The following is a 112,310-nucleotide window of genomic DNA, read 5'->3' on the forward strand; positions in this document are numbered from 1 at the left end:
CACCGAAGCTGAGGATTCCTCTTTGAGGAGTGGTAGCGGAGCGTTCCGTAAGCCTGTGAAGGGACAGCCGTGAGGCATCCTGGAGGTATCGGAAGTGCGAATGTTGACATGAGTAACGATAAAGAGGGTGAGAGACCCTCTCGCCGAAAGACCAAGGGTTCCTGCTTAAAGTTAATCTGAGCAGGGTTAGCCGGCCCCTAAGACGAGGCGGACACGCGTAGTCGATGGGAACCACGTTAATATTCGTGGGCCTGGTGGTAGTGACGGATTGCTTAACTTGTAAGGTCTTATTGGATTGATCTTGCAGGGACGCGGTTCCAGGAAATAGCTCCACCGTATAGACCGTACCCGAAACCGACACAGGTGGTCAGGTAGAGTATACCAAGGCGCTTGAGAGAACTATGTTGAAGGAACTCGGCAAATTGCACGCGTAACTTCGGAAGAAGCGTGACCCTTATGTGCGCAAGCATGTGAGGGTGGCACAGACCAGGGGGTAGCGACTGTTTACCAAAAACACAGGGCTCTGCGAAGTCGCAAGACGACGTATAGGGTCTGACGCCTGCCCGGTGCTGGAAGGTTAAGAGGAGGGGTGCAAGCTCTGAATCGAAGCCCCAGTAAACGGCGACCGTAACTATAACGGTCCTAAGGTAGCGAAATTCCTTGTCGGGTAAGTTCCGACCTGCACGAATGGCGTAACGACTTCCCCGCTGTCTCCAACATAGACTCAGTGAAATTGAATTCCCCGTGAAGATGCGGGGTTCCTGCGGTCAGACGGAAAGACCCCGTGCACCTTTACTATAGCTTTACACTGGCATTCGTGTCGGCATGTGTAGGATAGGTGGTAGGCTTTGAAGCAGGGACGCCAGTTCTTGTGGAGCCATCCTTGAAATACCACCCTTATCGTCATGGATGTCTAACCGCGGTCCGTCATCCGGATCCGGGACAGTGTATGGTGGGTAGTTTGACTGGGGCGGTCGCCTCCGAAAGAGTAACGGAGGCGCGCGATGGTGGGCTCAGACCGGTCGGAAATCGGTCGTCGAGTGCAATGGCATAAGCCCGCCTGACTGCGAGACTGACAAGTCGAGCAGAGACGAAAGTCGGTCATAGTGATCCGGTGGTCCCGCGTGGAAGGGCCATCGCTCAACGGATAAAAGGTACGCCGGGGATAACAGGCTGATGACCCCCAAGAGTCCATATCGACGGGGTTGTTTGGCACCTCGATGTCGGCTCATCGCATCCTGGGGCTGGAGCAGGTCCCAAGGGTTTGGCTGTTCGCCAATTAAAGCGGTACGTGAGCTGGGTTCAGAACGTCGTGAGACAGTTCGGTCCCTATCTGCCGTGGGTGTAGGAATATTGACAGGATCTGTCCCTAGTACGAGAGGACCGGGATGGACATATCTCTGGTGGACCTGTTGTCCTGCCAAGGGCATAGCAGGGTAGCTATATATGGAAGGGATAACCGCTGAAGGCATCTAAGCGGGAAACCCACCTGAAAACGAGTGTTCCCTATCAGAGCCGTGGTAGACGACCACGTTGATAGGCCGGGTGTGGAAGTGCGGCAACGCATGAAGCTTACCGGTACTAATAGCTCGATTGGCTTGATCGTTCCCATTGCTCGTGTTCATCACACGATGCATCTGACGTGTTCAAAAAGACAAGAGACATGAAGGCTATTGCCTCCATCCTCTCTTCACCAGCTTCTCAAACGTTGCGCTTCGCTGACCTGGTGGTTATGGCGGGGTGGCTGCACCCGTTCCCTTTCCGAACACGGCCGTGAAACGCCCCTGCGCCCATGGTACTTCGTCTCAAGACGCGGGAGAGTAGGTCGCTGCCAGGTCTGCAAAACGCAACGCCGGATAAACCCATCTGGGTTTGTCCGATGATTTAAATCTTCTCGACACAAAAACGGCTAAGCCGTGTTACAATAGGCCGCTCAAAAGCGGCCTTTGTCGCTTCTAAAGGCATACAGTTATACGCCCGGCTCCGAAATAAGGTGCCACGGGAACACGGGACAAATCCTTCGGATTTGCCCGGATCACGCAAGCCGCAACGCGGCTTGCTCAAGCTCCGACGAACCCCAACGGTTCGCTCAGGGCGGACAAACCGCAACGCGGTTTGCTCGGATAGCGCGGGGTGGAGCAGCCCGGTAGCTCGTCAGGCTCATAACCTGAAGGCCGCAGGTTCAAATCCTGCCCCCGCAACCAACTTCCCACATAACATTCCAATATCAATACCCCAAAGCATTCCGCTTCGCTGGCGATACCGCCGCAGCCGACGGACCATAACCGGAAAGCCCAAGCTTCATAGCCTCCCACCGATACCAAATACACGAGAGCCCGCCATCGCGCGGGCTTTCGTGTATTTGGTAACCGCTCGACGACCTAACGCCTGCTCAGGCAACGAGGCACAGCGCGACGGCCACGGCGGAACAACTGCCTTGAATCCGAGCATTCAGGGTGAAGCATAAGTGTCGCCGCCGGCTATCTGCATGCACGGCGAACCCAGCCAGTGCCCGAAGTCGCAGACCCGGGCGCGCTTCCACTAGGATTTCCATCCGCCCGATGTATCCGACCTGTACTTTGGCATCGTGTGGCCAATGCTTCCGTTCGATAGGCTCGCGCGCCGAGCTGGCGCATTCTCCCCGGCATTGGTCGTGACCGACCGCAAGAGCAACGCGATTTTAAAAACCGCAAATCGGGAGACTGGACATGAAAATCCTTATTATTGGCGGCACGGGCCTCATCGGTTCAAAGACGGCGGAGAGGCTGCGCAAGAAGGGTCATGAAGTAATAGCAGCCTCCCCGAATACGGGGGTTAACACCATTACCGGCGAAGGATTGGCCCAGGCCGTCGCTGGAGCACAGGTCGTGCTTGACCTGGCAAATTCGCCATCCTTCGAGGACAAGGCCGTTCTGGAGTTTTTCGAAACCTCCGGCCGAAACCTGCTTGCCGCAGAAGCGGCCGCCGGCGTTAAGCATCATATCGCGCTCTCGGTCGTCGGGACCGAGCGCCTGCCGCGCAGCGGCTATTTGCGCGCCAAGATGGCCCAGGAGAATCTGATCAGGAGTTCCGGGATACCCTATACCATCGTTCACTCGACGCAGTTCTTCGAGTTCCTGGCCGGCATCGCTCAGTCGGCAACCGTCGGTGAGACCGTGCACCTGCCGGCCGTCAATTTTCAGCCGATTGCGTCGGACGACGTCGCTGATGTCATGGCGGACGTGGCGCTTGCGCCGCCGGCGAACGGCATCGTTTACATCGCCGGGCCGGAGAGGGGGCGCTTCACCGACATTGTCGCGCGGTTCCTGAAAGCGGCCAATGATCCGCGCAAGGTCGTTGCGGATCCGCACGCACTCTATTTCGGCACGGAGTTGGATGACCGCTCGCTCGTCCCGGAGGAAGGCGACAACCCGCGCCTGGGCGCCATCGGCTTCGACCAGTGGTTCAGCCAATCTGCTCGCAAGAACTGACGATCGATCATCACGGCGTCAGTGAAAATGCCAGCAAAACAATGCGTGCTCGCCCGCTCGCGCATTCGCACAGAGGCTGACGCTGTTCGTTCCCAAGACTTGCTGGTGTTGTGAAAGTGGCGCCGCGTCGCGGCGCCACCTCGATCGGGCTCTTCGGTCTCGGGGATAGCCGAAACCTCGAATGAAATGCTTATCGCCCTTCGGCCGCAGGCCGCGGGCGTTGTCAGGAGGCCATGATGCGGATCGAACGACTAAACACAATGACATCGGCTCGCCTGATGGTGATCGATATCAACGCCACGCTGGAAACCGCCGCCCTCTCGCTTTCCAATCCCGGGATAGGATTGGCTGTCGTGAGCGGCGAAAATGGCAAGGCAACCGGCGTGCTCAGCAAGTCCGACCTTATTCGCCACCTTATGGACCGAGAACCGGACGCTTCGGTGGTGACACTCATGAGTCGGAATATCGTTTCCTGCGATCCCGATGACGAGCTCCTGGCCGCCTGGCAGATCATGGTGGCGCAGCGTCTGCAAAACATGCCGGTACTCGGCGCGGATTCGAAGCCTCTCGGCGTTCTCGATATTCGCGATGCGATGAAGGTGCTGTTTGAGCAAGAGCAGCTACAGGAGCATATGCTCGCAGATTACATAACGGGATTGGGCTACCGGTAGCCGATGGCGGCCTGAGATTGCCTAACCGGCCCGATGTTCAAACATTGCCGACATTAGCCGTCGTCGCATCCCATCGCGCCTGGGATTGAGGCGGTTCTTTCACATTTGCCCGAGCCGTCCGGCTCGCAGGAAGCTTTTCCACGCGCGCCGAGATGATCATCATGCTGCAGCTATATCTTGAAGGACTTGCGAGGGCTTCACTTGCATGGCTGATCACTCTCGAGCTGGCCGGCATCGTCGTGTGGCATTTGATCCCGCGCTGGCGTGTGAACCTCCGGCTTGTCGTGGAGATTGGCTTCTTTGCCGCGATGACCGCCGTTCTCATCGGCAGCGACATCTCGCCTATCCGGTTTCAAGGCTACGGCCTGGAAGACGCGCATGCTTTTGCCGTCATCATGGCGAAATTGCTGTGGTGGCTCCATCTCGCATGGGCGATCATCGGCTTCGTACGCATCTATCTGGTTCTAGAAGGCAAGCCACACGAGGAGCACCTTCTCCAGGATATCGTGGTCGGGCTGGTCTATCTTTGCGTCACCTTGTCGGCGCTGGCCTTCGTGCTTGGCATTCCGATCGGAACACTGGTCGCCACATCAGGCGTGATTGCTATCGTCCTCGGTCTGGCACTGCAAAACACCCTCGGAGATGTCTTCTCCGGCATCGCTCTTACTCTCGGGCGGAGCTATTCCCTGGGCGATTGGATTCTGCTCGCGGACGGGACGGAGGGGCGTGTCATTGCCAGCACCTGGCGGTCGACACAGGTTCTGACCGGAGCAAACAACGTCGTCGCTCTGCCCAACAGCGTCCTTGCCAAACTCGGACTGACGAACATCAGCCAGCCCGATGAAACGCATCTTCTCAAAATGACGGTGCGGGTGGCGCCGACGCGGATGCCCTCCATCGTCGAGGACGTCATGCAGTCGGTCTTGGCCGGTTGTAATTCGATCGTCAGGGAACCGCCCCCACAGGTGGCGCTGAAGAATTTGGACGCTGTCGCCCTGGAAATCGAGCTGCAGTTCTGGGTCAGGAATCCATCGCTGCGCACGAAAGCCCGAAATGAAGTGATGGATCTGTTTTATCGCCACTGCAAATCCGCCGGATTGCTGTTGGCGATGCCACCATCGGCTATCGCACTCATGAGCGAACCGCCCAGCGAAGAGCGCGCCAAGCCGCCTGAAATAACGCCGCTTGCCCTCATTGAGGCGATTCCCATTTTCTTCGGTCTGACGATGTCGGAGAAGGAACTTCTGGCCCGATCATGCGCGGTCCGTGAATATCAGAAGAACGACATCATTGTTCATCAGGGAGAAATGCTGGCCTCGATGATGATCATTCGCGCAGGGATCCTCGCAATGCGCTATGGCGAGCAGGAACAGAGACGGCTTTCGCCCGGGGATTTCTTCGGCGAGAGCGGCTTGCTTGCGGGAATGGGCGAAGTCTGCACACTGCAGGCGCTCACGCGCGTCACCGTCTATGAAATCGATCAACAGAGCTTTGCGCCGCTGCTCGGCGCGCGCCCGGCCATGGCGGAGGAGATAGCTGCAAGACTCTCCGCCCGAGCCGATCATGTGCGCCATCTGCCTCTCTCCAAAACCGGACAGGAGCGCAGTGCGCGCGCCCTCCTGAAGGCAATGCGGACGATCTTCGGCAGCTAACGCTTATCAAGCGTACCGCCATCAGTGACAGCCTGTGCGAACCAAACCTCATTGGAGCCACCGACATGCTCGGCAGCTTCCCATGCGACGGCTTGGCTGTTGCCTCGGAGATACCGAGCCTTATCTCGTGCCAGTCAATTTCGAGAATGGTTGAGGTTCTGGTGCTTTACCGAGGATGGGCTTTTTTCCCCTGAACTTGATGAGAATGTCTTCGCCGTCCACGGAAGCCCGCGTGCGCTCAAGATCTTCCCGCTCGGCAACAGCCTGATTCCAATGTTCCTGATCACGGCCGTGCGGACGGCCCGCTTCTTCCCACAGAGAATATGCACGTCTTTTGATCCACTCATGTCCCTGTTCAGTCGGCATTATGCTCTCCTCCACATCAATGATTGTTTTTTGGAAATTTTTGTCTCGACGCATGCCGTGCCGGCGGACGCCAATGCTTTGGTGGGAATTTTCGCGCCCCTCGATCACGCACAGAAAACCATCATCTGAAGGGAATGTTCCCGGCCTTTGATAAGAATCATGGACGCCGTGGATCGGCGCATTTGAAAGGGTGGGCTGAGCTCCCTTTTGGGAGCCATGACAACCATGGCCCCTTGACGCTCAGAGGTTGCTTCACAATTATCCATTTAGTTACTAGCGTCGCGCTTGGTTCGAGAGACATCGCGTTGGCGAGCGTCGCCTATTCATATCCCAGGAACCAAGCGGAGGATGCGATGGTTACCGCCGTTGACGTCAAAGCCCCACTGATATCGCTGGCATTTTCGACACTGGGCTGCGCAGAGCTGGAATTGGATGAAGCCCTGGCTCTGGCCGCACGTCATGGCCTCGATGCGATCGAAATTCGTGCTCTCGGCGGTATGATCGATCTGCCGGCCTATTTTGCCGAGCGGTTCGGCACTCCGGCAGGCCTTGTCCATGCGCTCGAGCGAGCCCCTGTGGCCATTTGTGCGCTCAACACGTCGATGCGCCTCGTCGGCGCTACGCCGCAAGCGAAGGAAGAGTTCCTGCGTTACCTTCCCTGGGCCGAGGCGGCCGGCATAAAAGCGTTGCGCATTTTCGATGGCGGCAGCACGGGTGATGCCGGCGAACTTTCCGAGGCGCTGTCGACACTGGAATGGTGGCGCGAGACGGCCAGGCGCGAGGGTTTTGCATCGGATATCATGGTGGAGACACACGATTTTCTGGTGCATCCGGACGCGCTCGGCCGCTTTCTGGAAGCGGCACCCGATTGCGCCCTGCTCTGGGATACGCATCATACCTGGCGCAAAGGCGGACAAGATCCCGCGGAGACCTGGAAGCAAGTCCGTCGCAATACCAGGCACCTGCATGTGAAGGACAGCATCTCGAAGCCGAGCGGGAAGCTGCCATATACTTACACGCCCCCCGCCGCCGGCGAGTTTCCGATGGCGGCGCTGCTCTCTGCATTGGCCGCCGATCGCTATGACGGCGTCATGAGCCTTGAATGGGAGCGGCTGTGGCATGCAGATCTCCCCCCGCTCGACCACGCCCTGCGGGAGGCAAGGCAAGCGAACTGGTGGCCGCAGTCCGATGCAGGCGATCCCGAACGGTAAGCCTGTCAGGATTTTAACGGAACCCGTGCCGGAGAAACTTGGGCGTCTAAGCCATGCTTCAATATAGCGGCCCCATGGTTCGCGGCGGAAGATTGTCGCCGCCCGCTTCGGCAGTAATTGAATTAGTAACTAGAAAAACTCGTATCAATTGAATGTTCGATGACACTAGTTTACATATTAGTAATATAGTGATTCTAAGTCAGTTGTCGCCCTGATGCGACATTTCTGCTTGGGGAAGGAAAATTCTAGTTACCTTGAGCTAAAGGGTCCGGGAGATGGAAAAGGCGGCTTTTAGGCACCAGAAATCCCATGCTCCCCCTTTCTTTGCGTCTTTTTCAGACGTCTCCTTTTCTTTCCGAATTTCTGTTTGCTGCCCATCTTGCAGCCTTTGGAGGCTTGATGAGCGGTAGAGGCAACCGGATTGACAAGGGGCATAGCGCCCTGATTTTAAAGGCAATCGCCAAGGGCGGCTTGAGCTTTGTCGTACAACCGATCCATGACGCCCAAGACATTGAAGCGATCCTCTATGCCGAATGCCTGGCGCGTGTAACGGATGCCGAGGGTGTCGTTCACACCGCAGGCGCCTTCGTGCCGCAGTTGGAGCGACTGGAAGGTCGCTTCGACCTCGATCTCCGCATGCTGGAGTTGGTTCTGTCTGCCTTGACGGCGGATGCGGCACTGACACTCGGCTGCAATCTATCCGCAGCCACTTTGTCCGCGCCGGATCGATTTGCCGATATCTTCAATCGAATCAGCCGCCAGCCCGAGCTCACGTCCCGGCTTGTCGTTGAAGTTACCGAGACCTATCCGCTCGTCGGCGCGCCCGTCGAGCGGTTGAAGATGATACGTGCACTCGGTTGCCGCATTGCGATCGATGATTTCGGCACCGGCTATGCGACCCCCTCGCACCTGCTGCAGGTTACGGCCGATATCGTCAAAATCGATGCGTCCTTCATCCGCGATATCAGGCCCGGCCGGGATGGCCATGATAGCCTGTATCACTTGGTCGGTTTTGCATCCTGTCTGGCGCCCCTGGTTGTTGTCGAGGGCATAGAAACCGAGGCGCAATTGGAGGCGGCACGCTCGACCGGCGGGACGCATGCGCAAGGCTTCCTTCTGTCCAGGCCCATGGCGCTTCAGCAGCTTCCTCAAATGCGTAAATTCGGCCTACGGGAGGTTGGATGAATATTCCGCGCCTTGTCTCGCGAAGCTGCTCGGCAAAACGAACCTGGGGCCAGGAGTCCATCGGGGGGACGCGCGGCTTGATCGCGGAGGTGACGGCATGATCAAACATCCTTCCTTCGCTCGGGACCATGATTTCTCGGCCGCACAGGATGTGCAGGCGCAAGCTCGGCTTAGTCTGCTATTCGAGGAGTTGCAGGGCCTGTTCCCCGGCGTTTCGTACATCGGTAGCGACTTGCCGTTCGCTCTTGTGGGCGGAGACGAGCCGCACATCATTATTCACAACATCTCGGGAAATGCCTCCGGACGGGTCACGATCGATCCCGAAAACGGCCTTTATGTCTTTTGTGAACTCGACAGCGCCACCGGCATCGTACTGGCGACGGCGAGCGAAGAGCGGCTGATCGATGAAATCGTCGCACACCTCTCCGCCAGCGACGACAACCTTGTGCCGCGCACCGTGAACACCGCCGTCGGCGTTCTCGTCGGCCAGACCGTGGAGGATGTCGAGCGAAAACTCATCCTTCAGACCCTGCGTCATTGCAACGGCAATCCAACCTATGCCGCCTTCATGCTCGGCATTCCCCTTATCCTCCTGTGTACCAAGCTGGCCACCTACTTTGCAGATCCTGCAAAGGACTTTGCAGATCCTGCAAAGGATTTTGCGGGTCCTGCAGAGGACCTTGCAGATGCGGCTGGCCATGCAGAGCCCGTGAAGAAAGACCGGCAATGAGCAGGCGTCCTCATCAAGAAATGCCAAGGGTGCCGCAACCAAAACCTGTGGAGTTTGAAACCGATGCAAGATTCACGAATGGCTTTGTACATGAAGCAGTCACGCGAGGCGGCCGACGCCAGGCCACATGAGATTCGGGAAACGATGATGGACGCTTTCAATAGTAGAAGAGACCTGCCCCAGTCGCAAACGCATGTTCTGTTTGACGGCTGTGTGAAGATTGTTTCGGCCTATGTCAGCCACAACCCTGTTCTTGCCGGGAGCCTTCCGAAGCTGATCGCGGATGTGCATGAAGCGCTGCAGGCTTTGAATGGATCCGCATCTCCGATGGAGTCAGCCAAGCCTGTTCCGGCCGTCGATCTCAAGAAATCGGTGACGAACGACTACATCATTTGCCTCGAGGACGGGAAACGCTTCAAGACGCTCAAACGGCACCTGCGCGTTCATTACGGCATGACGCCCGAGGAATATCGCGCAAAATGGGGTCTTGCTCCCAACTATCCGATGGTCGCCCAGAATTATGCGAACCGCCGTTCGGAACTCGCCAAGCTCTCCGGCCTCGGCGCCAACGGCAACAAGCCGCAAGAATAATGGCGCCTCAAGGGCGCCATCATCTCTTGACGATATTTTGGACTGCTGAGCCGCAGCTCGATAGCCCGGCGGCACCGGTCAAAAGACCTGGCGGAGCACGATGAACAGCACGAAGGCAAGCGCGATCGAGGCGGGCAGCGTCAGGATCCAGGCCATCAGCATGTTGCGGACGGTGGACCACTGCAGACCGGAACCGTTGGCGGCCATCGTGCCGGCGACGCCGGAGGACAGGACGTGCGTGGTCGAAACCGGCAGGCCGAGATGGTCGGCCGCACCGATCGTCAGCATGGCGACGACTTCGGCGGCGCCGCCCTGGCCATAGGTCAGGTGCGTCTTGCCGATCTTTTCGCCGACGGTGACGACGATACGCTTCCAGCCGACCATGGTGCCGAGGCCGAGTGCCAGCGCCACCGCAACCTTCACCCAGAGCGGAATGAACTTGGTCGCGTGATCGACCGCGGCGTGATAGTTGGTCACGGCCTTCAGATCATCCGGGCTCATCTGCAGCAGCTTCTGCTTGTCTATGAGCTTCAACGATTCACCGATCAGGTAGATGTCGTTACGAACGTTGCCGACGAGGCCGTTCGGCAGTTTTTCGACGCTCGGATAGGCGGCGATCTCGGCACTGGTGGCGTGGATATAGGCCTGCAGTGCCGGTGTCGTTTCGTCCGTCCAGGTCTTGCTCTTCACGGCAACGCTGACGGCAGCCTTCGGGTCTGCAGGCGTGGCGATGCCGGCCTTCACATACTTGCCGAGTACCGTCTCGACCTGCGCCGAGGCTGCCTTGTAGGCATCGAGGTAATTGACATCGGGCGTCTTGTTCAGCGCGAAAGCGGTCGGCACCAGGCCGATAAGGATGAGCATGATCAGACCCATGCCCTTCTGGCCATCGTTCGAACCATGGGCGAAGCTGACGCCGGTGCAGGTGAAGATCAGCAGGCCGCGGATCCACAGCGGCGGTGGCGTATTGCCCTTCGGCGCTTCATAAAGCTCCTTGTTGCGGATCAGAACTTTGGAGACCAGCAACAACACAGCGGCTAGGCAGAAGCCGATGATCGGCGACAGCAGCAGCGACAGGCCGACATTGCTTGCCTGCGACCAGTCGACACCGCTCGTGGCGGAACCGGCCGGCGCCAGGAACTGATTGGCAAGACCGACGCCGATGATGGAGCCGACGAGCGTGTGCGAGCTCGAAGCCGGCAGGCCGAGATACCAGGTGCCGAGGTTCCATACGATGGCGGCGGTCAACAGGGCGAAGACCATGGCAAGGCCGGAGCCCGAGCCGACCTGCAGGATCAGTTCGACGGGCAACAGCGCCAGAATGCCGAACGCGACGGCACCGGAAGAGGTCAGCACGCCGAGGAAATTAAAGAATCCCGACCAGATAACCGCAAATTCGGCCGGCAGCGAACGGGTGTAGATGACGGTAGCGACCGCATTGGCCGTATCGTGGAAACCGTTGACGAATTCGAAGCCGAGCGCGATCAGCAACGCCAATCCGAGCAGGATCCACGGAACCGCCGCCGCATTGGCAAGATCGTTGCCAAGGGCATAGCCAACGTAAGCAAGGCCGCCGAGTACGACGATGCCGAAGAGCGGCAGGAACCATTTGGCGGAACCGCCTGCGCCGTGAATAGGATGGTCACCACCCTCCGAATTGCTTGAAACGACGTCGACCATCTCAAACTCCCTATCGCAAATAAGGTCTTCATTTAAGCGCGGTTGATGACGCTCTCGTGACGCGTACTCGTGGTGTCGATACTGAACTTCTTGTTGCGAACGTCTCTCCTAAGGCGGCAGTGGGCGACACGCGCATTGCAACTCCACGTTCAACGTCTTGATTTTGCCGCGAAAAGGCCTTTTTCGGTTCACCCGGGGTTCAGCCAGCGGGGATTTAAATCCGCTTGTAAGGGACTTGAATGGAGATCATCACGATGAGATTGCCCGTGATTGCCGTTGCTGCCGTACTCGGCAGCCTTGTCGTATCTTCGGCAGAAGCAATGCCTATCGCCGCTGTTGGGACCGTGGCTAAAGCGCCGGTCGTCAACGTTGATTATGCCTGCGGCCGTGGCTGGCATTTGACGCCGCGCGGCGTATGCCGGCCGAACCGCTATGGGCCGCCGCGCGGTTATGGCTGGGGATATTACAGGGCGCCACCGCCGCGTTGGGGCTGGTATGGCCATCGTCCCTATTATCGTGACGGATGGGACGGTGGTTGGCGAGGCCGGCCGCGTGATTGGTAAAATAAGACACCCGCCGTCCGCTGACGGCGGGTGTCGTCTACTAGAGCGGGAAAGCGATTCATGGAATCGCTTTCCCGCTCTATCTCTTTGTTTTTACGCATTCCGGACGGAAAACCGTTTCGCACTTTCCTGGAATTGCTCTAATCGGCAATGGCCGGTTTCGTCCGCAGGAGCCGCGCGGTCGACCACAGCGCGGCCACTGCCGTCATCAGCGCCAGCATCGTTGTTGCGAGGCTTTTGACGTGCAGAAAGATGCCGGCGAGCCGTGGCCGGATCAAGTCGGCGGTGTTGAAGCCTTCGTTGCTGAATTGGCAGAGAATAAGCGACAGATTGTTGCGTACCAGCGCGCCGTCGATCTCCGAGACGAGGTCGCCGGCGGCAGCCATTTCGTCCTTCATCGTCCGCATCTGCAGCAGCGCCATCTTGGCGGCGGCGAGATAGGCATGCGAGCATTCGTTAAAGGGACTGTCCTCATCGCCAACGCTTCCCGGCATGACGCCCCAAAGGCAATAGGCACGCTGGATTTGTGCGTAGTTCAGGACGCGACGGAAGGACTCGTCGGTATCGGACGCCGATGAGGCAAGCGCGATGATGCGCCCGTAGTAAGGAGCGATCACGGCCATTTCGCCATGGGTCAAGCTTGGTATCGGAATGCCCGCACGAGTTCCGGACGAGCTGCCGCTATGCGCCTTCGCCTCCAGCGGCAAGCCGAGTGCGCAGATCAGATAAAAGACCGAAAACAGAATGGCTGGTCGCCGCCAATATATCCCCCGCAAAAAGTCATGCGGGGGACATGTCAGGCTTGCCATTTCAGGCCCGGCGCATGGATGTGCGACCGTAGCGAACCTGCGGCAGGTCACGTTCGGCCCATGCCCCGAAGGCGAGGCCGAGTGTCGCCCACAGGATCGCGTGCATGCCGAGCGACGCGATGCGGAAGCGCCAGAGCACGACGGCGGAGAACTGCTCCGGCACTTCGTTGATCGTCGGCAGGAGGTATTGAACCAGGCCGATGAACACGATGTAGGCGATGCCAGCGAAAATCACGCCGTTCCATGAACCGTAGCGTGTTACCAGACCGCGGACGAGGGACACCGCGGCAACCATGGCGACGACGGAGGCAACGATCATCACGAAGAACAGCTCGGTCCTCGCGCCGATAGTGTCCGGATTGCCGACCGCCGGCGGATTGGCCGGATATTTGATGTCGGGAACCAGGGAGATGGCGATGAAGGCGGCGATTGCCAGCAGCGCGGCAGTGCCGCGGGCGCCAAAGGGGCTGATACGGCCATAGACATAGGCGAAGACCAGGGCAAAGAGCCCGCCGACTGCCGTTGCATAGACCAAGGCACCGGTGAAGAGGCCGAGGCCTGCCTGGGTGGCGCGGCTGACGATCTCCGGTTCCGGGGCTTCGCCTGCCGCCTGGGCAGCCTGCTCTTCAAACGCGATCGCCCGCTCGACGAGCGGCTCGCCGAAAGTATGGGCGAAGGCAAAAATGAGAATACCCGCCAGCACTCCGACCAGCATGCCGCGGAGCAAAAGACGTCCAACCATGTTCCAGACCCCTTAGTGGCAGGGGAACCCGAGCAGGTGGCGCGCGTCGTGCACGAATTCGTGCACATACGAGCCCGACATCAGCGCGGTCGCACCTTGCTCGGCGCCGATGAAGTAGATCGCCAGCATGAGGAGAAGACCGGCGAAAATCGCCCAAGGCAGGATTTCGCCAACCGGGATCGGCGTCGGGATTGCGGTCGGTGCGAAGGTGGTATCAGCCATTTTATTTCCCTTTAAGAAGAGCGCGTTCCATTTACGGAAGGGTTTTTTACGGGAAGGGTCTGGCTCTCTAGGGGCGGTATCCGCCCTTCGATTACAGTGGCGCGACCGCGCCGGGATTTCACCGGCTTCCACACCCGTAAGACTAAGCTTATAGCTGGCTGCAAAGACGATTGTCAATCAAGGCGTTGCCGTGATCGAAAGTCGCGGCAGCGGACCCGGTCTGAGGATATAGGATATTATGAGAGCGCGTTTGAGCTGGGTCTGCCACGGAATGACCGAAGCCAACCGGAAGAACCGGTTTCCGGTGGATGAGCCGCTGGAGGCAAAGGCCACTCAACAGGCCGGCCTGCTTGCCGCGCAGCTTGGAACGGTCGACCGCGCGTGGACGAGCCCGGCTCTACGGGCCGGCCAGACGGCTGTGGCTATGGGACTTGACGCTGCAACGGAACCATCTTTCCGCGAGTGCGACTATGGGCGCTGGCAAGGCCGGTCGATCACCGAGTTACACGAAGCCGATGCGGAAGCGCTGTCGCGGTGGATGCTGGATTTGGATGCGGCGCCGCATGGTGGCGAACCCTTATCCGCCGTCCTCGCCCGCGTCGGCGATTGGATGAAGAGCCACACCGGCGAGGGCGGTCACAGCGTCGTCGTCACGCATGCGACCGTCATCCGTGCCGCTATTCTCCATGTGTTGCAAGCGCCGCCTACCGCGTTCTGGACGATCGATGTGGAATCGCTCGGCATCGTGGAGATGACCAGCGACGGCCGCCGCTGGCAGCTTCGTTTTCCGAATGCCGTAAGATAGTGGTTAGCGGCTCGCCTTCGCTCGCTGCCGCTCAAAATAGATAAGATAGGCGGCAAGGCCTGATGTCATCACGGCAAGCCCGTACCATGTGATGGCGTAGACGAGATGATTGTTGGGGAAGACGATCTGCGTCAGGCCACCGACAGGCAGATCGCCCGGATTTTTCGTATCGTCCGCATCGATGAAATAGGGCGCGACGTTTTGAAGGCCCCGCGCGGCGGCGATCGCCGTAACGTCGCGGGAATACCAGCGCTCTTCCGATGGCACGTTGGAGCGCAGCAGCGTGCCCCTCGGCTCGTTGATCCTGAGCAGGCCGGTGACGGTCGTCTCGCCAGCCAGCTCGCCGGCTGGGCGGGTGTCCGGGTTGCGCTTGTCGGTCGGCACGAAACCGCGATTGACGATGATAATCATACCGTCAGCCGCTTTCATCGACGTCAGCACCCAATAACCGGGGCCGAGCGCGGTCGAGGCATAGACCTGCGCTTCCTTATCGTTGAGGAAGGTGCCGGTCGTCTGAACATGCTTGTATTCGTAGCCGGCGGCGTCGATCGCGGACCATTCCGCTGGGCCGGGGGCGGCCACGGGCGGCGCGTGCACCCGGGCATCGACGCGGGCGATCAGATCCAGCTTCCAGGACAGCCGCTTCACCTGCCAGGTGCCGAGCGCAATGAGCGCTGCGGTCAATAGCAGAAGCAGGATTACCCAGATGGCAAGCGCGAGCGTGGAGCGGGGCTTTTTGGAAAGAGTGTCGGTGGGGGTATCGGTCAAGGCGCTGAACTCCATCGGAGGCGCTGTCGCATGATTCCGAAAAGTGCGAGGCGGCGTTCGGATAAGATCATGCATCATCTAAAAAATACTGCTGCTCGTCCCATCGGATGCTCGAAGCAGTAGCCCAGCGGAAATCTTACGCTGGAAAAGCGGCGGGCATCCGTGGGGACACCCGCCGTCCGGTTTGTTACGGCATATTGCGCATCATGTCGGGCGACATGGGCATCATGTTGGAATTGAGGTGGTGCATGACCCAGAGCGAGCCGGAAAGCGCGATGACCACCAGCACGATGGTGAAGATCAGCGCCATCATGTTCCAGCCGCCTTCCGACTTGGTGTTCAAGTGCAGGAAATAGATCATGTGCACGATGATCTGGATGGCGCCGAGGATCATGATCAACACCGCCGTGACGGCCGGATCGGAGAAGACCTTGGCCATGACCAGCCAGAAGGGGATGGCAGTCAGGATGACGGAGAGGATGAACCCCGTCACGTAGCTCTTGAACGTGCCGTGGCCGGCCTCATGGCCGCCATGGCCGTGACCGTGACCGTGACCATGGCCGTGAGCGTGGGCGTCGGCGGAATGATGCGAAGAATTGGCGTTCGAGCTCATCCGAGAACTCCCATGAGGTAGACGAAGGAAAACACGCCGATCCAGACGACATCGAGGAAGTGCCAGAACATCGACAGGCACATCAGACGGCGCTTGTTAGCGGGAATGAGCCCGTGCCGGCTTGTCTGCACCATCAGCGTGATCAGCCAGACGAGGCCGCTGGTGACGTGCAGGCCGTGCGTGCCGACCAGCGTGAAGAAGGCCGACAGGAAGGCGCTGCGCTGCGGGCCGGCGCCTTCCAGGATCAGGTGATAGAATTCGTTCAGTTCGAAATAGATGAAGGCGGCGCCGAACAGGCCGGTGATCGCCAGCCACAACAGCGTCGCCGACTTGTTGTCCTTCTCCATGGTCAGCATGGCGAAGCCATAGGTGATGGAGGAGAGCAGCAGCATCGTCGTGTTGAGGGCGACGACCGGCAGCTCGAACAGGTCGGCCGGCGACGGACCGGCCGCATAGCTGCGGCCAAGCACGGCATAGGTCGCAAAGAGCACCGCGAAGATCAGGCAGTCGCTCATGATGTAGAGCCAGAAGCCGAGCATCGTGCTACCTTCCGGATGATGCTCCTCCGTCAGGTAGAAGGCGGTAGCTTCGCCATCCTTGGAAGCGGGTACGGTATGGGTCGTCATGGGTTTATACCTGTCCTGCGAGCGCCTTCGTGCGCTCGGCCTCAGTCTTCACGACCTCGTCGGCGGGAATGTAGAAGTCGCGCTTATAGTTGAAGGTATGGCCGATCGTAATGGCGATCATCGCGACGAAGGTAATGGCGGCGAGCCACCAGATGTACCAGATCATGCCGAATGCGAAGGCGATGGAGAGAACGCCGAGGATGACGCCCGTGCCAGTGTTCTTCGGCATGTGGATCGGGATGAAACCCTCCGTCGGACGCTTGTAACCGCGATTCTTCATGTCCCACCAGGCGTCGTGATCATAGACGATCGGCGTGAAGGCGAAGTTGTAGGCCGGCGGCGGCGACGAGGTGGACCATTCCAGCGTACGGCCGTTCCAGGGATCGCCGGTGTGATCGCGAAGCTCTTCGCGCTTCATGAAGCTGACGGCAAGCTGGATGAGGAAGCAGGCGATGCCGATGGCGATCAGTCCGGCGCCGAAGGCTGCGATGATGAACCAGATCTGCAGCGACGGATCGTCGAACTGGTTGACGCGGCGGGTAACACCCATCAGGCCGAGGATATAGAGCGGCATGAAGGCGAACCAGAAGCCGATCTGCCAGAACCAGAAGCTCATCTTGCCCCAGAAAGGATCGAGCTTGAAGCCGAAGGCCTTGGGGAACCAGTAGTTGACACCCGCAAACATGCCGAAGAGCACGCCGCCGATGATCACGTTATGGAAGTGGGCGATCAGGAACAGCGAGTTGTGCAGCACGAAGTCGGCCGGCGGAACCGCGAGCATGACGCCGGTCATGCCGCCGATGGTGAAGGTCACCATGAAGCCGACAGTCCACAGCATCGGCACTTCGTAGCGGATGCGGCCGTGGTACATCGTGAACAGCCAGTTGAACAGCTTCGCACCCGTCGGGATCGAGATGATCATCGTGGTGATGCCGAAGAAGGAGTTGACGCTGGCGCCCGAGCCCATCGTGAAAAAGTGGTGCAGCCAGACGAGGTAGGAGAGGATCATGATCACGCAGGTGGCGTAGACCATCGAGGCGTAGCCGAAGAGGCGCTTGCCGCAGAAGGTGGCGACGACTTCCGAGAAGACGCCGAAGGCCGGCAGCACCAGAATGTAGACTTCCGGGTGGCCCCAGATCCAGATGAGGTTGACATACATCATCGGATTGCCGCCGAGGTCGTTCGTGAAGAAGTTCGTGCCGGCGTAGCGATCGAGCGTCAGCAATGCGAGCGTGGCGGTCAGGATCGGGAAGCTCGCGACGATCAGGATGTTGGTGCAGAGCGAGGTCCAGGTGAAGACCGGCATTTTCATGAAGGTCATGCCCGGAGCGCGCATCTTGACGATGGTCGCGATCAGGTTGATGCCCGAAAGCGTCGTTCCGATACCCGCGACCTGCAGGCCCCAGATGTAATAATCGACGCCGACGTCGGGACTATAGGCGATGCCGGAAAGCGGCGGATAGGCCAGCCAGCCGGTCTTGGCGAATTCGCCGATGAAGAGCGAGATCATGATGATGATCGCGCCGGCCGTCGTCATCCAGAACGAGAAGTTGTTGAGGAAGGGGAAGGAGACGTCGCGTGCGCCGATCTGCAGTGGCACGACGAGGTTCATCAGACCGGTGACGAAGGGCATCGCCACGAAGAAGATCATGATGACGCCGTGGGCGGTGAAGATCTGGTCGTAGTGGTGCGGCGGCAGATAGCCATCGGAACCGTTGAAGGCGATCGCCTGTTGCAGGCGCATCAGCAATGCGTCGGAGAAGCCGCGCAGCAGCATGATGAGTGCCAGCACGACGTACATGATACCGATCTTCTTGTGATCGATGCTGGTGAACCATTCCTTCCAGAGATAGCCCCAAAGACGGAAATAAGTCAGCAGGCCGAGAAGGGCGATACCGCCGAGGGCAACGCCGATGAAGGTCACGACGAGGATAGGCTCGTGATAGGGAATCGAATCGAGCGTCAGCCGACCGAAGATGAATTTATAGAGGTCCGGGTTGGAAAACATGGATCGCCTCTGTCCCTTATGAATGTCTTGTTATTGAGCGCACCGGATCAGTGACCCTGATGCTGCGCCGAACCGGTCGACGAATCGGAAGAAGAGCCGTTGCCCATATCCATGCCCTGCATGGAGCCCATGCCCTGCATCGAGTTGTCGCCTTGCTGCATGGTATGGCCAGCGCTGCCGTCAGCCTTGACCGGCGTCACTTCGCCTGCATCCGCACCGCGGTTGTCGTAGATCAGGCGCTCGCGGTTTTCCTGGCTGTCCTTGCCGGCGCCGCCCTTGGCGTCGATATGCATCATCTCGCCCATGCACATTTTGCTGGGATCGGCGCACATATTGAGGATGGCGTCGTATAGGCCGTCGTCGACCGAATTGTAGTAACGCACCGGCTCTCGTTCACTCGGCTTGGCGAGCGTCAGATATTCCGGGCGGCCGAGGGTCGAGCCCTGGCTCTTGACCTTCTGGACCCATTGGTCGAAGTCGGCCTGGCTCAGACCATGGAACTTGAAGCGCATATGCGAGAAGCCGGCGCCGCTGTAGTTGGCGGACAGGCCCTGATATTCGCCCGGCTTGTTGATGACGGCATGCAGCTTCGTTTCCATGCCAGGCATGGCGTAGATCTGGCCGGCGAGCGCGGGAATGAAGAACGAGTTCATCACCGAGGAGGCCGTGATCTTGAAGTTGATGGGCGCATCCACCGGCGCGGCCATTTCGTTGACCGTGGCGATGCCGAGATCGGGATAGAAGAACAGCCATTTCCAATCGAGCGCCACGACTTCGACATTCAGCGGTCTTGTCGTGGTGGTCACCGGCTTGCCGGCGGCGACGCGGTCGAGCGGCCGGTAGGGGTCGAGCTGGTGGGTGCTGATCCAGGTCACCGCGCCGAGCGCGATGATGATGGCGAGCGGCGCCGACCAGATGACGAGCTCGAGGCGGGTCGAATGATGCCAGTCCGGATTATAGGGTGCTGTCGTGTTCGACTGGCGATATTTCCAGGCAAAGAACAGGGTTAGGAAAATCACCGGTATGATGATCAACAGCATCAGGACGGTCGAGACGACGATAAGGTCGCGTTGCTGCACGGCGATGTCGCCGGAGGGAGCCATCACCACCATGTTGCAGCCCGAGAGCAGCAAGATGAGCGGTAGGACGGATAAGCGGCTGAAAATCTTCGATAGTCTTGGCACGTCTCAAAGCTCTTTTTGTTATTGACCGTATGGCGACTAAAGGACGGCGGTCATGAACGGTATGAGGTGTTTCGTCGCACCGCAGCAAGCTTGGGTGCAATGCGGTATCGGGGCGCAACTTCCCCTATCGGGAAAATCTTGAGAAATCCAGAAGGTTTTCCAACGCGCAGTTGCTTTGTTGCGGCTAATATACCGAGATCGGCGGATATGGCTACCGGCCGCAGCGCGCCGCCGTGGGATTGTGGCGGCAAAAGACGGAAATTAGGCCAGATCCAATCGCCAATTCGCGAATTATTCCATGCACGATACTTGATAAGTTCGTAAGTTTGATAAAACATCTTACCTCGACGCGATTTCGTGGAGGAATTCGCGTCCGGAGAGGGAGGCTCCCGTATATGGCCAGCGCCACACATGAATCCTTAAATCCAACGTCTTCAGGTTTAGAACGCGATGCACGCAACATGCATGCTCGCGCCACTGTCGACCCCGGCAATATCGCCATCGGCGTGATCATCGGTCGCACGTCCGAGTTTTTCGATTTCTTCGTTTACGCCATCGCATCGGTCCTGGTTTTCCCGAAGCTGATCTTCCCCTTCGCGGATCCCTTGCAGGGCACGCTGCTTTCCTTCCTGGTTTTTTCGCTTGCCTTTATCGCCCGCCCGATCGGCTCGTTCATCTTCATGGCGATCGACCGCACCTACGGCCGCGGCGTCAAGCTGACGGTCGCGCTGTTCCTGCTCGGTGGCTCCACGGCGTCAATGAGCTTCCTGCCCGGCTATAGCGAAGTCGGCGTCTATGCGATCATCCTGCTCGCGGCCCTGCGCATCGGCCAGGGTCTAGCGCTCGGCGGCGCCTGGGATGGCCTGGCGTCGCTGCTCGCGCTCAACGCGCCCGCCGATCGCCGCGGCTGGTATGCGATGATCCCGCAGCTCGGCGCGCCGACCGGCTTCATGCTGGCGAGCGCTCTTTTCGCCTATTTCGTAACGAGTCTTTCGACGTTCGATTTCTTGGAATACGGCTGGCGCTATCCCTTCTTCTGCGCCTTCATGGTCAATGTCGTGGCTCTCTTCGCCCGGCTCCGCCTGGTCGCCACACCGGAATTCGGCGCGTTGCTGGAACGTCATGAGCTGGAGCCGGTCAAGATGACGGAGCTTCTGCGCGTGCATGGCCGCGACGTGCTGATCGGCGCTTTCGTGCCGCTGGCAAGCTTCGCGACCTTCCATCTGGTCACGGTGTTTCCGCTTGGTTGGGTGACGCTCTACAGCGCGCAATCCCCCGGTTCGTTCCTGCTGGTGGAATTCCTCGGTGCGATCTGCGGTATCGCCGCAATCGTCTGTTCCGGCCTGCTCGCCGACCGTATCGGCCGCCGCAACCAGCTTGCCCTTGGCGCTGTGTTGATCGCGGCCTTTGCTTTCGTCGCACCCTGGTTGCTCGATGGCGGTGTCACCGGTCGCCATATCTACGTGGTTGTCGGCTTCACGCTGCTCGGCCTCTCCTTTGGGCAGGCCGCCGGCGCCAGCGCCTCGCGCTTCAGCCGGAACTATCGCTATAGCGGCTCGGCTTTGACCTCGGACCTTTCCTGGCTGATCGGCGCCGGCTTCGCACCCTTCGTCGCGCTCGCCCTCTCCAGCCAGTTCGGCCTAGTCTATACCAGCCTTTACCTGCTTTCCGGCGTCGTCTGCACGCTCGTTGCGATCTTCTTCAGCAAAACGCTGGAAACGCGCGACAACTGATCGAAGCTTTGAAGCATCAAGAAAGCCGCGGTGTGAAAGCGCCGCGGCTTTTTCTTTTGATCACACCTCATCTTGAGCATGTCATCTGCGCTTGGCTGGATCTTGCCGGGGAGCGACAGCCAAATCTTGACTCCCTTTTCAAACTTTTGTGATAAAAAAGAACGTGCTGAAACTTGAAAACGATAGTCAAGAAAAATATAGGCTACCGCACCACCGTCACGGACGGGTTTCAGCGAGAGGATGCCGATGACTTTTTCCTTTACCCATCTCACCAGCGCCTTGGCGCTTGCCGCGGGTCTTGCGCTTGCGCCGCTGACGGCCAACGCCGCCGATTCTGAAGGCATCGTCGTCTATAATGCACAGCACGAGGCGTTGACGCAGGCCTGGGCAGATGGCTTCACCAAGGAAACCGGCATCAAGGTGACGATCCGCAACGGCAGTGACATGCAGTTCGCCAACCAGATCGTCGAGGAAGGCGCCGCATCTCCCGCAGACGTGTTCCTGACCGAAAATTCTCCCGGCATGACGCTGGTCGACGCCAGCAAGCTCTTTGCACCGGTGGATGCCGATACGCTGGCGCAGGTACCGGAAACCTTCAAGGCGGCTGATGGCGATTGGGTCGGCGTTGCCGCCCGCTCGACGGTTTTCGCCTATGACAAGACCAAGCTGAAAGAGGGCGATCTGCCGAAGTCGCTGCTCGACCTCGCCGATCCCAAGTGGAAGGGCCGTTGGGGTGCCTCGCCGGCCGGCGCCGACTTCCAGGCGATCGTCAGCGCGCTTCTCGAACTGAAGGGCGAGGACGTCACCAAGTCCTGGCTGAAGGCGCTGAAGGAAAACGCAACACCCTACAAGGGCAACAGCGTTGCCATGAAGGCCGTCAATGCCGGCGAGATCGAGGGTGCCGTGATCTATCACTATTACTGGTTCGGCGATCAGGCGAAGACGGGCGAAAACAGCAAGAACGTCGCGCTGCACTATTTCAAGAACCAGGATCCGGGCGCTTTCGTCAGCATCTCCGGCGGCGGCGTCCTCGCCTCCAGCCAGCATAAGAAGGAAGCTCAGGCGTTCCTGAAGTGGATCACAGGCAAGGGCGGCCAGGCCGTTCTGCGCGATGGCGATTCCTATGAATATGCCGTCGGCAATGGTGCTCAGTCGAACCCGAAGCTCGTGCCGCTCAGCGATCTGCAGGCACCCAAGGTCGAGCCTTCCAAGCTGAACAGCAAGAAGGTGACCGATCTCATGACCGAAGCCGGGTTGATCTAACGCATAACCCCGAAAACTGCGAAGCGGTTTTCGGAAAGGCTTATGCGTCAATGAAGGGTAGCCCCTTGCATCCGGTCCGCATGCCCTGCTAGGGGCATGCGGATGGCCATTCGGCCATTTCGATCCCGGCAATCGCCTTTAGTGGCGATTGCTTTCCTATTTCAGGGCGTGAAAGGCAGCTAAGACTTGCTGCAGAAGAACACATATGCCGCGCCGGCCGCTCAGGCCGCTGCCCTGCGATTACCTCCGTTGACCGCTGCGTCCGGTGGCCGTGTCCCGCACGCTTCCGTCATCGCCCTTGCATCCGTCGTCGCCCTTCTGAGCCTCGTGCCGCTAGGCTTCATTGTCTGGATCACGGTCGACACCGGCTGGAGCGACGCCATTGCGCTCATTTTCCGCAGTCGCGTCGGCGAATTGCTGACCAATACAGTCCTTCTCGAAGTCTGCACCATCCCGCTCTGCATCGCGCTTGCCGTCACGCTCGCCTGGCTGACCGAGCGGACGAATATCCCGGGTTCCCGCATCTGGTCCTGGCTGGCGGTCGCGCCGCTTGCGGTGCCCGCCTTCGTGCACAGCTACGCCTGGGTCAGCCTCTTGCCGGGCATGCGCGGGCTCTGGAGCGGCGTGCTGGTTTCCGTGCTCGCCTATTATCCTTTCCTCTATCTGCCGGTAGCTGCACAGTTGCGCCGCCTCGATCCGGCGATCGAGGATGCCGCGGCCTCGCTCGGCCTCGGTCCCTGGCGCGTCTTCTTCCGGGCGATCCTGCCGCAGCTTCGCCTCGCCATCTGCGGCGGCTCGCTGTTGATCGGCCTGCATTTGCTGGCGGAATACGGTCTCTACGTGATGATCCGCTTCGACACTTTTTCGACGGCGATCGTCGATCAGTTCCAGTCCGCCTATAACAGCCCGGCCGCCAACATGCTCGGCGGCGTTCTCGTCTTCTGCTGTCTGCTGCTGCTCGGCATCGAGGTGTTGGTGCGCGGCAATGAGCGCTACGCCCGTGTCGGCTCCGGTGCGGCCCGCCCGGCGGATCGTCGCCGTCTCGGCTGGTTCGTCATCCCGGCCATTGCGCTGCCCTTGGCAGCGGCCGTGCTGACGCTCGGCGTGCCGTTCGTGACGCTGGCGCGCTGGCTCTATCTCGGCGGTGCCGGCATCTGGCGGATGGATACGATCGGCTCAACTTTGCTGCAGACGATCGTGCTTGCCGTTGCAGGCGGTGTGCTGGCCACCATCGCCGCTATCCCCATGGCCTGGCTCTCGGTACGCGCGCCCGGCCGGCTACAGCGCATCCTCGAAGCCTGCCACTATTATGTCGGCTCGCTGCCGGGCGTCGTGGTCGCTTTGGCGCTGGTGTCGATCACCGTGCGGCTGATACTGCCGCTCTATCAGACCTTTGCGACACTGTTGCTCGCCTATGTCCTGCTGTTCCTGCCGCGCGCCATGGTGGGCTTGCGCTCCAGCATCGCCCAGGCGCCGGTCGAGCTCGAACGCGCCGCCATGGCGTTGGGACGCACGCCGGGCCAAGCCGTGCGGCAGATCACCATGCGGCTTGCCGCTCCCGGTTTCGCGGCGAGCGTGGCGCTTGCGGCTCTCGGCATTACCAACGAATTGACGGCGACGCTGATGCTGTCGCCCAACGGCACGGAGACGCTGGCGACGAAGTTCTGGTCGCTCACCAGCGAGATCGATTATGTCTCCGCCGCGCCCTATGCCTTCATGATGGTAGTGCTGTCGCTGCCGCTCACCCTTCTTCTCTATGCGCAATCCAAGCGGACGGCCGGACAATGACCTTTCTGGCGATCAAGAATATCAGCAAGCACTATGGCCCGGTGCACGCGCTTGACAATATCGACCTCACGGTCGCCGCCGGCAGCCGCACCGCCGTCGTCGGCCCTTCCGGTTCCGGCAAGACGACGCTGCTGCGCATCATCGCCGGCTTCGAGACTCCGGATGCCGGCCAGGTAGTGCTGGAAGATCATCTGCTGGCGAATGGGCCAGCCGTCGTGCCTGCCCACCGCCGCGGCATCGGCATCGTTTCGCAGGACGGCGCATTGTTTCCGCATTTGAGCGTGGCGAACAATATCGGCTTCGGCATGGAGCGCGGGTTGGCCGATCGTGCCGAACAGATCAACGCGCTGATCGATATGGTGGAGCTCGATCGCGGCATGCTCGATCGCCGCCCGCACCAGCTCTCCGGCGGCCAGCAGCAGCGCGTGGCGCTTGCCCGCGCGCTCGGCCGCAAGCCCAGGCTGATGTTGCTGGACGAGCCCTTTTCCGCGCTCGACACGGGCCTGCGAGAAAACATGCGCAAGGCCGTTGCCCGCGTGTTGCAGAACGCCGGTATCACCACGATCCTGGTAACGCACGACCAGGCTGAAGCGCTCTCCTTCGCCGATCAGGTGGCCGTTCTGCGCGAGGGTAAATTAGTGCAGGCCGGAACGCCGCAAACGCTCTATCTCAATCCCTGCGACCGCGAGACGGCCACTTTCCTTGGAGACGCCATCCTGCTGCCGGCGGAACTGGGTGATGGCTTTGCCGATTGCGCGCTCGGCCGCATCCCGACCGACGCGAACGGCCGCCGGGGCCGGGCGGAAATCATGCTGCGCCCCGAGCAATTGCGGTTCAATGCGATCGATGGCGAAACTTCCGGTGTCCTATGCGCCGGCGAGGTCATCGACGTCGAATTCGGCGGCGCGGTCTGCACGGTGACGCTTGCCCTTGCCAATGCCGCAGGCGCCGCGCCGCTCACCATCAAAAGCTCCAGCGTCGGCCTGCCGGAGATCGGCAGCACTGTCCATGTCAGCGTGCTCGGCAAGGCGCATGCCTTCGACGTGGTCGGCAGATAGCCTCTTCCGGTTGAACCGACGATGCTGCTGGAGCAGCCGTTGGGGTTGGAACCTTCTCCCCGAGAGGAGAAGGTGAGAGGCGCCATCACCGCTTAGTAGCTCAAGCGGCAAGCGCGTCGAGGATGCGGATCCAGGAGCGGATGCCCTTGTGATAGGATTTCAGCTCGTATTTCTCGTTCGGCGAATGGATGCGATCGTCAGCGAGGCCGAAACCGACCAGCAGGGATTCCATGCCGAGCATCTTCTGGAAATCCCCGACAATCGGGATCGATCCGCCCATGCCGATAACGATAGCCGGCTTCGGCCACTCGTTGGAAAGAGCATTCTTCGCCTTGGTCAGCACCGGAGAATCGTAGGAGAGTTGGATTGCCGGCGAGGCGCCATGCTCGTGGAATTCCACCGAGCAATCGGCCGGAACCTTCGAGCGCACGTAAGCGCGGAAACTCTCGCGGATCGCTTCCGGGTTCTGCTGCCCGACGAGGCGGAACGATACTTTCGCTGACGCCTTGGCGGCGATGACCGTCTTGAAGCCGGCGCCGGTATAGCCGCCGGTGATACCGTTGACCTCAGCCGTCGGCCGTGCCCAGGTGAGTTCCATCACCGAACGGCCCTTTTCGCCCGAGGGAATGGAGAGGCCGACTTCGCCGAGGAATTTTTCTGTCGTCATGCCGAGCGTTTCCCAAGAAGCCTTGATATTGCCCGGCGTCTCCTCGACGCCGTCATAGAAGCCGTCGAGAGTGATGCGGCCGGTCTCGTCATGCAGGCCGGCGAGAATATCGGCGAGGATATGGATCGGATTGGCGGCCGCGCCGCCGAACATGCCGGAATGCAGGTCGCGATCGGCAGCATTGATGATGATTTCTTCACCGACGAGGCCGCGCAAGCCGGCCGAGATTGCCGGCGTATCGCCGTCCCACATGCCGGTGTCGCAGACCAGCGCATAGTCCGCCTTCAGCTCGGCGGCATTGGCTTCAAGGAAAGGCTTCAGCGACGGTGAGCCGGATTCCTCTTCACCTTCGAACAGGATGCTGATGCGGACCGGAAGCGCACCCTTGATTTCCTTGTAGGCCCGGACCGCTTCGACAAAGGTCATCAACTGACCCTTGTCGTCGGAGGTGCCGCGGCCGGTCAGGATCTTGCGGCCAGTGCCCACATCCTTGATGGCTGGCGCGAAAGGATCGCTCTCCCAAAGCTCAATCGGATCGACCGGCTGCACGTCGTAATGGCCGTAGAACAGCACATGCGGCGCATCGGCATTTGCTGCGTCGTGATGGGCGACGACCATCGGATGGCCGGGTGTGTCGCGCACGGAGGCGGTAAAGCCGAGCGAGGTCAGGTAGGCGACCAGCCATTCCGCCGCCTTGCGGCATTCCGCCTTGAAGGCCGGATCGGTCGAGATGGATTTGATGCGCAGCAGTTCGAACAGATTGTCGAGGCTGGACGGAAGGTTCTGGTCCGCACGGTCGAGAACGGGCGATACATCGGTCATATCCGACTCCTTACGTGGAAATTGGCCGGACGATAGACCAAAGCCGGCCCGGTTTCGAGGCAGGAAAATCGAAAACTTCCGAATGCCCGATCAATTGAACGAGAGAGACAGAGCTAGAGTTGCTTGGCGTTCTCCAGGATGCGCCGGACATATTCGAGCAGCAGTTCGCGCTCGAAGCTGCGGAAGCCGCGGAACAGTTCCTTGTCCGCCGCCATCGCCGCCTCGACGGCTTCCGTCTGCATGGCAGTGGCCTTGCCGGTCAGGAAGACCAGTTGCGCGCGTTTGTCGGATGGATGCGGCCGGCGTTCCACCAGCCCGTCGCGTTCCATGCGCGACAGGGTGTTGGCCATCGTCGCCTGTTCGATGTCGACGCGCTCCAGCAATTGTTTCTGCGTCAGCCCGTCTTCGGACCATAATTCGAGCAGGATCGGAAATTGGCCGGGCGAAAAGCCAAGCCCCGCCGCCCGTTGTTGCAACGAGCGGGCAAATCCCTTCGCCATCTGATTGGCAAGGTAGGCCGCAGATTCCATCCGATTAAATCCCATGATTGCAAGTATGCCCGTATTTTGGAGCAAAACAATCATCAAATCTTGGGTGAAATACGTCTAAGGCAAGCCAAATTCGGGTTATATTTTGCGGTTTGTTTTGCTGGCTATGTTAATGGATTCTAATAGAAAAGCCGCCATGGCCTGGAGGGAGGACCATGGCGGCTTCAGAAGGGGGACAAAGGCCCGGAGAGGGGGATAGGCCTTTGTCCAAGTCTGACATGGCGGGGGACAGGCCGGTTGCCAGACCCTCGGCGTAATCAATCGCCGGTGAGTATGAAATGAGGCTGCAAATATGGTTTTTCAAGGGAATCCGCAGATTAGATTGATTAAAAATTGGTAACGTTTCGGTGAGAGATTTCGCCCTTTCTGCACATCGCCAGATGGAACTTTATATGGACGTTGGAGGTGCGCCACGCTATCCATGCTTCCATGAAAAAAGGTGATCATCTCTTCCTCGTCGACGGCTCCGGTTTCATTTTCCGGGCCTTTCATGCCCTGCCGCCGCTGACGCGCAAATCCGATGGATTGCCGGTCGGCGCCGTCTCCGGTTTCTGCAACATGCTATGGAAGCTGTTGACCTCGGCGCGCGACACCTCGGTCGGCGTCACGCCGACGCATTTTGCGGTCATCTTCGACTACTCCTCGAAGACATTCCGCAAGGATATCTATGATGCCTATAAGGCAAACCGCTCAGCGCCGCCGGAAGAGCTGATCCCGCAATTCGGGCTCATCCGCGAGGCGACGCGCGCCTTCAACCTGCCTTGCATCGAGACCGACGGCTTCGAGGCCGACGACATCATCGCCACCTATGCCCGCCAGGCCGAGGCGATCGGCGCCGATGTCACCATCATCTCCTCCGACAAGGATCTGATGCAGCTCGTCACTCCCATGGTCCATATGTATGACAGCATGAAGGACAAGCAGATCGGCATCCCCGATGTCGTCGAGAAGTGGGGCGTGCCGCCGGAAAAGATGATCGACCTGCAGGCCCTGACCGGCGACTCCGTCGACAATGTGCCCGGCATTCCCGGCATCGGCCCGAAGACGGCGGCGCAGCTTCTGGAGGAGTTCGGCGATCTCGATACGCTGCTCGCCCGCGCCGGAGAGATCAAGCAGCAGAAGCGCCGCGAAAACATCATCGCCAATGCCGAGCTCGCCCGGATTTCCCGGCAGTTGGTGACGTTGAGGACCGATGTGCCGCTGGAGCTGCCGCTCGATGCGTTGGTGCTCGAGCCGCAGAACGGCCCGAAATTGGTCGGCTTCCTGAAGACGATGGAATTCACCTCGCTGACGCGTCGCGTTGCCGATGCCTGCAATTGCGATGCTGCTGCGATCGAACCATCCGAGGTCAAGGTCGAATGGGGCGATACCGCCCATGGCCCCGACCTGGATGTCAGCGAAAATGTCGATCTCGTTGCCGGCAGCGAGGTCGCGGCCGAGGGTGCCTCCGTGCCTGCGCCGGTCGTCAAGTCGCGCATGGCGTCGGAGAGCGCCGCGGAGCCGGCCGAACTCGCCAAGGCGCGGGCGGCAAGCTTTGCCACCGCGCCGATCGATCACTCGACATATGTCACCATCCGCGACGTGACCGCGCTTGATCGGTGGATCGCGGACGCGCGCGAAACCGGCATCGTCGCCTTCGATACGGAGACGACCTCGCTCGATGCCATGCAGGCCGAAATCGTCGGTTTTTCGCTGGCGATCGCCGATAACCGGAACGATCCCTCCGGCGCGATCATCCGCGCCGCCTACGTGCCGCTCGGGCACAAGAATGGCGTCGGCGATCTGCTCGGCGGCGGGCTGGTGGACAATCAGATCCCGCTGCGCGATGCCCTTCCGCGATTGAAGGACCTGCTTGAAGACACTTCCGTCCTCAAGATCGCGCAGAACCTGAAATACGACTACCTGCTGATGAAGCGCTATGGCATCGAGCTCAAGGCCTTCGACGACACGATGCTTTTGTCCTATGTGCTTGATGGCGGCGCCAATGCCACGCACGGCATGGACAGCCTGTCGGAGCGTTGGCTCGGCCACAAGCCGATCGCCTACAAGGATGTCGCCGGCAGCGGCAAATCCAACGTCACCTTCGATCTCGTCGATATCGACCGCGCCACGGCTTACGCTGCCGAGGATGCCGATGTGACACTGCGGCTCTGGCTGGTGCTGAAGCCGCGGTTGGCAGCGGAAAAGCTGACGAGCGTCTATGAGCGCTTGGAGCGGCCGCTGTTGCCGGTTCTCGCCCACATGGAAGAACGCGGCATCACCATCGACCGGCAGATCCTGTCGCGCCTCTCCGGCGAGCTGGCGCAGGGCGCCGCAGCCCTTGAGGATGAAATTTACACGCTGGCCGGCGAGCGCTTCAACATTGGCTCGCCGAAGCAGCTCGGCGATATTCTCTTCGGCAAGATGGGCCTTGCCGGCGGCAACAAGACCAAGACCGGGCAATGGTCGACCTCGGCGCAAGTGCTGGAAGACCTGGCGGCCGCCGGCTTCGAGCTGCCGCGCAAGATCGTCGACTGGCGCCAGCTCACCAAGCTGAAATCGACCTATACCGATGCGTTGCCGGGCTATGTCCACCCCGAGACCAAACGGGTCCACACCTCCTATTCGCTGGCCTCGACCACGACCGGACGCTTGTCCTCCTCGGAGCCGAACCTACAGAACATCCCGGTTCGCACGGCTGAGGGCCGCAAGATCCGCACGGCTTTCATTTCGACGCCGGGCCATAAGCTGATCTCCGCCGACTACAGCCAGATCGAACTGCGTGTGCTGGCGCATGTCGCTAATATCCCGCAGCTCGAACAGGCCTTCGCCGACGGCGTCGATATTCACGCCATGACGGCATCGGAAATGTTCAGCGTGCCGATCGAGGGCATGCCGAGCGAAGTGCGCCGCCGCGCCAAGGCGATCAATTTCGGCATCATCTACGGCATTTCCGCTTTCGGTCTCGCCAATCAATTGTCGATCGAGCGCTCGGAAGCCGGCGATTACATCAAGCGGTATTTCGAGCGTTTCCCCGGTATCCGCGACTATATGGAAAGCACCAAGCAGGCCGCGCGCGACAAGGGCTATGTCGAGACCATCTTCGGCCGCCGCGTGCATTTTCCGGAAATCCGCTCCTCCAATCCGTCCGTGCGTGCCTTCAATGAGCGTGCCTCGATCAACGCGCCGATCCAGGGCTCCGCCGCCGACGTCATCCGCCGCGCCATGATCAAGATGGAGCCGGCGCTTGCGGCAGCCGGCCTCGCCGATCGCGTGCGCATGCTGCTGCAGGTGCACGACGAACTGATCTTCGAAGTCGAAGACGCCGATGTCGAGCGCTCGACGCCGATCATTGTCTCGGTGATGGAAAATGCCGCCATGCCGGCGGTGGATATGTCCGTGCCGCTGAAGGTGGACGCCCGCGCCGCCAACAATTGGGATGAAGCCCATTGAGCCGCGGGCGCAGCAGGAGGCGGTGAGAGATCCGCGATTTGGTGTGCAAAAAAATGCGTCAGGCGGAACACCGGCCGCTTACTTCCCAATCAGCGCTTCCAGCACGGCAATGATAGCGCGTTCGGCCTCGTCGAGCGTGCCGCTATTGTCGATATCAGCGACGTCGTAGCTGCCGTTGACGGTGAGCGAGCTACGTTCCAGCCGCTTCAGCACATCCTCGCGGCTTTCGCGACCGCGTGCCATCAGCCGCTCTGCCAATACCTCGCGCCGCGCCGTGACATTGATGACTTTCAATTGCGGAAAGGCGGTCTGGAAGCGGTCGAGCACCGAACGCGAGCCGTTGGCGATGACGAGATGGCCGCGGGCAAGCTCCTCCCTGACCGCGGCCGGAATTCCGTATTTCAGCCCATGCGCTTCCCAGGAGACGGCGAAGGCGCCGGCGCGCTCCATGGCGTCGAAATCGGCGTCCGAGACGCTTTTGTGATCCTCGTTGCCGGCATCGCTTTCCCGGGTGATGACGCGGCGGACGAAATGAACATCCGGCCGGCCGGCAAAATGCCGGGCGGCAAGATTCATCAGCGTATCCTTGCCGGCCCCACTCGGTCCGACCACCACGGCCATGATGCCGACGGTATCGGCCGATAGGCCGTTAGCCGGCTTTATGTGGGCCTCGACCGTCATGCGACACGCCGTCCTTCTCGCCAGACCGAGCGCGTCACCGGCACACCATGATCGCGACGGACGCGCACGAGATCGGCGCGCAGGCCCTCGGCGATGCGGCCACGGTCGTTCAGGCTGACGGTCTTTGCGGGGGTTGCGGTCACCATGGCGATCGCCCGCGGCAGCGAAATGCTCTCCACCTCGTCGGCGAGGATGAAGGGAGCATGCAGCAGGCTGAGCGGCACATAATCGGAGGACAGAACGTCGAGGACTCCGAGTTCGGCGAGATCGCGGGCGGCGATATTGCCGGAATGCGACTTGCCACGAACGATGTTAGGCGCGCCCATCAGCACGCTCATGCCCGCGCCGTGCGACGCCTTGGCGGCGTCGATGCTGGTCGGGAATTCCGCAAGGCGAACGCCATAATTGATGGCTTCGTCAACATGGGCGAGCGTCGCATCGTCATGGCTGGCGATGGTGATGCCGCGCTCGGCGCAGACCTTGGAGATGGCGTCGCGATGTGGGGTCGCGTATTTGGCCGATTCTTCCTGGCGCTTGGCGACGAAAAGGGCAAAGGCCTCGTCGCTCAAGCCGCGCTTCTTCTGATAGTAGAAGATGTATTGATCCATGGTCTGGAACTGGCGCTGGCCGGGCGCGTGATCCATCAGCGAGACCAGGCGAACATAAGGATCTTTCTCGAAGTCCTGGAAGTGATCGAGGACGTTGTCGGCGGAGACTTCGCAACGCAGGTGGATCAGGTGTTCGGCGCGCAGCCGATCTTCGCGCTCTGCCGCCTGGATCGCGTCGGCCATGTCGCGCATCTCGCCGCGCTCGAAACCGCCGTCTTCATCCGAGCCCATGCGCAAGCAGTCGAATACTGTGGTGATGCCGGAGGTGACGATCTGGGCGTCATGCGCCTGGATGGCGGCCGTCTTGTTCCAGCGCACGCCGGGGCGCGGCGAATAATGGGCTTCCAGATGGTCCGTGTGCAGTTCGACCAGGCCGGGGATCAGGTAATCGCCCTCGAAATCCTCGCCGATAGCGGACTTACCTTCGGAAATGCCGGCAATGCGACCGTCACGGATCAGCACGGAGCCTTCGACGATCTTGTCTTCGAGGACGATGCGGGCGTTGGAAAGGACGGTTTCTTTGGTCATGTCAGGTCTTTCGCTATTAGGCGCCGGAAAGCGGCAGCCAGGAACGGACGGTAAAGGGAGCGCCGCGCTCTTCTTCGATAAAGACGGCGAGGCCGGAAACGTGAAGCGCTTTGCCGATATGGTCGGCGAAGCGCGCGCGCAGGACGTCGTGCATGTCGGCTTGACGTTCGGTGGGGACGCGCCCCGTCAACGTCATATGGAAGCGGAACTCGTCATTGACGTAGGGATAGCCCCAGCACAACAGATTGGCGCGCTGCGGTTCCGTCAGGCCTTCCGGCTTGCGCCGGGCTATGTCGTGATCCGAAAGCGGCGCACGGAACGGTTCGAAAGCCTTGACCACGCGCGAGGCAAAATCCTGCAGCGGCTGGTAAAGCGAGCCGGGCACGAGCGCGAAGAAATGACCGAGCTGGCCCAAGACCAACTCTGGAATGGTGAAAGCCTTGGTCTGTGAGGCAAATTCTGTGGCGACATCGAGAAGATCGCGCTCGGTCACCGAGCCGGCAAGCTCGAAAGGTGCCTTCAGCGTGGCGTGAAAGCCGTAGCGGCGCGGATCGGCGGTCAGCTCGGCATGGTCTTCCGACACGGGACCCATGGCCTTGTCCGAGAAAATCTCATCGGAAAATGCATCGCGGCCCAGCCAGAGAGCGGCAAGCGCGGTCAACGGATCGTCTTTGGGCGGCGTGAAATAGAGAGCATAGCGCAAGGCTGCATTCCTTGGAAAAATCGGCTGCGCGAGACACTGTTGGGTGATTTGCGACAAACCGCAAGAGCAGCAAGGCAGCAGCGGTTCGAATCCGGCTAAAGCGGGTTCGAGCAATGTTGTCTTGCCGACCTGCGCTACCGGATTCCCGTGACAAAATGATGATGCGCCACGATTTTTCTGAAGGCTTCTTACCGGTTCTGCGTCCCCATCAGGCGTGAGCGCAGCGCGTTGGAACCGGCATCGAACAGGAAGACGACGATCAGGATCAGCAGCACCATATAGGCGACGTTTTCCCAATTGGCGTTGGTGCGCATGGCTTCCCAAAGTTTGAGGCCGATGCCGCCGGCGCCGACTGCGCCGATGATGGTGGCGCCGCGCACATTCGATTCCCATTGATAGAGCGTCTGGCTGACGATGACGGGAACGATCTGCGGCATGATACCGTAGCGATGCACGAGAACCGTCGAGGAGCCCGTCGATTTGACGCCTTCGCGCGGCTTGTTGTCGATGTTCTCCAGCCCTTCGGAGTAGAGCTTGCCCAGCGTGCCGGTCTCCGTCAGGAAGATCGCACCGCTGCCGGCAAGCGGGCCGGGGCCGAAGGCGCGGGTCAGGAACAACGCCCAGATCAGCATGTCGACCGAACGCAGGAAGTCGAAGAAGCGCTTCAATATCTGATTGACCAGGCGGCTCGGCGTGATGTTGCGGGCCGCAAGGAAGGAGAGCGGGAAGGCGGCGAGCGATCCCAGCAGCGTGCCGAGGAAGGCCATGACGATGGTCTGGAACAGCTTGGTCCAGACGTCCCCATGCTGCCAGGCGCCATTGTTCCAAATGTTGTCGAAGGCCAGCGAGAGATTGGATTGCGCCGGGTCGAGGCGCGGCCCGGAGACGATCAGGCCGATCACTTCGCTTGCCGGCTTGTCGAAGAAAGGCGAGTGCGTGTCGAAGACAAAATTCGCCCAGCCGAGGAAACGCTTGCGGATCTTCACGCGGTCGGTGGAAATGCTGACGTCGCCGGCAAAGCCCATATTGGCGAGGATGTTATCGTCATAGACCGTGATCCACGACGGCGGCGGTTCCGAGCCGAGGAGCTTCGGCGCGTCGCCGGTGAAGTCGATCGGAACGGTGACGCCATGCGCGGTCAGGATCGCTTGCGTCTTCGTCACCGTTACGCTGCGGCCGGTGCCGCTGACCGAGATCGTCAGGCTGCCGTCGGGATTGTTCGTCACCCAATCTGGGTGCGGATTATCGCCGAGCGGCGAAAAACGCGGATATTTGACGCTGATCTTGTCGCCTGAAACGTGGAATTCCGGCTGCACGTCGTAGCTGATCCATTCGCTGAGATAGATGCCGACGCGTTCCCAATGCGCCTCAGCGATGATCTTCGGCAGGTCGAAGAACCAGACGGCGTAGATGCCGTAAAGGATCACGCCGAGAAAGATCATCAGCGCGCCGAAGCGCTGGCGGAATGATCGGTGCAGGATCTCCGGATAGCGTGCTTCGATTTCCTGCATGCGACCGGCGTCGATGACGGACATGGGCAACCTCAGTGTTGCAGAAGGAAGGCATGTTCGCCGACGAGACGGCGACGGAGCCATGCGGAAAATTGGTCGACGGCAACGATCGTCACGAAAAGCAGCAGCACGAGCGCTACCGTCTTGGCGCCGAAGCCGCGCGAGATCGAAAGCTTCAGCTCCTCGCCGATGCCGCCGCCGCCGACGGCGCCGATGATGGTGGAGGCTCGGACATTGATCTCCAGGCGCAGCAGCACATAGGACATGAAATTCGGCAGAACCTGCGGCAGCGCGGCGAAGCGAACGCGCTCCGTCCAGCTCGCGCCGACCGCCCTCATGCCCTCGTCGGGCTTCATGTCGATATTCTCGATCACTTCGTAGAACAGCTTGCCGAGTGCCCCGATCGTATGCAGGCCGACGGCGATGATGGCAGCGATCGGGCCGATCGACAGGATCGCCGAAAACAGGCCGGCGATGACGATTTCGGGAAAGGCGCGCAGCAATTCCATGAAGCGTTTGGTCACCAGACGAACCGGATGCGACGGCGACATGTTGCGCGCGGCAAAGAAGCTGAGGGGCAGGGCGACGACGAAGCCGATGATGGTGGAAACCAGCGCCACGTTGATCGTGATGATCATCAGCTCGAAATATTCAGGAATATAGAAGTTGCCCCAGACATAGACGCGGCCGTTCGGAAAATTGAACTCCTCGCCGCCGACGCCGTTTGCGCCATTGGGGCTCGGCAAGTCGAAGAGCGCGCGATAAACGTCGGCCCAATCCTTGGGGATGAGCCAGCTCAGGAAATCGAAAAGATGCGGCAGGCGATCGAAGAAATGGCCGGCATTGCTCTCGTCGGCAAAGCGCACGGAGCTGACGAAGGCGATGATCAGGATCAGCAGGCCGATGCCGGTATAGAGGCGGCGGCGCGCCACCATCCTGCTCCAGGCGTCACCGATATCCTTGGCGCCCTGGGGAGCGCCTTGCGTCTGTAGCTGAGTATCGGCAATCGTCATGAATGTCCTGCCCTTGATGTCCTGCCCTTGTGATAGGAAAAGGGCGGCCGTCGCCGGCCGCCCTGCAGTCTGGATAGGGATTAGCCGCCGATGGCAGCCTTGCGAACTTCGACAACGGCCTTGTAGAAGTCCGGGTTCACCTTGACGTAGCCCTTGAAGTCACCGCCTTCGATCGCCGAGAAGCACTTGGCATCGGTGGTCGGGAGCTTCAGGAAGAAGTCGGTCAGCTTGGCCTGCCATTCGGTGCCGAGGGCGTTGCGAACGACGAGCGGGCCGTTCGGGATCAGCGGCGAACGCCAGACTTCGACGAGCTTGTTCGGATCGACGGCGCCCTTGTCGACTTCCTTGTGGAAGGTACCGGAGGTGTAGCCGTCCTTGAAATCGCCGAGGCCCGACGAATCGTCAACGGCAACGTCGACCTTGCCGTCATAGGCGGCGAGCAGGTTGTTCTCGTGACCGCCGTTGAACTGGGTCGAAGCGAAGAACTTGTCGTTCGGCATGCCGGTGGTCTTCGGAATCTGCGTCAGCGGAACGAGATAGCCCGAAGTGGAGTCCGGATCGGCGTAGCCGAGCTTCTTGCCCTTGGCGTCGGCGATCGTCTTGATGCCGGAGGACTTCAGAGCGAGACCGATCGAGTAATAGCCGGTCGAGCCGTCCGTCTGCTGCGTGGTCAGGATCGGGGTAACGGCCTTCGGGTCCTTGATGTAGGTGGCTGCATAGCCGGAAGAGCCGAGTTCGGCGAAGTCGAGCGTGCCGCCGAGCAGGCCCTGGATAACGCCGTCATAGTCGGCAGCCGGGAACAGCGATACCTTCTCGAAACCGAACTCCTTCTTCAGGTGGTCGGAGAGGCAGGCGTAGTTGCGCAGGCGGTCGGCTTCGTTTTCGCCACCGAGAATACCAACGCGGAATTCCTTGATGTCCTGAGCGGCAGCGCCGCCAGCGAGCGCGAGAAGCGCCGTGGCTGCGAGAAGGGTCTTCTTCAACATGGGTTCGTCTCCTGATTAACCGGTGTCCCCGGATGTCTTCGGTCTAGAAGAAATGCGCCCTTGACGCGGGCCTTCGATCGCGGCCGTCTCGCTCAGAGACCGGCCAGTGCCAGCGGTTGCGGGCCGGCGGATGCGTTTGCCGCGGCTTGCGCGGGCTGATCGGAAAGATTGATGGCGGTCGACGTCATCGTCTCGTCGATCCCGGCGCCATCCTTGTCGGTGCCGTAGATTTCCTTGACCGCCGCGGCCGTCAGCTCTGATGGCTTGCCGTCGAAGACGACGCGCCCCGCCGCCATGCCGACGATGCGTTCGCAATAATTGCGCGCCGTATCCAGCGTGTGCAGGTTGGTGATGACGGTGATGCCCTCACGCTCGTTGATGTCGCGCAGCGCATCCATGACGATCTTGGCGTTCAGCGGATCGAGCGAGGCAATCGGCTCGTCGGCAAGTATCATTTTCGGCTGCTGCATCAGGGCGCGGGCGATGGCGACGCGCTGCTGCTGGCCACCCGACAGCGTGCCGGCCATCTGCAATGCAGTCTGCTCGATGCCGAGACGTTCGAGTGCCGCAATGGCTTGGATGCGCTCCTCGCGGCTGAAGATGGAAAGCAGGCTCAGCGTGGTCGAACGCTGGTTCAGGCGACCGAGCATGACGTTGGTGAGAACGTCGAGACGGGGAACCAGGTTGAACTGCTGGAAGATCATGGCGCAATCGCGCTGCCAGTTGCGCAACGCCCGGCCGCGCAGCTTCGAGACTTCGGTGCCGGCGAAATAGATGGAGCCGGAGGTCGGATCGGCAAGTCGGTTGATCATGCGCAGCAGCGTGGACTTGCCGGCGCCCGAGCGGCCGATGATGCCGACCATTTGTCCTTGCGGAATGTCCAACGTCACGGAATCGACAGCGAGCTTGTTTCCGAACCGGCGCGAGACATTCTTCAGCTCGAACATGAGGCTTTCCTTTCGCGGCTGCCCGGCTCCGCCGCAACAAACGTTGACGTCGGGGCCGCGGAAATCTGTTGGACGAGCGCATAATCCTTCGCTTCGAAGAAGCCTTCGACGCTGCCATGCGCAACGCATTAGTCCCGGTTCATGAACCTCCAATGTCAGATTTGTGTAACTGCTGTTACAATTCCTCCCTGTTTGCGCCCTTCCGTAACGGCAACGCAAAAGCCCGAAAACCGGGGAGATTTTCGCGCTTCGAAGAGGATTTGCGGGTGGATTGCACGAGGCCCGCGCAGTGGCGTCATGCGCCGTAGCGGATCAGGAAATCTTCGGCCGAAAGGGCGCGGAAATCGGCAAGCGCGGTTCGCAATGTGGCATGATCCCAATCCCACCAGGCAAGCTTGTCCATGCGTTCGCCGACAGCTTCGGTGAAGCGTTGGCGGATGAGCTTGGCCGGCACGCCGCCGACGATCGTATAGGGGGCGACATCCTTGGAGACAACAGCGCCGGCGCCGATGACCGCACCGTTGCCGACAGTGACGCCCGGCAGGATGGTGGCGCCATGGCCGATCCAGACGTCGTTGCCGATGGCCACGCGGTTGTCGCGCCGCCAGGTGAAGAATTCCGTCTCCATATCGGCATCCGGCCAATAGTCGGCGGCGCGATAGGTGAAGTGATGCAGCGTCGCCCGCCAGGTCGGATGGTTGGTGGCATTGATGCGCACCGCCGCGGCAATGTTGACGAATTTGCCGATGGTGGCGCACCAGATCGCGCCATCCTGCATGATGTAGGAGTAATCGCCGATCTCCGTCTCGTCGATGCGGCAGCGGTCGGAGACTTCGGTGTAGCGGCCGAGCGTCGAGTTGCTGACGCTCGCGGAGGGGCTGATGAAAGGCGTTTCGCCCAATTTGCGGCTCATGCGGCGGACTTTCTGGGCGAAAATTGCGACACGTCGAGAATGCGGCTGCCGACGGCCTCGCGCACTTCCTCGTCATGGAAGATGCCGAGGAGTGCGACGCCGGCCTTTTTCTTCTCTTCGATCATGTCGACCACGACGGCACGGTTTCTCGCGTCGAGAGAGGCGGTCGGCTCGTCGAGCAGCAAAATGGCGTGATCGGTGATGAAGCCGCGGGCGATATTGACGCGCTGCTGTTCGCCGCCGGAGAAGGTGGCGGGCGGCAATTGCCAAAGCTCTTCCGGAAGGTTGAGCTGCGAAAGCAGGTTGCCCGCCCTTTGGCGAGCGGTCTCGGCACTTTCGCCTCGCGCCAACAGCGGCTCGGCAACCACGTCGATGGCAGCAACGCGCGGCACGGTGCGTAGGAACTGGCTGACATAGCCCATGGTATGGCGGCGAACTTCCAGCACGGTGCGGGGATCAGCGGCGGCGAGATCGATGATCCTTTCCCGATGCGTCACCAGGATCTGGCCGCTATCGACGGCGTAGTTGCCGTAGATCATCTTCAGAAGCGAGCTCTTGCCAATGCCGGAAGGGCCGCCAAGCACCACGCATTCGCCCGATGCGACGGAGAAGGAGACATCGGCGACGACCGGCAGGCGGATGCCATCGCGCAGGTGCATGGTGAAGCTCTTGAAGACTTCGGAAACGACGAGGGGGGTTGCCATGGCTTTTTCCTCAGACCTGCAGGATCGAAGAGACGAGCAGTTGCGTATATGGCTCGCGCGGATCGTCGAGCACGCGGTCGGTGAGACCATGTTCGATCACCACACCGTCCTTCATGACCATCATGCGGTGCGAAAGCAGCCGGGCGACGGCGAGGTCGTGCGTGACGATGATGGCCGACAGGCCGAGATCGTTGACGAGACCGCGGACGAGATCGAGCAGGCGGGCCTGTACGGACACGTCGAGGCCGCCGGTCGGCTCGTCCATGAAGACCAGGCGAGGACCGGTCACCAGATTGCGGGCGATCTGCAGGCGCTGGCGCATGCCGCCTGAGAAGGCGCGCGGCTGATCGTCGATGCGGTCGGCGTCTATCTCCACGCGTTCCAGCCAGTCGATCGCAGTGTTGCGGATATTGCCGTAATGCCGGTTGCCGATCGCCATCAGCCGCTCGCCGACATTGGCGCCGGCCGAAACCGTCATGCGCAGGCCGTCGGCGGGGTTCTGATGGACGAAACCCCAGTCGGTGCGCATCAGGAAGCGCCGCTCGGCCTCGTTCATGCGGAAGAGATCGCGATAGGTCTCGTCGCGCATATGGTATTCGACGCTGCCGGTGGTCGGCAGCAGCCGGGTCGAAATGCAATTGAGCAGTGTCGTCTTGCCGGAGCCGGATTCGCCGACGATCGCCAGCACTTCACCAGGCCAGAGGTCGAAGGACACATTGCGGCAACCGATGCGGCTGCCGTAAAATTTCGAGATGTCCTTGACCTTGAGGAGTGGCGTGTCGCTCATTCGGCGGCCTCCTGGTTGGAAGCCAGCCCATTGGCCACCAGCATGGGGCCGGCATGGCCATGGGCGCGGCGGTCTTCGCAGAAATCGGTGTCGGAGCAGACGAACATCCGCCCGCCCTTGTCGTCGAGGATCACTTCGTCGAGATAGACCTGCTCGGCGCCGCAGAGCGCACAAGGCTTATCGAAACGCTGCACTTCGAAGGGATGATCCTCGAAATCGAGGCTCACGACTTCGGTGTAAGGCGGCACGGCATAGATGCGCTTCTCGCGGCCGGCGCCGAAGAGCTGCAGCGCATCCGACATATGCATTTTCGGATTGTCGAATTTCGGCGTCGGCGATGGGTCCATCACGTAGCGGCCGGCGACCTTGACCGGATAGGCGTAGGTCGTGGCGATGCGACCGTTGCGGGCGATGTCCTCATAGAGCTTCACATGCATGAGACCGTACTCTTCGAGCGCATGCATCTTGCGCGTCTCGGTCTCGCGCGGCTCCAGGTAGCGCAGCGGTTCGGGGATCGGCACCTGGTAGACCAGCACCTGATTGGGGCCGAGCTTGCCTTCCGGGATGCGGTGGCGTGTCTGGATGATGGTCGCCTCGTCCGTGCGGGTGGTGACGGCGACATTGGCAACCTTCTGGAAGAAGGCTCGGATAGAGACGGCGTTGGTCGTGTCGTCGGCGCCCTGGTCGATGACCTTGAGGACATCATCCGGCCCGATGATCGCGGCAGTTAACTGTACGCCGCCAGTGCCCCATCCATACGGCATCGGCATTTCGCGTGAGGCGAATGGCACCTGATAGCCGGGAATGGCGATCGCCTTCAGGATGGCGCGGCGGATCATCCGCTTGGTCTGTTCGTCGAGATAGGCGAAATTATAGGTGGCAAGTTCGGTCATTCGGCTGCCTCCGTCAGGGGATCCTTGCCGCCATCGCGGGTGGCTTCGAAGTCGCGGCGCATGCGGCGCACCAGGTCGAGTTCGGCCTGGAAGTCGACATAGTGCGGCAGCTTCAGATGTTCGACGAAGCCGGTCGCCTGCACGTTGTCGGAATGGGAAATGACGAATTCCTCGTCCTGGGCGGGTGCGACGATATCTTCGCCGAGTTCATCGGCACGGAGCGCCCGGTCGACCAGCGACATCGCCATGGCCTTGCGTTCGCTTTGGCCGAAGACGAGGCCGTAACCGCGGGTAAACTGCGGTGGCGCCTTGGCAGAGCCTTTGAACTGGTTGACCATCTGGCATTCGGTAACCTGGATGCTACCCAGCGAGACGGCGAAACCGAGTTCCGGCACGTCCAGTTCGACCTCCACTTCACCGATGCGGATTTCGCCGGTGAAGGGATGGGTGCGGCCATAGCCGCGCTGGGTCGAATAGCCGAGCGCCAGCAGGAAACCTTCGTCGCCGCGCGCAAGCGCCTGCAGGCGCAGATCGCGGGTCATCGGGAATTCCATCGGTTCGCGCGTCAGGTCACCGGTCTCGTGGTCGATCGGCATCTCTCCGTCGCCCTCGATCAGCCCTTCCTGGCTCAGAATTTCCGAGACGCGCATCACACGGCCTTCTTCCGCCGGCCGCTGCATCGGCTCGTCCACCGGCGTATCGGTGAGCAGGCTCGGGTCGAGCAGGCGATGAGTATAGTCGAAGGTGGGGCCGAGAAGTTGGCCGCCCGGCAGGTCCTTGTAGGTGGCGGAGATGCGGCGCTCGATCTTCATCGCTGACGTATCCAGCGGCTGGGAATAGCCGAAGCGCGGCAGCGTGGTGCGGTAGGCGCGTAGCAGGAAGATCGCTTCGATCATATCGCCGCGCGCCTGGCGAACCGCAAGGGCTGCCAGCGTGCGGTCGTAAAGCGAGGCTTCCGCCATGACGCGGTCGACGGCGAGCGCCAATTGCGCCACGATCTGGTCGATGCCGATGGCCGGCAGCGAACGGTCGCCGCGACGACGATCGGCGAGCAGCCGGTGAGCATTGGCGATGGCGGCTTCGCCGCCTTTAACGGCAACATACATGCGTCACATCTCCGTCGCGATGATCTTGGTGGTGCGCGGCAGGCAAAGGAATTGCCGTCCCGCCGTCAGAACGAGATCGACGCCGCGCGGAAAAAGCGCGCGATTGTCGTTCCAGATGCGCAGGAACGTATCGGGCAGGCCGATTGGAGCGATCATGCGGATACCGGCAATGCCGGGACCCGAGAGCGCCAGTTCCTTGCCGCCCTCAAGGGCTGCGATTTCGAGCAGCAGTGTCGTCGAACGGTCGGGATATTCCTGAGTGCCGACTGCGAACTGGTTGAGGGAAGCGAGCGCCATGCCGGCTTCAATAAAGGCAAAGCGCGCCTCGATCCTGTCGAATGCCACAGCTGCGCCGGTATGGAAGCTCAGCCATTCCGGCGCGGCCGACTTGGCGAGACTGGACGATAGCCACACCGGCGTATCATGATCGCAAAGCGTGAGGCCGATTGCGCCGGCAGCAAAGCCGAGGGGAGCGGGCGTAGCGATATCGGAGGTGATCGTCTGGATGATGCCAGGCCGCGCCATGGCATCCATCATCATCTTGAAGACGCTCTGCGCGTCGAACACCGGATCGGCGAAACCGCCGGTCAACGCATCGTTGCCGCGCGTCGTAGAGGTGGTGGAAAGGCTCATTTGTCTTCTCCGCGGACCATGGTGAAGAAATCAACGCGGGTGGCTGCCGTTTCCTCGGCGCGTTTGCGGTCATATTCGGCAATCCGATCGGTGACCGGCAGCAGGATGGCTTTCTCGACGAATTCCTTGGTGGCCGTTTGATGCCAGAGCGCGTCAAAGATCGCCGCGAGCCGCACCTTCTCGCGGTCGGTGCCGAGCGCATGCGCGTGGCCGATCGTACCCGAGGCGAGCTTGACGGTGGCGCGCGTCACAGTGACCTCGCCGAGATTGAAGGGCGAACCGCCGCCGCCGATGCGGCCGCGCACCATGACGAGCCCGGTTTCCGGTCCTCGTACGGGCTGAACCACGGGTTTGTTGGATAATGCTTCCCAGGCCGCGTCTAGCTCTTCGCGTTCGGCCCGCGCCAAAAGATCGGCGGCGCGCTTGCGTTCCCGGCGCTCCTGCGCTGCCGCCTCTTGCCTCTGTGCTGAATTCATCGCGTCATCCTCAAAATGTCTATTGATATAGACAACCATACAAGGTAGTTTTATATTTATTGGCGAGACGTGACAAGCGTGTGACATTAGCAGCAGGCGATATGGCGGGGCAGAAGGTACAAAGACAGACGGGCGTGGCGCTCTGGCGGCAGATCGCCGACCGGATTCGCACGTCGATCAACCACGGCGATTTTGACGACACTGGCATGGTGCCGCCGGAAACGGCGCTCGCGCTGCAGTTCGGGGTTAACCGGCACACGATACGAAGCGCACTTGCGGCGCTGGCGCAGGAAGGGATCGTCAGGGCCGTGCAGGGGCGCGGAACTTTGATCGAGCGCAAGGAGCGCCTGAGCTTCCCGATTTCGAAGCGAACGCGGTTTTCGCAAGGCATTGGCGATCAGGTGCGCGAGACCCGTAGTATCCTGCTGGCCGCCAGCGAGGAGGCTGCGAGTACGGAATTGGCTCGGCAGCTCAAGATCAAGACCGGCACACGGCTTGTGCGCCTGGAAACGCTCGGTCAGGCGGATCACCGTCCGGTTTCGCGGGCCACAAGCTGGTTCCCGGCGGATCGGTTCGGCGCTATTGCCGAGATCTATCGAACGACCGGATCGATCACCAAGGCATTTCGTGAGCTTGGCGTGCCGGATTATGTGCGCGTCGTCACCGAAATCACCGCGACGCATGCCGACGAAGGCGATCTGGCCGACCTGCAATTATCCCCGGGGGCCATCGTGCTGGTTGCACAGGCGCTCAATTCGGATCTTGACCATGTTCCGGTGCAATATTCGATTTCCCGCTTCGCCGCCGACAGGGTCCGTTTCACCGTCGAGAATTGAAAGGCTTTAGGAAATCGGTCCAATCCCGCTCGGAGGCCATTGCTGAGCAGCATGGAGAATGCGGAGTATTCGCACCGTTTCGTCCGCGAGATCGTAAATCAGCAATAGTGTCTATGGACGACCAGCTCTCGCGTTCCCGACACGCGACCAGGACGGCCTGTCATTGGGTGCGCAATAAGCTGCGCTGATCTCTTGGCGAAAAGTTCGTCAAGCGCGAGCGCGGCGGCGGCGTTATCCGCCTCGATATAAGTGTAAATTGCGCGTCGATCAGCTCTTGCCTCGAGAGTCCAAACAAGATTCACGAGGGTTTTCCACTTAGCTTGCGGCGTGTTTCTTCCCGCAAAGCAGCGAACTCGGCTTCTACTTCATCGGCTGGAATGAGATTGCCGGCATTGGCGGAATCAAGCCCCGCCTGAACTTGCTGACGAAACCAGATGTCGTATTCAGCTTCATTCTGCTGGCGCTTCACGTAGTCGCGCATGAATGCGCGAAGCAGTTGCGCCGCGGTTTGATCATGCGCCCGCGCCGCCTCGTTGAAGGCAGATTTCAAGTCTTCCTCAACTCGAAACGTGAACGTGGCGTCTGTCATATCTGATCTCATGTGTTACACCGTTAGTACAACGTAACACGTCATGCCAAATTTCCCACCCCTCTGCCGTCAACCGCATGAGGGGTGGTTTAGTATTTCTAGATGTTAATGCGCGCCCGACATGTCGCCGAGCACTTCCTTGGAAGCAACGGTGGAGTCGGCGTTGAGCTTGTAGACCATCGGTACCCCGGTCGCGAGGTTGAGCGCCAGGATCTGCTCCTTGGTCAGCCGGTCGAGGACCATGACGAGCGAGCGCAGCGAATTGCCGTGAGCGGCGACCAGCACCTTCTGGCCGGCGAGAACACGTGGCAGGATTTCCGTGAGGTAGTAGGGCCAGACACGGGCGCCGGTGTCGCGCAAGCTTTCGCCGCCGGGCGGCGGAACATCGTAGGAGCGGCGCCAGATATGCACCTGCTCTTCGCCCCACTTGGCGCGGGCGTCGTCCTTGTTGAGGCCCGAGAGATCGCCGTAATCGCGCTCGTTCAGCGCCTGATCCCTAATGGTCTCGAGGTTGGGCTGGCCGACTTCATTGAGGATGATCTTCAGCGTGTGCTGGGCGCGGACCAGCGCGGAGGTGAAGGCGACGTCGTACTTGATGCCGTAATCCGCAAGCGCCTTGCCACCGGTCTTGGCTTCTTCAACGCCGAGCTCGGTCAGGTCGGGGTCCTTCCAGCCGGTAAAGAGATTCTTCAAATTCCAGTCGCTCTGCCCGTGGCGAACGAGGACGAGAGTACCGCTCATGAAATATTCCTCCTTGATAGAGCAATTCCAGGAAAAGTGCGTAGAGGTTTTCCGTCCGGAATTGCATGAGAACAAAAGGCTGGATCGGTTCAGCAGTTCCGTGCTGAACCGCTCCAGGATGGGATCAACGTGTGGAAAGCCCGAGAACGTCGAGCATAGAATAAAAGCCGGGTTTTTTGTCGCGCGCCCAGAGCGCTGCCTGAAGCGCGCCGCGGGCAAACAATGAGCGGTCGCAGGCATTGTGGGAAAGTGTCAGCCGCTCGCTCTCGCTGGCGAAGATGACCGAGTGATCGCCGATGACGCCGCCGCCGCGCAGCGTGGCAAAGCCGATGGTGCCCGTCGGCCGCGGACCGGTATGGCCGTCACGCACGCGCACAGAATTTTCGCCGAGATCGATGCCGCGGCCCTTTGCCGCCGCCTGGCCGAGCAGGAGCGCGGTGCCGGAGGGGGCATCGACCTTGTGTCTGTGATGCATTTCCAGGACCTCGATGTCCCAATCGGCCGGCGGAAGCGCGCGTGCCGCCTCCTCGACAAGGACGCTCAAGAGGTTGATGCCGAGGCCCATATTGCCCGATTTGACGATGCGGGCGTGGCGGGAGGCCGCCTTGAACTTGGCTTCGTCTTCCGCCGAGCAGCCGGTCGTACCGATGATGTGGACGATGCGCGCCTGGGCGGCGAGGCCTGCGAAGGTGACGCTGGTGGCGGGCGTAGTGAAGTCGATCACGCCTTCGGCATGCAGGAAGGCGGAAAGCGGGTCATCGGTGACCGGGACGCCGATCGGCCCCAGCCCGGCAATCTCACCGGCATCCTTGCCGATGAAAGCGGAGCCTGGACGTGCGACGGCGGCGTGCAGTGTGACGCCTTCGGTGGTGTGGATGAGGCGGATCAGCGCCTGTCCCATGCGGCCTGCCGCGCCCACCACCACCAGCTTCATCGCATCGTCGCTCATGTCTTCTCTATCGTCTTATTTTCGGGAAGTGCCGGAAACGACCGGCCGCTGAAGGTTGTTGAGGCGAGCGTAGAGGCCATTGTCGGCCGTCGCAAGCGTCTCATGGTTGCCCTCTTCGACGACGCGCCCGTTCTGCATGACAATGATCTTCTCCGCCCGCACGACCGTCGACAGACGATGGGCGATGACGACGACGGTGCGGCCGCTCATGGCTTCGTCCAGCGCCTTCTGCACGGCTGCTTCCGACTCGGTGTCGAGCGCCGATGTCGCCTCGTCCAGCAACAGGATCGGCGCGTTTCGCACCAGCGCACGGGCGATCGACAGGCGCTGGCGCTGGCCGCCGGAAAGCGTCACGCCGTTTTCGCCGACCGGCGTGTCGTAGCCCTGGGGCTGCGCCTGGATGAAGTCATGGGCATAGGCAAGCCGGGCTGCCTCCTCGACTTCGGCATTCGTCGCTTCCGGACGACCGTAACGAATGTTGTCGCGGATCGTGCCTTCGAAGAGGTAGGGCTGCTGCGAGACATAGGCGGTCTGTTCGCGCAGCGACTGCTTCGTCACATGCGCTATGTCCTGCCCGTCGATGAAGATGCTGCCGGCCTTGGGATCGTAGAAGCGCGGAATAAGATTAATGACGGTGGACTTGCCGGCGCCGGAAGGGCCGACCAAGGCCGTCGTCTCTCCGCCCTCAGCAACGAAACTCACGCCGGATAGAACGGCTTCGTCGCCGTAGGCGAAGTGAACGTCGCGAAACTCGATGCGGGCCTCGGTGACGGCGAGCGGCTTCGCGTCAGGCAGATCGCGCTGACGCGGCTCCATATCGAGCAATTCATAGATCATGCGCGCATTGACGACGGCGCGCTCTAACTGCACCTGCAATTTGGCGAGACGCCGGGCTGGATCATAGGCGAGCAGCAGCGACACGATGAACGAAAACACTGCGCCCGGCGGAACGTTTTCATAGATCGAACGATAGGCAGCGTATGCAAACACACCGGCCACGGCAAAGCCGGCGACCGTTTCGATCAGCGGGCCATTACGCTCGGAAATACGAGCAATTCGATTTTGTCGGTTTTCAGCCGCCGTAATCAGCTTATCGACTTTGCGTTCGAGCTCGCGCTCCATCGTGAAGGCTTTGACGATGGAAACCCCTTGAATAGTCTCCTGCATCGCGCCGAGCACGCGGCTGTTGAGAATGACAGCCTCGCGCGTAACGGCGCGTAGGCGCCTTGAGATGTGGCGCAAGGCCAGAAACACAGGCGGCGCAATGACGAAGAATAGGAGGCTGAGCAGCGGATCCTGATAGACCATATTGGCCAGCAGAAAGACAAATGACAAAAAGTCACGCGCAGTCGATGTGATGATAAGGTTCATCACATCGCGGATACCGGAAACGTTCTGGCTCACTCGCGCCGCAATCTGAGCCGAACGGGCTTCGCTGAAGAAGCCAACCGACAGTGTCATCAGATGTGCATAGAGGCGCCTTTGATAACGGGCAATGATGTCATTGCCAATTTTGGACAGAATGACCGATTGAAAATAACCAGCAAAACCACGGGCCACAAAGGCGGCTAATATCGCAAAGCAAATCAGCCACATAACCTCGGCGCGGCGCTCGTAGAAAGCTCCGTTCACGATCGGTCTCATAACCGCGGCCATCGTCGCCGTCGACGCTGCGACCACAACGAGGCAAAATATTGCGATCGAGTAGCCCCAGATATGGTCACGACCGTTTTCAGCAATGATACGCTTCAGCACAGCGGCGATCGTCTCACTGTCGATATCGGTTTTTTTGGTGTCCGGCGACTTCAAATATCGGCTTCCTGTCTCAAACCAAGCGAGCCGCATATGGCACGTGCTTTCGCGGGTCTATAAAGAGTTAGGACGGTTTTGGCTAGATATGGCCTGTTGCACTGGTTAAGGCAGGTCATGGAGCCAAGCTTATTATAAGGTAAGGCCACTCCTCCAAAAAGGCGTCGCGTGGTCGCCGGTTCGATCCTCTCAACGACCGCGCCTGATCATCTGTTGCTGCCCCTTTGGTCAACGCCGCCAGCGGCGGCCGTCCGTCGCCAGGCCGAAATTGGCCGGCATGCGGGCGTAGGCCGAGAGGCCGGCGAGCGCGGCGAGCGGATGGGTCACCACATGCGTCGGGATCGACTTCATCAGCGCGCTATGCGGCGCCTTGTCTTCGAAAGCGGCGCGGAATTCCGGCTTCTGCAGCGCCGGCAGGATCTTTTGCGAAATGCCGCCGGCAAGGTAGACGCCGCCGCGCGCCATGAAGATCAAGGCGATGTCGCCGGCGACACGACCGAGATAGGTGGCGAACAGCGTCAACGTCTCTTCGGCCTGAGCGTTGGTGCCGGCGAGTGCGTGGGTGGTGATATCGGCCGGTTGCGTCAGCACGGGCTCAATGCCGTCAGCCTTGCAGATTGCGTGATAGAGATACTGCAGGCCGCGGCCGCAGAGGACCTGCTCGGCGGAGATGCGGCCCTCGATGGGCTCCAGGTGCGGCCAGATCTGAAAATCGCGCGCGCTGCGCGGCCCGAGATCGATATGTCCGCCTTCACCAGGCACCGGGATCCAGGTATGCTGGGCATGGATGAGGCCGGCAACGCCAAGGCCGGTGCCCGGCCCCAATACGGCACGCGATGCGATCATGCCTTCCGACGTTTCGCCGATGGTCTCGCGATGCTCCTCGGAAACACCGGCGATCGCCAGTGCCTGCGCTTCGAAATCATTGATGATCAGCACATCATCGAGGCCGAGATTTTCGATCATCGTCTTCGGGCGGATCACCCAGTCGCAATTGGTCAGCGGAATTTCGTCGCCCCGAACCGGCGCCGCAACGGCAAGGATCGCCGAGCGCGGCTGCACCGCCGTCTTGTCGAGGACGCCCTGCTGGATCGCCTCGTCGATCGTTTTGAAATCAGCGGTGTGCACGTTCGGGAAATGCTTCGGCTCGGCATAGACATCGACGAGGATGGAAAAGCGTGCGTTGGTTCCCCCGATATCGCCGATCAGGATAGGAAAGGGCAGGGGGGCTTCGCTGTGGCTGAGTTTGGGCATGGCCAGGTCCGTGGTCTGCCGCCGAGGCGGATTAATGGTTCAGTGTTTTGATCAGTCGTTCCGCGGTGGCTTCGTTGAGAGCCATGGGAATGTCGTAGAGAACGGCAAGCCGCGTCAATGCTTTCACGTCGACATCATGCGGCAAGGGGGTCATTGGGTCGATGAAGAAGATGAGCACATCGATCTCGCTGGTGGCGATCATGGCGCCGATCTGCTGATCACCGCCGAGCGGACCGCTCTTCATGCGGGTGACCTTAAGGCCGGGGCAGACATCGAGCACACGGCCGCCGGTCGTGCCCGTGGCAACGATATGCCAATCGGCCAGCGCATCCTGGTTGCGGCGTGCAAACTCCGCCATTGCATCCTTTTTCTGATCATGCGCGATCAGCGCGATGCATTTGCCGGCCATGAAACTCTCACTCCGCCCAAAACTTTTAATCGATTTATCCGCCTTCTATACCAAGAGACAGCCCTTTGAAAGACGGGCTTTTGAATGACGGGTCAAGCCGGCCGAACCGGCCCTGCCGCCCTTACTGTTGCGGAATGCTGTCCGGGGGAGTGCTGCCCGTATCGGCGCTGGAAACCGGCAGCGCGCCGGTCGCAGCGGTAGCATCGGCGGCCTTGGCGCCGAAGGTGGCGGCGCGGGCCGAGGCGACGGAAGGTTCATTCAGCACGGTCTGGCAGGCCTTCGGCAGATCGGAAACCATGACTTCGCGCGGCTTTGCCGGCGGCTTCGTGCTGGGCTTCGGCTTGGCCCAGGGCGCGGGTGTGAACCACCAGGCGAGCGACTTGTCGCAGCCGTCGCCGGCGGCAACGGGTGCCTGCGGCTTGCAGTTGGCCGAGCCTGCGGGGCAGCGGAGGCGGATATGGAAATGCGAGTCATGGCCATATTCCGGGCGCAGCTTGCCGAGATTGGTGCGGTCGCCGGTCCACGTGTCGCACATCTTCTTCTTGATCGCCGGATTGACGAAGATGCGCTCGACTTCGGGGTAGCTGGCGGCGCGCATCAGGAGGCGGGCATGCTCCGGCGTCCAGACCTTGTCGTTGATCGTCAGGAATTTGTCCTTCGCCAGCATCGAAGTGAACGGTAGGGTTTCGCGCTCGGCCGTTGTCAAAGCCCGCGATGGCATCGGCGTCAGCCAGACGTCGGCATCGAGGCCGATCTGATGCGAGGCGTGACCGTTGAACATCGGCCCGCCGCGTGGCTGCGAGATGTCGCCCACCAGGATACCCGGCCATCCGTCATATTTGGCCGCGTCGCGCGACAGGCGCTCGAGGAGTCCGATCATTTCCGGGCGGCCCCAGCGGCGGTTGCGCGACAGGCGCATGGCCTGCCAGGTCGGCCCGTCGGCCGGCAGCGCTTCGGCGCCGGAAAGGCAGCCCTTGGCATAAAAACCCAGCGATTGCGGCGGTCCCTGCGTCGGGAGTGTCACAGCCCCGAAAATCGCCTTGGCGCTGCCGGGTGACGGGGTTGCCTGCTGCGCCAGCGCATCGCCGCTGACGAGACCAGCCCCGATCGTTACGGCGAGGGAAAATTTGCTGAACACATTGAGGGTCCGAACCAGGAAAGAAATCATGTGGTTCCTTGAGAAGCTGCCGACGATGGCCGAAGTGATTTGCGGGTGAATCTACCTTGAAAAGCGATTTTGGTGAATCCGTGTTTTATCGCGCAAGGCTAATGCACCATCGCATATCGGCGCTCCGGAGCGCTAAGTGCATGATCAACCAGCCAGAATTTCCGACGTCTTGCGGATACGCGACAGCCGCGGCAACACCTTTGTGCAGGCGAAATCCTGCATTTCCTGCGACAAGGTCGTTACCGCATCCTCGGCGACGATGACGGCATAATTGGCCGCATAGGCGTCGCGAACGGTCGATTCGACGCCGAAATTGGTGGCGACACCGGTAAGGATGAGTGTTTTGATGCCGCGGCGGCGCAGTTGCAGATCGAGTTCGGTGCCGTAAAAGGCGCTCCATTGGCGCTTGACGATGGCGATATCGGGTATCAGCGCAGCGATTTCGGCGGGTGCCGCCAGAGCTGCCGGCGGCAAACCTCCCTCTGGAAAGCTGAAGCTTTCGTCCACGGGCTGGTTGACAGCGTCGGCATAGTCTGCGGAAAATCCAACCGTCACAAAGACTGTGGTTCCGCCGTCGGCTTTCAATTTCCTGGCGATGGCGGCTGTATTCTCGACGATCTGCTGCGCAGAGTGGGGTGCGAGCGGGCGGCTGAGAACCAGGCCCTGCAGATCGATGGAGACAAGTGCGGTGGTTTGGGGATCGTAAAGAGGCATCAGGGGGCTCCGGGGAAATATGAGGGTATCCTCACAATGACAAACATGAGCGAATCCTCGCAAAAATCAAGCGCGGAGCCGCAGACGCGTGTTCCGAAGCGCCGCCGCGGGCATGATCGCGTTGCCGTGCTCTTGGAAGCGGCTGCAAAAATCTTCGTTCAGAAGGGCTATGACGCGGCCACGATGACGGAGATCGCCGCCGAAGCGCGCTCGTCGATCGGCTCGCTCTATCAATTTTTTCCGACAAAGCCGCTGCTTGCCGAAGCGCTGCATATCGAGCGGCTGGAGCGGCTGAAAGCGGTGCTTCAGGACATCGCGGAAAAGAGCGGCGGCCTCTCGGCGGCCGACAGCGGCGAGGCAATCTTCGACAGGCTCGGCGCTTTCATCGAGGAGTTTCCGGAATTTCCGGTGCTTGCCACCCGCCGGGATGTGCCGAAGGACCGCAAGATGCGTTCGCGGGCCGAGCTGAAGGAGCTGATTTCCGCCATTCTGCGGCGAGCTGAGCCGCCAGTCACGGACGATGTCGCCCTGATGTCGGCGATCGTTCTCGAACTGCTGCGCATCGCCGTCGTTGCCGCCAACGAGCCGGAAGCGGCCGGCGACCGGCGCCTTGTCCGCGAATTGCGCCTAATGCTGCGCAAACGCCTTGAAGAGGCTGCCGCAAAAGCCTGATTTCATGAAGTGGCAATGGGCCGGTTTGCGAAGAGATGAGCAATCCGTCCTGTTTTTTGCCCGTATTTGGCCTATGCTTGATTCCAGTCAAATCACAGGGGATCATGAATGGCGTTGTCGCGGTTGAAAGCAGGCTTGGTTGCTTCTCTTTTCTGCCTGCTGGCCTTGCCGGCGCCATCCAACGCCGACGAGCCGCAATTCCGCATCGGCACGGCCATCCTCGGCGATCTGAAATACCAGCCCGGCTTCCAGCATTTCGACTACGTCAATCCGGACGCGCCGAAGGGCGGCGAGTTGAAGCTTTCCTCCAACGGCACCTTCGACACACTCAATCCGGTGCTGCTAAAAGGCAATCCGGCGTCGGGGCTCAGCCTTGTATTTGATACCCTGCTGAAGTCGGCCGACGACGAAATTTTCTCTTCCTACGGCCAGCTTGCCGAGGGCGTGTCCTATCCGGACGATGTCTCAAGCGCCACGTTCCGTTTGCGGACAGAGGCGAAATGGGCCGATGGAACGCCGGTCACCCCCGAGGACGTCATATTCAGCTTCGAAAAGTCGAAAGAACTCAATCCTTTCCTGACAAGCTATTATTCGCATGTAACGCGAGCCGAAAAATCCGGTGATCGCGACATCACCTTCTATTTCGACGAAAAGAACAACCGCGAACTACCGTCCATTCTCGGTCAGCTTTTGGTCGTTCCGAAACATTGGTGGGAAGGCACGGGTCCTGACGACAAGCCGCGCGACATCACGCGTACGACTCTGGAGCCGGTTATGGGCTCCGGGCCCTACAAGATCGTTTCGGTATCGCCCGGGTCTACCATCCGCTACGAGCTTCGCGACGACTATTGGGGCAAGAACATGCCCGTGAACGTCGGCGAGAACAATTTCGGAGCGATCTCATACGCTTATTACGGCGATGACGATGTAGAATTCGAAGGCTTTCGCGGCGGCAATGTCGATTTCTGGCAGGACAACAGCGCCAGCCGCTGGGTCACAGGCTATGATTTCCCTGCCGCCAAGGATGGACGCATCAAGCGCGAAGACTTGCCCAATCCGTTGCGCGCAACGGGCGTGATGCAGGCGCTGGTGCCGAACATGCGCCGTGATCAGTTCAAGGACCAGCGCGTACGCGAAGCGCTCAACTACGCCTTTGATTTCGAAGAGATCAATCGCACCGTCGCCTATGGTGTGTATCGCCGTGACGACAGCTATTTCTTCGGCACTAAGCTTGCGTCCTCCGGTTTGCCCCAAGGCGAAGAGCTGAATATTCTGAACGAGATCAAGGACAAGGTGCCGCCTGAGGTCTTTACGACCCCCTACAGCAATCCCGTGGGGGGCGATCCGCAGAAATCGCGCGACAATCTTCGCAAAGCGATCGCGCTTCTCAAGGATGCCGGCTATGTCATCAAGGGCAACCAGATGGTCAATGCCAAGACCGGGCAGCCCTTTTCCATCGAGATTCTTCTCGGCAGCCCTTTTGTTGAAAAATGGGTGCTGCCCTATGCGCAGAACCTCAAGAAGATTGGCATTGACGCGCGCGTGCGCACGGTCGATTCCTCACAATATATCAATCGGGTGCGTAGCTTCGATTATGACATGATCTGGAATGTCTGGGCCCAGACCCTCAATCCCGGAAATGAGCAGATCGATTTCTGGGGTTCGGCCTCCGCTAATCGCCAGGGTTCTCGAAATTATGCCGGCATAGCCGATCCCGGCATCGATGCGCTAATCACCAAGGTCATCTATGCCAAGAATGTCGCCGAGAAGGAGGCATCGGCGAGGGCGCTCGACCGCGCGCTGCTCGCCCACCACTATGTCGTTCCGTTGTTCTATGCCACGAGCTTTCACATCGCCTATTGGGACAAGTTCGAACATCCCGCCAACCTGCCGGAATATTCGATGGGCTTTCCCGAGACATGGTGGTCGAAAAACGCCGGCAAATGAGCGGCTCTTGCAATGACGGGCATGCTGGGCTCCAAATGCCTCATGCCGATTCGGCAGTTTCAGCCTGAAATGACTGCGCCGGCTCAATTCGGCGGAAGGGAATAAGCGACTTGAACGACGGATGGATTGAGGCGAGAGCAGGCATATTCCTCGATGGGGGAGTGACGGACTGATGGGCGCCTATATCCTCAGACGTCTGCTGCTGATGATCCCGACCATCATCGGCATCATGGCGATCTCCTTTACCATCGTGCAGTTCGCGCCCGGCGGTCCCGTCGAGCAGGTCATCGCGCAGTTGACTGGCCAGGCGGACAATGCCAATGGCCGTCTTTCCGGCGGCACCGATGTGCTCGGCCAGCAGAACGTCGATGACAGCAGTTCGAAATATCGCGGCGCCCAGGGGCTCGATCCGGAGCTGATCGCCAAGCTCGACAAGCAATTCGGCTTCGACAAGCCGCCGCTTACGCGCTTCGGGCAGATGATGTGGAATTATATTCGCTTCGATTTCGGCGAAAGCTTCTTCCGCAATACGACGGTGATCGACCTCATCGGGCAGAAACTGCCGGTGTCGATCTCGCTCGGCATCTGGATCCTGATCTTCTCCTACGCCATCTCCATCCCGCTCGGCATCCGCAAGGCGATACAGGATGGATCGACCTTCGATGTCTGGACATCAGGCGTCATTATCATCGGCTATGCCGTTCCGAGCTTCCTCTTCGGCATCATGCTGATCGTGCTTTTCGCCGGCGGTTCCTTCTTCGATTGGTTTCCGCTGCGCGGCCTCGTCTCCGACAATTTTGCCGATCTTACATGGTGGCAGAAGATCATCGATTATCTCTGGCACCTCGTCCTGCCGCTGATCTCGCTGTCGCTCGCCGCCTTCGCCACCACGACGCTGCTCACCAAGAATTCCTTCATCGAAGAGATCAAGAAGCAATATGTCATCACGGCTCGCGCCAAGGGGCTGAGCGAGCGGCGGGTGCTCTACGGCCATGTCTTCCGCAATGCCATGCTCATCGTCATCGCCGGTTTTCCCGGGGCCTTCATCTCGGCCTTCTTCACCGGTTCGCTGCTGATCGAGAATATCTTCTCGCTCGACGGCCTCGGCCGCCTCAGCTATCTCTCCGTCGTCCAGCGTGACTATCCGATCGTGTTCGCAACGCTCTATATCTTCTCGCTGCTTGGCTTGTTCGTCGGCCTGATCTCGGACCTGATCTATACCTGGATCGACCCGCGCATCGATTTCGAGCGGAGGGACGTCTGATGGACGTGGCGACCAATTCGACGACCCCGGCAGCGGTAAAGCCGCCGCGCAAAGGCCTCTTTTCCCCGACGAACGTTCGCCGGTGGCAGAATTTCAAGGCGAACCGTCGCGGCTACTGGTCCCTCTGGCTGTTCCTGATCCTGTTCTTCCTCAGTCTCGGGGCGGAATTCATCGCCAACGACCGGCCGATCCTCATTTCGTACAAGGGCGAGATCCTGACGCCAGTCTTCGTCGATTACCCCGAGGAAAAGTTCGGCGGCTTCCTCGCGCAGACCGATTATCGCGCACAGGATATTCGGGACGAAATCAACGCCAACGGCTGGATGATCTGGCCGCCGATCCACTATTCCTACCAGACCGCCAATTCGAACCTTCCAAAGGGAACCTCGGCCCCGACCGCCCCCTTCTGGCTGATGAGCAAGGAACAGCGTTGCTCCGGTCATGAAAAGGGTGTCGCCGATCCGAATTGCACCTTGAGCAATCTCAATTGGCTCGGCACGGACGATCAGGCGCGCGATGTGTTGGCGCGCATGATCTACGGCTTCCGCATCTCGGTGTTGTTCGGCCTGGCGCTGACCATCTGCTCGGCAGTCGTCGGCGTTGCCGCCGGCGCTATCCAAGGTTATTTCGGCGGTTGGACGGACCTTCTCCTGCAGCGTTTCATCGAGATATGGTCGTCGATGCCGGTGCTCTACATTCTGCTGATCATCGCCTCGGTCCTGCCGCCCGGCTTCTTCATCCTGCTCGGCATTCTGCTTCTGTTTTCCTGGGTGGGTTTGGTCGGCGTCGTGCGTGCCGAATTCCTGCGAGCGCGCAATTTCGAATATGTGCGCGCCGCCCGCGCGCTCGGTGTCAATAACATCACGATCATGTACCGACACCTGCTGCCGAACGCCATGGTCGCAACCCTGACCTTCGTGCCCTTCATTCTCTCCGGCTCGATCACGACGCTGACCTCGCTGGATTTCTTAGGGTTCGGCATGCCCCCCGGCTCGCCTTCGCTTGGCGAAATGATCGCGCAGGGCAAATCCAACCTGCAGGCCCCCTGGCTGGGCCTCTCCGCCTTCTTCACCATGTCGATCATGCTGTCGCTTCTGATCTTCATCGGTGAGGCCGTCCGCGACGCATTCGATCCGAGGAAGACGTTCCGATGAGCGGAGACCACACCCCATTGCTTTCCGTCCGCAATTTATCCGTCGCCTTTCATCAGGGCGGCCAAACTTCGACCGCGGTCGACGGCGTCTCCTTCGATATCGCCAAGGGCGAGGTACTGGCATTGGTCGGCGAATCCGGGTCTGGCAAATCGGTGTCGGCCAATTCGATCCTGAAACTGCTGCCCTATCCGTCCGCGAGCCATCCCTCGGGCGAAATCCTGTTCAAGGGCAAGGATCTGCTGAAGGCGTCCGATAATGAGTTGCGTGCCGTGCGCGGCAACGACATCACCATGATCTTCCAGGAGCCGATGACCTCGCTCAATCCGCTCCATACGATCGAAAAGCAGATCGGCGAAATCCTGGCGCTGCACCAGGGCGTGGTCGGCCCGGCGGCCCGTAGCCGCATCCTGGATCTCCTGAACCAGGTCGGCATCCGCGAGCCGGAAAAGCGCCTCAAGGCCTATCCACACGAGCTCTCGGGCGGCCAGCGTCAGCGCGTGATGATCGCCATGGCGCTCGCCAACCGGCCGGAGCTTCTGATTGCCGACGAACCGACGACGGCGCTCGATGTGACGGTGCAGGCGCAGATCCTCCAACTGCTGCGCGACCTCAAGGGTGCGCATGGCATGTCGATGCTGTTCATCACCCACGATCTCGGCATCGTCCGCAAATTTGCCGATCGCGTCTGCGTCATGACTAAGGGCCATATCGTCGAGACCGGCACGGTCGAGGAGGTCTTCACCAATCCGCAGCATGAGTATACCCGGCATCTGCTTGCCGCCGAGCCGCGCGGCGAGCCGCCGGTGGGAGACATCAGCAAGCCCCTGGTCATGGAAGGCACCGACATCAAGGTCTGGTTCCCGATCAAGGCTGGGCTGATGCGCAAGGTAGTCGACCATGTGAAGGCGGTCGACGGCATCGATCTCAGGCTCAGGGCTGGGCAGACGCTGGGCGTCGTCGGTGAATCCGGCTCCGGCAAGACGACGCTTGGCCTGGCGCTGGCCCGGCTGATTTCCTCCAGAGGCCGCATCAGTTTTGTCGGCAAGGACATTGCGGATTATTCCTTCAAGGAGATGCGGCCGCTGCGCAACCAGCTTCAGGTCGTCTTCCAGGATCCCTATGGATCGCTGAGCCCGCGCATGTCGGTCGGCGAAATCATTGCCGAAGGGCTTAAGGTGCACGAGCAATCCTTGTCGGCGGAAGAGCGCGATCAGCGCGTCTGCTGGGCGCTGGAAGAGGTCGGCCTCGATCCCTCGACCCGCTGGCGCTTCCCGCATGAATTCTCCGGCGGCCAGCGTCAGCGCATCGCCATTGCCCGCGCCATGGTGCTGAAGCCGCGTTTCGTCATGCTCGACGAGCCGACCTCGGCGCTCGACATGAGCGTGCAGGCCCAGGTGGTCGATCTGCTGCGCGACCTGCAGCGGCGCCATGACCTTGCCTACCTCTTCATCAGCCATGATCTGAAAGTGGTGAAGGCGCTTGCCAACGAGCTGATCGTCATGCGCTTCGGCAAGGTCGTCGAGCAGGGTTCGTCAGCGGAGATTTTCCGTGCGCCCAAAGAGGATTACACTAAGGCGCTTCTCGCCGCAGCCTTCAACATCGAGGCGGTCCCCACCGCCGCCGTCCAGCAATAAAAGACAATCGCCATGCCGGTCAAAAGCCCTGTTCTCGTCGATCTGAAATTCACGCCTGAGGCCATCGTAGCAGCCCTTAAAACCGCGTTTGCGGATCGCGGCAGCATCAATCTCGCCGATCCCGCCAACAAGGGCGCGGATCTGAGCCGGGTCGACTATGCCCTTCTATGGAAGCCGGATGCCGATCTTTTTCAGCGCGCACCCAACCTCAAGGTGATCTTTTCCGGCGGTGCCGGCGTCGATTCCATGATGAATATCGCCGACCTTCCCGACATTCCCATCGTCCGTTTCGTCGACCGCAGCTTGACGGTGCGCATGACGGAATGGGTCGTGCTGCAATGCCTCATGCATTTGCGCGACGTCTTCGGTCACTTCAGGCACCAGCGCAAGCGCGTCTGGGGCCATCTTTCGGCGCCTGAGGCGCGCGAAGTCACGGTCGGTGTCATGGGTCTCGGCGTTCTCGGCCTCGATGCCGCCGCCAAACTCAAGGTCATGGGCTTCGACGTCATCGGCTGGTCGCGGCAGAAAAAGCAGATCGACGGCATGGAAACGTTCGATGCCGGCGAACTCGATGCTTTTCTCGCGAGGACCGATATTCTCGTTGGCCTGCTGCCGCTGACGCCGGAGACGACGGGGCTCTACAATAGCTCGCTCTTTTCCAAGCTCCGTCGTAACGGCGCTCTGGGCAAACCGGTGTTCATCAATGCCGGACGCGGCAAGAGCCAGGTTCAGGCCGATATCGCCTCGGCGATCGAAACCGGCGTGCTCGGCGGCGCGTCGCTCGATGTCTTCGATGTCGAGCCGCTGCCGATGGATGACCCGCTCTGGGGTATGGAGAATGTCGTCATCACCCCGCATGATGCGGCGGTTTCCGAGGAATACTCGCTGATGCGTCATGTCGAAGAGCAAATCGCCCGCTTTGAACGCGGCGAACCGCTGCAATATCTGGTGGATCGCCGCCGGGGCTATTGAGCGCCTTCGGAACCTTCCAGAGCCGCCTCCGTTTTCCAAAGAACATCGCCGCAAGGCGAATTTGGAAGGAGGCTGTCATGCCACGGAAGCTGGAAACCCATACGCATTGGGAGGATTCTGATCGCCGTCTGCATGAGGAAAAGGAGTTGCCGGCGACCGAGGCCAAACAAGGCCATATGGGCGGCCGGGTGTTGGCGGTGCTCCTTGTCGCGCTTGCCCTGACGGCGGTCGTGTGGGCGCTGGTGGAATTATGGGACAGCAGACCCACGCAGACCGCGCCAGAGACAACGACCCAGGATCAGACCACGGCACCAAAGCCGCCGGTTCAAGGCAATTCCCAGCCGTAACGAATTTGGTCATCAGCCTCGATCGAAGGCCGCGCCGCCACTATCCGGAGCAGCGTGTTTTAATTTAGTATCAATTTTCTTTCAGTGACTGGACTTTCGCTCAACATTTTTTGATAAGAAGAGCATTATACCCGCCGCCAGTGAGCTGGAAGGCGGAAAGCATGACGTCCGGGGCGCAGGGAGACGGGCAGGAACGAGATGACGAAGACGGATATCGCCACCCGTGTCTATAACCATACCTGGAAGCTCGATCCGATCATCCGCAGCCTGATCGATACGGATTTCTATAAGCTTCTGATGCTGCAGATGATCTGGAAGCTTTATCCAGATGTCGACGCCACCTTCTCCCTGATCAACCGCACCAAGAGCGTCCGGCTCGCCGAAGTGATCGACGAGAAGGAATTGCGCGAGCAGCTCGATCACGCGCGTACGCTCAGGCTTGCCAAAAAGGAGATGATCTGGCTGGCGGGTAACAGCTTCTACGGCCGCGCCCAGATCTTCGAGCCGGAATTCCTGGCCTGGCTGTCGAACTTTCAGCTTCCGGAGTACGAGCTATCCAAGCGTGACGGCCAGTATATTCTCGACTTCCACGGGTCGTGGAAGGAAACAACGATGTGGGAGATTCCGGCCCTCGCCATCATCAACGAACTCCGATCGCGCGCGGCGCTGAAGGCGCTTGGCCCCTTCACGCTCGATGTCCTCTATGCGCGGGCCAAGGCGAAGATGTGGGAAAAGGTCGAGCGGCTGAGAGAGCTGCCGAACCTGCGTATTTCCGATTTCGGCACCCGCCGGCGCCATAGTTTCCTCTGGCAGCGTTGGTGCGTGGAAGCGCTGAAGGAAGGTGTCAGCCATGCTTTCACCGGCACCAGCAACGTCCTTCTCGCCATGGATTCCGATCTCGAGGCCGTCGGTACCAACGCGCACGAGCTGCCGATGGTCGCGGCGGCGCTCGCCAAGACTGACGATGAGCTTGGCAAGGCGCCTTACAAGGTGCTGCGCGACTGGAACCGCCTCTACGGCGGCAACCTGCTGGTGGTTCTGCCCGATGCCTTTGGCACGGCTTCGTTCCTGCGCAACGCACCGGAATGGGTGGCCGACTGGACCGGTTTTCGTCCGGATAGCGCCCCTCCGATCGAGGGCGGCGAAAAGATCATCGACTGGTGGAAGAAGATGGGCCGCGACCCGCGCCAGAAACTTCTGATCTTCTCCGACGGCCTGGATGTCGATGCGATCATCGCCACCTACAAGCATTTCGAGGGCCGCGTGCGCATGGGCTTTGGCTGGGGCACCAACCTCACCAATGATTTCGCCGGCTGCGCCCCCACCGAAATCGAGGGTCTCAACCCCATCTCGATCGTCTGCAAGGTGATCCAAGCCAATGGCCGCCCGGCCGTAAAGCTCTCGGACAATCCGCAGAAGGCAACGGGCGAGCCTGCAGAGGTCGAACGTTATCTGAAGTTCTTTGGAGCCGAGGATCGCGTCGATCAAGAGGTGCTGGTGTAGGCATTCCTTTGGCAGGAACCAGCCGATGGTTCTTTACGCAAGGGGCTGATACTATATCGTCGGTATCGGTTACCTCCGGAGAATTCGATGTCACCCGCTTTGAAGGCCAGTGTAGAAATTGATCCTGACGTGAACGAGCGCCTGGAGAAGCTGGCTGCCAGTCGCCACCGTCACCCGAATCGGCTGCTGAACGAAGCCGTCAGGCAGTATGTGGAACGTGAGGAAAAGCGCGACTCTCTGTTGCAGGATGTGCGTCGTTCATTGGACGACTATCAGGCGACGGGCCTGCATGTGACGGGCGATGAAGTCATTGCTTGGTTAGAGACTTGGGGCGACGACGATGAGAAGGCCCCACCTGAATGCCATCGGTAAGGCTGACGCAGCGCGCTCTTCGTGACCTCGAGCGGATGAGGGCATTTCTGCGGTCTAAAAATGCTGCCGCGGCGAGGAAGGCATCAGCAAGGATTATTCAAACAATTCAGATATTGTCGAGCCAGCCCGATATGGGGCGGCCCGTGGAAGGCTCAGAACAAGGATTACGCGAGCTCATCGTTACGTTTGGGCGGGATGGCTATATTGTTCTCTACCAATATATTGGTGAGGACGTTCTTATAGCAGCCATCCGCCATGGCCGCGAAGATGGCTACAAGTAACAACGCGTCACTTACTGCACGCTCCGCGCCACCCGTTTGAACAGCGACCATTTGCCGTTTTCCCAGCGATATTGATCGGGTGAGATCACATAGGGCACGTCGCTGAGGTCGGTGCTGATCAATTCGAGCAGGTGCAGTCCCTGGGCGTCGTTTTCGTGGGTGAAGAATACCTTGTCGCGTGACAGGAAGGCGGCGATCGGCGCAGCGCCACCGGACTGGTCCTGCACCTGCGCCCAGAATTTCGGCAGGAAGGCGACGCTGGATTCGAACTGGCCGTCGATCTCGACATATTGGAACTGGCTGCGTTTGGCGATCTGCACGCCGGTCTTCGCCAGGAACTTATAGAGGTTATCCTGCGCCGTATCCGCCAGTTCGCCGACGTCAATGCCCCAGCCGTCCAATGCGGTGGTCATGACATAGCTGACCGCGGTCTCGCCATTGACGACGAAAAGCCTGACCAGATTCTCGGCCTCATCGAGATAGACGAATTGCGGCGGCTCGGGTTCGTCCTTGACTGCCTGTATCATCTGCTGCCGCGCCACGTCGACGAAGCTGCGCGATTTCAGCACCGGCAGCACCTTGCCGAGCTCGTCGCCGCCTTCCAACGCTTCGGTCATGTTGAGATAGTTGAGCAGAGCCCGGGCGCGCGCCTGTCCTTTCTTTTCGCGCAGCGCCAGCAGCGCGTTGCTCAGGAATTTCGTCATCGTGTCGCCGTTGCGGCTATGCAGCGTCAGGCTGCCAGCACCCGGATCATAGTCGACTTTGATAACCTCCCCGAAAAAGGGCAGGCGCTCTTGCAGGTAGGCGGCAAAGCGCGCCTCGTTTTCCAGCGCTTCGTCAGGGATGTTGAGATCGAGGCTCTTGATCGCCGGCCTGTTGGCAGGCTGTGGCGCGGGCGGGGCCGGTGGCTCGATCTGCGTGTTCGGCCGTTTTCCTCTGCCGAAGAGCTTTTTCAGGAAGTTGAACACGCGATACATCCCCAAGCGGTATTCCCGCAAAACCTAACGTGCCACCAGCTCGTGTGCAATGCCGATACCTAATTGATTGCGTGACTTGCGTAAGTGCCTGCTTGTCCGCACTAAAAAGGCGTATAGTCTGCAAAAACAGGCTGGTCGGGCCGATTGCGAGAAGGGCGGCGCATATGAGTATTGTCGGGGGTGGCAGGCGGTCGATTGGAGCTCTGCTTCTATGTCTTATTGCATTTGCCGTACCGGCTGCGGTCCATGCGCAAACTGCGGCCGCACCATCGGCCGCCGCTCCGCCACCGGAGAAGGTCCGCGAACTCATTCAGTTGATGAACGAGCCCGACGTCAAACAGTGGCTTGCGTCGCAGGTGAATGCCAAGCCTGCGTCGACGGACAATCCTAGCTCGGGCGGCGGCCAGATGTCGGAATTGTCCGATACGCTCGGCCATACCCGACGGCACCTGGAGATAGTGTCTCAAGCCGCGATGACATTGCCTTCCGAGGTGATGACGGCCACCAAGCGGCTTGAAAACGAAGGTGAGGCGGCGGGCCGGGTGCGCATCGGCATTCAGGCGGTGGTGCTGTTTTTCTTTGGTCTCGTGGCCGAACTGGTGGTTGCCCGCCTGATCAATGCCAAGCATATGCAGCGTACCGAGCGGGCGGCCGGGGTTGAGACCGAATTGCAGGCCGCGCGCTTCCAGTTCATGGGCGGCGTGGTGCCGGCCATCGTTCATGGCGTGGCGATGCTGGTTCCGCTTCTCATCTTCGATTGGCCGCCGATCATCGAAAGTTTTGCAATCGCCTGCGTCATCGCGATCGTCTCCATAAGGCTGGCGGTCTCGCTCGGCAGACTGCTGATGGAGCTGATAGCGATGCGAAGGGCGAGCGATGTTCTCGATGAGGATGGTGGCGCTGCGCGGATCGCCGAGCGGCGGCGCGTCGCGAAATACTGGTACAGGCGAGGCACCCTTTTCGTCATCTATTTCGCCTGCGGCTGGGCGGTGGTCCAGGCCATGGAGCCGCTCGGCTTCTCCGATGGCGCCCGCGCTCTGGTCGGCTATACGCTTGGCATCGGCCTGTTCCTGATTGCCGTCGAAGCTGTCTGGGCGCGTCCCGCGCATGCTGGAACGAATGGCAGGAAGGTCATCTCGTGGCTGTTGACCATCTATTTCGCCGCGCTTTGGTGCCTGTGGGTGAGCGGCTTCAATGGTCTGCTCTGGCTTGGCATCTATGTCATTCTGCTGCCGCGCGCGCTTTCGGTGTCGTCGCGGGCGGTGGAAGCGCTGCATGATGCGGCTGGCGGTGTTCTCGGTGCTGGCACGCTTGCGACAGTGCTGCTCGACCGCGGCGTACGCGCCGTCATCATCGCGCTTGCTGCCCTCTGGCTCGGCCATATGCTCGGTGTTGAAGCAACCATGATGATGAGGCCGCCTGAATCCATGATCGACCGCATCGCACGCGGCATCATCGGTGGCATCGTCATTCTGCTCGCCGCCGATTTGCTCTGGCATCTGTCGAGGACCTACATCAATGCCAAGCTGTCCGCGTCTGCGCCGCTCGTCAGCGACAGCGAGGAGATGAGGGCCCGGCGCGCTCGGCTGCACACGCTGCTGCCGATCTTCCGCAATATCCTTGCCGTGGCCATCGGCATCATCGCCATCATGATGGTGCTGTCGGGTCTCGGTATCGAGATCGGGCCGCTGATCGCCGGCGCCGGCGTGGTCGGTGTTGCCGTCGGTTTTGGCGCGCAGACCATCGTCAAGGATGTCATCAGCGGCATCTTCTATCTCTGGGATGATGCCTTCCGCATCGGCGAATATATCGAAAGCGGCAACCACAAGGGCGTGGTGGAATCCTTCAGCCTTCGCTCGGTGAAACTTCGTCATCAGCGCGGCCCGCTGGCGACGGTTCCCTTCGGCTCGCTCGGAGCGGTCAACAACATGAACCGCGATTGGGCGATCGACAAGATCATCATCAAGGTCACCTACGACACCGATTTGACGAAGACCAAGCGGATCATCAAGGAGATCGGCCAGCGACTGCTCGATGATCCGGAACTGGCACCCAACATCATCCAGACGCTGAAGATGAAGGGTGTCGAGCAGTTCGGTGATTTCGCGATCGAGATTAGGCTGGCGATCACCACCAAGCCCGGCGAAGTCTCCGTCATCCGTCGTAACGCCCTGGCGATGATCAAGCAGGCCTTCGATGAAAACGACATCCATTTTGCCTTTCCGACGGTCCAAGTCGCAAGCGAGAAGGATGCCGCCGCAGCGGCCGCCCGCCAAGTGATCGAGATGCGGACGGCGGGCATCGAAGGTGTTGAACAAACCGGGTAACCGCCACACATCACTCAAGCACGAGTGCGGTCCGACCTCCGTACGGTTCGCTCTCGCGCGCCATCTTTGATGCATCCATCCTTTTGGAGGTTATGTTATGGACTATCGCTATCTCGGCGGATCGGGTTTTCGCGTGCCGGTCCTGAGCTTCGGTACCGGCACCTTCGGCGGCAAAGGCGAGTTTTTCGGTGCCTGGGGCGCCACCGACGTCAATGAGGCAAGCCGTCTGATCGATATATGCCTCGATGCCGGTCTCAATTTCTTCGACAGCGCCGATGTTTATTCCGGCGGCGTTGCCGAGCAGGTGCTGGGCGAGGCGATCAAGGGTCGCCGCGACAAGGTGCTGATTTCCACCAAGGCAACCTTTCGCTCGGGCGATGGGCCGAATGATGTCGGCTCTTCGCGCTTCCACCTGATCAAGGCCGTGGAAGCTTCACTGAAGCGCCTGCAGACCGATCATATCGACCTCTTCCAGTTGCATGGCTTCGATGCCATGACACCGGTCGAGGAAACGCTGTCGGCGCTCGACGATCTCGTGCGTGCCGGCAAGATTCGCTATGTCGGCTGCTCGAATTTCTCCGGATGGCACCTGATGAAGTCATTGGCGGCGGCCGATCGCCACAACCTGCCGCGCTATGTCGCGCACCAGGCCTATTATTCGCTTGTCGGCCGCGATTACGAGTGGGAACTCATGCCGCTTGCTGTCGATCAGAAGGTCGGCACCGTCGTCTGGAGCCCGCTCGGCTGGGGCCGCCTGACCGGCAAGATTCGTCGAGGCCAACCATTGCCGGAGGTCAGCCGCTTGCACAAGACGGCGGACAATGGCCCACAGGTGGACAACGAGTATCTCTACACTGTGGTCGATGCGCTTGACGAGATTTCGAAGGAAACCGGCAAGACTATCCCGCAGGTGGCCCTGAACTGGCTGCTGCAGCGGCCGACAGTGTCGAGCATTATCGTTGGCGCCCGCGACGAAGGCCAGTTGCGCGACAATCTCGGTGCCGTCGGTTGGAACCTGACCACGGAGCAGGTCGCCCGCCTTGACGCCGCCAGCGCCCAGACGCCCACCTATCCCTATTGGCATCAGCGCGGCTTTAGTGAACGCAATCCCTTTCCTGCCGGCTGAGGATTTTTATGGGGTCGGCGCTGGTAAGCGCCGGCCTCAGAACGTTTCCTTATAGGGGCGCAGGTCGATCTCCTGCGTCCAGGCGGAGGGATGCTGGCGGTGGATATGCCAGTAGGTCTCGGCGATGGCATCGATGTTGAGCAGCGCGTCGGCCTCCACGTCCGGCCGCCTTGACCGCAATCTTTCGCCGTCGATGCCGCCATCGATGATGGTGTGGGCGACATGCAGGCCAAGCGGCCCGAACTCCCGCGCCATGCTCTGGCTGATCATCCTTAAGCCCGCCTTGGCGGCGGCGAACTGCGCATATCCTGCCTTGCCGCGCAGGCTTGCCGAAGCGCCGGTAAAGATCACTGTGCCGCGTCCGAGGGGGACGAGATGCCGGGCCGCCTCCCGCCCGACGAGGAAGCCGCCGAAACAGCAGATGCGCCAGAACTCCTCGAACTCGGCGGCGGTGACGCCGCGAAAGCCGACATGACGATTGATGCCGGCGTTAAAGACGATGAAGTCCGGCGGATCGATCTCATCCTGCGGCGCAAAGGCATGCTCGAACAGCCGCTTCACCGCGGCTTCGTTGGTCGCATCGGTTTCTATCGCTTCGGCACTGCCGCCAGAGGCATTGATGGCGTCAGCGACCTTGGTGATCTTTTCCAACGTCCGGCTGGCGATGATGACATGGTAGCCTTTGTCGGCCAGCAGCCGGCAGAGGGCTGCGCCGAGACCTTGTTCCGCTCCCACTCCAACGATGATGGCGCTTGGCATACTCATTCCGCAGCCTCCCTGGCGTCCAATGTCGGATAATCCGTATAGCCCTCTGCGCCGCCGCCGTAAAAGGTCGGGCGATGATAGGGGTTGAGGCTCGCGCCGCGGCGAATGCGCTCCGGCAGATCGGGATTGGCGATGAACAGTCGGCCGAAAGCGATGGCGTCAGCATGGCCGGCGGCGAGGGTAGTCTCGGCGGTTTCAGGCTTGAAATTGCCGGCGGCGATCAAGGTTCCGGACCAAGCAGGACGGAAGAGCTCCGCTGCCGACGGTACGTTCTTGTGGTCGACTTCGGCTTGGCCGGCGCCGCTGGCGCGCGGTTCGATCAGGTGCAGATAGGCAAGGTGCAGCCGGTCGAGCTCGCGGATGACATGGCCGTAGAGCCGCAACGGATCGTCCTCGCCGCTGTCATTGGCAATGCCGAAGGGGGAGAGGCGGACGCCGACGCGATCCGAACCCCAGACCTTGGACACCTCCTCGATCACTTCGAGCAGCAGGCGTGTCCGGTTCTCGATCGAACCGCCATATTGGTCAGTGCGTTGGTTCGAACGGGCCTGCAGGAATTGTTCGATCAGATAGCCGTTGGCGCCGTGGATTTCGACACCATCGAAACCGGCCGCCTTCGCATTGGCAGCCGCCCGGCCGTAGACGTCGATCAGCAGGGGCATCAGATCAGTATCGATTGCCTGCGGCGTCTCGAAGGGCACGCGCTCGAATGACGCCGTGAAAGCATTTCCGGCAGCCGCGATCGCCGACGGCGCGAATGGCAGGTCGCCATCAGGCTGATGCGAGGAATGGGAAATGCGGCCAACATGCCAGAGCTGCAGAAAGATCCGGCCGCGCTTGGCGTGAACCGCTTGGGTGATCGCTTTCCAGCCGGCGATCTGCTCCGACGTATGGATGCCCGGTGTTGCCGGCATTCCCTGTCCGGCGGGCGAAATCTGCGAACCCTCGGAAATGATCAACCCGCCCCTCGACGCGCGCTGCGCATAATATTCGACGTTCATCGCTGAAGGCACGTTGCCCGGCTGGCCTGCCCGCATGCGCGTCAACGGCGCCATGACGACACGATGCGCCAGTTCGTATGGACCGACGGCGAGCGGCGAAAACAAAGTAGTTGTCATGAAATTCTCCTGCCTGGAGCGGATTTTGCTCCCTGGGCGGAAGGGCCGGTCAGCGGCGGTTCGGTCTGGGGAGATTCGAAATATGATGATCATCATTTATCCGAACAATCGGACGTGCGCAACCAAATCCCGCGCGAGCAAGATCCGGAGAATGATGATTCCGCCGGGTTCCTGCCGGAGCCTTGGGCTACCCAGTAATCTTGCGAAGGAAAGTCAGCATCGCATCGTTGAACTGCCCCGGCCGCTGCAGCGGCGCGAAATGGCTGACGCCGGGAAGCAGGATAAGCCCCGCGCCCGAGATGCTGCGGGCGAGATGGTCGGCGTGGTCGCGCTTGATGAATTCGTCGTGCTCGCTATGCACGATGGCAACAGGCACGTCGATCTCGGCGAGATCGGAGGCAGAATAGTTCGGCTCCGTCCGCTGCATCAGGCTGACTGCCTGAACGAAGGCGTCGAACTGATCCGGCGTGGCCGAAAGCGCGGCATAGTCCTTCACATGTCGGGAAAAGCAACGGTCGATGATCGGCGTGGGCACGAATTCCTTTGTGCCGCTGGGGTCCATGTTGCACGCGAAATAGAAAACGCCTGCAATGCGCGCCGGATTGGTCCTAGCGAGGATCAAGCCGGTGCATGCCCCGTCGCTCCATCCGACGACGGCTGCTTTTTCAATGTGCAGCCTGTCCATCACGGCCAGCACGTCCGATGCCATCAGCTCATAGCTATAGGGTCGCAAATCGCGGGTGCTGCGCCCGTGGCCACGGCTATCGATGACGACGGCGCGATAGCCGGCATCGATCAAGGCCGGAACCTGATATCCCCAATTGCCGCTGTTTCCGAGGCCGCCATGCAGCAGGATCACCGGCATGCCGGACCCATAGGCCGCATACCAGATGCGGGCGCCGTCGTTTTCGACATGACCATGGACATCCGTGGCCGGCAGTGTCGCCGCGCCCTCTGCGGCAAATTTTTCGAGATCGTCGTCCTGGAATCCCATGCTGATCCGCCTCCCTGATGCCGTCCTTATATCGCATGACGCCGTGAACCCGAAACCTGGAAGAGGCTTCGCCGGCCGTTGGTGCGCTAGAAGAATGGACGCAGGGCGAGTTCGGTACCAAGCACGATGAGAGCGATCAGGAACCATCGGCGAAACGTTGCGGGACTGACCTTGCGTCGGATTGCCTGTCCCAGCCACATTCCGAGCAGCGCCGGCGCTACGGCGAGCGAGGACATCGCCAGATTATCGAGCTGAAAGGCTCCGCGCGCCGCCAATCCGATTGCAAGGGCGATGGTCGAAACCGTGAAGGAAAGCCCGAGCGCCTGGATCAGATCGTCCTTGCCCAATGCGAGGGCCTGAAGATAGGGAACGGCGGGAATGACAAGGACTCCGGTACCGCCAGTGACCGCGCCGGTCATCAGACCGATCAGCGCCGACAGCCAGGGTTCGGCCCTTTTCGGCACGGACAGTTGCCGGGCAAACAGGGTGTAGCCGGCATAGATGATCAGGGCGGCACCCAGCGCCATCGTGATCCACTGCGTATTGTCGCTCGCCAGCATCGAGGTGGCGGCGACCGTGCTGACAAGAATGCCGAGCAGCATGGGCCATAGCCTTCCGGCGAGGGCTGCGAAACTCGGTCCGGCGAACAACTGCCAGACATTGGAGACGAAGGACGGCACGATCAGCAAGGCGGCCGCCGCCACCGGCGGCATGATAGCGCCCAGCAGCCCCATGGCGACCGTCGGCAAGCCCATGCCGGTGACACCCTTGACGATGCCGGCGAGGAGGAAAGTTGAAGCGGTGGCAAGGATCAGCCAGGAAGAATGGTCGAACATGCCGCCATTTGTGGCAATTCCGCTGGCCGTCCGCAATGCGGATGATCCTAACTCAGCCTTTGGCTGTTCCGAAGGCTGGGGGCATGATAGCCTTCCGGCCCATGCGTTTCGATCTCACCGACCTTCGCCTGTTCCTGCTCGTCGTCGAGGCGGGCAGCATCACCCATGGAGCGGCGCGCGCCAATCTTGCGCTTCCTTCGGCCAGCGAACGGCTACGCGGAATGGAAGAGGTGAGCGGCGTGCGGCTGCTCGAACGCCGCCGCAGGGGGATCGCGCCGACGGCCGCCGGCGAGGCTCTGGCACACCACGCTCGTATCATCCTTCGGCAGATCGACCATATGCGGGGCGAGTTGGGCGTCTATGCCAAGGGGCTGAAGGGCAATATCCGGCTGCTGGCGAACACGGCCGCCATTACGGAATTTCTTCCCGAGGCGCTTGCGCCCTATCTCGCAACGCGTCCGCATATCGACATCGATCTGAATGAGCGGCTGAGCACCGAGATCGTGAAGGCGGTGGCGGGCGGCCTAGCGGAGATCGGCATTATCTCGGACGCCGTCGATGCCGGCAATTTGCAGCTCCTGCCCTTCGCCATCGATCGCCTCCTTCTCGTCCTGCCTGCCGATCATCCCTCGGCTTCAGCAAAGGCGCTTGCGTTTGTGGAAGTCGTCGGACAGGAATTCGTCGGATTGACGATCGGCAGCCCCTTGCAGGAGCATATCGACGAGCATGCGGCCCGTGCGGGCCATCCGCTGAAGTTTCGGGTCCGGATGCGAACATTCGAGGGCATCTGCCGAATGGTGGCCCAAGGCGTCGGCATCGGGATCGTGCCGGAAACCGCCGCGAAAAGATGCCGTCGATCGATGCCCATTCGCTCTGTCCGGCTGACCGACGACTGGGCAACACGCCGTCTCCTGCTCTGCATGCGTGCTATTGAGGACCTGTCTCCCTTCGCGCGCGATTTGGTCGAGCATCTGAGGACGATGGCGAAAGGCAAGGCGGGATCGCAATGAAATAATAAGAGGCCGAAGGTGAGGTCCCGCGGCTTTCCAGCACAACTCTAATCGCCGGACGACCCGGCATACCACATGCGCTGGAGCAGATCATCGCGGCGAACGAATTGGTGATAAAGGGCCGCACCGGCATGAAACACCAGCAGCCCGACAAGCAAGAAGGCACCCAAACCATGCGGTATTCGCGGCGGATAATCGGTGAAGTCGGGCAACATCGCCCCAGGCGCCCCAAATATAGCGGGTGCCGCGCCGCTTAGGATCATCATGCCGATGCCGCTGGCAGCCATACCAAGAATGACGAGGTAGAAGGCGATGTGAACCCCGCCCGCGATGCGCTCCTGCCAGAGAGGCAATCCCTCCGCCGGCAGTGGCTTCCGATCAAAACGCCACCACCAGACAATGCGAAGCAGCGTCAAGAACAGAATTGCGATCGCTACTGGAATATGGAAACGCAGGAAAGCAGCCTTGCTGGCCGCGCCCATAGCATTTGCGGCCCGGAAACCGGAGCCGAGCAGGGCCAGGATCAGGATGGCGCTCAGCCAGTGAATTGAGACTGCGACAGCGCCATAGCGATCAGACCTGCTCTTCAGCATCTTCATTTCTTTCCAGTTTGCCGCGCAGCACCGACATGACCCCGCGCATCGTTTCGATGTCCTCGACCAAGAGCCCGTCCGAGAGATCGTTGACCCAGGGGGCTTGCAGACGCATGGCGGCGTCGAATGTCTGCCTGCCCTTGTCCGTCATCAGGATGAGCTGCGCCCGCCGGTGGTGCGGATTGGGCTCGAAGGCAACGAGTCCGTCCTTCTCCAGATCGTTGACGATGCGCTGCACATTTTGGCGGTTGGCTCCCATGTCGCGCGCCAGCCACGCAACCGGCTGCGGCCGGTCCGCCGAATTGATAGCGCCGAGGATTTGCCAGCGGGCACTCGTCAGGCCGAGCGGAGCAACCAGCCTGTCGCCGGAGGCGAGCACGCGGCTGTGAAGCCTGAATAGATCGAGAATCAGACCGGTCAGGGCGATTCCGACCGGCGTTCGTTTGGTCTCTTGCATTTGTCATCCTGTATTCTATTTGACATCATAATGTCAATTATCTACGTGTATGGCGTCAGATTGACATCATGCAACCATATCGAACGGAGCACACCATGTCACCAATGCGCCCAATGGACCCCTCATTTCCGATTGACCGCCAAATCACCGTCGAAGCCGCCCCCGTTGTCCTCGTGAATCTCTTCACGCTCGATAAGGCGGATGAGGAGACGTTCCTCAATGCATGGCAAGACGATGCCGCGTTCATGAAGCGGCAGCCGGGTTTCATTTCGACCCAGCTTCATCGCGCGGTCGGCGAGAGCCCCGCCTATCTGAACTATGCCGTCTGGGAGACTATGGCTGATTTCCGAGCCGCCTTCACGCATCCGGAGTTCAGGAAAAAAATCTCGGCCTATCCATCCTCGTCCGTTGCCTCGCCCCATCTGTTCCAGAAGGTCGGGGTCCCTGGCATCTGCGTGGCATAGACGCGGCTGCGGCAAGAAACTGAAAAGAAGAAAAAAGCGAGAGTCGACGCGGCTCACACTCAAAGTTCTCGCCACGCAATGCTTGCTGGCGTCATGCTGTCGATCGGCATGACGCTTCGCGGCTACCGGAAGAGAATAAAAAGCTGAAATGATTATCGAAAATTTCGAGAATGGCGGACAGGGAGGGATTCGAACCCTCGGTACGCTTTCACGTACACACGCGTTCCAGGCGTGCGCCTTAAACCACTCGGCCACCTGTCCTTTGGCGTTTCGCAACCGGTCAGGAGGCAAATCGTCGGAACGGCCGCGATATATACCGATGAATTTCTTAGGATCAACCCGAATCTGACAGATTTTTGACTTCCCGACAGAAAACTCCAGACCTTTGGTCCATTGCGCTTATCCGGCTCCGATCATATCTAAGAAGAAGGACGGAGCGGAATGCAGTAACCCAGTCGACTATGGCCGACGGGAAGTGAGTATGCGGAGGGTTCGATGCGTTTCTTGTTGCGTTTTGCCAGTCTCGTCGCGCTGGTCGTTGCGGTGGTCGCCGGCACCATCGATTCCATCCAATCGGTTGCGGCCTCCGCCGTGGTGCTGACCCCGATGGAGGATGCCTGGAACGATGTCAGCCCGTCGTCCCTTGCGACCGTCCAGTCGCTGATTTCCTATTATATCCATCCGCGCCTTTATGATCTGGCCGTGCAGTGGTTGCTGTTCCAGCCGGCTTTCGCGGTGTTCTTGGCGATCTCGCTGCTTTTGTGGATGGCCGCCTACAAGAAGCCGCCGGTTGCCGGTCGCTTCAGCGTTTAGACCGCCCGGGCGCAGTAAGAATCCGGTCCACTGGGCGCTGGAGACGGGAGATGGAACTTGCTTGACCACGACCTCGGCCCCTTCGGCATCAGAGCGACCCGGTGGCATATCGCTGCTGGCCTGACATACATTCCCGCAACACCCTTTCACCGTCTTGGAATTCATATGGGAGCGCCGGTTAACGCCTCCTGCCGGTGCGACGGCTGGCAGCATCGCCGCGTTCAGTCGCATGGCGATATCGATATCGTTCCGGCCGGATTGGATGGCGAATGGGAAGACGACGCCGACTGCACAATTCTGCGCTTGTGGATAAGCCCCGCGATCATGCGCGGTGCGGCGGAGGATATGGAGATCGATCCAGACAGCATTGCCATCCGTCCCAAGTTTCAGCATCGCGATCCAGGTATCGAGCACATCGCCCTGGCGCTGGAAACGCAAACGAAGGTGGATGAACCCGCCGATCGCCTGTTCGTTGAAAGCCTTGGCAGGGCGCTGGCGGTGCGGCTCATCGCTGGTACATTCGATGCGACAACCGTTTCGGCTAGGCAAAAGCTTTCATCGAACCAGAGACGCAGGCTGGTCGAGTTCATTGAATCCCATCTTGATGGGGATTTATCGCTGGCACAGTTGGCGGAGGTGGCGGCGATCAGCGTTTCGCATCTGAAGGTGCTGTTTCGCCGCTCGTTCGGCATGCCGGTGCATCAATATGTGATCCGCCGCCGGGTGGAGCGCGCCAGACACCTGCTTGCCATGGGAGAGCTGTCGATCAGCCAGATCGCGCTCGCCGCAGGCTTCGCCCATCAGAGCCATATGGCACAGGCGATGAAGCGCATTCTCGGCATAACACCGACCGGCATCGCCCGGATGAGGCGATAGTCCAGGGAAGGTCGCGTCGGCACGGTATTTTGCTGTCCATTTCTGCTCTCCATTGTCCGATCCTGTGCGACAGGACGCATAAAAACAGCATGCTCCACATCCACGATGAACGTTTGAGGATGAAGAGATGTTCGTAATTTTGGGCGCGACCGGAAAGATTGGGCGGGCGACGATTGCCGAGCTTCGCCGCCAGGGCGCACCGGTAAGAGCCGTCGTGCGACGTCAAAATAGCGCCGATGATCTAAGCGCCATGGGTTGCGATGTCGCCATCGCCGATATTCAGGACAGTGCGGCTCTTTCTGAAAGCATGAGAGGCGCGACGGCCGTGCAGATCATCTGCCCCACAAGCGTTCAGGCGGATGATGCAGCCGCGGAGATGAAAAACAGCATAAGAACGATCGTCGATGCACTCGACCGGAACAGGCCGAGCTCCGTTCTAGCGATCTCCGACTACGGCGCGCATCTTGCATCCGACACAGGCATCACGCTGATTTTCCATCATCTGGAATCCGAACTGAAAAAGCTGCCCGCCGCTCTGACCTTCCTGCGCTCGGCCGAACACATGCAGAATTGGAGCCGCCAGATCGGACGCGCGATCGAGACCGGGGTGCTCCCAAGCCGGCATCATCCGGTCACTAAACTATTTCCCACCGTGTCGGCTCCCGATGTCGGCGTTATTGCGGGCGAATTGCTGCTATCCGGCACCCAGGCACCTCTCAGCATCATTCATGCGGAGGGGCCAGATCGCTACAGCGTCGAGGATGTTGCGCGGATTGCTGGAGAGCTTGCCGGCCGGAAAATTATCGCCAGCGAGATGCCTCGCCTGGACTGGATCCCTGCACTCGTTCGGGGAGGAATAAGCGCAAGCTATGCCGAACTGGTTGCGGAATTGTATGACGCCCACAATGCCGGACGGATCGATGCGGAGCCGGGTGTCGGCGATATAAGACGCGGCCGAACCGGACTGCGCGAGGTTCTGACTTCGATGATGAAAAGCTTATGACTGAGGGATCTCGACACGACGAGCTGCCTCGCGAAATCGGGCGATCAAATGCGTTTTGGACAATCGCTTTGATATAGATTACTCGAGTATCGAGGCAACCGATCGTGAATGCCGCAAGCGTTTAAGACCGTTCTTGCCACATCGGCCATCCGACCTTGTTTGGCTAATAAAATCGCAGTTTGAGGGCGAAAATGTTCAAAAATCAGCTCTCTTGGGCGGGTTTTTGGCAATTCCCACAAATCTTTACCAACTGAAAAATTTCTCGTGAATTTTTCCTGCAGCCATGCAAGGATGCGCCAGCTTGGCCTCGGGGGAGGCCGGCGGTTCCGCAGACATGTCCGGTCAACGGACTTGCGGGAGGACCCAACAAGATAGCAACAATAGGGCTGCAACTCATGAAAAAATCCCTTTTGACCCTTTTCGCCTTGGCTGCCATGTCGGCAACGGCGCTTGCGGCCGACATTAAGCCGGCGATCGTTTATGGCACCGGCGGCAAGTTCGACAAGTCCTTCAACGAAGCGGCCTATAACGGCGCCGAAAGGTTCAAGAAGGAAACCGGCGTCGCCTATCGCGACTTCGAGCCGACGGGCGACACCCAGGGCGAACAGGCGCTGCGCAACTTCGCCAGCAAGGGCTTCAATCCGGTTATCGCCGTCTCCTTCGCCTGGACGTCCGCTCTGCAGAAGGTTGCTGCCGAATATCCGAAGACCCAGTTCGTTCTGATCGACGACAGCCTCGACCTGCCGAACGTTCGTTCCGTCAAGTTCAAGGAAAATGAAGGTTCCTACCTCGCCGGCGTCATGGCTGCCATGGCTTCGAAGACCGGCAAGATCGGCTTCGTCGGCGGCATGGACATTCCGCTGATCCGCAAGTTCGAATGTGGTTATGAGCAGGGCGCCCGCGCCGCCAATCCGAAGATCGAAGTCTTCCAGAACATGACCGGCACGACCGGCGCTGCCTGGAACGACCCGGTTCGCGGCGGCGAGCTCACCAAGAACCAGATCGACCAGGGTGCTGACGTTGTTTACGCGGCTGCCGGCGCGACTGGCCTCGGCGTGCTGCAGACGGCTGCCGACAACAAGAAGCTTTCGGTCGGCGTCGACTCCAACCAGAACTACCTGCATCCGGGTTCGGTCCTGACTTCTGTCGTCAAGCGCGTCGACCTCGCCGTCTATAACGCCTTTACCGATGCCAAGAACGGCAAGTTCACGGCCGGCACGCAGGAACTCGGCCTCAAGGAAGAGGGCGTGGGCGCTGCCATGGACGACAACAACAAGCCGCTCGTCACGCCGGAAATGAAGGCCGCCGTCGACAAGGCAACCGCCGACATCATCTCCGGCACGATCAAGGTGCACGACTACACGACCGACAACGCCTGCCCGAAGAGCTGATATGAAATAAGGGCGTATGACGTATTCAAACGTCATACGCCCTTTTCTTATCCGGAAGCCTGATTTCTGGAGCTGCGTAGTGAGCCAAACGCCTGCCATCGAACTCGTGGGCATCGACAAGAAGTTCGGTGCCGTCCATGCCAACAAAGACATCAACCTGACCGTTTCCAAGGGCTCGATCCACGGAATCATCGGTGAGAACGGTGCCGGGAAGTCGACTCTGATGTCGATCATCTACGGCTTCTATCATGCCGACAGCGGCGAGATCCGCATCAACGGCAATCCCATCGCCATCCGCGACAGCCAGACGGCCATTGCCGCCGGCATCGGCATGGTGCACCAGCATTTCATGCTGGTCGATAATTTCACCGTGCTCGAGAACGTCATGCTCGGCGCCGAAGGCGGCGCTTTGTTGGCGAAGGGTGTCACGGCTGCCCGCGCCGAACTGAGGCGCCTGGAAACGGATTACGGCCTGGATGTCGATCCGGACGCCTTGATCGAGGAGCTTCCAGTCGGTCAGCAGCAGCGCGTCGAAATTTTGAAGGCCATGTATCGCGGCGCCGAGATCCTCATCTTGGACGAGCCGACCGGCGTTTTGACACCGGCCGAAGCCGACAATCTGTTCCGGATTCTCCGCGTGTTGCGCGATCAGGGCAAGACCATCATCCTCATCACCCATAAGCTGCGCGAAATCATGGCCATCACCGATACGGTGTCGGTCATGCGCCGCGGCGAAATGGTTGCCACGCGCAAGACGGCGGAAACCACCGTCGAAGAGCTCGCCGAGCTGATGGTCGGCCGTCGCGTGTTGCTGCGCGTCGAAAAAGGCTCTGCCCATCCCGGCGAGGTCGTGCTCTCCGTCCGCAATCTGACCGTCAAGGACGGCCGTGGCGTTACCATGGTCGACAATGTTTCCTTCGACGTCCGCGCCGGCGAGATCGTCGGCATCGCTGGCGTCGCCGGTAATGGTCAGTCGGAGCTATTGGAGGCGATCGCCGGCATCCGCAAGCCCGCCTCGGGCGAAATCCACCTGCACGGCGAGCCGATCGGCACCGCCGATCCCGCGGCCTTGCGTGAACTCGGCCTCGCCCATATTCCGGAAGACCGCCATCACATGGGCCTCGTCCTCAAGTTTGAGGAATATGAAAATTCCATGCTCGGCTACCACCGTGATGTGAAATACGGCAGGGCCGGCATGCTCGATCTCGACGCCATGCGCAAGGATGCGATTGAAAAGATCGAGAAATACGACATTCGCCCGCCAAACGCCCGGCTGAAGACCGCCAATTTCTCTGGCGGCAACCAGCAGAAGATCGTTGTCGCCCGCGAGATCGAGCGCGATCCGAAGGCTCTGCTGATCGGCCAGCCGACGCGCGGCGTCGACATCGGCGCCATCGAGTTCATCCATCGCCGCATCATCGAGATGCGCGATGCCGGCAAGGCGATCCTGCTGGTGTCGGTGGAGCTGGATGAAATCCGCGCCCTTTCGGACCGCATCCTCGTCATGTTCGCCGGCCACGTCGTCGGCGAAAAAACGGCTGACGCCGGTGAACAGACACTCGGCCTGATGATGGCCGGCATTGCCGCATGAGGCCTTGATGAGCACTGCATCCGTTCCGCTTCCCAATTGGATCAATTATGGCCTGATCCCGGTCCTCAACCTCGTTATCGCTTTCCTGATTTCCGGTCTCGTGGTCTGGTTCATCGGCGAAAGCCCGCTGGATGCGCTGAACCTGCTCTTGCAGGGCGCGCTCGGCAGCGGCGAGGGCATCGGCTTCACGCTGTTCTATGCCACGAGCTTCATTTTCACCGGCCTATCGGTGGCCGTCGCCATTCATGCGGGCCTGTTCAACATCGGCTCGGAAGGCCAGGCCTATGTCGGCGGCCTCGGCTGCGCGCTTGTGGCGCTGACGCTCGACAATTATGTGCCCTGGTATGTGACGATGCCTTTCGCGGTCATCGGCTCAGCCATTTTCGGCGCGCTTTGGGCTCTCATTCCCGCCTGGCTGCAGGCTAAGCGCGGCAGCCACGTGGTCATCACCACCATCATGTTCAACTTCATTGCCTCGGCGATGATGAATTTCATCCTGGTGCATGTGCTGATCGTACCCGGCAAGATGGCGCCGGAAACCCGTACCTTCCTCGCGGGCGGTCAGCTTCCGAAGTTGGACTGGCTGATGGGCATCTTCGGTTCGACGATCGGTGCGGCACCCCTCAACGTGTCCTTCCTGATCGCGCTGGTCATGTGCTTCCTCGTCTGGATGCTCGTCTGGCGCACCAAGCTCGGCTATGAAATGCGCACGCTCGGCCTCAGCCCAACGGCTGCCGTCTATGCCGGCATTCCGTATGCCCGCACGGTCATCATCGCGATGCTGCTCTCGGGCGGCTTGGCCGGCATGATGGCGCTCAATCCGGTGATGGGCGCTTCGGCCCGCCTGCAGGTCGAGTTCGTGCTTGGCGCCGGTTTCGTCGGCATCGCCGTATCCCTGATGGGCCGCAACCATCCGGTCGGCATCATCCTTGCGGCGATCCTGTTTGGGATTCTCTACCAGGGCGGCGATGCGCTTTCCTTCGACATGCCCAACATCACGCGCGACATGATCGTGGTTATCCAGGGCCTCGTCATCCTGTTCGCCGGCGCGCTCGAATATATGTTCCGGCCCGCGATGGTGCGCACCTATCAAAAATTAGCCAGGGCCTGAGGATCGGACGATGGAATATTATGATCTCCTCATCAGCATATTTGGCTCGACCATCCGCCTGTCGATTCCGCTGATCTTTACGGCCCTTGCCGGCCTGTTTTCCGAGCGCGCCGGCATTTTCGACATCGGTCTCGAAGGCAAGATGCTGGCGTCCGCGTTCGCCGCCGCCTGTGTCGCCTCCGTCTCCGGCTCGGCCTGGGCTGGTCTCGGCGCCGGCATCGTCATATCGGTCGCCCTCGGCCTCCTGCATGGCTTTGCCTCGATCACCAACCGCGGCAACCAGATCGTCTCGGGCGTTGCGATCAACTTCCTGACCGCCGGCCTGACCATCGTGCTCGGCCAAGCCTGGTTCGGCCAGGGTGGGCGCACGCCGACGCTGCCGGCCGAGGCGCGTTTCGCTTCGATCACCTTGCCGGGTGCCAACGCCATCCATGACGTGCCCTTCATCGGGCCGCTCTATGCCAACGTCATCTCAGGCAATAATATTCTCACCTATCTCGCCTTCCTTGCTGTGCCGATTTCCTGGTGGATCCTCTATCGCACCCGCTTTGGCCTGCGTCTGCGCGCCGTCGGCGAAAATCCGGGCGCCGTCGATACGGCCGGCATCTCCGTCGAGTGGCTACGGTATCGCTCGCTGATCGTCGCCGGCATTCTCTGCGGCTTCTCCGGCACCTATCTTGCCATCGCCCAATCGGCCGCCTTCATCAACAACATGTCTGCGGGCAAGGGCTATATCGCGCTCGCGGCGCTGATCTTCGCCAAATGGAAGCCGGTGCCGGTCATGTTCACCTGCCTGCTCTTCGGCTTCCTCGATGCTTTCGCCAACTTCATGCAGGGCAAGGCCGTGCCTGGCATCGGTGAAGTGCCGGTGCAGATTTTCCAGGCGCTGCCCTATATTCTGACCTGCATCCTGCTCGCAGGCTTCATCGGCGTCGCCAAACCGCCAAAGGCGGGCGGCGTGCCCTACACCAAGGAGCGCTGATCCATGTCGCATGATCTGTTTGAGGCCGCTCGCGGAGCGATGGCCTTTGCCCATGCCCCCTATTCGAAATTCCCTGTCGGTGCGGCCATCCGTGCCGAGGACGGCAAGGTCTATACCGGCGCCAATATCGAGAACCTCTCCTTCCCGCAGGGCTGGTGCGCCGAGCCGACCGCGATCAGCCATATGATCATGGCCGGTGCCAAGAAGATCGTCGAAATGGCCGTCATTGCCGAAAAGCTGCCGCTCTGCCCGCCCTGCGGCGGCTGCCGGCAGAAGATCGCCGAGTTCGCCAGCAAGGAAACCCGCATCTATCTCTGCGACGAAACCGGCGTGAAGAAGACCATGACCATGGACGAGATGCTGCCCTTCAGCTTCGAAACCGAGATACTCGGATGAGCGCCGCCGTCGACCTCCTGGCCGTAAAGCTCGGTGATCTCCAGCCGCGCTACGGCATCGTCCTTGGCTCCGGCCTTGGTTCCCTGGTCGATCAGGTGAGGGATGCCGTGCGCATTCCCTATGCCGATCTCCCCGATTTCCCCGTCAGTGCCGTCTCCGGTCATGCCGGCACGTTAGTCGCCGGTTATCTCGGTGACGTGCCGGTTATCATGCTGTCCGGCCGGGTGCATTATTATGAAAAGGGCGACGCCAACGCCATGCGCGTGCCGATCGAGACGCTGAAGGCTCTCGGCGTCGAGACGCTGATCCTCACCAATTCGGCCGGATCGCTGCGCGAGGAAATGCCGCCGGGATCGGTGATGCAGATCACCGACCACATCAATTATTCCGGCATGAACCCGTTGATCGGCGAGGAAAGCGACAAGCGCTTCGTCGGCATGACCAGTGCCTATGATACCGACCTTATCATGCGCATGCGCAAGGCGGCGGAAAAGGCCGAGGTCAAGCTGTCGCACGGCGTCTATATGTGGTTCTCGGGCCCGAGCTTCGAAACCCCGGCGGAAATCCGCATGGCGCGCATTCTGGGTGCCGATGCTGTCGGCATGTCGACGGTGCCGGAAGTTATTCTTGCGCGACTTTTCGGCCTGAGGGTTGCAGCCGCCTCCGTCATTACTAATTATGGGGCTGGCATGACCGGCGCCGAGCTTACGCATGAAGAGACGAAGGACATGGCCCCGGTCGGCGGCGCTCGCCTTGCCGCCATCTTGAAGGAAATGATTGCGGACGGAGGAAACGAACAATGACGAGCCATTCCCTTAGAGAAACGGCGGCCGTTGCGCTTTCCCTTCTCGATCTCACCAACCTGAAGGACGACTGCACGCCGGCGCAGATCGAGACGCTCTGCGCGCGCGCCCAGTCACCCTATGGCCACACCGCCGCCATCTGCATCTGGCCGCGTTTCGTCGCCCAGGCACGCGGCATTCTCGGAACCGACCATGCGGTGCGGATCGCGACCGTGGTGAATTTCCCGGCCGGCGATATGGAAGTGGCTGATGTCGCCGCCGAAGCACGCGAGGCGATCGCCGATGGCGCCGACGAGATCGATCTCGTCATCCCCTATCGCGCGCTGCTGGCCGGCAACGAGCAGGCCGTTACCGACATGGTGGCCGCCGTCAGAGCCGAGTGCAAGGGACCGGTGCTCTTAAAGACCATCCTCGAAACCGGCGAACTCAAGGACGTGGCGCTGATCCGACGCGCCTCCGAACTGGCGATCGAGGCGGGTTCCGATTTCATCAAGACCTCGACCGGCAAGGTCGCCGTCAATGCGACGCTCGAGGCTGCCGACATCATGCTGCGGGCGATCCGCCAGAGTGGCCGCAAGGTTGGTTTCAAGCCGGCTGGCGGCATCGGCTCTGTCGCCGATGCGGCGCTCTATCTGAGCCTTGCCGAGACCATTATGGCGCCGGATTGGGCGATGCCCTCGACTTTCCGTTTCGGCGCGTCGAGCCTGCTCGACGATATCCTCAACGTGCTCGGCGGCGGGCAGTCGAGCGCGGCAGCATCCGGATACTGAGCCATGATCCCGCAGGAAATCATCCGGCGGAAGCGGGATGGCGGCACGCTTCACGTCACCGATATCGACGCCTTCATCGCGGCCCTTGCGCGGGATGAGTTGGCCGAAAGCCAGATCGGCGCCTTCGCCATGGCCGTCTGGTACAGCGGCATGACGCGCGAAGAGACCGTGGCGCTGACCTTGGCCATGGCTCGCTCCGGCGATATGCTCTCTTGGTCCGGCATCGACAGGCCGATCGCCGACAAACATTCGACCGGCGGCATCGGCGACAATGTCTCGTTGATGCTGGCACCGATCGCCGCGGCGTGCGGCCTTGCCGTGCCGATGATTTCCGGCCGCGGTCTCGGGCACACCGGCGGCACCCTGGACAAGCTGGAATCGATCCCCGGCTATGGCATCACCCCGCATGCCGCCCATTTCCGCAAGGTGGTGGATGAGGTGGGTTGCGCCATCATCGGCCAGACTGGAGCCTTGGCGCCCGCCGACGGCAAGCTCTATGCCGTGCGCGATGTCACGTCCACGGTCGATTCCGTGCCGCTGATCACCGCTTCGATCCTGTCGAAGAAGCTGGCCGCCGGCCTCGAGACGCTGGTGCTCGACGTCAAGATCGGCAATGGCGCCTTCATGACCTCTCTGGAAGAGGCCGAGACGCTGGCCCGATCGCTGGTAGAGGTGGCGAATGGCGCCGGGGTCAAAACCTCCGCTTTGATCACCGACATGAACCAGCCGCTCGCCGATGCCGCCGGCAATGTCGTCGAACTCCGCAATTGCCTGGATTTCCTGAAGGGTGGCAAGGCGGGCACGCGGCTCGAAACGGTCGTGCTGACCTTCGCCGCCGAGATGTTGACGCAGGCTGGGATCGCGAAGACATTGGTTGAGGCTGAGGCGAAAGCGCGCGAAGCGCTCTCTTCCGGCAAGGCGGCCGAGCTGTTCGCCCGCATGGTCCACGCTCTCGGCGGCCCTGCCGATCTGCTGGATCATCCGGACAAATACCTAGTTGCGGCGTCCGTGCAGAAGCCTGTTCTTGCATCTTCGGACGGTTGGCTTGCAGCCTGCGACGCCCGCGCCATCGGCATGAGCGTCATCGATCTCGGCGGCGGCCGCCGTCATCCGCAGGACAAGATCGACCATCGCGTCGGCTTCAGCGATATCCTGCCGCTCGGAACAAGGGTCAGCAAAGGCGATCGCATCGCAACCGTTCATGCGGCCGACGAGGCGAGCGCCGAAAGGGCCGCAGGCGATCTGGCTGCGAACTACCGGATCGGCGATGCCGCACCCGTTCTGCCGTCGGTGATCGTTACCCGGATTTGACCGGTAATTATTGCGTCAGCCGCAACGAGCCGTTTTCGGCACTATAGGAATTGAGCTTTTTGAGGAAGCTCATGCCGATCAACATTGTGCTCAATGCGCCGTCTTTCGCGACCACGGCGTCGACATCGCGGACCTTGATCGTGCCGATTTCAAGACGGTCGAGTTTGACGAGAGCCACCTTGGATGGGCCGTTGGCCGTCTGCGTGGTGTAGCGATAATCGAGATCGTTGCCGCTGATGCCGAGGCGGCGTGCGGTGCTCTCATTGATTGCCACATAGGTCGCGCCCGTATCGATCATGCCATGCACCGGCCGGCCGTTGATCTTGAAATCGCCTTCGTAGTGGCCGCCCGCACCCGCCTGCAACAACACGCTTCCAAATGCCGCCGCCGTCGTCGCGACCGGCTGCTGCGCAACGGCAACCTTAACCGCAGGCGTCGATCTTTCGCTGCTTGCCATTTGCGTGCCCAGCAACGCAGGAACCTGGGTAGCAGCGGCGGCGACGATACCGGCAATGACAAGAACGCGAGCGAGCATCGGCGAGATCCTTCCCATGGGCTTTTCCATATCAAGCCCATTGATCCCTACGTTTAATATAGCTTCGCTGACAGGCCGCTAAACAGATCAATAAAAAGCCCGGCAGTTGGGGGGCTGCCGGGCAAAAAAGCTAATCTAGCTTCAGGATTTACTTCGTGCCGTACATGCGGTCGCCGGCGTCGCCGAGGCCGGGGACGATATAACCCTTTTCATTGAGATGGCTGTCGATTGCCGCGGTAAAGACCGGTACGTCCGGATGCGCCTTGCGGAAATTGGCAATGCCTTCCGGAGCCGCCAGCAGGCAGAGGAAGCGGATATTATGGGCGCCGCGTTCCTTCAGCTTGTCGATTGCCGCGATCGAGGAATTGCCCGTTGCCAGCATCGGGTCGACGACGATGATCAGGCGCTCGGAAATATCTTCCGGCGCCTTGAAGTAATATTCGACCGGCTGCAGCGTTTCGTGATCGCGGTAGACGCCGATATGCGAGACGCGGGCCGAGGGCACGAGGTCGAGCATGCCTTCCAGCAGGCCATTGCCGGCGCGCAGGATCGAGGCGAAGACCAGTTTCTTGCCTTCGAGGATCGGCGCGTCCATCGGTTGCAGCGGCGTCTCGATCGTCTCGATCGTCAGTTCGAGGTCGCGCGTCACTTCATAGCAAAGCAGCGTCGAAATCTCGCGCAGAAGCCGGCGAAAGCTTCCCGTCGACGTCTCTTTCTTGCGCATGATGGTCAATTTATGCTGCACGAGCGGGTGATCGATGACAGTAACGCCGTCCATGATTTCAGCCTTCCAATAATTCCGCGATATCTGATGTTTCTTTCACGGAAATCGTCTGTGGTGCAAGAAAATAGGCCGCATTTTGGAACGTCATCCCCAGTCGGCGACCTAAAACGATGTGGTCATATCCTCGCTAACAGCGTCGCCCGCGTTGCGTCGTCCACGAACGCGGCTTCGACTGCCGTTCGAGTCATGGCATTGATCTCGTCGTCGCTGAAGCCGAAGGCGGCGGACGCCAGCTCGTATTCGCGCTTCAGGGAGGTGTGGAAGAAGGGCGGGTCGTCGGAATTAATCGTCACGCGCACGCCCGCGTCACGAAGCTTGCGCAGCGGGTGCGACGGGAAGTCGGGAAAGACATTCAGCGCGACGTTCGAGCCGGGGCAGACTTCCAGCACCGTGCCGAGATCGGCGAGGCGCTTGACGAGGTCGGCATCTTCGATGGCGCGCACGCCATGGCCGATGCGCGACGGACGGACCAGCTCGACCGCATCGGCGACGCTGAAGGCGCCGCAGACTTCGCCGGCATGGATCGTGAGGCCGAGGCCGGCTTCGCGGGCAATGTCGAAGGCGCGCGCATAATCGGCAACCCGGCCCATGCGCTCTTCGCCGGCCATGTTGAAACCCGTGATCAACGGGTTATCGCTCTTGGCGGCATATTCGGCGGCCTTGATGACGCGCTCCGGTCCGAAGTGACGTTCGCCGGTGACGAGCAGCCGGGCGACGATGCCGCTCTTTTCCTGCGCTGCACGAATGCCGGCCGAAACGCCGGCCATATAGGCATCGGCCCCGAGGCCGATCCGGTCGCCATGGTCGGGCGAGACGATCAGTTCGCTGTAGATCGTGCCGATGCCCGCAAGCTCTTCGAGATAGGTCTCGGTCAACAGCGCATAGTCTTCCTCGGTGCGGTAGACTTCGGAAACCTTGTCGTAGCAGACGAGGAATTCGGTAAAATCCTTCCAAAGATAGATACCGTCATGCATGAAGGCACTGGTGTCGACATTATATTTCCGTGCCTGTGCCAACGTCAGCGCCGGAGGAGCAGCGCCTTCGAGATGGCAATGCAGCTCGACCTTTTTCAAATGCGATGTCACAGAAAACTCCTTCCATGCGGCCCTGCCGCAATTCCCAAATGGCGTGCAACGGTTTCACCAATATCGGCATAGGTCTGGCGGACGCCGATCGAGCGCGAGCGGATGCCAGGCCCGTAGGCGATAACCGGCACACGCTCGCGCGTATGGTCGGTGCCGCGCCAGGTCGGATCGCAGCCGTGATCGGCTGTCAGGATGACGAGATCGCCAGGCTTCAGCTTCTCGTGCACCTCCGGCAGCCTTGCGTCGAAGGCTTCGAGCGCGGCCGCATAGCCGGCCACGTCGCGGCGATGGCCATAGACCATGTCGAAATCGACGAAATTCGTAAAGACGAGGTCGCCATCGCCGGCCTCGTCCATCGTCCTTAGCGTCGCATCCATCAGCTTCATGTTGCCGTTGGCCTTGATGATGCGGGAGACGCCTTGATGGGCAAAGATATCGCCGATCTTGCCGACCGCATGCACGGTGCGTTCGGCCTTGACCAGTCGGTCGAGCAGGGTCGGCTCCGGCGGCAACACGGAGAAGTCGCGACGGTTGCCGGTACGCTCGAATGTCGCCTGCGTCTCGCCGACGAACGGGCGGGCGATAACGCGGCCGATATTATAAGGATCAAGCAGGGTGCGGACGATCTGGCAGAGGGCGGTCAGCCGTTCGAGGCCGAAATGGCGCTCATGCGCGGCAATCTGGAAGACGGAGTCTGACGAGGTGTAGCAGATCGGCTTGCCGCTACGGATATGCTCTTCGCCATATTTGGCGATGATCTCGGTGCCAGATGCATGGCAGTTGCCGAGAATGCCGGGGAGATCGGCGGCCTCGCAGATGGCATCGACCAGCTCCGGCGGAAATGCGTCGCCCTCGGTGGAAAAATAGCCCCAGTCGAACATGACGGGTGTGCCGGCGATTTCCCAATGGCCGGATGGCGTGTCCTTGCCGCGCGACACTTCGTTGGCGCAGCCGTAGAGACCAAAGAGCTTTTCCGGCTGCGGCATGCCGGCCGGATAGCTGCCTGTTGCCGCCTTGGCGATCTCCAGCAAGCCGAGACCCGACATGTTCGGCAGCGACAAGGGGCCGGAACGCAGGCCGTCGCGGTCGGCGGCACCCGCCGCGCAGAACTCGGCGATATGGCCGAGCGTATCGGCGCCCTCGTCGCCATAGGTGGCCGCATCCGGGCTGCCGCCGACACCGAAGGAATCAAGAACGAAGAGAAAGGCGCGCGCCATGGTCCACCCGATAGGATTGCTCAATGCGCGACGTCCAGCGTCAGGCGCATTGGACGTCACCCATATAACGGCGACGTCAACTTGGCAATTTCCTGTTCAGGTGGGAAATATTGCAGGGATTTACAACAATTCTGCTCAGCAATCGCTGCAGGTGACCGTACTGTCGGTCCGTGGACGATAGAAATACTCGCGGCTGATGGTGATCTGGCTGCTGCCGGCGGGCAGGAAATCCGAGCCGAAACTGATGAGCTGATACGGAATGGCAAGCTCGGTGCGCACCAGAAATGTGCTCGCCTGATTGATGTCGCTGGGGACGGTGGCGGTGCCACCGGTCGCGTAGGGCTTGCTGCCATCCTGCGCCCAGGACCAGGCAACGGTGGCATTACTGCTGGCATCGAGCTGAATACCGGTGATTTTCAGGGTCAGGCCGGTCGAGTCGTAGGGTGCGAAAATAGCGTTTGCAACCGAAGGCATGGTGGCGAGCACCGTCTTACTGACGCTGGATTGCTGCGTCACGATATCGGCAATGGATCCGGCCGACCGGCTGGCGCGCTTTTCGACGCTGAGCGCAATGGTAAGTTCGAAGGCGCCGAGATAGAGCATCAGCAGCACCGGAAAGAGAATGGCAAATTCGATCGCGCCGATGCCCCGCTCGTCGCGGGTAAAGCGCCGCAAAAGGGCGCAAAACCTAACCGTTAGCTCCTTTCGTGCCATCGCCACCCTCCTCACGGATAATTCTCGTTTTGGAAGGCGGCCGTTGCGACGATAAGGTAGGTCGTCGGCATCGAACCGTCTGACGGCCGTATCGTGGTGAGATAAGGCCGCAGCAGATCGGTCATTATCTGCCAGCGATAGTAGGCGCGCACCATATTCATAGACTTGGCGCCGCCGGGAGCGAATTTGAAGCCCGTTGTGTCGAGGTCGGAATAGGGATCGGACGACACGCGTGGGATGGTGGTCGGCATGGCTGCAAAGCTCGTGTAGCTTTCCACGTCGAGATAGAGATTGGTCGGCGTCGTCAGTTCGGTTGCCGAGCATGCGATGATCACGGAAATTTCGTTGCAGAAAGCCTGACGGAACGGTTGTGCACCCGTGGCGGCGGTGATCTGCCCGGTCCTGATCTCGCGCGACACGGTATCGACGGCATTGGAAACGACCTGTTCGGCGATGAAGGCGACGAAGGTTTCCAGAATTGCGAAGATGATCAGGAAATAGGGGATCGCGAGAAGGGCGAATTCGATGGCGGCAGCGCCGTCGCGAGAACGCACGAATGCGCGCAAGCGTCCGCCTGCCCGCTTCTGCGCAAAAGTCTTGCCCCCAAGTATATCGTCCTCTGGCATCATACCGGAATCCGCACGTTTTAAGTGGGGTTAAGACTAGAGCCGCTTTCTTGATAATCCGTTTCTCATCTCTCTTCATATTGAAGAAATGTTTGGATTGTTTAAGAAAGACGAGTCTTATTTAATATAGTTGAATACAGAGAAGGAACGGAGATGCCGCCATTATTGGGTAGCGGCTGCGGCGGTGCTGTTCTGTTGGGCATGCTGCTCGCAGTTGGGCGTGCAGGAAAGCACCGAGCGGTCGGTCTGGCGGTAGACGCGGACTGTGTTGCCCTCGTCGATCGATACGAGGATACGCTCATCGACGATTGCGTTGCCGTCGGAATCGAGCAGGACGATGTTCGTGGTGCCGAAACTGCGGCCGGTAAGCACGATGGTCTTCGGATCGGCAACGGTCGCGTCCGCCACTTGCGAATTGCCGACGATGACCTTGCTGACGGGACGATCGAGCTTCAATACGCGTGCATGATCCATATAGACGCGCAGCATGCCGTTATCCGCGGCGTGGGAAAACTGCGGCATCAGCCCCACTGTTGCGGCGACGCAGGCAAAGAATGCAATTTTGCCGCGGGTTGGCATGGGTCTGGCCTCGTGAAGCTGATGACGGAAACAATTACCAAATAGAATGAGAAAGAATGGTGAATGAACAATTAAGGGGAAGGCTATTCGTTCAGTTCCGATGCAAGTCGTGCTCTTCTGCTTCCATTTTGGGATTTCCCTACGGGAGTTGCAATATATTGGAACAATTCCCATTGATTGCTAATATATCAGCTCCTAATCATTACGAAGAGGCTGAAGATTTTCTCTAAAAATGCTTGGAAAGACATGAATTGACGTTAACTAGTCTATTTGCGTTTTAGTTTTTCCGATCTGTTAACCCACTTCCTTAAAGCGATGGAAACGGCCAGCCGCTACCGTTCTGCTCATCCGATCAACGGCAAACAGTTGGCGGACGTGCTGTCAACAAAGTGAGTGGAGTGAACCTATGACCAAGCTTTTTTCCCGTTTCCTGAAAGACGAATCCGGTGCGACCGCAATTGAATACGGCCTGATTGCCGCGCTGATCTCCGTCGCTATCATTACTGGCGCAACGACCCTGGGCAACACGCTCAGCACCGTGTTCAATAATATTTCCACCAAAATGAACGCTGCTTCTACCGCACACTAATTGATTGCGGCGTCTCGGCGGCATGTTTGGATCGAAAACGGCACAGTTGGCTGGCGTGCAGCCAACAAAGTGAGCGGAGAGCTACCTCATGACTAAACTTTTTTCGCGTTTTCTGAAAGACGAATCCGGTGCGACAGCAATTGAGTACGGCCTCATCGCAGCGCTGATCTCCGTCGCCATCATTGCCGGCGCAACCACACTGGGCAACACGCTCAGCACCACGTTCAACGGCATTTCCGACAAGATGAACGCTGCTTCTACTGCGCATTAATCGTGCGGAAGTATAATGATGTAAGATATTCGGAAACCGCTCCCTATAGTGAGCGGTTTTTGACTTTTATAGGTTAAGCTGGGGATATCAAATGCTTGAAGCTGCAACATTGCTGATCTTCCCGCTCTGCCTCGCGGTCGCGGCCTTTTCCGACCTGTTTACGATGACGATCCCGAACCGGGTTTCGCTCGTCCTGCTCGGTTCCTTCATCGTACTTGCGCCCTTGCTCAGTCTGACATGGCCCGACATCGGCATGCATTTTGCCGGCGCGGCCATCGTGTTCAGCGTCTGCTTCGCGCTTTTTGCCCTCAACGTGATGGGCGGTGGCGACGCCAAGCTGCTGGCGGCGTCCGCACTCTGGTTTGGCTACGATCCGTCGCTTCTCGCCTTCCTCGTCTATGTTGCCCTCATCGGCGGCGCGGTGACGCTTTTTATCCTCGTGATCCGCTCGCATTCGAGCGCCATCATGGCCATGGGCTTGCCACTGCCGAACTCGCTGCTGATTGCCAAGAAGATCCCTTATGGCATTGCCATCGCTATCGGCGGCTTCCTGGCTTTTCCCTCGTCGCCTATGGTCGCGGCGGCGACATATCATATTATCTAAATTAGATCTTTCTAAGAATTAATGATGTATTGCGCAACGCTATATTCTGCGTGCCTTTAATAGTTATGCTTAATTGATTGTAAATGTAATATACCATTAACCATAATTACACCAATTGCGGAGCATTCTGCGGGGCGAAGAGTCGTATTCCCCAAGGAATGATCATGAAACCCGCTCGCTTAATGATACTCGCGGTGGCAGTTGTCGCGGCAGGGCTTGCCGGATTGCTGGCGATGCGTCTGGCCGGCACGCGCAACGTCGTGCCGCAGGTCGAAGCGGTGATAGAGAAGGAGGCGACGGCCAATGTGCTCGTCGCCGACGCCAATCTTCCGGTCGGCTCGCGCCTGAATGAGAAGTCGATCCACTGGATGGCCTGGCCGCAAAGCGGCCTGGTCAAGGGTTTCATTACCGAATCCGAGCGCCCCGATGCCCTGAAAGACCTGAACGGCGCAGTCGTGCGTCTGCCGATCTTTGAAGGCGAACCGATCCGCGAAGAGAAGGTCGCCGATTCCAACAGCCACATTCTCTCCTCGCTGCTGCCCTCCGGCAAACGTGCGGTCGCCACCGAGATTTCCGTCGCCACCGGTGCCGGCGGCTTCATTCTCCCCAATGACCGGGTCGACGTGATCATGGTGCGCAAGGGCGATACCCAGAAATTCGTAACCGAGACGGTGCTCAGCAATGTCCGCGTGCTCGCCGTCGATCAGCAGGTCGAGGAAAAGCAGGATGGCAGCAAGTCCGTGGTTGGCACGACCGCAACGCTTGAGCTGACGCCGGATCAGACCAAGGTGCTTGCGGTCGCCCAGCAGATGGCCGACCGGCTGACACTGGCGCTGCGCTCCGTCGCCGACGCGCAGCAGCCGGATACGATCGCCGCCGATTACCTGCTGAGCGGAGATAACGGCGGTGCCGTCGTCCAAGTTATCAAATCAGGCTCGATCATCGCCAACGGCACAGCCGCAGCCAAGACGCCATGAGAAGGGGCGGGACCATGTTCAAGACCAGCAAACCGATCCACCTCCTCTCGATTGCGGCTCTCTCCTTTTCGGTCGCTTTCTCCGGCCTGCCTTTCGCCGCAGCGCCGGCCTTTCTGCGCATGTCGACGGCCAAGGCCGACGGTTCCGACAGCATCGTTACCATTGCAGGCCTCGGCACCAAGCGCACGCTGAAGCTCGGCCTCAACAAGGCGCTGGTGGTCGATTTGCCGGCAGACGCCCATGATATTCTCGTTTCCGATCCGAAGATGGCCGATGCCGTGACGCGTACCTCGCGCCGCATCTATCTCTTCGGCAAGACGGTCGGCCAGACCAATATCTTCGTCTTCGGTGCCGACGGGAAGGAGATCGTCAGCCTCGACCTCCAGATCGAGCGCGATATTTCCAGCCTTCAGTCCAATATCAAGCGCTTCATTCCGGACTCCGACATTAATGTCGAGATCGTCTCCGACAACATTGTCATGACCGGTACGGTGCGTACGCCGCAGGATTCGACGCGCGCCGAACAGCTTGCCGAGGCTTTCCTCAAGGGCGGCGAGGCGACGACGCGCAATGAAACCGCAAGCGCTAGCGGCGGCGACAATTCCGTCGCCCTCTTTGCCGAAGCACGCCAGACGTCACAGATCGTCAACCTTCTGCAGATCGAGGGCGAGGATCAGGTGACGCTGAAGGTCACCGTCGCCGAGATCAAGCGCAGCGTGCTGAAGCAAATCGGCTTCGACAATCTCGTCAGCAATTCCTCAGGCCTGACTGTCGCTCAACTCGGCAGTATCACCAGTGACACGACCGCGGCCGCGGGCGGTGGCGGTATCGCCGCCCTATTCAAGAGCGCGATCGGCAAATACAATATCAGCACCTATCTCAGTGCCATGGAGCAGGCCGGCGCGGTACGTACATTGGCGGAACCGACATTGACGGCAATCTCCGGTCAGGCCGCGACCTTCAATTCCGGCGGTCAGCAGCTCTACTCCACGACCGATAGCGACGGCAACGTCACGATTACGCCCTTTACCTACGGCGTAAGCTTGGCCTTCACGCCTGTGGTTCTCTCTGCAGGGCGCATCAGCTTGCATATCCAGACTGAGGTGTCCAACCCGGTCGGCACATCGGGAACCGCGACGTATAACCAGCGTGCGGCCGATACCTCGGTCGAATTGCCCTCCGGCGGCTCCATTGCGCTGGCGGGCCTCCTCAGTGACAGCGTCCAGCAGACCACCAACGGCACGCCGGGCGCCTCGAAGATCCCGATCCTCGGCGCACTCTTCCGCCAAAAGAGCTTTGAACGCGACGAAAGCGAACTGGTGATCATCGCGACACCCTATCTGGTGCGGCCGGTGGCGCGGGCTCAACTCGCTCGCCCTGACGACAATTTTTCACCGAGCAACGATGTCTCTGCCTTCTTCATGAACCGTGTCAACAAGATCTACGGGCATAAGGACGGGCCGCCGGTTGCGGATGCCGATTTCCACGGCACGGTCGGCTTTATCTACAAGTGAGGGGAGACGGACAATGACGCACCCCTTTTCAACCGGAACAACGAGAGACCAAAAGATGGCCAGCCTCGATCGCAATGCGCCCCGTATCGCCAGGCCGCGATTTTCAGCCCTGGCTCTGATCATGATGGCTGCGGCTGTCAGCGGATGTGCGGGATCGCCGGATCGCATGACGACCAGCGCCCTTTCCGATGACTATCGTCAGCGTCATCCTATCGTGCTGACCGAAAAGGAACATCACGTCGACATCCCCGTCATTGCCGGCGATCGCCGTATTACGACCGGCGCCCGCGACACGGTTCGCGGTTTCGTGCAGGATTATAAGGCTCACGCTTCCGGCACTGTCGAAATCCTGGCGCCCGGCAGTTCGGCCAACTCGCCTGGGGTTTCCGCGCTTCGCCGGCAGATCCGGCAAGAACTTGTCGCAAGCGGCATTCCGTCAGCGCGTATCGTCGACAATTATTATCAATCCGGCGGCCCCGGTGATGCCGCGCCGATCCGCCTTAGTTTCATGGCAACGACGGCGACCACCAATTCCTGCGGCCAATGGCCGGAAGATCTGTCCGATAACGCCTTCGACAATCAGAACTACTACAATTTCGGCTGCGCGACCCAGAACAACCTCGCAGCGCAAGTGGCAAACCCGACCGACCTCGTCGCGCCGCGCGCCATGTCGCCGATCGATACCGACCAACGCAGCAAGGTGATCGACAATTACCGCAGCGGCAACGTCCCGACGAGCACGGCCACGATCAGCGGCTTCGGCTCGTGAGCATGAGGATAATCGGCCGGCGGAACAGGATAGAATCATGAGCGCTATCAATTACGATATCAGAAAGCCCGAGATGGAGGACGATGATGCGCCCCGCACGGGCGATCTCGAGAACATGCGACCGCTGCCGCGCATCTCGGTACACGCCTTCTGCGAAAGCGAGCAGTTGCAGCAGGTGATGGACCGATGCGCCAATGATCGGCGCATGTCCAAGGTCAGCCTCAGAATCACCAGCGGCAGCACCGCGGCGGCGGCGAACATGTTCGCCTCGACGCCGACGCCCAATCTGATCATCCTGGAAACCCGGGCCAATCCGGGCAATCTCCTGGCGGAGCTTGCGCCGCTCGCTGCCGTCTGCGATCCCAGCACCAAGGTGGTGATCGTCGGTCATCACAATGATATCGGCCTCTATCGCGAACTCATCCGCAACGGTATTTCCGAATATATGGTTCAGCCGGTTGCCATGGCCGACGTCATGGCGGCGATGACGGCGATCTTCGTCGATCCCGATGCCGAGCCGCTTGGCCGCAGCGTCGCCTTTATCGGCGCCAAGGGTGGGGTAGGGGCATCCACCATCGCGCATAATTGCGCTTTCGGCATCTCCAACCTGTTCTCGACCGAGACCATTCTCGCCGATCTCGATCTGCCCTACGGCACCGCCAATATCGATTTCGATCAGGACCCGGCCCAGGGCATCGCCGAGGCCGTCTATGCGCCGGAGCGTCTTGACGAGGTTTTCCTCGATCGCCTGCTGACCAAATGTTCGCAGCACCTGTCGCTGCTTGCTGCCCCCTCTATGCTCGATCGCGCCTATGATTTCGACGGCCAGGCCTTTCAGCCCGTGCTCGACGTCCTGCAGCGCAGCGCGCCGGTGAGCGTGCTCGACGTGCCGCATCTCTGGACGGAATGGACGCGCTCGGTGCTTTCGGCCGTCGACGAAGTCGTCATTTGCGCGGCGCCCGACCTTGCCAATCTGCGCAACGCCAAGAACATGTTGGATGCGCTGCGCAAGCTGCGCCCCAACGACAAGGCGCCACATCTCATCCTCAATCAGGTCGGTATGCCGAAGCGCCCGGAAATCGGTCCCTCGGAATTCTGCGAGCCGTTGGAGACCGACCCGATCGCCATCATTCCCTTCGATATCAACTTGTTTGGCAACGCCGCCAACAGCGGCCGCATGATTTCGGAGACCGACCCGAAATCACCGGTCGCCGAGACCTTCTCGCAGATATCGCACATCGTTACCGGGCGCGTTGCCCTGAAGAAGGCAAAGAAGGGCGGCCTGCTCGGCCTTCTGAAGCGGAAGTAATTGTTTGATGTCGCATGATCTTGTTCGAAGGCCGGTTCGTGTTTTTGAGATCATGCTCTAGCGTAGAATTGGATCGACGGCATGTTTGGCAGACGCGGAAATGAAGGTCCTGCAAAGAGCGGTGGCGTGACGCCTCCGCCGTCGCCGCCCCGTGCGCCGTCCGCTACTGCGCCTGCGGCATCGACAGTGCTGGTCGAGCCGGCGCGCGAGGGGTCACAACCGCGCCAGCAGGTGGCGCCGCCGTCGATGCAGACGCCGACACGCCGCCGGCCGGCGCGCACCGAAGAATATTACGACACTAAGTCGCAGGTCTTTTCCGCTCTGATCGATACGATCGACCTGTCGCAACTCTCCAAGCTCGATGCCGAGGCTGCGCGCGAAGAAATTCGCGACATCGTCAACGACATCATCACCATCAAGAATTTCGCGATGTCGATCTCCGAGCAGGAGGAACTGCTCGAGGACATCTGCAATGACGTGCTCGGCTACGGTCCGCTCGAACCGCTGCTTGCCCGCGACGATATCGCCGACATTATGGTCAATGGTGCCGGCCAGACCTTCATCGAAGTCGGCGGCAAGACGGTGGAATCGGAAGTCCGCTTCCGCGACAATGCACAGCTCCTTTCCATCTGCCAGCGTATCGTCAGCCAGGTCGGCCGCCGCGTCGATGAATCGAGTCCGATCTGCGACGCCCGCCTGCCGGACGGATCGCGCGTCAACGTCATCGCACCGCCGCTGTCGATCGACGGCCCCGCGCTCACCATCCGTAAATTCAAGAAGGACAAGCTGACGCTCGACCAGCTCGTCCGCTTCGGCGCTATCACGCCGGAAGGAGCCACGCTGCTGCAGATCATCGGCCGCGTTCGTTGCAATGTCGTCATTTCCGGCGGTACCGGCTCGGGCAAGACGACGCTTTTGAACTGCCTTACCAACTATATCGACCGCGACGAGCGCGTCATCACCTGCGAGGATACGGCCGAACTGCAACTGCAGCAGCCGCACGTCGTCCGCCTCGAAACCCGCCCGCCGAACATCGAAGGCGAAGGCGAGATCACCATGCGCGATCTCGTTAAGAACTGCCTGCGCATGCGTCCTGAACGCATCATCGTCGGCGAAGTGCGCGGACCGGAAGTCTTCGACCTGTTGCAGGCGATGAACACCGGCCACGACGGGTCGATGGGCACGATCCACGCCAACACGCCGCGCGAATGCCTGAGCCGTATGGAATCGATGATCGCGATGGGCGGCTTCAGCCTGCCGGCGAAGACGGTGCGCGAGATCATTTCCACATCCGTGGACGTGGTCATCCAGGCCGCCCGCTTGCGCGACGGTTCGCGCCGCATCACCCAGATCACCGAGGTGATCGGCATGGAAGGCGATGTGATCATCACGCAGGACCTGATGCGCTACGAGATCGAAGGCGAAGATGCGAACGGCCGTATCATCGGGCGGCATATGTCGACCGGCATCGGCAAGCCGAATTTCTGGGACCGCGCCCGCTACTACAACGAGGAAAAGCGCCTGGCTGCTGCCCTCGACGAAATGGAAAACAAGTCGAAATAGGACTTTCCCGATGTTCGGTGTCGATCCGGTAGTGCTTCTGATTGTGGTGCTCGCAGCCGTCTCCGCGGCGGCTGTCTGTTACAGCATCCTCTATTCCCGGATCGAGAGGCAGAAAAAGGCCGACAGCCGCGTCAACCGCATCAAATCGGCCGAGACCGACCGTATGCAGGTCAAGGCGGCGCGCGACCGCGTGCAGGAAATGTCGAAACGGCGCAAATCGGTGCAGGATTCGCTGAAGGATCTCGAAAAGCGCCAGTTGGAGAACACCAAGAAGAAGCAGTCGCTGAAAGTACGCCTCGGGCAAGCCGGCCTGTCGCTAACGCCGGCGCGTTTCTATCTCTTCAGCGTCCTGTTCGGCTTCTTCATCATGCTTGTCGTCTTCCTGCTCGGCGCACCGGTCGCCGTCTTGGTCGGCCTTCCCTTCGCCGCCGCCTTCGGCCTGCCACGTTGGGTCATCGGTTTCCTCATCAAGCGCCGGCAGAACAAGTTCCTCGATGAATTCCCCAACGCGCTCGATCTCATCACCCGCTCGATCCGCTCGGGCCTGCCGCTCAATGACGCCGTGCGGCTGGTGGCGGGCGAGGCGCGCGAGCCGGTGAAAACCGAGTTCCGCCGCGTCGTCGAAGCCCAGCAGGTCGGCCTGAGCATGACCGATGCCTGCGCGCGCATGACCAACCACATGCCGCTGCAGGAGGTGAACTTTTTCACGATCGTCATCGCCATCCAGGCGCAGGCCGGCGGCAACCTCTCCGAAGCGCTGGGCAACCTCGCGCGCGTGCTGCGCGAGCGCAAGAAGATGAAGGCGAAGGTCACCGCGCTGTCGATGGAAGCCAAAGCCTCGGCCGTCATCATTGGCTCGCTGCCCTTCATCGTCGCGACGCTCGTCTATCTGACCTCGCCGCAATACATGTTGATCCTTTTCACAGATCCGCGCGGCCATTTGATCCTGGGCGCCGCCGGCATCTGGATGTCGGTCGGCATCTACATCATGCGCAACATGGTCAATTTCGAGATTTGACCGAAGGAGACGCCGAGCCATGTCCTCCGATTTCGCCAGTAGATTGACCGATCCCAGCACGGTACTCGCCGTTTTCGTGGCGATCGCCGTCTTCGCCACCTTCTACACGATCGCGGTGCCCTTCCTGGAGCGCGGCGATCTCAACAAACGCATGAAAGCCGTTTCCACCGAGCGAGAACAGATCCGCGCCCGGGAACGCGCCCGCTTGACCGCCGATGGCGGCAAGGCGTCGCTACGCAGCCAGAACAACCAGAATGTCCGCCAGATCGTCGAGCGCTTCAATCTCCGCACCGCTTTGGTCGATACCAACACGGTCAATCGGTTGCGAGCGGCCGGTCTGCGTTCGGAAAATGCGCTGAACATGTTCCTGGTGGCGCGTTTTCTGCTGCCCTTCCTGTTCTTGATGGTTGCCGTCATTTTCGTTTTCGTCCTTGGCTACTTCGCCGCCAAGCCCTTCGCGATCCGCCTTCTCGGCGTTATCGGCACCGCCTATCTCGGCTTTTACGCCCCGAACATCTATATTTCCAATCGCATGACCAAACGGCAGAAATCGATCAAGCGCGCCTGGCCGGATGCGCTCGATCTCATGCTGATCTGCGTGGAATCGGGCATTTCCATCGAAGCCGGCATGCGCCGCGTCTCCGAAGAAATGGCGGAGCAATCGCCGCCGCTCGCCGAAGAAATGGTGTTGACCACGGCGGAACTCTCGTTCCTGCAGGATCGCCGTACCGCTTTCGACAATCTCGCCAGCCGCACACAGATCGAAATCGTCAAATCGGTGACGCAGGCTCTGATCCAGGCCGAGCGCTATGGCACGCCCATCTCGCAGGCGCTGCGCGTGCTGGCGCAGGAAGGCCGCGACGAACGCATGAACGAGGCGGAAAAGAAGGCCGCCGCCCTGCCGCCGAAGCTGACGGTGCCGATGATCGTCTTCTTCCTGCCCGTTCTCATGGCCGTTATCCTTGGCCCGGCGGCTATCCAGGTGATGGACAAATTCTGACATACAAAACTTGCCGCCGGTGCCGGACGTGATTAATTTCCAATCCTGCGTCATCGGCAATGTGAGGCGGATGATACCGGCGCGAAGATGGCGCCGTCCGCCCCGAGGCCGATCGTATCGGGAGGATTTTCATGTCATCCATAGCTATCTTTTTCAGCATCATCGCCGCCGTTTTCATCGGGGCGGTCAGCCCTGGTCCGAGTTTCGTTCTCGTTTCCCGCATCGCCGTTTCCCGCTCGCGCAGGGCTGGCCTTGCCGCCGCGCTCGGAATGGGTGCCGGCAGCGTCACCTTCGCGACTTTGACCCTGTTCGGTTTGAACGCGCTGCTGATGCAGGTCGAATGGCTCTATCTTGCCCTGAAGGTCGCCGGTGGCCTGTATCTGATCTACATTGGCATCCGCATTTGGCGGAACGCCGCCCACGACCTTTCTATCGACGCTCCAGCCACGCCGATCGGCGGGAGCGTCGGGCGTAATTTCTGGTTTGCGCTGGGGACGCAGCTCAGCAACCCGAAGACGGCCATTTTCTACGGCAGCATTTTTGCAGCACTTCTTCCGGCCGAACCCGCTCCCGGGCTGATGCTCGCCGTGCCACTGGCGGTCTTCGCCGTCGAGGTGGGTTGGTATACGGTTGTGACACTCGCCTTTTCGTCAAACCGTCCGCGCGCGCTCTATCTCGGCGCCAAGCTTTGGATCGACAGGATCGCGGGTGCCGTCATGGGAGCGCTTGGCGTCCGGCTGGTGGCGGAAGGCCTGCCGCGGCATATCTGGCGCTGAAACCGCTCTAGTTAACCGCTTTCTTGCCGCCATCGCCGGCGGCGAGTTTTTGCCAGGAATTCTGCTGCGCCAGCATGGAGCGCAGATAGGCGACATTGGCGTTCGCCTGCTGTGGCGTCAGTTCCTGGCGGGCGATCTTTTCGGCTTCGGGGAAGCGGCCCTGCAACCCAACCACGAGAGCCAGATTCTGGCGCACGCGGCTGTCGGCTGTCGGCTGAGCGGCGGCGGAGCGAAGATAGGTCTCGGCGGACTTCAGATCGCCGGTCAGCACATAGGACATGCCGAGATTGGAAAGGATTGTCGGCTCATTCGGCTGCAGCACGAGTGCATCGCGATATTTGCCGCGCGCCTCGGTCGAGCGGCCGAGCTGATCGAGGATCGCGCCTTCGGCCGAAACCAGCCGCCAGTCCGGGCGGTCCGGGGTCTGCGCGCGATCGATGGTCGCAAGCGCATCCTGGAGCTGCCCGGCAGCGGCCTGAGCCTTGCCGTAGGCAGCCAGTACGCCGCGATCGTCGGGATGGGCGATCGCCACCTGCTGCATGACCGCCAGCGCCTGATCGTTGCGCCCGCTCATGCGCAGCGCATTGGCGTAGTTGACGCCGGTATCGCGGTCTTTCGGATTGGCCTCATAGGCTTTGCCGAGGGTAAGGGTCGCCTGCGCGAGGTCCGCGCCGTTCATCTCGTCGACCGGCTTTGACATTGTCGGGATCGAGCCGGTCGTCATCTTGTCTTTTCCGGTCGTCGAGCAGCCGGCGAGTACAAGCGCCATAAGTGCCGCTGACGCACCGTGGAGCAGGAAGGTCTTGAATGTCGACGTGGTTGACGAAGTGGCCATGGCGCCTATCCCGAAATGCCTGAGTCCTGCGCCTGGCCTCAAATCGGAACAGGGAAAGGTTTGACGCAATGTTCGCTCCAGCAATAATCTGTTAACCCTAACAGAGAGTTAACCCGCGATTCCCGGAAATCATTGCCAAAGGATAGTTATGGCCCCCTATCAGTACATCGAGCGCGCGAGCCCCTTCAACTCGAAGGGTGGCGCGACGCTGCCGATTTTTGCCGTCACTCCGGCACATATCGAGACTGGCACCATCGATCCCATCGCCCTCGATTGGGCGAGCAAGGCCGGCTACAAGGCCGATAGCGGCTCGCTGCTATTGATTCCGACCGAAGAAGGCCATCTCGGCGGCGCTCTGTTCGGCCTTGGCTCCAACCCCTCGGAACAACCCTTCCTGACGGGCAGGTTGGCGCGTAGCCTGCCGGCGGGTGATTGGCATATCGAGACCGCGCCGCTCACGGCAAACCGGCTTTCGCTCGGCTTCGGCCTCGGCAGCTACCGGTTCGAGCGCTACAAATCGGAAAAAGCCAACCCGCCGACGCTGATGATTCCGCGCGATGCGGACGCCACCGATATCAAGCGCCAGCTCGCCGGCGTCTTCCTCGCCCGCGACCTCATCAACACCCCGACCAACGACATGGGACCGGAACAGCTCGAAGCCGCCTTCCGGGCGCTCGCCGAGCACTACAAGGCGGAGGTGTCCGTCATTATCGGCGACGATCTCCTGAAGCAGAATTTCCCGTTGGTGCACACGGTCGGCCGCGCCAGCGCCGATGCGCCGCGCCTTCTGGAACTGCGCTGGGGCAAGAAGGGTCATCGCCGCATCACGCTGGTCGGCAAGGGTGTCTGCTTCGACACCGGCGGCCTAGACATCAAGCCGGCATCCTCCATGCTGCTGATGAAGAAGGATATGGGCGGTGCCGCCAATGTCATGGGCCTGGCGCTGATGATCATGGACGCCAAGCTGAAGGTCGATCTGCGCGTCATTATTCCGGTCGTCGAAAACTCGATTTCGTCCAATGCCTTCCGTCCCGGCGACATCTACAAGAGCCGCAAGGGCCTGACCGTGCAGATCGACAATACCGATGCCGAGGGACGGCTGATCCTCGCCGATGCGCTCTCCTATGCAGACGAAGAAGCGCCCGATTTGCTGATCGACATGGCGACATTGACGGGCGCTGCCCGTGTCGCACTCGGCCCGGACCTGCCGCCCTTCTTCACCGATGACAACGATCTTGCCAACGATCTCACCGAAGCCAGCCTGGAGACGGACGACCCGTTGTGGCGCATGCCGCTTTACATGGGCTACGACAAGGATATCCGCGCCAAATTCGCCGATATCACCAATGCCCCCTCCGGCGGCATGGCCGGCTCGATCACCGCCGCTTTGTTCCTCAAGCGTTTCGTGACGAAAACGCCGAGCTGGGCGCATTTCGATATCTTCGGCTGGGCACAGAGCGAACGTCCTCACTCGCCGGGCGGCGGCGAGGCGCAGGCCATCCGGGCGCTGTATCACTATATCCGCCAGAGCGTGCGATAGGGCCGAAGTACTGCCTCTCACCCGCCCTCGTGGTTAGAGGCTACGGTCCTTTGGACCTTCGCACCTCACCATGAGGTGGCCGCTGGCGGCCCGAATGTGCTGCAACCCTTCTCCCCGCATTACGGGGAGAAGGGTTGGCGAATTCCCCTTGAAACCGCCATGATCTTGGCCGAGACTGAAACGGTAGCGTAACGATCTTCGAGGTTGCCTTTGCCGCTTGAACTCTCTGCCTCGCAGGCTCTCGGCCTCTGGCAAGGCGTGGCGCTCGAGCAGGTGCGTCGCGAGGGTCATGACTTGACGCTTCGGCAGATGGCGATCCTCCTGCAGATCTACCTCGTGCCGCCACCGCATACGGTGCGAGGGCTCGCCGCAACGCTCGGCGTTACCAAGCCGGTCATCACCCGTGCGCTCGACACCATGGGCGAGATGGGGCTGGTCGACCGCGTCCGCGACGAGCGTGATCGCCGCAACGTCATCATCAAGCGCACTGTCGCAGGCGCGCTCTATCTGGAAAAGCTCGGTGATCTCGTCATCGAGCAAGGCCGCAAACTATCCGTCTAGAGCAGTTCAGCGCTTCACGGAATCGCTGAACTGCTCTATCTCTTTGTTTTCACGCAATTCCGGACGGAAAACCTCTACGCACTTTTCCTGGAATTGCTCTAGAGGACCATGTTCATGATGCTCGACCGCCGTCTCAATGCCTTTCGGCCCGATCTTGCCGAGGCCTCCCTTCGGGGCAAGGTCGAAGCCGGCCGTTTTGTCGAGGGCACCAGAGCGCAGGTCGTCGATCCCGTCGCCGCCCTTCGCCCGCAGCCGGATCTGGCGCGCGGCATCGACACCGAGCTTTTGTTCGGCGAAGAGGTCGATGTCTTCGAGCGCAAGGATGGCTGGTGCTGGGTGAAAGCGGTGTCGGACGGCTATGTTGGCTATCTTCCCGAAAAAACGATCCTGACGGAACAGGCCGCACCCACGCATGTCGTCGTGACGCAGCGGACGTTTCTCTATCCCGAGCCGGAACTGCGCAAACCCCACGCGGATATCCTCTCCATGGGCAGCCGCGTGCGCGTCACCGGCACGGCCGAGACGCGGGGGAACCATTATGTCGTCCTTGAAGACGGCGCGGCCATCTTCGCCAAGCATGTCCAGCCGATCGGTTACAATGATGGCGGCGACTATGTCGATGTCGCCTTGCGCTTCCTGGAAACCCCCTATCTCTGGGGCGGCCGGTCCGGTCTCGGTATCGATTGCTCCGGCCTCGTGCAGCTCGCATTGTTGATGACGGGCCGCGACGCGCCGCGCGATGCGGACATGCAGGCGGCTGGCCTCGGCGAACCGATTACGCGTGAGGAATTGCGCCGCGGCGATTTCGTCTTCTGGAAGGGCCATGTGGCCATCATGGAAGACGAGAAAACCATCGTGCATGCCAACGGCCATACGATGACCACGGCACGCGAAGATTTTGCCGCCGCCGTCGAGCGCATCGGCTGGCTCTATGAGCAACCGACAGGCTACCGCCGCCTGCAGGGCTGAGAGCCGGTCGGAACTGGTCTGAATCTAAACCGTTATTTCCTCGATTGAACACCTTCTTGTTCGAGAGGAGAAGCATCATGCCGATCACGGCCATGGAACAGGTGATCAGGGATATCCTCCACGACAGCCATCTGAGGCGCAGTCGCAAGATCGATCGGCTGCGTGAGCTGCGGAGCGAAACTCGCGGCATCCAGCGCGCCGGCAGCGCCAGCATGATGAGTATAGATGACGGCCTACAGGATGACCTGCATGTCATCGAAAAGGCCTTGCGGCAGCTTGGCGCCGATGTCGAGGAGAAAGGTGCGGCCCGGCTGTAGGCCTTCACCCTTGCCCCAGCGGGGAGAGGTCGCGCGGTACGCGCCGGTCAGGGAGCAGGTGGCTTCGGCCAGTTCGTGACCCCGCCGGTCCAGGTTTCGAACGCCTTCGAGAGTTTCAGCACCAGCATGTCGCCAAAACGCGGACCGACGATTTGCAGTCCGATCGGCATGCCGGAGCGGGAGAAGCCGCAATTGATCGATGAGGCCGGCTGCTCCGACATGTTCCAGGGAACGGTAAAGGCGATGTGCTCGAAGGGCAGGGCCGGATCGTTGGTGGGGGAGGCCCAATCGGCCGGATAGGAGACAATCGGGTTGGTGGGCGATAGCAGCGCATCGACCTCGGTAAACAGCTTGCCGCAACTTCTGCGCATCTCGATCGTCTGGTTGAAACCGCGCACCGCTTCGACACCGCTGATATCGGCACCGCCCTTCGCCCATGTGTAGATATAGGGCAGGATCAGGTCGCGGCGCTCCTCGCTCAATCCCATGATATCGCTCCAGAAACGCGCTCGCCAGAAGACATCCAGCCCATCCAGCATCTGCTTTGTCAGCACCGGCGCGACGTCGATAATCGTAGCGCCCGCTTCTTCGAAGCGCTTGGCGGCGGCGACAACCGCATCGCGCACCTCGGCATCGGCGGGCAGGCCGCAGCCGGCATCGAGCATCAGGCCGATCTTCAGCCCGCGCACATCGATATCGAGATCCATCCAGTCGATCTCGTTCGGCGGCAGGCTGGTGCCATCGCGCCAATCGGGCCGCGAGAGCGTGGCCATGGAAAAGGCGGCGTCCTCGACCGTGCGGGCCATTGGCCCGGCGCAGCGGCCGACATAATAGGGATCGACCGGAATGCGGCCATGGCTTGGCTTGAAGCCGAAAATGCCGGTCCAGCCTGCCGGCAGGCGCACCGAGCCGCCGATATCCGTGCCGATGTGCAACGGCCCGTAGCCGGCAGCCGCCGCCGCCGAGGCGCCGGCACTGGACCCACCAGGATTCTGGGTCGGATCCCAGGGATTGCGGCTGAGTTTGTGGAAGCTGGAAAGACCGGAGGACAGCATGCCGTAGTCCGGGCAGGTGGTTTTGGCGAAGATCACCGCGCCATCTTCGCGCAGGCGAGCTGCGACCGGCGCATCCTCGGCGGCGGGAATGAGTTCGACGGCGGCCGTGCCGAGCGGCACCGGCTGGCCCTTGGTGGCGATCAGCTCCTTGAGGGTCACCGGAATGCCGTCCAGTGCTCCGAGCGGCGCGCCCTTCGCCCAACGTTCGGTCGAGGCGGCCGCCTTCCGGCGCGCCACTTCCGGCTCATAGGCGTAGAGTGCGGCGATCGTCGGCTCCCACGCCTCGATATGTTTCTCCAGCGCCAGCCAGTATTCACTCGGCGAAAGGCTCTTTTCGGAAAATTTCCGAAGGAGTTGGCGGATGGAAAGATCGGTCGCTTCGGTCATGGTCCATTCTCTTCGTATGTCGAAGTTAGAGCGGTTCAGCGTTTAACGGAATCGCTTTCCCGCTCTATCCTTTTGTTTTTACGCATTCCGGACGGAAAACCGCTCCGCACTTTTCCTGGAATTGCTTTAGCGGCGTGCCGCGCGTGGATCGAGAAGATCGCGCAGGCCGTCGCCAAGCAAGTTGAAGCCGAGGACGCAGAGTGCAATCGCTAGGCCCGGCAGGATGGCGAGCCAGGGCGCTTGTCCAAGATAGGTCTGCGCTTCCGCCAGCATCCGCCCCCAGGTCGGCGCCGGCGGCGGCACGCCGAGGCCGAGGAAGCTCAAGCCGGCTTCGGTCAGGATCGCCAGGCCGAGCTGGATGCTCGCCTGGACGATGATGATGCCCATGATGTTCGGCAGCACATGCCGCATGGTGATCGACAGGTGCGTATTGCCGAGGGCGCGCGCCGCCAGCACGTAATCCCTGCTCCAGGCCTGCAGCGCCGAACTAAGCGCCACGCGGGCAAAGACAGGAACCATGAAGGTGGCAATGGCGGTGATGGCGGTAAAGCGTCCGGTACCGAGAAAGGCGCCGAGGATCATGGCCGAAAGGATTGGCGGCAATGCGAAGATCACGTCGCAGGTGCGCATAACGAGCGATTCGAACAATCCGCGCTGAGCGGCAGCGGCAATGCCGATCACCGTCCCGATCGTGCCGCCGATCGCGACCGCCGACACTGAGATCGACAGCGAATTCCAGCAGCCGACCATCAGCATCGACAGCACGTCATGGCCGAGCTGGTCGGTGCCCAGAAGGCCGAAGCCGAAAGGAGGCTGCAGCTTATGGATGATCTGCATTTTCGCGGGCGGCACCGGCGTCCAGAAGAGGGACAGGATCGCGACGCCGACGAGCGAAAGAATGATGATGGCGCCGACGATCAGATTGGCGCGGCGCAGGGCGCGGAACCGGGAGCGGCGGGGAGGAGCGGGGGCGACGGTTTCGACCGTAATCATCGCGCGCCTCCGCTGCGAAGTCTGGGGTCGATGACCAGAAAGGAGAGATCGACCAGGAAATTCATGATGATGACGAGGGCGGCAAAAAACAGCACGACATCCTGCATGACGACGATGTCGCGCTGGCTGAGCGCCTGATAGGCGAGCCGTCCGAGACCCGGCAGGTTGAAGACGTTCTCGATCAGCACGGCACCAGCGACAAGGAAGGTGAATTGCAGGCCGAGGATGGTCAGTATCGGCACCAGGGCGTTCGGCACGATATGGCCCCAGAGAACGGCACCGCTTGACAGGCCCTTGGCGACCGCCGTGCGGGCGAAATCCTCATGCAGCGTGTCGAGCACGGTCGAACGAGTGACCCGTGTCAGCACACCTGCCTGCGGCAGAGCCAATGCCACCGCCGGCAGGATCAGCGCCCGGAGTGCCGGTCCCAGGCCATCGCTCCAACCGGGAAATCCTCCCGCCGGCATTAAGCCGAGCGAGGTGGAAAACAGCAGGATCAACAGCAGGCCCACCCAAAAGCCGGGCACGGCGATGCTCATCTGCGAAAACAGCGTGGCGATAATATCGAATATGCCGCCGCGCCGGGCGGCGGCCGCCACGCCGAGCGGCACGGCGATGAGGATGGAAAGAATGATGGCGAGGATGGCAAGCGGCAATGTTACGGCCAGCCGCTCGACGATGAGGCCGGCGACCGGCACACCATAAGTATAGGACTTGCCGAGATCGCCAGTCAGCGCGCCGCCAAGCCATTGGCCGTAGCGGACGATCAATGGCTGATCGAGGCCCATGTCGTGTCGCAGCGCGGCAAGCGTCTCCGGCGAGGCCGAGGTGCCGAGCGTGATGGCGGCGGGATCGCCCGGCAGCAGGGCCATCACCGCAAAGATCAGCAACGAAACGGCGATCAGGGTCAGGATAAGACCTGTGATCCGGCGGGTAAGAAGTACGATCATTGCATGCCCATCGCCGGATCGGCTCCAGCATCGAAACATTCGACAGCGGGCGAGGTGATCCGCCCTGCTGTCTGTGCGGAACCGAAGAGATCAGTCTTCCCAGGAGACGTTGGTCAAGACATTCGAGGGGATCGGCTCGTTCTCCCAAAGCCCCTTCAGCTTCTTGTCCCAGACCCCGAGCTTCGGCATGACGAAGAGGAAGAGCGCGGGGGCATCCTCGGCCAGGATCGTCTGCGCCTCGCCGTAGAGCTTGTTCTGCGCGGCCGGATCGGCGGTTAGCTGGATCTTCTTCATCAGCTCGTTGAAGACCGGGTTCTTATAATTGAAATAATAGGGGTCGCGCGAATAGATGTCGATGTCCAGCGGCTCGGCATGGGCGACGATGGTCATGTCGTAGTCGTGGCCGGTGAAGACGTCCTGCACCCATTTTGCCGGAAATTCCGTCGGCTCGATATTCATGGTGACGCCGATATCGGCAAACATCGCCTGCATCACCTGGGCGCTACGCGGCGCATAGGCCATCTGCGGCGTCTTGATGGTGAAGGTGAAGCCATTCGGATAGCCGGCCTCGGCCAGCAGCGCCTTGGCCTTTGCGGGGTCATAAGGCAGCGTCCCCGTCAGCTCCTGATATCCCGGGTCGTTCGGCGTGTAGTGGCTGCCGATCGCCGTGCCGAAACCGGACCAGGCGCCGTCGATGATCGTCTTGCGGTCAAGTGCCATCATCAGGGCCTGGCGCACCCGCTTATCGTCGAAGGGTTTGCGCGTATTGTTCATGCCGGCGACGACTTTGAGTTCGGTATTGCCGACCTTGGTCATCAGCCGCGCGTCGCCGTCGAAAGAGCTCATCAGCTCCGGTGCCGCGAATTCCGGAAAGGCGTCGAGATCGCCGGCCTTCAGGGCTGCCGCTTCCGCCTGCGGATCGGAAATGAAGCGGAAGGTCACCTTGTCGAGCTTCACGTCGACGGATTTGTTCCAGTAATCCGGGTTCTTTAGGAGCTCCACATGGTCGCCCTTGGCCCAGGCCGAGAATTTGAACGGGCCGGTACCAACAGGCGTCGTCTTGTCGTCGGCAGCAGACTTCGGGCCGACCATGACGGAGGAGGGCCAGGCGAGCCAGTAGAGCAGGCTGCCCGTCGGCGAAGAGAGATGCAGCACCAGCGTTTCCGGGTCCGGCGTGTCGATCGAGGCGATGGTTGCAAAGAAGCGTTTCTGCGGATTGATGGATTTGCCGTCACGGGCGCGATCGAGTGCGAATTTCGCCGCCGTCGAATCGAAGGCCTCGCCGTCGTGAAACTTGACGCCGGTTTGCAGCTTGAATGTGTAGGTTAGCCCGTCGGGAGAGATTTCCCAGCTTTTCGCAAGCTGCGGCACGATCTTGCCGCTCTCGTCGATAGCGACGAGCCCTTCGAAGATGTTCTGCCAAGTCACCTGACCAATGGCGACGGGTGCGGCGATTGTCGGATCGAGGCCGGTGGGTTCGACGCTCATGCCGATGTTCAGCGTCGTCTTGGCCGCTTCCGCCGGCGCTATGCCCAGTATCAGCAGCCCGGCCGACAGCGTGGCGCCGCAGGCAAGACGGCGCGCATAATCGCCCAGGTCTGAACTCGAAAACTTGGTCATCTCAATTCCCTTGCTCCGGCTCCCGATGCCGGTTTTCCCTCCGGCAAGGCCATTTTTTTGAAATAGTGTCATCTCGCAAGCGCACACACAATTGCGAAAATTTGTGCTGCGCATGCCCGGCGCGGTCCCGAAATGGCTAAATTATCCGGTCCGGAAAGCGGTCCCGCCAGGCCGGCAGCGCGCCTGCGACGGCCAGCGCCGTTGCTTCGTAGACGCCGCGGGCAATGGCACGCGCCATAACGAGGGTGGCGAGATGGCAGAGTTCCATGAAGCTCAGCAGGTCGTCTCTCTGATGTTTGCCGGTCGAAGCGGCAAACACCGTGTCGCCGTCGAGCGGCAGATGCGTGGGCAACAGCGCGCGGGCAAAACCGTCATGGCCGCAGATCGACAGCCGATGCGCTTCCGCCTTGGTCAACGCAGCATCGGTGACGATGGCGCCGATCGTTGTTGCCGTAACATTCGCGCCCTTCAGCCGCAGTCGGACGTCGATGGTTTCGGGCATGCCGAGACCGCCGAATTCCCCGCCGATCTCGAAGGGAGCGGCCCAGAAATGCGGTCCTTCGCCGATGGTGGCCGAGCCCAGCGCATTGACGGCGACGATGGCCGCGATCCTATGTCCCTGGCTGCTGACGGCGCTGGCCGAGCCGAGGCCGCCCTTGACCGTCGCCGTCGTCGCACCCGTGCCGGCACCGACCGTGCCGAGCGGGAAGGCACCCTTGCCTGCGGCCTTGAAGGCGGCGTAACCCATGTCGCGATAGGGCGAATGCAGGCCCCAATCCTTGTCGCCGCCATTGATGAGATCGAAGAGGATCGCCTGCGGCACCAGCGGCACGCGCGCGCTGCCGACCTGCAGGCCGCGGCCGATGTCGCGCAGGCCCGCCTGCACGCCGCCCGCCGCATCGAGACCGAAGGCTGAGCCGCCCGACAGCACCAGCCCGTCGACTACGCCCACCGTCATCGCCGGATCGAGCAATGCCGTGTCGCGTCCGCCCGGCGCACCGCCGAGCACGGAACAGGAGGCGACTGCCGGTTCATCGAAGATGATGGCTGTGACACCGGAGCCTAGCGCAGGATCGGTGCAATGACCGACGCCGACGCCTTCGATATCGGTTAGGAGATTGAGGAGATCAGCCAATGAAAAATCCTTCGCCTTTCAAAGCGCGAGGTCGTCATGGCGATAGGATCGCAAAGAGGGGGAAAAGACAAGATGGGTTTGTCGAAGGTGAGTGCTGTGGAGGCCGACCCTCGTGGTTCAAGGCTCCGGCTTTCAGCCTGCGCGCCTCACCATGAGGGCGGAGAGACCGTGGCGATCGGACGGAGAGGCTTTCGATGGGCCGGTACAAAAGATCAACCCCCACCCAGGGAGCGAACGACGCTCGAAGAGCAAGGGCTGATGATGTGGTGTGGTGATGGTGGGGAATAGCCGAGCCGATCCATCAAACGTGGATCGGCTTAGCCTGTTGGCGGACGAGGAGATCGCGGATGGCGAGTTTGACCTCATCCGCGCTTCTGAAACGCTGCTCGTCCAGATCATGGACATGATATTTCACGGCTATGAACTTCAGCCGGTCTTCATCCGGAACAACGATGCCGACGGGAACGCCAGCATATTCGATGACTTGCTTTTTCATTAAAAATACTCCCTCCGCGCCCTAGCGGCGCAGATATGGCGAATTGACTGTTTGAATCCGATAAGAGGACGAACGTCACATTCGACAGCGCGGGCGGGAGAGTGCGCCCGAGCGGTCATGGCCAAGCACGGACCGCCCAAGGATCGAAGCGATGACTTTAAAGTTCAGCATGTCACTTCCTTAGTTGGTGTTGTACTTGTAAGGCCCCAACGGGAGAGGCCTGCGATCTGGTGTTCTATTGTCTACAATCTTGGTAGATAATAGCAATTCCATCTTCAGAAACATATTCCGAAAGATGTCAAAATATCGACGATCGGGAAAATAAAATTCCGTATCCGACTAACTACGAGAAAGCCTGTATCAACCTCCGCGCAGCCTCCCGTATCGGAAGGGTATTGCCGATCACCGTCCCACAAATAGGAATTGGAACGAGATTCGACAATGGCCGAGAAGATTAAAAATCGGTTTGCCGCCAAATCTCCTCAATGGTTAATGGCGGGGATGGCAGGCCCTAAACGCCGTCCTCCAGCGCCTTTTCCAGGGCTTTCACGAAGAAATCGGTGCTTTCCGCCGAGAGGCAAAGCGGTGGTTTTATCTTCAACACATTCAGGTGATCGCCGGTCGGCTGCATGATGACGCCAAGCTCGAGTAGCCGCTCGCAGAGAGCGGCCGTCTCTTCCGTGGCGGGTGTCAGCGTCTCGTGATCGCGGACGAATTCGACGCCGAGGTAGAGGCCCATGCCGTGCACGGCGCCGATCAGCGGAAAATGCTCCATCAGCGCGATCAGCCCAGCCTTCAGGTGGTCGCCGATGATGCGAGCATTCTCCTGAAGGCCTTCGTCCTTCATGATGTCCAGCACGGTAAGGCCGACAACCGAGCTCACCGGACTGCCGCCGGCCGAGGAGAAGAAATAGCCCTCTTTCTCCAGTGATTCGGCGATCTCCCGCCGGGTGATGACGGCGCCGAGCGGATGGCCGTTGCCCATGCCCTTGGCGATGGTGATGATATCGGGCACGACGTCCTGGGTCTCGAAGCCCCAGAAATGGTGGCCGAGCCGGCCGTAACCCACCTGCACCTCGTCGGCGATGCAGAGGCCGCCCCGTTGCCGGACGGCGGCGTAGACATCGGCGAGATAGCCGCGCGGCAGGGCAATGCCGCCGGCATTGCCGTAGACCGCTTCCGCGATGAAGCCGGCGAGACCCTCGGCCTTCTCGTCGATGGTCTCCAGCAAGGTCGTAACGCCGGCCACGTAGTCCGCAGCCGAATCCGGACCGCGGAACGGGCCGCGATAGGTATTGGGCGAAACGAGCGGATGCATCCAGTCCGGTCGCGTCGTCAACGCCTGCGGATTGTCGGCAATGGAAGTGGAGACAGCATCGCTTGCCAGCGTCCAGCCGTGATAGGCCTCCAGCAGGCACAGCATGTTTTTCTTGCCCGTATGCGCCCAGGCAAGCCGGATGGCGAGATCGTTGGCCTCGGAACCGCTGTTGACGAGAA

At 60.6% G+C, this 112,310-nt stretch carries 113 protein-coding genes, 2 tRNA genes and 2 rRNA genes (2 of these 117 only partly in view); 58 read left to right on the forward strand and 59 right to left on the reverse strand.

Features of this window, described 5'->3' with window-relative positions; translation table 11 throughout:
* The 6 genes from N2601_RS18210 to N2601_RS18235 all read left to right on the forward strand — a co-directional run.
* Positions 1 to 1,606, forward strand: a 23S ribosomal RNA gene (locus tag N2601_RS18210) (it extends 1,288 nt beyond the left edge of the window).
* A gap of 116 nt (positions 1,607 to 1,722) precedes the next feature.
* A 5S ribosomal RNA gene (gene rrf / locus N2601_RS18215) occupies positions 1,723 to 1,837 on the forward strand.
* A gap of 290 nt (positions 1,838 to 2,127) precedes the next feature.
* Positions 2,128 to 2,204 (forward strand) — tRNA-Met (locus N2601_RS18220).
* A 504-nt stretch (positions 2,205 to 2,708) separates the two neighbouring features.
* Entirely contained in the window at positions 2,709 to 3,470 is a 762-nt protein-coding gene (locus N2601_RS18225; protein ID WP_104821563.1) for an SDR family oxidoreductase, read from the forward strand.
* Positions 3,471 to 3,730: 260 nt separating this feature from the next.
* Positions 3,731 to 4,141, forward strand: coding sequence for a CBS domain-containing protein (locus N2601_RS18230; protein ID WP_260303264.1), 411 nt, complete (start codon positions 3,731 to 3,733; stop codon positions 4,139 to 4,141).
* A gap of 161 nt (positions 4,142 to 4,302) precedes the next feature.
* Positions 4,303 to 5,793, forward strand: a complete 1,491-nt coding sequence (locus N2601_RS18235; protein ID WP_104824936.1) for a cyclic nucleotide-binding domain-containing protein — start codon at positions 4,303 to 4,305, stop codon at positions 5,791 to 5,793.
* A 120-nt stretch (positions 5,794 to 5,913) separates the two neighbouring features.
* Here N2601_RS18235 and N2601_RS18240 read toward each other — a convergent pair whose 3' ends face one another.
* On the reverse strand, positions 5,914 to 6,213 hold the full coding sequence (locus N2601_RS18240) for a DUF2934 domain-containing protein (protein ID WP_445945010.1): 300 nt from the start codon (positions 6,211 to 6,213) through the stop codon (positions 5,914 to 5,916).
* A 299-nt stretch (positions 6,214 to 6,512) separates the two neighbouring features.
* Here N2601_RS18240 and N2601_RS18245 point away from each other — a divergent pair, with 299 nt between their 5' ends.
* The 4 genes from N2601_RS18245 to N2601_RS18260 all read left to right on the forward strand — a co-directional run bounded on the left by N2601_RS18245 (position 6,513) and on the right by N2601_RS18260 (position 9,876).
* A complete protein-coding gene (locus N2601_RS18245) occupies positions 6,513 to 7,370 on the forward strand; it encodes a sugar phosphate isomerase/epimerase family protein (protein WP_104821566.1) in 858 nt (285 codons plus the stop codon).
* A 399-nt stretch (positions 7,371 to 7,769) separates the two neighbouring features.
* A complete protein-coding gene (locus N2601_RS18250; protein WP_104824937.1) occupies positions 7,770 to 8,555 on the forward strand; it encodes an EAL domain-containing protein in 786 nt (261 codons plus the stop codon).
* Entirely contained in the window at positions 8,470 to 9,285 is an 816-nt protein-coding gene (locus N2601_RS18255; RefSeq protein ID WP_199773508.1) for a helix-turn-helix domain-containing protein, read from the forward strand. The genes N2601_RS18250 and N2601_RS18255 overlap by 86 nt, the downstream gene beginning before the upstream one ends.
* A 90-nt stretch (positions 9,286 to 9,375) precedes the next feature.
* Positions 9,376 to 9,876, forward strand: coding sequence for a MucR family transcriptional regulator (locus N2601_RS18260; protein ID WP_104821567.1), 501 nt, complete (start codon positions 9,376 to 9,378; stop codon positions 9,874 to 9,876).
* 78 nt (positions 9,877 to 9,954) lie between these two features.
* Here N2601_RS18260 and N2601_RS18265 read toward each other — a convergent pair whose 3' ends face one another.
* Positions 9,955 to 11,556 carry an inorganic phosphate transporter gene (locus N2601_RS18265; protein ID WP_104821568.1) on the reverse strand — a complete coding sequence of 534 codons (1,602 nt, stop codon included), beginning with the start codon at positions 11,554 to 11,556 and terminating at the stop codon, positions 9,955 to 9,957.
* 254 nt (positions 11,557 to 11,810) lie between these two features.
* On the opposite strand from N2601_RS18265, the gene N2601_RS18270 reads away from it, so the two are divergent.
* Complete coding sequence (locus N2601_RS18270) at positions 11,811 to 12,119, forward strand: GCG_CRPN prefix-to-repeats domain-containing protein (RefSeq protein WP_104824939.1); 309 nt, start codon at positions 11,811 to 11,813, stop codon at positions 12,117 to 12,119.
* Between the two features lie 140 nt (positions 12,120 to 12,259).
* Here the strand turns inward: N2601_RS18270 and N2601_RS18275 are convergent, their stop codons facing one another.
* The 3 genes from N2601_RS18275 to N2601_RS18285 are packed head-to-tail and all read right to left on the reverse strand — an operon-like array spanning position 12,260 to position 13,892.
* Positions 12,260 to 12,928, reverse strand: coding sequence for a hypothetical protein (locus N2601_RS18275; RefSeq protein WP_445944969.1), 669 nt, complete (start codon positions 12,926 to 12,928; stop codon positions 12,260 to 12,262).
* Position 12,929: 1 nt separating this feature from the next.
* On the reverse strand, positions 12,930 to 13,670 hold the full coding sequence (locus tag N2601_RS18280) for a CbtA family protein (RefSeq protein ID WP_104821569.1): 741 nt from the start codon (positions 13,668 to 13,670) through the stop codon (positions 12,930 to 12,932).
* Positions 13,671 to 13,682: 12 nt separating this feature from the next.
* Positions 13,683 to 13,892 carry a CbtB domain-containing protein gene (locus N2601_RS18285; RefSeq protein ID WP_104821570.1) on the reverse strand — a complete coding sequence of 70 codons (210 nt, stop codon included), beginning with the start codon at positions 13,890 to 13,892 and terminating at the stop codon, positions 13,683 to 13,685.
* Between the two features lie 238 nt (positions 13,893 to 14,130).
* Between N2601_RS18285 and N2601_RS18290 the strand changes: the two genes are divergently transcribed.
* Positions 14,131 to 14,697 (forward strand): histidine phosphatase family protein, encoded by a 567-nt coding sequence (locus tag N2601_RS18290; RefSeq protein WP_104821571.1) that lies wholly within the window; start codon positions 14,131 to 14,133, stop codon positions 14,695 to 14,697.
* Between the two features lie 3 nt (positions 14,698 to 14,700).
* Here the strand turns inward: N2601_RS18290 and N2601_RS18295 are convergent, their stop codons facing one another.
* The 6 genes from N2601_RS18295 to N2601_RS18320 form a co-directional block, all read right to left on the reverse strand.
* Positions 14,701 to 15,480: an SURF1 family protein gene (locus tag N2601_RS18295; RefSeq protein ID WP_445944970.1), complete on the reverse strand. Its 780-nt coding sequence runs from the start codon at positions 15,478 to 15,480 to the stop codon at positions 14,701 to 14,703.
* 172 nt (positions 15,481 to 15,652) lie between these two features.
* Positions 15,653 to 16,078: a cytochrome o ubiquinol oxidase subunit IV gene (gene cyoD / locus N2601_RS18300; RefSeq protein WP_104821572.1), complete on the reverse strand. Its 426-nt coding sequence runs from the start codon at positions 16,076 to 16,078 to the stop codon at positions 15,653 to 15,655.
* Entirely contained in the window at positions 16,075 to 16,704 is a 630-nt protein-coding gene (gene cyoC / locus N2601_RS18305) for a cytochrome o ubiquinol oxidase subunit III (protein WP_104821573.1), read from the reverse strand. Before cyoC ends, cyoD begins: the two co-directional genes overlap by 4 nt.
* Before the next feature lie 4 nt (positions 16,705 to 16,708).
* Positions 16,709 to 18,712 carry a cytochrome o ubiquinol oxidase subunit I gene (cyoB, locus tag N2601_RS18310; protein WP_104821574.1) on the reverse strand — a complete coding sequence of 668 codons (2,004 nt, stop codon included), beginning with the start codon at positions 18,710 to 18,712 and terminating at the stop codon, positions 16,709 to 16,711.
* Between the two features lie 47 nt (positions 18,713 to 18,759).
* Positions 18,760 to 19,896 carry a ubiquinol oxidase subunit II gene (cyoA, locus tag N2601_RS18315; RefSeq protein WP_104821575.1) on the reverse strand — a complete coding sequence of 379 codons (1,137 nt, stop codon included), beginning with the start codon at positions 19,894 to 19,896 and terminating at the stop codon, positions 18,760 to 18,762.
* 50 nt (positions 19,897 to 19,946) lie between these two features.
* Positions 19,947 to 20,234: a hypothetical protein gene (locus tag N2601_RS18320; protein ID WP_158704411.1), complete on the reverse strand. Its 288-nt coding sequence runs from the start codon at positions 20,232 to 20,234 to the stop codon at positions 19,947 to 19,949.
* A 57-nt stretch (positions 20,235 to 20,291) separates the two neighbouring features.
* Here N2601_RS18320 and N2601_RS18325 point away from each other — a divergent pair, with 57 nt between their 5' ends.
* From N2601_RS18325 to N2601_RS18340, 4 genes are all read left to right on the forward strand, one after another.
* On the forward strand, positions 20,292 to 21,629 hold the full coding sequence (locus N2601_RS18325; protein WP_104821576.1) for an MFS transporter: 1,338 nt from the start codon (positions 20,292 to 20,294) through the stop codon (positions 21,627 to 21,629).
* Between the two features lie 246 nt (positions 21,630 to 21,875).
* The gene (locus N2601_RS18330; RefSeq protein ID WP_104821577.1) at positions 21,876 to 22,892 is read left to right on the forward strand and encodes an iron ABC transporter substrate-binding protein; all 1,017 of its coding nucleotides are present in this window, start codon (positions 21,876 to 21,878) and stop codon (positions 22,890 to 22,892) included.
* A gap of 186 nt (positions 22,893 to 23,078) precedes the next feature.
* Positions 23,079 to 24,680, forward strand: coding sequence for an ABC transporter permease (locus N2601_RS18335; protein ID WP_104821578.1), 1,602 nt, complete (start codon positions 23,079 to 23,081; stop codon positions 24,678 to 24,680).
* On the forward strand, positions 24,677 to 25,738 hold the full coding sequence (locus N2601_RS18340) for an ABC transporter ATP-binding protein (RefSeq protein ID WP_104821579.1): 1,062 nt from the start codon (positions 24,677 to 24,679) through the stop codon (positions 25,736 to 25,738). The genes N2601_RS18335 and N2601_RS18340 overlap by 4 nt, the downstream gene beginning before the upstream one ends.
* A gap of 100 nt (positions 25,739 to 25,838) precedes the next feature.
* Here the strand turns inward: N2601_RS18340 and N2601_RS18345 are convergent, their stop codons facing one another.
* The gene (locus N2601_RS18345) at positions 25,839 to 27,227 is read right to left on the reverse strand and encodes a M20/M25/M40 family metallo-hydrolase (RefSeq protein WP_104821580.1); all 1,389 of its coding nucleotides are present in this window, start codon (positions 27,225 to 27,227) and stop codon (positions 25,839 to 25,841) included.
* Between the two features lie 113 nt (positions 27,228 to 27,340).
* Entirely contained in the window at positions 27,341 to 27,757 is a 417-nt protein-coding gene (locus tag N2601_RS18350) for a MarR family winged helix-turn-helix transcriptional regulator (protein ID WP_104821581.1), read from the reverse strand.
* A gap of 447 nt (positions 27,758 to 28,204) precedes the next feature.
* On the opposite strand from N2601_RS18350, the gene polA reads away from it, so the two are divergent.
* The gene (polA, locus tag N2601_RS18355; RefSeq protein ID WP_104821582.1) at positions 28,205 to 31,207 is read left to right on the forward strand and encodes a DNA polymerase I; all 3,003 of its coding nucleotides are present in this window, start codon (positions 28,205 to 28,207) and stop codon (positions 31,205 to 31,207) included.
* Positions 31,208 to 31,285: 78 nt separating this feature from the next.
* On the opposite strand, the gene phnN is transcribed toward polA, so the two are convergent.
* From phnN to phnG, 14 genes are all read right to left on the reverse strand, one after another.
* Positions 31,286 to 31,888, reverse strand: coding sequence for a phosphonate metabolism protein/1,5-bisphosphokinase (PRPP-forming) PhnN (gene phnN / locus N2601_RS18360; protein ID WP_104821583.1), 603 nt, complete (start codon positions 31,886 to 31,888; stop codon positions 31,286 to 31,288).
* Positions 31,885 to 33,024, reverse strand: a complete 1,140-nt coding sequence (locus N2601_RS18365) for an alpha-D-ribose 1-methylphosphonate 5-triphosphate diphosphatase (RefSeq protein WP_260303266.1) — start codon at positions 33,022 to 33,024, stop codon at positions 31,885 to 31,887. The genes phnN and N2601_RS18365 overlap by 4 nt, the downstream gene beginning before the upstream one ends.
* Positions 33,025 to 33,040: 16 nt before the next feature.
* Entirely contained in the window at positions 33,041 to 33,727 is a 687-nt protein-coding gene (locus N2601_RS18370; protein ID WP_104821585.1) for a DUF1045 domain-containing protein, read from the reverse strand.
* A gap of 188 nt (positions 33,728 to 33,915) precedes the next feature.
* Positions 33,916 to 35,262 (reverse strand): phosphonate ABC transporter, permease protein PhnE, encoded by a 1,347-nt coding sequence (phnE, locus tag N2601_RS18375; protein WP_104821586.1) that lies wholly within the window; start codon positions 35,260 to 35,262, stop codon positions 33,916 to 33,918.
* An 8-nt stretch (positions 35,263 to 35,270) separates the two neighbouring features.
* Positions 35,271 to 36,251: a phosphonate ABC transporter, permease protein PhnE gene (gene phnE / locus N2601_RS18380; protein WP_104821587.1), complete on the reverse strand. Its 981-nt coding sequence runs from the start codon at positions 36,249 to 36,251 to the stop codon at positions 35,271 to 35,273.
* 80 nt (positions 36,252 to 36,331) lie between these two features.
* Positions 36,332 to 37,237 (reverse strand): phosphonate ABC transporter substrate-binding protein, encoded by a 906-nt coding sequence (phnD, locus tag N2601_RS18385; protein WP_104821588.1) that lies wholly within the window; start codon positions 37,235 to 37,237, stop codon positions 36,332 to 36,334.
* Between the two features lie 92 nt (positions 37,238 to 37,329).
* Complete coding sequence (gene phnC / locus N2601_RS18390; protein ID WP_104821589.1) at positions 37,330 to 38,184, reverse strand: phosphonate ABC transporter ATP-binding protein; 855 nt, start codon at positions 38,182 to 38,184, stop codon at positions 37,330 to 37,332.
* 295 nt (positions 38,185 to 38,479) lie between these two features.
* A complete protein-coding gene (locus N2601_RS18395; RefSeq protein ID WP_104821590.1) occupies positions 38,480 to 39,097 on the reverse strand; it encodes a DapH/DapD/GlmU-related protein in 618 nt (205 codons plus the stop codon).
* A complete protein-coding gene (gene phnL, locus N2601_RS18400) occupies positions 39,094 to 39,801 on the reverse strand; it encodes a phosphonate C-P lyase system protein PhnL (protein ID WP_104821591.1) in 708 nt (235 codons plus the stop codon). The genes N2601_RS18395 and phnL overlap by 4 nt, the downstream gene beginning before the upstream one ends.
* Positions 39,802 to 39,811: 10 nt before the next feature.
* Positions 39,812 to 40,588 (reverse strand): phosphonate C-P lyase system protein PhnK, encoded by a 777-nt coding sequence (gene phnK / locus N2601_RS18405; RefSeq protein ID WP_104821592.1) that lies wholly within the window; start codon positions 40,586 to 40,588, stop codon positions 39,812 to 39,814.
* A complete protein-coding gene (locus N2601_RS18410; RefSeq protein WP_104821593.1) occupies positions 40,585 to 41,481 on the reverse strand; it encodes an alpha-D-ribose 1-methylphosphonate 5-phosphate C-P-lyase PhnJ in 897 nt (298 codons plus the stop codon). Before N2601_RS18410 ends, phnK begins: the two co-directional genes overlap by 4 nt.
* Positions 41,478 to 42,587, reverse strand: coding sequence for a carbon-phosphorus lyase complex subunit PhnI (locus N2601_RS18415; protein ID WP_104821594.1), 1,110 nt, complete (start codon positions 42,585 to 42,587; stop codon positions 41,478 to 41,480). Before N2601_RS18415 ends, N2601_RS18410 begins: the two co-directional genes overlap by 4 nt.
* 3 nt (positions 42,588 to 42,590) lie before the next feature.
* Positions 42,591 to 43,220 (reverse strand): phosphonate C-P lyase system protein PhnH, encoded by a 630-nt coding sequence (gene phnH / locus N2601_RS18420; protein WP_104821595.1) that lies wholly within the window; start codon positions 43,218 to 43,220, stop codon positions 42,591 to 42,593.
* Complete coding sequence (phnG, locus tag N2601_RS18425; protein WP_104824942.1) at positions 43,217 to 43,696, reverse strand: phosphonate C-P lyase system protein PhnG; 480 nt, start codon at positions 43,694 to 43,696, stop codon at positions 43,217 to 43,219. The genes phnH and phnG overlap by 4 nt, the downstream gene beginning before the upstream one ends.
* Positions 43,697 to 43,797: 101 nt before the next feature.
* Between phnG and phnF the strand changes: the two genes are divergently transcribed.
* A complete protein-coding gene (gene phnF / locus N2601_RS18430; protein WP_104821596.1) occupies positions 43,798 to 44,532 on the forward strand; it encodes a phosphonate metabolism transcriptional regulator PhnF in 735 nt (244 codons plus the stop codon).
* Between the two features lie 98 nt (positions 44,533 to 44,630).
* Here the strand turns inward: phnF and N2601_RS18435 are convergent, their stop codons facing one another.
* From N2601_RS18435 to N2601_RS18475, 9 genes are all read right to left on the reverse strand, one after another.
* A complete protein-coding gene (locus N2601_RS18435) occupies positions 44,631 to 44,834 on the reverse strand; it encodes a type II toxin-antitoxin system RelE/ParE family toxin (protein WP_445944971.1) in 204 nt (67 codons plus the stop codon).
* Positions 44,831 to 45,121, reverse strand: a complete 291-nt coding sequence (locus tag N2601_RS18440; protein WP_104821597.1) for a CopG family ribbon-helix-helix protein — start codon at positions 45,119 to 45,121, stop codon at positions 44,831 to 44,833. The genes N2601_RS18435 and N2601_RS18440 overlap by 4 nt, the downstream gene beginning before the upstream one ends.
* A gap of 105 nt (positions 45,122 to 45,226) precedes the next feature.
* Entirely contained in the window at positions 45,227 to 45,862 is a 636-nt protein-coding gene (locus tag N2601_RS18445) for a 2,3-bisphosphoglycerate-dependent phosphoglycerate mutase (protein ID WP_104821598.1), read from the reverse strand.
* Positions 45,863 to 45,986: 124 nt separating this feature from the next.
* Entirely contained in the window at positions 45,987 to 46,811 is an 825-nt protein-coding gene (gene dapB, locus N2601_RS18450; protein WP_104821599.1) for a 4-hydroxy-tetrahydrodipicolinate reductase, read from the reverse strand.
* 15 nt (positions 46,812 to 46,826) lie between these two features.
* Positions 46,827 to 48,620 carry an ABC transporter ATP-binding protein gene (locus N2601_RS18455; RefSeq protein WP_104821600.1) on the reverse strand — a complete coding sequence of 598 codons (1,794 nt, stop codon included), beginning with the start codon at positions 48,618 to 48,620 and terminating at the stop codon, positions 46,827 to 46,829.
* A gap of 228 nt (positions 48,621 to 48,848) precedes the next feature.
* A complete protein-coding gene (locus N2601_RS18460; RefSeq protein WP_104821601.1) occupies positions 48,849 to 49,874 on the reverse strand; it encodes a glucokinase in 1,026 nt (341 codons plus the stop codon).
* Between the two features lie 31 nt (positions 49,875 to 49,905).
* Positions 49,906 to 50,283, reverse strand: a complete 378-nt coding sequence (locus N2601_RS18465) for a methylglyoxal synthase (RefSeq protein ID WP_104821602.1) — start codon at positions 50,281 to 50,283, stop codon at positions 49,906 to 49,908.
* Positions 50,284 to 50,404: 121 nt separating this feature from the next.
* Positions 50,405 to 51,451, reverse strand: coding sequence for a penicillin-insensitive murein endopeptidase (mepA, locus tag N2601_RS18470; RefSeq protein ID WP_104821603.1), 1,047 nt, complete (start codon positions 51,449 to 51,451; stop codon positions 50,405 to 50,407).
* Positions 51,452 to 51,595: 144 nt separating this feature from the next.
* Complete coding sequence (locus tag N2601_RS18475; RefSeq protein WP_104821604.1) at positions 51,596 to 52,165, reverse strand: hydrolase; 570 nt, start codon at positions 52,163 to 52,165, stop codon at positions 51,596 to 51,598.
* A gap of 36 nt (positions 52,166 to 52,201) precedes the next feature.
* On the opposite strand from N2601_RS18475, the gene N2601_RS18480 reads away from it, so the two are divergent.
* From N2601_RS18480 to N2601_RS18525, 10 genes are all read left to right on the forward strand, one after another.
* Entirely contained in the window at positions 52,202 to 52,837 is a 636-nt protein-coding gene (locus N2601_RS18480; protein ID WP_104821605.1) for a TetR/AcrR family transcriptional regulator, read from the forward strand.
* Positions 52,838 to 52,945: 108 nt separating this feature from the next.
* Complete coding sequence (locus tag N2601_RS18485; RefSeq protein ID WP_104821606.1) at positions 52,946 to 54,784, forward strand: extracellular solute-binding protein; 1,839 nt, start codon at positions 52,946 to 52,948, stop codon at positions 54,782 to 54,784.
* 172 nt (positions 54,785 to 54,956) lie between these two features.
* On the forward strand, positions 54,957 to 56,048 hold the full coding sequence (locus N2601_RS18490; protein WP_104821607.1) for a microcin C ABC transporter permease YejB: 1,092 nt from the start codon (positions 54,957 to 54,959) through the stop codon (positions 56,046 to 56,048).
* A complete protein-coding gene (locus tag N2601_RS18495) occupies positions 56,048 to 57,202 on the forward strand; it encodes an ABC transporter permease (protein WP_260303267.1) in 1,155 nt (384 codons plus the stop codon). Before N2601_RS18490 ends, N2601_RS18495 begins: the two co-directional genes overlap by 1 nt.
* Positions 57,199 to 58,836, forward strand: coding sequence for an ABC transporter ATP-binding protein (locus N2601_RS18500; RefSeq protein ID WP_104821609.1), 1,638 nt, complete (start codon positions 57,199 to 57,201; stop codon positions 58,834 to 58,836). The genes N2601_RS18495 and N2601_RS18500 overlap by 4 nt, the downstream gene beginning before the upstream one ends.
* Before the next feature lie 12 nt (positions 58,837 to 58,848).
* A complete protein-coding gene (locus N2601_RS18505; protein WP_104821610.1) occupies positions 58,849 to 59,808 on the forward strand; it encodes a 2-hydroxyacid dehydrogenase in 960 nt (319 codons plus the stop codon).
* 77 nt (positions 59,809 to 59,885) lie between these two features.
* Positions 59,886 to 60,155 (forward strand): hypothetical protein, encoded by a 270-nt coding sequence (locus tag N2601_RS18510; protein WP_158704412.1) that lies wholly within the window; start codon positions 59,886 to 59,888, stop codon positions 60,153 to 60,155.
* Between the two features lie 198 nt (positions 60,156 to 60,353).
* Complete coding sequence (gene pncB / locus N2601_RS18515; protein ID WP_104821612.1) at positions 60,354 to 61,658, forward strand: nicotinate phosphoribosyltransferase; 1,305 nt, start codon at positions 60,354 to 60,356, stop codon at positions 61,656 to 61,658.
* Between the two features lie 87 nt (positions 61,659 to 61,745).
* Positions 61,746 to 62,030 (forward strand): CopG family ribbon-helix-helix protein, encoded by a 285-nt coding sequence (locus N2601_RS18520; protein ID WP_104821613.1) that lies wholly within the window; start codon positions 61,746 to 61,748, stop codon positions 62,028 to 62,030.
* Positions 62,018 to 62,311, forward strand: a complete 294-nt coding sequence (locus N2601_RS18525) for a type II toxin-antitoxin system RelE/ParE family toxin (RefSeq protein ID WP_104821614.1) — start codon at positions 62,018 to 62,020, stop codon at positions 62,309 to 62,311. The genes N2601_RS18520 and N2601_RS18525 overlap by 13 nt, the downstream gene beginning before the upstream one ends.
* Before the next feature lie 11 nt (positions 62,312 to 62,322).
* Here N2601_RS18525 and N2601_RS18530 read toward each other — a convergent pair whose 3' ends face one another.
* Entirely contained in the window at positions 62,323 to 63,288 is a 966-nt protein-coding gene (locus N2601_RS18530; RefSeq protein ID WP_245463960.1) for a hypothetical protein, read from the reverse strand.
* Positions 63,289 to 63,452: 164 nt separating this feature from the next.
* Here N2601_RS18530 and N2601_RS18535 point away from each other — a divergent pair, with 164 nt between their 5' ends.
* Together N2601_RS18535 and N2601_RS18540 are read left to right on the forward strand one after the other, a co-directional pair.
* Complete coding sequence (locus N2601_RS18535) at positions 63,453 to 65,615, forward strand: mechanosensitive ion channel family protein (RefSeq protein ID WP_104821615.1); 2,163 nt, start codon at positions 63,453 to 63,455, stop codon at positions 65,613 to 65,615.
* Between the two features lie 97 nt (positions 65,616 to 65,712).
* Complete coding sequence (locus N2601_RS18540; protein ID WP_104821616.1) at positions 65,713 to 66,741, forward strand: aldo/keto reductase; 1,029 nt, start codon at positions 65,713 to 65,715, stop codon at positions 66,739 to 66,741.
* Between the two features lie 36 nt (positions 66,742 to 66,777).
* On the opposite strand, the gene N2601_RS18545 is transcribed toward N2601_RS18540, so the two are convergent.
* The 4 genes from N2601_RS18545 to N2601_RS18560 form a co-directional block, all read right to left on the reverse strand.
* The gene (locus tag N2601_RS18545) at positions 66,778 to 67,506 is read right to left on the reverse strand and encodes an SDR family NAD(P)-dependent oxidoreductase (protein WP_104821617.1); all 729 of its coding nucleotides are present in this window, start codon (positions 67,504 to 67,506) and stop codon (positions 66,778 to 66,780) included.
* Positions 67,503 to 68,624: an alkene reductase gene (locus tag N2601_RS18550; RefSeq protein WP_104821618.1), complete on the reverse strand. Its 1,122-nt coding sequence runs from the start codon at positions 68,622 to 68,624 to the stop codon at positions 67,503 to 67,505. The genes N2601_RS18545 and N2601_RS18550 overlap by 4 nt, the downstream gene beginning before the upstream one ends.
* A gap of 187 nt (positions 68,625 to 68,811) precedes the next feature.
* Positions 68,812 to 69,618 carry an alpha/beta fold hydrolase gene (locus N2601_RS18555; RefSeq protein ID WP_104821619.1) on the reverse strand — a complete coding sequence of 269 codons (807 nt, stop codon included), beginning with the start codon at positions 69,616 to 69,618 and terminating at the stop codon, positions 68,812 to 68,814.
* Between the two features lie 86 nt (positions 69,619 to 69,704).
* A complete protein-coding gene (locus N2601_RS18560) occupies positions 69,705 to 70,454 on the reverse strand; it encodes a sulfite exporter TauE/SafE family protein (protein ID WP_104824944.1) in 750 nt (249 codons plus the stop codon).
* Positions 70,455 to 70,555: 101 nt separating this feature from the next.
* Here N2601_RS18560 and N2601_RS18565 point away from each other — a divergent pair, with 101 nt between their 5' ends.
* Positions 70,556 to 71,464 carry a LysR substrate-binding domain-containing protein gene (locus tag N2601_RS18565; RefSeq protein ID WP_104821620.1) on the forward strand — a complete coding sequence of 303 codons (909 nt, stop codon included), beginning with the start codon at positions 70,556 to 70,558 and terminating at the stop codon, positions 71,462 to 71,464.
* A 47-nt stretch (positions 71,465 to 71,511) separates the two neighbouring features.
* Here N2601_RS18565 and N2601_RS18570 read toward each other — a convergent pair whose 3' ends face one another.
* Together N2601_RS18570 and N2601_RS18575 are read right to left on the reverse strand one after the other, a co-directional pair.
* Complete coding sequence (locus N2601_RS18570; RefSeq protein WP_104824945.1) at positions 71,512 to 72,057, reverse strand: cytochrome b; 546 nt, start codon at positions 72,055 to 72,057, stop codon at positions 71,512 to 71,514.
* Entirely contained in the window at positions 72,038 to 72,514 is a 477-nt protein-coding gene (locus N2601_RS18575) for a MarR family winged helix-turn-helix transcriptional regulator (RefSeq protein WP_104821621.1), read from the reverse strand. Before N2601_RS18575 ends, N2601_RS18570 begins: the two co-directional genes overlap by 20 nt.
* 95 nt (positions 72,515 to 72,609) lie before the next feature.
* Between N2601_RS18575 and N2601_RS18580 the strand changes: the two genes are divergently transcribed.
* Complete coding sequence (locus tag N2601_RS18580; protein WP_104821622.1) at positions 72,610 to 72,978, forward strand: antibiotic biosynthesis monooxygenase family protein; 369 nt, start codon at positions 72,610 to 72,612, stop codon at positions 72,976 to 72,978.
* Between the two features lie 171 nt (positions 72,979 to 73,149).
* On the opposite strand, the gene N2601_RS18585 is transcribed toward N2601_RS18580, so the two are convergent.
* Positions 73,150 to 73,239 (reverse strand) — tRNA-Ser (locus N2601_RS18585).
* A 234-nt stretch (positions 73,240 to 73,473) separates the two neighbouring features.
* Here N2601_RS18585 and N2601_RS18590 point away from each other — a divergent pair.
* From N2601_RS18590 to deoA, 11 genes are all read left to right on the forward strand, one after another.
* Complete coding sequence (locus N2601_RS18590) at positions 73,474 to 73,791, forward strand: hypothetical protein (RefSeq protein ID WP_104821623.1); 318 nt, start codon at positions 73,474 to 73,476, stop codon at positions 73,789 to 73,791.
* Positions 73,792 to 73,848: 57 nt separating this feature from the next.
* Positions 73,849 to 74,667: an AraC family transcriptional regulator gene (locus N2601_RS18595; protein ID WP_245463917.1), complete on the forward strand. Its 819-nt coding sequence runs from the start codon at positions 73,849 to 73,851 to the stop codon at positions 74,665 to 74,667.
* 127 nt (positions 74,668 to 74,794) lie between these two features.
* Positions 74,795 to 75,670, forward strand: a complete 876-nt coding sequence (locus N2601_RS18600; protein ID WP_104821625.1) for an NAD(P)H-binding protein — start codon at positions 74,795 to 74,797, stop codon at positions 75,668 to 75,670.
* Between the two features lie 395 nt (positions 75,671 to 76,065).
* Positions 76,066 to 77,061, forward strand: coding sequence for a BMP family lipoprotein (locus N2601_RS18605; protein ID WP_104821626.1), 996 nt, complete (start codon positions 76,066 to 76,068; stop codon positions 77,059 to 77,061).
* Positions 77,062 to 77,140: 79 nt separating this feature from the next.
* Positions 77,141 to 78,652 carry an ABC transporter ATP-binding protein gene (locus N2601_RS18610; RefSeq protein WP_104821627.1) on the forward strand — a complete coding sequence of 504 codons (1,512 nt, stop codon included), beginning with the start codon at positions 77,141 to 77,143 and terminating at the stop codon, positions 78,650 to 78,652.
* Positions 78,653 to 78,659: 7 nt separating this feature from the next.
* The gene (locus tag N2601_RS18615; protein WP_104821628.1) at positions 78,660 to 79,763 is read left to right on the forward strand and encodes an ABC transporter permease; all 1,104 of its coding nucleotides are present in this window, start codon (positions 78,660 to 78,662) and stop codon (positions 79,761 to 79,763) included.
* Positions 79,764 to 79,773: 10 nt separating this feature from the next.
* Entirely contained in the window at positions 79,774 to 80,745 is a 972-nt protein-coding gene (locus tag N2601_RS18620) for an ABC transporter permease (protein ID WP_104821629.1), read from the forward strand.
* Positions 80,746 to 80,748: 3 nt separating this feature from the next.
* Positions 80,749 to 81,141 carry a cytidine deaminase gene (locus tag N2601_RS18625; RefSeq protein WP_104821630.1) on the forward strand — a complete coding sequence of 131 codons (393 nt, stop codon included), beginning with the start codon at positions 80,749 to 80,751 and terminating at the stop codon, positions 81,139 to 81,141.
* A complete protein-coding gene (locus N2601_RS18630; protein ID WP_104821631.1) occupies positions 81,138 to 81,944 on the forward strand; it encodes a purine-nucleoside phosphorylase in 807 nt (268 codons plus the stop codon). Before N2601_RS18625 ends, N2601_RS18630 begins: the two co-directional genes overlap by 4 nt.
* Positions 81,941 to 82,714: a deoxyribose-phosphate aldolase gene (gene deoC / locus N2601_RS18635; RefSeq protein WP_104821632.1), complete on the forward strand. Its 774-nt coding sequence runs from the start codon at positions 81,941 to 81,943 to the stop codon at positions 82,712 to 82,714. The genes N2601_RS18630 and deoC overlap by 4 nt, the downstream gene beginning before the upstream one ends.
* Before the next feature lie 3 nt (positions 82,715 to 82,717).
* Complete coding sequence (gene deoA, locus N2601_RS18640) at positions 82,718 to 84,025, forward strand: thymidine phosphorylase (protein ID WP_104821633.1); 1,308 nt, start codon at positions 82,718 to 82,720, stop codon at positions 84,023 to 84,025.
* 7 nt (positions 84,026 to 84,032) lie between these two features.
* On the opposite strand, the gene N2601_RS18645 is transcribed toward deoA, so the two are convergent.
* The 7 genes from N2601_RS18645 to N2601_RS18675 all read right to left on the reverse strand — a co-directional run bounded on the left by N2601_RS18645 (position 84,033) and on the right by N2601_RS18675 (position 89,565).
* Positions 84,033 to 84,560 carry a TIGR02281 family clan AA aspartic protease gene (locus N2601_RS18645; RefSeq protein ID WP_260303989.1) on the reverse strand — a complete coding sequence of 176 codons (528 nt, stop codon included), beginning with the start codon at positions 84,558 to 84,560 and terminating at the stop codon, positions 84,033 to 84,035.
* A 148-nt stretch (positions 84,561 to 84,708) separates the two neighbouring features.
* Positions 84,709 to 85,338, reverse strand: coding sequence for a uracil phosphoribosyltransferase (upp, locus tag N2601_RS18650; protein ID WP_104821634.1), 630 nt, complete (start codon positions 85,336 to 85,338; stop codon positions 84,709 to 84,711).
* Positions 85,339 to 85,460: 122 nt separating this feature from the next.
* On the reverse strand, positions 85,461 to 86,429 hold the full coding sequence (locus N2601_RS18655; RefSeq protein ID WP_104821635.1) for an adenosine deaminase: 969 nt from the start codon (positions 86,427 to 86,429) through the stop codon (positions 85,461 to 85,463).
* Positions 86,426 to 87,646: a phosphopentomutase gene (locus N2601_RS18660; protein WP_104821636.1), complete on the reverse strand. Its 1,221-nt coding sequence runs from the start codon at positions 87,644 to 87,646 to the stop codon at positions 86,426 to 86,428. The genes N2601_RS18655 and N2601_RS18660 overlap by 4 nt, the downstream gene beginning before the upstream one ends.
* 135 nt (positions 87,647 to 87,781) lie before the next feature.
* A complete protein-coding gene (locus N2601_RS18665) occupies positions 87,782 to 88,360 on the reverse strand; it encodes a TadE/TadG family type IV pilus assembly protein (protein ID WP_104821637.1) in 579 nt (192 codons plus the stop codon).
* 11 nt (positions 88,361 to 88,371) lie between these two features.
* Complete coding sequence (locus N2601_RS18670) at positions 88,372 to 88,989, reverse strand: TadE/TadG family type IV pilus assembly protein (RefSeq protein WP_104821638.1); 618 nt, start codon at positions 88,987 to 88,989, stop codon at positions 88,372 to 88,374.
* Between the two features lie 159 nt (positions 88,990 to 89,148).
* A complete protein-coding gene (locus tag N2601_RS18675; protein WP_104821639.1) occupies positions 89,149 to 89,565 on the reverse strand; it encodes a pilus assembly protein N-terminal domain-containing protein in 417 nt (138 codons plus the stop codon).
* Positions 89,566 to 89,971: 406 nt separating this feature from the next.
* On the opposite strand from N2601_RS18675, the gene N2601_RS18680 reads away from it, so the two are divergent.
* From N2601_RS18680 to N2601_RS18730, 11 genes are all read left to right on the forward strand, one after another.
* Positions 89,972 to 90,154: a Flp family type IVb pilin gene (locus tag N2601_RS18680; protein WP_104821640.1), complete on the forward strand. Its 183-nt coding sequence runs from the start codon at positions 89,972 to 89,974 to the stop codon at positions 90,152 to 90,154.
* An 88-nt stretch (positions 90,155 to 90,242) separates the two neighbouring features.
* A complete protein-coding gene (locus tag N2601_RS18685; protein WP_104821641.1) occupies positions 90,243 to 90,425 on the forward strand; it encodes a Flp family type IVb pilin in 183 nt (60 codons plus the stop codon).
* A 91-nt stretch (positions 90,426 to 90,516) separates the two neighbouring features.
* Positions 90,517 to 91,029, forward strand: coding sequence for an A24 family peptidase (locus N2601_RS18690; protein ID WP_104821642.1), 513 nt, complete (start codon positions 90,517 to 90,519; stop codon positions 91,027 to 91,029).
* Positions 91,030 to 91,193: 164 nt separating this feature from the next.
* Positions 91,194 to 92,006, forward strand: coding sequence for a Flp pilus assembly protein CpaB (cpaB, locus tag N2601_RS18695; protein WP_104821643.1), 813 nt, complete (start codon positions 91,194 to 91,196; stop codon positions 92,004 to 92,006).
* 14 nt (positions 92,007 to 92,020) lie between these two features.
* Entirely contained in the window at positions 92,021 to 93,520 is a 1,500-nt protein-coding gene (locus tag N2601_RS18700) for a type II and III secretion system protein family protein (protein WP_260303270.1), read from the forward strand.
* A 55-nt stretch (positions 93,521 to 93,575) separates the two neighbouring features.
* Complete coding sequence (locus tag N2601_RS18705; protein ID WP_104821645.1) at positions 93,576 to 94,289, forward strand: CpaD family pilus assembly protein; 714 nt, start codon at positions 93,576 to 93,578, stop codon at positions 94,287 to 94,289.
* 37 nt (positions 94,290 to 94,326) lie between these two features.
* Positions 94,327 to 95,598, forward strand: coding sequence for an AAA family ATPase (locus N2601_RS18710; protein ID WP_104821646.1), 1,272 nt, complete (start codon positions 94,327 to 94,329; stop codon positions 95,596 to 95,598).
* Between the two features lie 81 nt (positions 95,599 to 95,679).
* Positions 95,680 to 97,161, forward strand: coding sequence for a CpaF family protein (locus N2601_RS18715; RefSeq protein WP_104821647.1), 1,482 nt, complete (start codon positions 95,680 to 95,682; stop codon positions 97,159 to 97,161).
* A 10-nt stretch (positions 97,162 to 97,171) separates the two neighbouring features.
* Positions 97,172 to 98,179, forward strand: a complete 1,008-nt coding sequence (locus N2601_RS18720; protein ID WP_104821648.1) for a type II secretion system F family protein — start codon at positions 97,172 to 97,174, stop codon at positions 98,177 to 98,179.
* A 19-nt stretch (positions 98,180 to 98,198) separates the two neighbouring features.
* Positions 98,199 to 99,179, forward strand: coding sequence for a type II secretion system F family protein (locus N2601_RS18725; protein WP_104821649.1), 981 nt, complete (start codon positions 98,199 to 98,201; stop codon positions 99,177 to 99,179).
* Positions 99,180 to 99,310: 131 nt separating this feature from the next.
* Entirely contained in the window at positions 99,311 to 99,955 is a 645-nt protein-coding gene (locus N2601_RS18730; protein WP_104821650.1) for a LysE family translocator, read from the forward strand.
* Positions 99,956 to 99,962: 7 nt separating this feature from the next.
* Here N2601_RS18730 and N2601_RS18735 read toward each other — a convergent pair whose 3' ends face one another.
* Complete coding sequence (locus tag N2601_RS18735; protein WP_104821651.1) at positions 99,963 to 100,790, reverse strand: tetratricopeptide repeat protein; 828 nt, start codon at positions 100,788 to 100,790, stop codon at positions 99,963 to 99,965.
* Positions 100,791 to 100,938: 148 nt separating this feature from the next.
* Between N2601_RS18735 and N2601_RS18740 the strand changes: the two genes are divergently transcribed.
* The 4 genes from N2601_RS18740 (at position 100,939) to N2601_RS18755 (ending at position 104,177) form a co-directional block, all read left to right on the forward strand.
* The gene (locus tag N2601_RS18740; RefSeq protein ID WP_260303272.1) at positions 100,939 to 102,330 is read left to right on the forward strand and encodes a leucyl aminopeptidase family protein; all 1,392 of its coding nucleotides are present in this window, start codon (positions 100,939 to 100,941) and stop codon (positions 102,328 to 102,330) included.
* 210 nt (positions 102,331 to 102,540) lie between these two features.
* Positions 102,541 to 102,891, forward strand: a complete 351-nt coding sequence (locus tag N2601_RS18745) for a MarR family transcriptional regulator (RefSeq protein WP_104821653.1) — start codon at positions 102,541 to 102,543, stop codon at positions 102,889 to 102,891.
* Positions 102,892 to 103,005: 114 nt separating this feature from the next.
* Positions 103,006 to 103,860 carry a C40 family peptidase gene (locus N2601_RS18750; protein ID WP_104824947.1) on the forward strand — a complete coding sequence of 285 codons (855 nt, stop codon included), beginning with the start codon at positions 103,006 to 103,008 and terminating at the stop codon, positions 103,858 to 103,860.
* Between the two features lie 77 nt (positions 103,861 to 103,937).
* Positions 103,938 to 104,177, forward strand: a complete 240-nt coding sequence (locus N2601_RS18755) for a hypothetical protein (RefSeq protein WP_104821654.1) — start codon at positions 103,938 to 103,940, stop codon at positions 104,175 to 104,177.
* 47 nt (positions 104,178 to 104,224) lie between these two features.
* Here the strand turns inward: N2601_RS18755 and N2601_RS18760 are convergent, their stop codons facing one another.
* From N2601_RS18760 to N2601_RS18790, 7 genes are all read right to left on the reverse strand, one after another.
* Entirely contained in the window at positions 104,225 to 105,619 is a 1,395-nt protein-coding gene (locus N2601_RS18760; protein ID WP_104821655.1) for an amidase, read from the reverse strand.
* A 126-nt stretch (positions 105,620 to 105,745) separates the two neighbouring features.
* A complete protein-coding gene (locus tag N2601_RS18765) occupies positions 105,746 to 106,612 on the reverse strand; it encodes an ABC transporter permease (protein ID WP_104821656.1) in 867 nt (288 codons plus the stop codon).
* Entirely contained in the window at positions 106,609 to 107,562 is a 954-nt protein-coding gene (locus N2601_RS18770) for an ABC transporter permease (protein WP_104821657.1), read from the reverse strand. Before N2601_RS18770 ends, N2601_RS18765 begins: the two co-directional genes overlap by 4 nt.
* A gap of 90 nt (positions 107,563 to 107,652) precedes the next feature.
* A complete protein-coding gene (locus N2601_RS18775; RefSeq protein ID WP_104821658.1) occupies positions 107,653 to 109,182 on the reverse strand; it encodes an ABC transporter substrate-binding protein in 1,530 nt (509 codons plus the stop codon).
* A gap of 136 nt (positions 109,183 to 109,318) precedes the next feature.
* The gene (locus N2601_RS18780; RefSeq protein ID WP_104821659.1) at positions 109,319 to 110,317 is read right to left on the reverse strand and encodes a P1 family peptidase; all 999 of its coding nucleotides are present in this window, start codon (positions 110,315 to 110,317) and stop codon (positions 109,319 to 109,321) included.
* 301 nt (positions 110,318 to 110,618) lie between these two features.
* Positions 110,619 to 110,813 carry a hypothetical protein gene (locus N2601_RS18785; RefSeq protein WP_104821660.1) on the reverse strand — a complete coding sequence of 65 codons (195 nt, stop codon included), beginning with the start codon at positions 110,811 to 110,813 and terminating at the stop codon, positions 110,619 to 110,621.
* A gap of 511 nt (positions 110,814 to 111,324) precedes the next feature.
* Positions 111,325 to 112,310: the final stretch of an aminotransferase gene (locus N2601_RS18790; RefSeq protein ID WP_104821661.1), read on the reverse strand. 1,942 nt of this gene lie beyond the right edge of the window; the window shows 986 of its 2,928 coding nt (coding positions 1,943-2,928); the start codon falls outside the window, past its right edge; the stop codon is at positions 111,325 to 111,327.

The sequence above is a fragment of the Rhizobium sp. CB3060 genome, assembly GCF_025200735.1.
In the GTDB taxonomy this organism is placed as follows: domain Bacteria; phylum Pseudomonadota; class Alphaproteobacteria; order Rhizobiales; family Rhizobiaceae; genus Rhizobium.

Excerpts from the sequence above, each read along its gene's own strand:
- N2601_RS18590 (WP_104821623.1), top strand. The coding sequence starts at position 73,474 with ATGCGTTTCTTGTTGCGTTTTGCCAGTCTCGTCGCGCTGGTCGTTGCG.
- phnE (WP_104821587.1), bottom strand. The coding sequence starts at position 36,251 with ATGACGATTGCCGATACTCAGCTACAGACGCAAGGCGCTCCCCAGGGC.
- N2601_RS18675 (WP_104821639.1), bottom strand. The coding sequence starts at position 89,565 with ATGCCAACCCGCGGCAAAATTGCATTCTTTGCCTGCGTCGCCGCAACA.
- N2601_RS18555 (WP_104821619.1), bottom strand. The coding sequence starts at position 69,618 with ATGGGATTCCAGGACGACGATCTCGAAAAATTTGCCGCAGAGGGCGCG.
- phnG (WP_104824942.1), bottom strand. The coding sequence starts at position 43,696 with ATGAATTCAGCACAGAGGCAAGAGGCGGCAGCGCAGGAGCGCCGGGAA.
- N2601_RS18260 (WP_104821567.1), top strand. The coding sequence starts at position 9,376 with ATGAAGCAGTCACGCGAGGCGGCCGACGCCAGGCCACATGAGATTCGG.
- N2601_RS18575 (WP_104821621.1), bottom strand. The coding sequence starts at position 72,514 with ATGCAAGAGACCAAACGAACGCCGGTCGGAATCGCCCTGACCGGTCTG.
- N2601_RS18545 (WP_104821617.1), bottom strand. The coding sequence starts at position 67,506 with ATGAGTATGCCAAGCGCCATCATCGTTGGAGTGGGAGCGGAACAAGGT.
- N2601_RS18620 (WP_104821629.1), top strand. The coding sequence starts at position 79,774 with ATGGAATATTATGATCTCCTCATCAGCATATTTGGCTCGACCATCCGC.
- phnD (WP_104821588.1), bottom strand. The coding sequence starts at position 37,237 with ATGTTGAAGAAGACCCTTCTCGCAGCCACGGCGCTTCTCGCGCTCGCT.
- N2601_RS18460 (WP_104821601.1), bottom strand. The coding sequence starts at position 49,874 with ATGCCCAAACTCAGCCACAGCGAAGCCCCCCTGCCCTTTCCTATCCTG.
- N2601_RS18415 (WP_104821594.1), bottom strand. The coding sequence starts at position 42,587 with ATGTATGTTGCCGTTAAAGGCGGCGAAGCCGCCATCGCCAATGCTCAC.
- N2601_RS18475 (WP_104821604.1), bottom strand. The coding sequence starts at position 52,165 with ATGCCTCTTTACGATCCCCAAACCACCGCACTTGTCTCCATCGATCTG.
- N2601_RS18245 (WP_104821566.1), top strand. The coding sequence starts at position 6,513 with ATGGTTACCGCCGTTGACGTCAAAGCCCCACTGATATCGCTGGCATTT.
- N2601_RS18395 (WP_104821590.1), bottom strand. The coding sequence starts at position 39,097 with ATGAGCCGCAAATTGGGCGAAACGCCTTTCATCAGCCCCTCCGCGAGC.
- mepA (WP_104821603.1), bottom strand. The coding sequence starts at position 51,451 with ATGATTTCTTTCCTGGTTCGGACCCTCAATGTGTTCAGCAAATTTTCC.
- N2601_RS18275 (WP_445944969.1), bottom strand. The coding sequence starts at position 12,928 with ATGGCAAGCCTGACATGTCCCCCGCATGACTTTTTGCGGGGGATATAT.
- N2601_RS18680 (WP_104821640.1), top strand. The coding sequence starts at position 89,972 with ATGACCAAGCTTTTTTCCCGTTTCCTGAAAGACGAATCCGGTGCGACC.
- N2601_RS18485 (WP_104821606.1), top strand. The coding sequence starts at position 52,946 with ATGGCGTTGTCGCGGTTGAAAGCAGGCTTGGTTGCTTCTCTTTTCTGC.
- N2601_RS18540 (WP_104821616.1), top strand. The coding sequence starts at position 65,713 with ATGGACTATCGCTATCTCGGCGGATCGGGTTTTCGCGTGCCGGTCCTG.
- N2601_RS18730 (WP_104821650.1), top strand. The coding sequence starts at position 99,311 with ATGTCATCCATAGCTATCTTTTTCAGCATCATCGCCGCCGTTTTCATC.
- N2601_RS18605 (WP_104821626.1), top strand. The coding sequence starts at position 76,066 with ATGAAAAAATCCCTTTTGACCCTTTTCGCCTTGGCTGCCATGTCGGCA.
- phnH (WP_104821595.1), bottom strand. The coding sequence starts at position 43,220 with ATGAGCCTTTCCACCACCTCTACGACGCGCGGCAACGATGCGTTGACC.
- N2601_RS18500 (WP_104821609.1), top strand. The coding sequence starts at position 57,199 with ATGAGCGGAGACCACACCCCATTGCTTTCCGTCCGCAATTTATCCGTC.
- N2601_RS18645 (WP_260303989.1), bottom strand. The coding sequence starts at position 84,560 with ATGCTCGCTCGCGTTCTTGTCATTGCCGGTATCGTCGCCGCCGCTGCT.
- N2601_RS18495 (WP_260303267.1), top strand. The coding sequence starts at position 56,048 with ATGGACGTGGCGACCAATTCGACGACCCCGGCAGCGGTAAAGCCGCCG.
- N2601_RS18660 (WP_104821636.1), bottom strand. The coding sequence starts at position 87,646 with ATGGCGCGCGCCTTTCTCTTCGTTCTTGATTCCTTCGGTGTCGGCGGC.
- N2601_RS18230 (WP_260303264.1), top strand. The coding sequence starts at position 3,731 with ATGACATCGGCTCGCCTGATGGTGATCGATATCAACGCCACGCTGGAA.
- N2601_RS18715 (WP_104821647.1), top strand. The coding sequence starts at position 95,680 with ATGTTTGGCAGACGCGGAAATGAAGGTCCTGCAAAGAGCGGTGGCGTG.
- N2601_RS18295 (WP_445944970.1), bottom strand. The coding sequence starts at position 15,480 with ATGGAGTTCAGCGCCTTGACCGATACCCCCACCGACACTCTTTCCAAA.
- phnL (WP_104821591.1), bottom strand. The coding sequence starts at position 39,801 with ATGGCAACCCCCCTCGTCGTTTCCGAAGTCTTCAAGAGCTTCACCATG.
- cyoD (WP_104821572.1), bottom strand. The coding sequence starts at position 16,078 with ATGAGCTCGAACGCCAATTCTTCGCATCATTCCGCCGACGCCCACGCT.
- N2601_RS18685 (WP_104821641.1), top strand. The coding sequence starts at position 90,243 with ATGACTAAACTTTTTTCGCGTTTTCTGAAAGACGAATCCGGTGCGACA.
- N2601_RS18580 (WP_104821622.1), top strand. The coding sequence starts at position 72,610 with ATGTCACCAATGCGCCCAATGGACCCCTCATTTCCGATTGACCGCCAA.
- polA (WP_104821582.1), top strand. The coding sequence starts at position 28,205 with ATGAAAAAAGGTGATCATCTCTTCCTCGTCGACGGCTCCGGTTTCATT.
- N2601_RS18285 (WP_104821570.1), bottom strand. The coding sequence starts at position 13,892 with ATGGCTGATACCACCTTCGCACCGACCGCAATCCCGACGCCGATCCCG.
- N2601_RS18240 (WP_445945010.1), bottom strand. The coding sequence starts at position 6,213 with ATGCGTCGAGACAAAAATTTCCAAAAAACAATCATTGATGTGGAGGAG.
- N2601_RS18525 (WP_104821614.1), top strand. The coding sequence starts at position 62,018 with ATGCCATCGGTAAGGCTGACGCAGCGCGCTCTTCGTGACCTCGAGCGG.
- N2601_RS18535 (WP_104821615.1), top strand. The coding sequence starts at position 63,453 with ATGAGTATTGTCGGGGGTGGCAGGCGGTCGATTGGAGCTCTGCTTCTA.
- N2601_RS18465 (WP_104821602.1), bottom strand. The coding sequence starts at position 50,283 with ATGGCCGGCAAATGCATCGCGCTGATCGCGCATGATCAGAAAAAGGAT.
- deoC (WP_104821632.1), top strand. The coding sequence starts at position 81,941 with ATGACGAGCCATTCCCTTAGAGAAACGGCGGCCGTTGCGCTTTCCCTT.
- N2601_RS18480 (WP_104821605.1), top strand. The coding sequence starts at position 52,202 with ATGACAAACATGAGCGAATCCTCGCAAAAATCAAGCGCGGAGCCGCAG.
- N2601_RS18785 (WP_104821660.1), bottom strand. The coding sequence starts at position 110,813 with ATGAAAAAGCAAGTCATCGAATATGCTGGCGTTCCCGTCGGCATCGTT.
- N2601_RS18505 (WP_104821610.1), top strand. The coding sequence starts at position 58,849 with ATGCCGGTCAAAAGCCCTGTTCTCGTCGATCTGAAATTCACGCCTGAG.
- deoA (WP_104821633.1), top strand. The coding sequence starts at position 82,718 with ATGATCCCGCAGGAAATCATCCGGCGGAAGCGGGATGGCGGCACGCTT.
- N2601_RS18705 (WP_104821645.1), top strand. The coding sequence starts at position 93,576 with ATGGCCAGCCTCGATCGCAATGCGCCCCGTATCGCCAGGCCGCGATTT.
- N2601_RS18330 (WP_104821577.1), top strand. The coding sequence starts at position 21,876 with ATGACTTTTTCCTTTACCCATCTCACCAGCGCCTTGGCGCTTGCCGCG.
- cyoC (WP_104821573.1), bottom strand. The coding sequence starts at position 16,704 with ATGACGACCCATACCGTACCCGCTTCCAAGGATGGCGAAGCTACCGCC.
- N2601_RS18410 (WP_104821593.1), bottom strand. The coding sequence starts at position 41,481 with ATGACCGAACTTGCCACCTATAATTTCGCCTATCTCGACGAACAGACC.
- N2601_RS18570 (WP_104824945.1), bottom strand. The coding sequence starts at position 72,057 with ATGCTGAAGAGCAGGTCTGATCGCTATGGCGCTGTCGCAGTCTCAATT.
- N2601_RS18670 (WP_104821638.1), bottom strand. The coding sequence starts at position 88,989 with ATGATGCCAGAGGACGATATACTTGGGGGCAAGACTTTTGCGCAGAAG.
- N2601_RS18700 (WP_260303270.1), top strand. The coding sequence starts at position 92,021 with ATGTTCAAGACCAGCAAACCGATCCACCTCCTCTCGATTGCGGCTCTC.
- N2601_RS18710 (WP_104821646.1), top strand. The coding sequence starts at position 94,327 with ATGAGCGCTATCAATTACGATATCAGAAAGCCCGAGATGGAGGACGAT.
- cpaB (WP_104821643.1), top strand. The coding sequence starts at position 91,194 with ATGAAACCCGCTCGCTTAATGATACTCGCGGTGGCAGTTGTCGCGGCA.
- N2601_RS18320 (WP_158704411.1), bottom strand. The coding sequence starts at position 20,234 with ATGTTTTATCAAACTTACGAACTTATCAAGTATCGTGCATGGAATAAT.
- N2601_RS18235 (WP_104824936.1), top strand. The coding sequence starts at position 4,303 with ATGCTGCAGCTATATCTTGAAGGACTTGCGAGGGCTTCACTTGCATGG.
- N2601_RS18750 (WP_104824947.1), top strand. The coding sequence starts at position 103,006 with ATGATGCTCGACCGCCGTCTCAATGCCTTTCGGCCCGATCTTGCCGAG.
- cyoB (WP_104821574.1), bottom strand. The coding sequence starts at position 18,712 with ATGTTTTCCAACCCGGACCTCTATAAATTCATCTTCGGTCGGCTGACG.
- N2601_RS18365 (WP_260303266.1), bottom strand. The coding sequence starts at position 33,024 with ATGACCAAAGAAACCGTCCTTTCCAACGCCCGCATCGTCCTCGAAGAC.
- N2601_RS18725 (WP_104821649.1), top strand. The coding sequence starts at position 98,199 with ATGTCCTCCGATTTCGCCAGTAGATTGACCGATCCCAGCACGGTACTC.
- N2601_RS18560 (WP_104824944.1), bottom strand. The coding sequence starts at position 70,454 with ATGTTCGACCATTCTTCCTGGCTGATCCTTGCCACCGCTTCAACTTTC.
- N2601_RS18490 (WP_104821607.1), top strand. The coding sequence starts at position 54,957 with ATGGGCGCCTATATCCTCAGACGTCTGCTGCTGATGATCCCGACCATC.
- N2601_RS18690 (WP_104821642.1), top strand. The coding sequence starts at position 90,517 with ATGCTTGAAGCTGCAACATTGCTGATCTTCCCGCTCTGCCTCGCGGTC.
- upp (WP_104821634.1), bottom strand. The coding sequence starts at position 85,338 with ATGGACGGCGTTACTGTCATCGATCACCCGCTCGTGCAGCATAAATTG.
- N2601_RS18615 (WP_104821628.1), top strand. The coding sequence starts at position 78,660 with ATGAGCACTGCATCCGTTCCGCTTCCCAATTGGATCAATTATGGCCTG.
- N2601_RS18565 (WP_104821620.1), top strand. The coding sequence starts at position 70,556 with ATGCGTTTCGATCTCACCGACCTTCGCCTGTTCCTGCTCGTCGTCGAG.
- N2601_RS18600 (WP_104821625.1), top strand. The coding sequence starts at position 74,795 with ATGTTCGTAATTTTGGGCGCGACCGGAAAGATTGGGCGGGCGACGATT.
- N2601_RS18735 (WP_104821651.1), bottom strand. The coding sequence starts at position 100,790 with ATGGCCACTTCGTCAACCACGTCGACATTCAAGACCTTCCTGCTCCAC.
- N2601_RS18765 (WP_104821656.1), bottom strand. The coding sequence starts at position 106,612 with ATGATTACGGTCGAAACCGTCGCCCCCGCTCCTCCCCGCCGCTCCCGG.
- N2601_RS18280 (WP_104821569.1), bottom strand. The coding sequence starts at position 13,670 with ATGGTTGGACGTCTTTTGCTCCGCGGCATGCTGGTCGGAGTGCTGGCG.
- N2601_RS18510 (WP_158704412.1), top strand. The coding sequence starts at position 59,886 with ATGCCACGGAAGCTGGAAACCCATACGCATTGGGAGGATTCTGATCGC.
- phnE (WP_104821586.1), bottom strand. The coding sequence starts at position 35,262 with ATGTCCGTCATCGACGCCGGTCGCATGCAGGAAATCGAAGCACGCTAT.
- pncB (WP_104821612.1), top strand. The coding sequence starts at position 60,354 with ATGACGAAGACGGATATCGCCACCCGTGTCTATAACCATACCTGGAAG.
- N2601_RS18520 (WP_104821613.1), top strand. The coding sequence starts at position 61,746 with ATGTCACCCGCTTTGAAGGCCAGTGTAGAAATTGATCCTGACGTGAAC.
- N2601_RS18340 (WP_104821579.1), top strand. The coding sequence starts at position 24,677 with ATGACCTTTCTGGCGATCAAGAATATCAGCAAGCACTATGGCCCGGTG.
- N2601_RS18740 (WP_260303272.1), top strand. The coding sequence starts at position 100,939 with ATGGCCCCCTATCAGTACATCGAGCGCGCGAGCCCCTTCAACTCGAAG.
- N2601_RS18255 (WP_199773508.1), top strand. The coding sequence starts at position 8,470 with ATGCGCAAGGCTTCCTTCTGTCCAGGCCCATGGCGCTTCAGCAGCTTC.
- N2601_RS18760 (WP_104821655.1), bottom strand. The coding sequence starts at position 105,619 with ATGACCGAAGCGACCGATCTTTCCATCCGCCAACTCCTTCGGAAATTT.
- N2601_RS18550 (WP_104821618.1), bottom strand. The coding sequence starts at position 68,624 with ATGACAACTACTTTGTTTTCGCCGCTCGCCGTCGGTCCATACGAACTG.
- dapB (WP_104821599.1), bottom strand. The coding sequence starts at position 46,811 with ATGAGCGACGATGCGATGAAGCTGGTGGTGGTGGGCGCGGCAGGCCGC.
- N2601_RS18225 (WP_104821563.1), top strand. The coding sequence starts at position 2,709 with ATGAAAATCCTTATTATTGGCGGCACGGGCCTCATCGGTTCAAAGACG.
- N2601_RS18530 (WP_245463960.1), bottom strand. The coding sequence starts at position 63,288 with ATGTATCGCGTGTTCAACTTCCTGAAAAAGCTCTTCGGCAGAGGAAAA.
- phnF (WP_104821596.1), top strand. The coding sequence starts at position 43,798 with ATGGCGGGGCAGAAGGTACAAAGACAGACGGGCGTGGCGCTCTGGCGG.
- N2601_RS18290 (WP_104821571.1), top strand. The coding sequence starts at position 14,131 with ATGAGAGCGCGTTTGAGCTGGGTCTGCCACGGAATGACCGAAGCCAAC.
- N2601_RS18350 (WP_104821581.1), bottom strand. The coding sequence starts at position 27,757 with ATGGAATCTGCGGCCTACCTTGCCAATCAGATGGCGAAGGGATTTGCC.
- N2601_RS18630 (WP_104821631.1), top strand. The coding sequence starts at position 81,138 with ATGAGCGCCGCCGTCGACCTCCTGGCCGTAAAGCTCGGTGATCTCCAG.
- N2601_RS18720 (WP_104821648.1), top strand. The coding sequence starts at position 97,172 with ATGTTCGGTGTCGATCCGGTAGTGCTTCTGATTGTGGTGCTCGCAGCC.
- phnK (WP_104821592.1), bottom strand. The coding sequence starts at position 40,588 with ATGAGCGACACGCCACTCCTCAAGGTCAAGGACATCTCGAAATTTTAC.
- N2601_RS18440 (WP_104821597.1), bottom strand. The coding sequence starts at position 45,121 with ATGACAGACGCCACGTTCACGTTTCGAGTTGAGGAAGACTTGAAATCT.
- N2601_RS18665 (WP_104821637.1), bottom strand. The coding sequence starts at position 88,360 with ATGGCACGAAAGGAGCTAACGGTTAGGTTTTGCGCCCTTTTGCGGCGC.
- phnN (WP_104821583.1), bottom strand. The coding sequence starts at position 31,888 with ATGACGGTCGAGGCCCACATAAAGCCGGCTAACGGCCTATCGGCCGAT.
- N2601_RS18775 (WP_104821658.1), bottom strand. The coding sequence starts at position 109,182 with ATGACCAAGTTTTCGAGTTCAGACCTGGGCGATTATGCGCGCCGTCTT.
- phnC (WP_104821589.1), bottom strand. The coding sequence starts at position 38,184 with ATGTTCGAGCTGAAGAATGTCTCGCGCCGGTTCGGAAACAAGCTCGCT.
- N2601_RS18345 (WP_104821580.1), bottom strand. The coding sequence starts at position 27,227 with ATGACCGATGTATCGCCCGTTCTCGACCGTGCGGACCAGAACCTTCCG.
- N2601_RS18270 (WP_104824939.1), top strand. The coding sequence starts at position 11,811 with ATGAGATTGCCCGTGATTGCCGTTGCTGCCGTACTCGGCAGCCTTGTC.
- N2601_RS18445 (WP_104821598.1), bottom strand. The coding sequence starts at position 45,862 with ATGAGCGGTACTCTCGTCCTCGTTCGCCACGGGCAGAGCGACTGGAAT.
- N2601_RS18325 (WP_104821576.1), top strand. The coding sequence starts at position 20,292 with ATGGCCAGCGCCACACATGAATCCTTAAATCCAACGTCTTCAGGTTTA.
- N2601_RS18770 (WP_104821657.1), bottom strand. The coding sequence starts at position 107,562 with ATGATCGTACTTCTTACCCGCCGGATCACAGGTCTTATCCTGACCCTG.
- N2601_RS18265 (WP_104821568.1), bottom strand. The coding sequence starts at position 11,556 with ATGGTCGACGTCGTTTCAAGCAATTCGGAGGGTGGTGACCATCCTATT.
- N2601_RS18755 (WP_104821654.1), top strand. The coding sequence starts at position 103,938 with ATGCCGATCACGGCCATGGAACAGGTGATCAGGGATATCCTCCACGAC.
- N2601_RS18250 (WP_104824937.1), top strand. The coding sequence starts at position 7,770 with ATGAGCGGTAGAGGCAACCGGATTGACAAGGGGCATAGCGCCCTGATT.
- N2601_RS18625 (WP_104821630.1), top strand. The coding sequence starts at position 80,749 with ATGTCGCATGATCTGTTTGAGGCCGCTCGCGGAGCGATGGCCTTTGCC.